Raw genomic sequence first — 115,343 nt, 5'->3', positions numbered from 1 at the left:
AGACCACTGGACCGCACACGCTCGTCAGCGCCAGCTCACCACCGGCGGCGCCCAGCACCATCTCGATGTCCGGCATCGCACCCGGCGGCCGCTCCTCCCTCACCCGCAGGGAGATCGGCACATCCGCCAGGCGCCCGCCGAGCACGCTCGACGTACCGAGCGGGTCCGCCAGGGTGTCGAAATCCCATGGCCGCAAGGTGCCGAGCACGTCGCCGAGCACCCGCACCAGCGCGGGCAGCGAGTCGCGGGCGCACGACGCCGCCACGTAGGCGATCGGCGCCCGCGCCCGCAACGCCCGCGCGGCACCGGCGAACCGCAGGACCGTGGGAAGCCGGGACAGCGGATCCGCGAGCCGGAACACCACCCCCGAGCGGTGTGCCTGCCGCACGCATCCGGCCAGCTCCTCCTGCCCCATCGGCTGCTCGGCCAGCACCGCGATCCCGCGCCGCAGCAGCTCGGCGGCGACTCGGGACCCGGCCACCCAGCAGGCGCCGCCGTCCGAGGGTTCCTCGGCGCGGTCGAGCCCCGCCCTCCCGAGCGCGCGGCGGTGAACGGAGCCGAAACCGTCGCCGTGCAACGCGATCCGCAGGGTGTCCGTCACAGCACGCCCTCCTCGACGGCGCCCAGTTCCTCGATCGCGGCGTCCAGCACCGACAGCTCGGTCACCGCACCGCCCGCACGCAGCCGGTCCATGGCGGACACCGGGTCAAGTGCCCCGGCCGCGAAGTGCCGCCCTGCCGGCACCTCGCCCCGGTCCACAGCAAGCGTGGCGGTCGCGGTGACGGCACCGGTCAGCTCGCAGTTGCGCCGACCGCGCAGGACCGCTGTCGCGGTGACCTGCCTGCCCTGCGACAGCCCGTCAAGCTGCGCCAGCAGCACCACATAGGGCTCGCGTCCTGCCAGGTCCAGCAGGCTGCCGCGGCGCAGTGCCGCCACCGCGTCCCGCCGGTCCAGGGCGCGCACCCGGTCGAACGCGGCGCGTACGTGCTCGCCCGCCACCACCGTGTACCAGTCCCCTCGGGTGATTCCGAGCGCCCGGGCCAGCCGCTCGCCCTCGGTGGGCAGTTGGGGCAGCAGCGTCGCCGCGCCGGGATAGCACGGCACCCGGTCTTCGGTGCGTCGGCGCAGCGCGCCCGGCCTTCGCCGGCCGTCGCGCCAGGCGGCCAGGGGCTCGCTCACCCCGTCGGCGGCGCCCTGGAGGTAGTCGTCCGCGGCCACCTCGGTGAAGTGGTCCAGCAGTCCGAAGTAGCAGGTCATGCCGTGCACCTCGGCGAAGCCCCGGGCGGCGGCCCAGCGCGGCAGGAGCCCGGTGAGCCCTGGGCTCAGCCCGGCCGACAGCACCGCCGCCCGCTCGGACCAGGCGTCCGGGTCGAGCGCGGCGAACAGCGCGTCGTCGCCGGCCGCGTCCACGTAGTGGGCCCCGGCCCGCAGCGCCGCACGTGCCGCGCGATCGGCGACGGCGTGGGACGGGCCGGCGCAGTTGACCAGGATCCGGCAGCCGTCGGCGAACCGCTGGAGTGACGCCTCGTCGGTGAAGTCGACGGCCTGGGCCACGGCCTCTGGCGTACCGAGCCCGGCGACGAACCGGCGTCCCGCCGCGAGGTCGCGCCCGCCGACGCGCAGCGGACCCAGCCCGAGCCGGACCAGCTCGCGCGAGGCGCAGGCTCCCACATCGCCGTAGCCGCCGAGGACACCGATCACGACTCACCCCGCAGCGGCCCGGCCAGGTGCTCGGCCACCACCTGGACGTGTGGCGGCTCGATGACGCTGAAGTGGTTGCCCGGCACGTCCACGACGGTGAATTCGCCGAGGCAGGTGTCCGCCCAGAACGGGGCGGCCAGGTGCCCCACCCCGGCGGTGATCCCGAACGACTGCTGCTCGGTGCAGCGCAGGAAGGTCATGTCGCCGACGTACGGCTCGGGGTCGAACCGCGCGGCGCGCATGCTGTGGCGGCAGACCCGGAACAGAGCCGGTACCAGCTCCGGTCCCACCGGCACCCCGGCCTGGTTCGCCGCGGCCCGCGCGTAGGCCGCGAGCCGCTCGTCCTGGCTGATCCGCGACCGCTCGCGCACTGCGGCGGCCACGGCCTCCAGGCCCAGATCCCCGGTCAGCCTGGCCATCGCACCCGCCGGCACCTTGCGGTCGTAGTCCGTCATCAGCTTCTCGATCGCCCGGTACACGTCGGCGTGCTCGACGCCCGCGCCGAAGACCGTGGTCACCGGGTCGAGGTTCAGGTTCGGCACGAAGATCGACTCGAAGGCCAGCTCCTCGTCGGTCTCCACGAACATCGGGATGCTGTCGACCAGCGCCAGGTCCACGACGTCCATGCCGCGCTCCTGCAGCCGCCGTGCCACCTCGGTGGCAAGCAGCCCACCGAGGCAGTAGCCGACCAGCTGGAACCGGGTGTACCCCTCGTCGACGAGCCGCTGGGTGTAGTCGTCGGCGACCCGGTGCACCAGGTCCTTGGGCTCGATCGCCAGGTACTCCTCGGTGTCCGCGACGGCGAACCCGACGACCGGGCCGAGGTCCTGCGCGGCCATCGCGCGGCCCAGGTGCTGGAAGTAGTCCAGGGTGCCAAGGGCCGCGTGGAACATCACCCGTACCGGTCCGTCGCCGCTGCCGCCGAACGGGATCAGCAGCGAGTTGCCGCGCTCACCGCGCCACGAGGACGGCTCTGCGGCCGAGGCCGCTGGTCCCGTCGTCCCGGGCACATCCTGCGCGGCGGTGCCGGAGCGCAGCGAGCGGGCGAGCGCGGCGACCGTCGGCTCGTTGAGCATCTGGCGCAGCAGGGTGTCGTAGGCGACCGGCTCCGCCTCAGGTATCTCCTCGCGCAGTCGGCCGGCCACTCGGGCGAGGATCAGCGAGTCGGCCCCGCGGTCGTAGAAGTTCTCGTCCCGGCCGATCCTGGCGATGCCGAGCGCGTTCGCCCACAGCGCGCACAGCCGGCTCTCCAGCTCGTCGGCCGAACCGCCCTGGTCCTGGTCGGCCGCCGAGGTGATCGCCGGCCGCCAGCCGGACAGCGTCCGCCGGTCGATCTTCCCGTTGCCGGTGAGCGGAAGCTCGTCGACCACCTGCATGTGCGCCGGGACCATGTGCGACGGCAGCCGCTGCGCCAGAAAGGCGGTCAGCTCCTCGGCGGTCACCGGCCGTCGGTCGGTCTTGAAGCGCGCGGCGAACGCGTGGATGCCCTGCGCCGCCATCGGGTGGTCGTCATCGGGCAGGCTCAGCACCAGCTCGCCGCCCGCGGCTTCGATCACCTCGCGCCACCGCCGGCGCGAAAGGAACTTGGTGCCACCGTGCGCGCGGTCACCGCCCGCCGGATCCATCATGAAACCCTGGGTGAGCAGCACGTGCGGGTGATCCTCGGTCGGTTCCGTGAACACCAGCCATCCGCCGGGCGCCAGCAGGTCCACGGCGGCCGCCACCGCCGCCTCGACGTCCTGCGTGCTGCTGAGCATGCCGGCGCACAGCACCACGTCGGCAGAGTTCGGTGCGAGGCCCTGGGCCCGGTGGTCGGCGTCCAGGTCGAACAGGGCGAACCGCAGCCACGGCCGGTCGCCGAAGCGTTCGCGCGCCTCGGCCAGGAAGAAGGCGGTCAGGTCGGTGAACAGGTAGTCCACCTGATGGCCGTCGAGCACCGGGAGGACCGCGGCGGTGGTGGCCCCGGTGCCCGCGCCGATCTCCAGCACCTGCAGCGTTGCGTCGTGCGCGGCGGCGATCCGGTTCAGCAGCGCGGCGACGGCCTGGTTGTTGTGCCGGGCGATCGAGTCGTCGCGGTAGACCGCGTGCGCGACCTCCTGGCGGCCCTCGGGGAACAGCAGCTCGAACGGGTTCTGCTCGTCGGCGAGCAGCGCCGCAAGCCGGTCGACGTGCTCACGGTGGTAGCGCACGAACTCCGGCGTGCACAGCCCCTCGGCGGCGCGCTGCTCGACCCGCTGCCACGCCTCGCCGACCGTCCGGTCGTCCACGTCCCGCACCCGCCGGTACCGCCGGGTGTCCGCCTCGGGCTCCAGCCATCCGGCGTCGGCGAGCAGTTCGAGCCAGCGGCGCACCAGCCAGTGGTGACGCTCGCTCACCTTCGCCGCGGCCAGCACCTCCTCGGCGGTGTGCGCCCGCCCTTCGGCGAACAGGCCGGCGGAGACAAGTACGTTGAGCATGGACGCGAGCGCGGCCCGGTGCAGGTCGCGCACATGCCCGGCGACGTGGTCGGTGTCGAGATCGCGTACCTGCTCGGAGGCGAACCGGCGCACGATCGCACCCAGCCGCGCCGTGTCCACCTCGTCGGTACGGGAACCGCGGGCGGCTTCGACGAATCCGAGCAGTGCCCGGTCGGAATGCCCGGTCCCGGACACCACCGCGGCGGCCGCGCCCACCGCCGGGTGGGCCAGCAGCGCCGCCTCGACCTCGCCGAGCTCGATGCGGTGTCCGCGGATCTTCACCTGCCCGTCCTCGCGGCCGAGGAACTCGATCTCTCCGCCCGGCAGGTAGCGCCCCAGGTCGCCGGTGCGGTACATCCGCTGCCCGTCGACGGGGTGGTCGAAGAACCGCGCCGCGGTCAGCTCGGGGTCACCCAGGTAACCGGCGGCCAGGCCGGCGCCGGTGATGTACAGCTCGCCGACCGTCCAGACGGGGGCGTCCCGCAGTGCCTCGTCGAGTACCCGGAAGCCCTGGTTCACCAGAGGGGTGCCGTAGGGGATGCTGGTCCATGCCGGGTCGACGTCGGTGATCGGGTGGTGGATCGACCAGATCGACGCTTCGGTCGCGCCGCCGAGAGAGACCAGCGTCAGGTCGGGTTCGAACCGGCCGATCTGGGCGGGAAGGGTCACCGGGATCCAGTCGCCGGACAGCATCGCCAGTTGCAGCGAGCCGACCGCCACGGGTTCGGTCTCAAGGTAGTTGGCGAGCATCTGCAGTTGGGCGGGCACCGAGTTCCACACCGTGACGCCGTACTCGGCGACCAGGCCGGCCCAGTGCGACGGGTCGGCGCCCCGGGCCGGATCAGTCAGTACCAGCGTCGCACCGACCGCGAGCGGGCCGAAGATGTCGTACACCGACAGATCGAAGCCGAGCTGGGCCAGACCGAGCACCCGGTCGTCGGCGGCGATTCCGAAGCGGGCGTTGATGTCCACGATGGTGTTCAGCGCCGCCCCGTGGGTGATCACCACACCCTTCGGGTCGCCGGTGGAGCCGGATGTATAGATCACGTACGCCGGAGCGTCCGGATCGCCCGCTTCGACGGCCGGCGGCTCCGTGGCCGGCGCCAGGGTGTCCACCTCGGACGCCCGCAGGTCGGCGGGGAGCGCTGTGCGGGCCAGGACCCACGACTGGGTGAGCACCTGCCGGACCCCGGCGTCGGCGAGCACCTTGTCCCGGCGCAGCTGCGGCTGAGTGGTGTCCAGTGGCAGGTACACGCCACCGGCGAGCAGCACGCCGAGCACCGCGACGACCTGCTCGATGTCCTTGTCCATGACGATCGCGACCCGCTCACCCGGCGCGCAGCCCCCGGCGCGCAGGACTTCGGCAACCGAGGCGGCGCGCAGCACCAGCTCGTGGTAGCTCAGCGAGCCGGTCGCGCCGACCACGGCCGTCGCGTCCGGCGTGTGCGCCGCCTCTCGCAGAATCCCGTGGTGCAGCAGGGAGTCCGGCAGCGGGGCGGCGGTGTCGTTGACCCGGGTCCGCTCGCTCGTCTGCCACTGCGGCAGCGCGACCGGCTCGGTCTCGTCCCACGCCTCGTCACCGTCGGCCAGCCGGCCGAGCAGGGTCCGTAGCGCGGCGAACATGTCCTCGACGAGCCCGTCCGGGAAGACCCCCTGTCGCACGTCCCAGTTGACCGTCAGGCCGTCGGCGTCGTCGGTCACCTGGCAGTCCAGGACCACCTGCGGCGTCTGCGTGATCCCGATGCCGATCGTGCCGCTGCCGGGGCCGGCGCCGAGACCGATCGCGCTGGTGAACACCACCGGCATGAGCGCCGCCTCGCGCCCGCGCCGCCGCGCGATCTCGCGCACCACCTCGACCCCGGAGAACAGCCGGTGGTCCAGGTCGGAGAACAGCTGGTCGGCGATCGACGCCGCGTGCGCGGCGAAGGTGCGCCCGTCCGGCGCCGCGAGGTCGAGCAGGCTCACCGAGGTGAAGTCGCCGACCAGTGCGGGCACTTGGGGGTGCAGGGCCAGCCGGTTGAGCAGCGTGAGGTTCAGGCAGAAGCGGTCACGCCGGCTCCAGCGCCGCAGTACGGCCGAGTACGCCGCGAGCACGGCGACCGAGGGGGTCAGACCTCGCTCACCGGCCCGCCGCCGCAGCGCCGCCCAGGCGTCCGAGGACACCCGGGTGTGGTGCCGGGCGAACCGCACCGGACCGCCGGTCTCCGCCTGCACCGAGGGAAGTTCGGGGGCGGGCGGCAGGCCGTCGGCCCTGGCGAGCCAGTAGTCGCGGTCGCGCCGGTAGCGGCCGGTCTCCCGCAGCCGCCGCTCGGCGATCAGGTAGTCCCGGAACGAGATGTCCAGTGCGGGCAGTTGGTCCGCGTGCCCGGCGAGGACCGTGTCCAGTTCCCGGAACAGCACGCCGGCGCTGGCCCAGTCGGCGATCAGCGCGTCGAGCGAGAAGTGCACGATGTCGCCGCCGTCGGTGCGGGTCAGCCGCAGCTCGAACAGCGGCCAGGTGTCGGTCTGGTAGATCCGGTGGCCCAACTCGGCCCGCACCGCCTTGAGTTCGGCCTCGACCTCGTGCTGCGGCGCGTCCCGCAGGTCGGCGGCCCGGACGACGCATCGGGGCACCTCGGGCAGCACCCGCTGGTAGCCGTCGCGTTCGACCACCGCGCGCAGCATGTCGTGCCGCTCGATCAGCAGGTTCCACGCGTCCTCCAGCGCCCCCTGGGTCAGCGACGGGTACGTCACCTCCAGGTAGCCGTGGCAGGCGACGCCGCCGTAGCCGAAGGAGTCCTGGCGCCCCAGCAGGTACGCCGTCTGCACGTCGGTGAGTGGGAACGGCTCGTGGCGGGCGGCCGGGTCCGCCGTCACGGTCACCGTGTCCGCGTCGGCGGCCAGCAGCTGGACGATCTGCGCCTTGTGCGCGCGCAGCGTCGCCCGCCGCTCGTCGGTGAGCAGGCCCTTGGGGGCGCGGAACTTCAGCTGTCCCGCCTCCTCCCAGAGCTCGACGCCGAGCGCCCTCAGGTCGGCGATGATCTCGGCGGCGGTTGTGGTGGTGGTCATCTCGGTGCGGCTCCCCCGTCAGGTCCTGGTATGTCGGTCATGGGATCAGGCGATGTCGGGCACGGTCCGAACGGGCTCCAGCACGGCGCCGTGCCGCAGTGCCGGATCCAGCTCGCCGCGCAGCCCGGCGAGTTCGATGCCCAACACCCTGGTGGTGTGGGCGGGTTCGACGAGGAACGTGGGGTCGTCGCCGACGATCAGACGGAACGTTTCGGCGTCCTCGGCGCGCACACCCATGCGCACGCGGTGCAGTTCGGTTGCGCCGTTGGCGTGCTCGGCATGCGCGGGGTGCTGCGGCGGGTCGTACGGCGTGACAATGAAGGGCAGCCGGTCATTGCGCGGGTAGGCCAGCCGGAACGTGGTCTGCTGCCCGTCGGGCTTGGTCCGCCGCCACCGCACCGCCCGCCCGGTGGGAACGCCGGCCGCGCGCAGCGCCGCGAGTTCGCCGATCAGGTCCTGCGCCTCGGTGACGACGGCTACGTCGCAGAACCCCTCGCCGCCCTGCGGCCAGCGGACCATGCGCGCGCCCGAGCCGCGACCGGCGATCAGGTCGATCGGCCACTTGAAGTACTTGGCCGTGCTCGGCGTGGTCAGCAGCTCGATCACCGGCCCGTTCGTGAACCAGATGTGCGCATGCCGCGCCTTGTCCTTGGCGGTCGCGTAATCCACCGTGAAGCCGAGCCTGCGGTAGTCCCGCACGGCCTGGTGGAGATCGCTCACCCACAGCAGGACGTGGCTGCACGTCGTTTTCATATTCCGTCTCCCGTTGCCGAACTCACGCTGATAGCTTGGGTTTTGACATGTTCTGCACCGATTGGCCTGTTATGGGCCCAGGAGGGTCGCTCGGCGACTCGAAGAAGGGGGATCCGTGACACACGCTCCACTGCGCGTGGTCGTGGCCGGCACCGCGTTCGGCCGCATCTACCTCGACGCGGTCAGGTCCGCGCCGCAGGAGTTCACCCTCGCGGGGGTGCTCGCACGCGGCGGTGACTACTCCGTGAAGCTCGCCGCACGCCACGGCGTGCCGCTGTTCACCTCCGCCGAGGCCGTGCCCGACGACATCGACATCGCCTGCGTCGTCGTCCGTTCGGGCGCCACCGGCGGACCGGGCTCGGAGCTGGCCCAGGCGATGCTGCGGCGCGGGATCCACGTGCTGCAGGAACATCCGGTGCACTCCACGGAGGTCGCCGCCTGCCTGCGCGCGGCGAAGCAGGGCGGCGCGGCCTACGCGGTGAACACGCTCTATCCGAACCTGCGCCCGATCCGGCAGTTCCTGGCAGCGGCAGAGTTCCTCCGCGCGCGTCAGCCGATCCGGTTCCTGGACGCGGCGTGCAACAGCCAGGTCGCCTATCCGCTGCTGGACGTGCTCGGCCGGGCGGCGGGCGGCCTGCGCCCGTGGTCGTTCGGCGAACCCGCCGACGCTCCCGAGAACACCTCGACGCCGCAGCCCTTCCTGAACCTCAACGCGGTGATCGGCGGGGTGCCGGTCACCGTGCGGGTGCAGAACCAGGTCCACCCCGGCGACCCGGACAACCACTCCCTGCTGATGCACCGGATCTCGCTCGGCTGCGACGCGGGGGTGCTGACGCTCGCCGACACCCACGGGCCGGTCCTGTGGAACCCGCGGATGCACTCCCCGCGCGACGAGACCGGACGCCTGGTGATGAGCGGACCGGGCACCGAGCGACTTGCCGTCCCCAGCACGTCCGTCCTCGGGGAGGCGACCACTCGCAGCTACCACGAGGTCTTCGCCCGCACCTGGCCCGACGCGGTCCTCGTCGCCCTGCGCGGCCTGGTGCGCGATATCGCCGAGCCGGGCCGCCGAGCGCGCAGCGGCCAGTGGGCGCTCGCGGTCACCCGCGCGTGGAGCGACCTGACCGCGCGGATCGGCATGCCCGAGCTGGTCCGGCCGGACGAGCCGGAACCGATCGCGTTCGACGAGCTGGCCGCCGCGGCCGAGGTGGACTGACAGGGTCACGAAGGCACCGCCGAGGGCTCCTCGGCGGTGCCGGGCTCCCCGGCCTGCGCCGGGACGTGGTTGTCCTTGGCACGGATGAGGACCAGGCTCGCCAGCCCGGACAGCACGCCGGCTATCCCGCCGACCAGGAAGATCGTCGACAGTGCCCCGGTGTACCCGGCGCGCGCCAGCTCCAGTACCGGTTCCGCCACGGACTTCGGCACAAGACGGCCGGCCGCGTCGAACTGACCGGTGTTCACCAGAGCACGCAGTGGCCCCGCCGAACCGGCCGGCACACCGGCCGCGTTCAGTGCGTCGTCCGACATCGTCGAGTCCACCCGGGCCGCGAGAACGGCGCCGAACGCCGCGACGCTGACCGAAGTGCCGAGCGGGAAGAAGCTGTTCACCGCACCGGACGCGGTGCCGGCTCGGGACGCGGGCACCACGGCGACCGCGACACCGAGCAGTTGCGGCATGGCGAGACCGCCGCCGACACCGATCAGGATCAGCATCGGCACGATCGCGGTCCAGCCGTCGTGCGGACCGATCCCCACCGCGGTGAACATCCCGACACCGCACAGGCCCATGCCGATCGCCATCACGGCCGACAACGGCATGACCTTCGCCAGCACCCCGCTCATCGGCGCGCCGACCATCAACGCGGCCGACTGCACGAACAGCACCAGGCCGACCTTCAGCGGCGAGAAGCCCAGGATGCCGCCCAGCCAGAGGATGACGAACGGGAACATGCCGAAACTGACGATGCGCGCGGCGAAGCTGAGCAGCATCGCGCCGGAGAACGACGGGATGGCGAACAGCCGCAGGTCCAGCATCGCCCGTTCGCCCAGCCGCCACTGGACGACCACGAACACCACCGCGAGCACCGCTCCGGCGACCAGCGCGACCAGTACGTCCGGCCTGGACCAGCCCTTGTCCGCGCCGGTCACCAGGCCGTAGTTCAGCGAGAACAGCGCCAGCACGGCGAGCACCGGGCCGACCAGATCAAGGCGGGCGTCACGCACGCCGGCGCTCTCCGGCACGCGGCGGACCGTCCCGTAGATGATCAGCAGGCCCAGCGGCACGTTGACTGCGAACAGCAACCGCCAGTTGAGCGAGTCGACGACGACACCGCCGATCACCGGCCCCATCGCCGCCGCGGCGGCGCCGCCGGCGGTGAACAGCGCGACCGCCCGTTCCCGCTGCCCGGCCGGAGCACCCTCGAAGGCGCCGGCGATCAGCGCGAGGGAGGTGCCCATCACCATCGCACCGCCGATGCCCTGCACCGCCCTGGCCGCGATCAGGAGCTCGACGTTCGGCGCCAGCGCGCAGGTCGCGGACGCCAGGGTGAACACGATCACGCCGATCAGGAAGATCTGGCGGCGGCCGAGCCGATCCGACAGGGCACCCGCGGTGAGCAGGAGCGCCGCGAACACCAGCGTGTAGGCGTTGACCACCCACTGCAGGCCGTCCAGCGTCGCGTGCAGATCCGTGCCGATCTGCGGCAACGCGACGTTGAGCATCGTGATGTCCAAGGTCATCAGCATCGCCGCGAGGGCGGTCACCAGAGTGGTCCACCGCCTGTTCAACCGCGCATCAACCATTCGGACCGTCATCTCCTTGGTCGTTCGAGCCAACTCGTTGAACCAGGTCCGGCGTCTCGCCTCGGCGGGACTCGCCGGTCTCCCGGGTGGGACTTGCGGCCGCCGCGGGGACCACGAACGGCGCGACGCTGCTCAACTTCTCGCAGGTCTCCTCGTGTTCGCGCACCGGAGTGGACGCGGCGACCACGCCCGCACCGGCCCGGAGCCAGGCGCGGCCGGTGCGCTGGTACACCGCGCGCAGCACCAGGGCGGCGTCCAGTTCGCCGCCGCTGCCCGCCATGAGTACGGCGCCGGCGTACAGCCCGCGTGGCCCCGACTCCAGATGGGTGATCAGTTCGTACGCGGGGCTCTTGGGGATGCCGGACGCGGTGATCGCCGGGAACACCGCGGCCAGTGCGTCCCACGCCGTGTACGGCTCGGCAAGCGTCGTGTCCACCCGCGACCCGAGATGCTGGACACTGCCGCGTTCCTTGACGGCCAGGAACTCGCTCACCCGCGTGGAACCCTGGCGCCCCACGGTCTCCAGCTCGTCGAACGCGAGCTTCACCGAGGTGGCGTGTTCGAAGACCTCCTTGGGATCGGTCTGCAACTCGGCCCGTAGAGCCAGGTCGGCGACCGGGTCACCGGTGCGCGCCCGGGTGCCGGCCAGCGGCTGGGTGGACACGGCGCCGGAGGCAGCCACCTCGACCACGGTCTCCGGGCTGAACCCGGTGACCTGCCAGCCGCCGAGGTCGAGCAGGAACGACCGGGCCGGGGTGTTCGCCTTGCGCCCCGCCACGTAGGTCGCGCGCATGTCCACGTCGAAGGGCACGTCAACGCAGCGCGACAGCACCACCTTCTGCAGCCGGCCGCTGCGGATCTGCTCCACCGCGTGCGCCACGCCGGCGAGGTAGCGCCCGTCGAGCGTTCGCACGTCCACCGACTTCGGCTCGCCATCGAACGCCGGGGTCCCGGTGCCCACCGCGGATCGGATGGGGTCCACGGCCGCATCGTCGAGCGACCGGATCAGCAGCCGCTCCTCGCTGATCTCCAGCTCGACACCCGGGATCATCAGGTGCGCCAGGACATCCGGTGACGCCTCGGCGTCGGGACCCGCGAGCTCGAAGGACGCCCAGCCATAGGCGCGCCACTCCTTGAGCGGGGCCCGGTACAGCGCCTCGCGCACCGCCCGCCACGGCGAGCCCGACCAGGGTTCGGCGAACTCGCCCCCGAGGGTCGACCGCACCTGCCGCGCGTCCACGATCACCTCACCGACCGGGTCGCCGGCGACGAACCACCGGCGATCGCGCTCGTAGACCACGTAGTCGGCGAGTGCTCCGGAACCCACCACCGCCGACACCACGGCCAGCGGGTCGAAGGGGCCCCCGACGGCGGTCTCCCGGTAGTGGACGTGCTCTCTTGTCCCTGACATCACAGCGGCTCCCCCGGTCATCGTGAACACTTCTCGTGTAGTCGTCTCGACGGCAGCTGGTCACAGCTCGCCCTCCTCCAGGTCGGCCGCGGCAGCCTGTTCCTCGGCCAGCAGGGCGGCGACCGCACGCAATGTCGGCCCCGCGAACAGCCGCTTCAGCGGCAGCGCGACCCCGAACCGTGCCCGGGCCGCCTCGACGAACCGGACGGCAAGCAGGCTGTCTCCGCCCAGTTCGACGAAGCTCTGCTCACGGCCGACGCCTGGCACTTCCAGCATGTCGGCCCACATCGCGGCAACCGCCTCCTCCAGTTCCCCGAGCGGAGCCTGGGGCAGGTCGGTGGTGTCGATCGTCGCGAGCAGGTCGGCGACCGCCTTGCGGTCGACCTTTCCGTTGGCGCTCAACGGCAGGGCGTCCATGCCCTGGATCCGCTCGGGCACCATGTGCGCGGGCAGCCGGGCTGCCGCTTGCGTCCGCAACGCGCCGAGCTCCACAGCGGATCGACCGGATGCGACGACGGCGGCGGCCAGCCGCCGACCCGCTTTCCGGCCCACGACACACACCACCGCGTGCCCGACACCCGGACAGGAGGCCAGCGCCGCCTCGATCTCGCCGAGCTCGATCCGGTGGCCGCGGATCTTGACCTGGTGGTCGGACCGGCCGAGGAACTCCAGGGTGCCGTCCGGCCAGTACCGGCCGAGGTCACCGGTGCGGTACCAGCGCTCGCCGCCCTCGCCGGTGAACTGCCGGGCGGTGATCTCCGGCGCGCCCCGGTACCCACGGGCCACTCCGGCGCCGCCGATCCGCAGCTCGCCGGCGACCCAGTCCGGGCAGTCCCGCCCCAGCGGGTCCACCACCCGGAAACGCTGGTTGCGCAACGGGAATCCGTACGGCACCGACACCCAGCCCGGGTCCACCTCGGCGACATCGAAGGCATTGGACCAGATGGACGCCTCGGTGGCGCCGCCGAGCGCGACGAACCGGCACCCCGGCGCGACCGCGGCGAGCCGGCCGGGCAGGTCGAGCCCCACCCAGTCACCGGACACCAGCGCCACTCGCAGCGATTCCGGGTACTCACCAGCGCCCTCCGCCACGACCAGCAGCATCTCGAGGAGCGCGGGCACCGTGTTCCACACCGTGACCTCATGGGCCCGCACCAGGTCCAGCCAGACGCGCGGGTCGCGGCGGGCGTCCTCGTCGATGACGGCCACCGCGCCGCCCACCGAGAGCGGGCCGAAGATGTCGTACACCGACAGGTCGAAGTCCAGCGCGGACACCGCGAGCACGCGGTCCCGCTCGCCGAGCCCGTAGCGGGAGTTGACGTCCGCCACGGTGTTCAGCGCCGAGGCGTGGGTGATCTCCACTCCCTTCGGGTCGCCGGTCGAGCCGGAGGTGAAGATCACGTACGCGAGCTCGCCGGGGTCCGTGTCGAACGGACGGTCTGCGGGCTCGCCCAGGTCCGTCATCGGGACCTGGCGACAGCCTCGCCAGTCCCCCGGCGCGTCCGCCTCGGTGACCGCGAACCTCGCACCCGCCAGGGAGAGGATTCGGTCCCGGCGCGCCACGGGCTGGTCCACGCCGACCGGCAGGTAGGCCGCGCCGGCGGCCAGCACCCCCAGCACGGCGGCCAGTTGGTCCGGACCCTTCGGCAGGCTGACCGCCACCGGTTCACCGGGCGCCACCCCGTGCTTGGCCAGCAGCCCGGCCACCCGGAGCGCGCGGTCGGCCAGTTCGCCGTAGGTCAGTGTCCGGGTGTCGGCGATCACCGCGATCCGGTCCGGCCGCTCGCCCGCGAGGCGGAAGAACTCCGTGTGCAGCAGCCCGTCCGGCACCGGGCCGGCGGTCGCGTTGATCCTCTCGCGCACCTGCCGGGAAGCCTCGGGCAGCAGATCCGGCGTCGGGGCGGTCCAGTCGGCGCCGCCCACCCAGTCCAGCAACCAAAGGTAGGCGGCGAACATGTCGTCCACCATCCCGGGCGGGAACAGCTCCTCGACGACGTCCCAGTTCAGCGACACCCCGCCGTCGACCTCGACGACCTGGTGGTCCAGCCACACCTGCGGGGTCTGCGACACCCCCCACACCTGACGGCTGAACGGGCCGGACCGCGGCGCGGCCGTGCCGCCCGGCACCCCCAGCGCGCTGGTGAACACGACCGGCATCGACACCTCGGGATCGCCGGTGCGGCGGGCGAGTTCGCGCAGTACCCAGACAGTGGACACCTCGCGGTGGTCCAGCGAGCGCCACAGCTGCTCCTGCACCGCCCGCGCGCGGTCCAGCCAGCTCTGCCCCGCCTGCGGTTCGACGGACAGCGGCATCAACGAGGTGAAGTCGCCCATCACGCGGTGCACGTCGGGGTGCACGTCGGGGTGCACGTCCCGGCGGTCGAACAGGGTGAGGTTCAGGGTCAGGTCGGGGCGCGAGCTCCACCGGCCGAGTACCTCGGCGAACGCGGTCAGCAGCACCGCCGACGGCGTGATGCCGTGCTCGCGCGCACGGTCGGTGACCGCCCGCCAGCGCCGCTCATCCACCCGGCCCTCGTGCCGGACGAACCGCGGGCGGTCCACCTCGGACGGATCGACGGCGAGCGGCAGGCGCGGCGCGGACGGCAGGCTCGCCAGCCGCCCGGTCCAGTACTCCTGTGCCGCGGCCAGGGCGCCGGATTCGGGTGCCGCGCCGAGCACGTAGTCGCGGAAGGACAGCCCGACCGGCGGCAGTTCCGCGTCCGGGTTCTCGTAGAGCGTGCCCAGTTCGGCATAGAACGTCAGGATGCTCAGCGCGTCGAGAGCGATGTTGTCCACCCCGATGCCGAGCCGGGTGGTGCGACCGGAGCGCACCCCCTGGATGGCGAACAGCGGCCAGCTGCCGGGGTCGAACACCGCGTGCGACGCGGTGTCGCGCAGCAGCGCGAAGGCTCCGTCCTCGTCGTCACCCGCCTCGGTCACCGGGATCACGTACGGCGGCACCGACGGCAGGATCCGCTGGTCGCCGCGCTCGTCGAACACCGCGCGGAGCATCTCGTGCCGCGCCACCAGCGCGTTCACGGCCGACTGGAGCCGTGCCACATCCAGGTCGGGTACGTCGTACTCGCGGTAGAAGTGGCAGCCGATCCCGCCGAGGGTGAACTCCTTCGACCGGCCGAGCCAGTACGCGCGCTGCACGTCGGTCGGCGGGAACGGTTCATGCCGGTTCTCCTCGTCCGCCACCAGCACCGGCAGGGCCGGCTCGGCCGCTCCCAGGCGGAGGGTGGCGGCGAAGGCGGCCAGCACCGGACCGGCGAACAGGTGCGCCAGCGCCACCCCGGACAGCCCGGCCGCCCGCAGCCGCCCGACCAGCCTGGTGGCCAGCAGCGAATCGCCGCCGAGGGCGAAGAAGTCGTGCTCGCGGCCGACCTCCGGCACCCCGAGGATCTCCGACCAGGCCGCGGCGACGCGCCGCTCGACCTCGCCGCTGGGCGGGGTGACCTTGGCCGCCGCCCGGGTGTCGGCGGCGGAGAGCAGGCAGCGCAGGGCGGGCCGGTCGACCTTGCCGTTGGGTGTCAGCGGCACCGCGGGCAGCAGCGCGATCAGTTCGGGCACCATCGCCGACGGCAGACGCTCCGTCAGGAAGGAGCGTATTCGGGCGCTGTCGACCGGCTCCTGCGGCCGGATCGGCGTGATCGCGGCGGCGAGCCTGCCGTTCTCACCGACGACGGCGACGGCCTGGCCGACACCCGGGTGGGAGGTCAGCGCCGCCTCGATCTCACCGAGCTCGATCCGGTTGCCGCGCACCTTCACCTGGTGGTCGGCGCGGCCGAGGAACTCCAGTGTCCCGTCCGGCCAGTACCTCGCCCGGTCACCGGTCCGGTAGTAGCGCAGGCCGTTGACCCGCACGAACCGGTCCGCGGTGCGCGAGGGATCGCCGCGGTAGCCGAGAGCGACCCCGGCACCGCCGATCCACAGTTCGCCCGCCACCCAGTCCGGCGCGTCCCGCCCGAGCGGGTCGACCACCCGGCAGGTGACGTTGCGCAGCGGCGTTCCGTACGGCACGGAGTTCCAGTCCGCCCCGACCTCGGTGACCTCGCAGATCGTGGAGTGGATCGCGGTCTCGGTGGTGCCGCCGAGCGCGACGAACCGGCAGCGCGGCGCCACCTCGGCGAGCCGGCCCGGCAGGTCGAGGGTGACCCAGTCGCCGCCGAGCAGCACCACTCGCAGCGGCAGCTCACCGCCCTCCGCCGCGGTGAGCACCATGTCCAGCAGTGCGGGCACACAGTTGAGCACCGTGGCGCCGTGGGCGCGCAGCAGTTCCACCCATGCGGTGGCATCGCGGCGCTGTGGCTCCTCGACGCACACGATCGCACCGCCAGCCGACAGCGGGCCGAAGACGTCGTACACCGACAGGTCGAAGTCGAGCGCGGACACCGCGAGCGTGCGGTCGCGTGTGCCGATGCCGAACCGGTCGTTGAGGTCGTCGATGGTGTTCATCGCCGCGGCGTGGCTGAGCTCCACGCCCTTGGGTTCGCCGGTCGACCCGGAGGTGTAGATCACGTACGCCAGGCCGCCGTCGTCGCCGATCGCCGGGCCGTCCAGAGCGGCGGTGCCGGAGGCGACCGTCACGTCGTCGAGGACGTACCGCACCCCGGCTGCCGCATGGATCCGCTCGCGCCGGGTGTCCGGCTGGTCCACTCCCACCGGTACGTAGGCCGCGCCGGCGGCGAGCACCGCGAGCACGGCGAGCACCTGGTCCGGGCCCTTGGGCAGGGTCACCGCGACCAGGTCACCCTGCCGCACGCCCTCGGTGCGGAGCCGGCCCGCCAGGGCCAGCGCCCGCCGGGACAGCTCGCTGTAGGTGATCGAGCCCTCGGGGCCCCACAGCAGCGCCGGGATGTCGGGATCGGTCGCCGCGCGGGTGAAGAAGCCCTCGTGCAGGCGGCGGCCGCAGCGCTCGCCCGCGGTGTCGTTGGCCCGTGCCCGTACGGCGAGCTGACCGTCCGGCAGCATGGCGGGCAGCGGCGACGTCCAGGCGTCCGGATCGGAGACGAGGGCGTCGACAAGCGCGCTGTACGCGCCGAACATCGCGTCCAGCACACCGGCCGCGAACGCGTCCTCGCGCGCGTCCCAGTTCACCAGCAGTCCGCCGTCCAACTCGGTGACCTGGGCGTCCAGCCATACCTGCGGGCCCTGCGAGATGATCCAGGCGGGGTCGCCGAAGCACTCGCGCACCGCAGGCGGGAACAGTTCGCCGAGCCCGAGCGAGCTGGTGTAGACGACCGGTGCGAGGATCTGCTCGCCGTGCAGCCTGGACGCGTCGCGCAGCACCTCCACCCCGGAGCAGCCGGAGTGCTTGGCATCCTCGTGGAACCGGCTCTGCAACCGTGCGGCGCGCTCGGCGAACGTGCCGGGGGTGCCACCGTCCCAGGCCAGCAGGACCGACGACGTGAAGTCGCCGACCAGCGAGCCCACGTCCGGATGCGCGGGCTCGCGGTCGAACAGCGGGAGGTTGAGCAGAAAGCGCTGCTCGGAACTCCAGGCGGTCAGGGTCTCGGCGAACACGGCGGCGAGCGCCATCGCGGGGGTGAGCCCGTGCCGCCGGGACAGCTCGGTGAACGTCCGTACCGCCGCCGCGTCCAGCAGGCAGTGCCTGCGCACCACGGTGGTGGCGGCGACCTCCCGGTCGTGCCCGGCCACCGGCAGCTGCGGAGCCGCCGGCAGGTCGGCGAGCCGGCCCGCCCAGTGCTCGCGGTCCGCCCGCAGCGCCTCCGCCCTGGCCGGTGCGGTCCTGGCCGCCTCCCGGTCCCGCAGGTAGCGCGGGTAGCTGTACGTCAGGGGCGGCAGCGGGTTCGCGGGATCGCGGTAGTACGCGGCAAGGTCGGCGAGAAGCACGCGCAGGCTCAGCGCGTCCGCGGCGACCATGTCGAGGTTGACGTGCATCCGGGTGCCGCCGTCCCGGATTCCCTTCGGCAGGAGGGAGAGCTGAACGTCGAACATCTCCCCGGCGGTGATGTCCATGCTCCGGTGGGACAACTCGGCCCGAAGTTGCGCCAGTCGGGCCTCGGCGTCCACGGCGGACAGGGCCCGCAGGTCGTGCACCCGCAGACCCGGCCAGGGGCTCTGCGCAAGGATGCTCTGCCTGCCGTCGTCGTGCACCCGGGCGCGCAGCATCGCGTGCCGCGCGATCACCGCCCGCACCGCGGACTCCAGCCGCGCGGGATCGGCATCCGCGCCGTCGAACTCGTTGTAGAAGTGCGCGGCAACCCCGCCGAGGCGCTGCCCCTGCGCCCGGCCGACCCAGTAGGCGTGCTGCATCAGCGCCAGGTCGAACGGCTCGCTCTCGTCGAGGACTTCGGCCGCCTCGCCGGTGTCCGGCGCGGCGGCGAGCAGGCCGCCGCAGAGCCCGGCGATCAACGTCCGCCAGGCCGCGAGCGTCGGCTTCTCGGCGAGCTCGGCGAAACCGATGTCCAGACCGGACCTGCGGCATCGGCCGGCGAGCCGCATCATGGTCAGCGAGTCCAGCCCGAGCTGGATGAGGTTGTCCTGCTCGCCGATCTCGGCGGCGGGCACCTCCAACGCCTCCGCGACGGCCTGCATGAGCTCGGCCGTCATCTGCTCCTGTGGGATCACGGGTACCTTCCTGTGCCGTGTTGGTCTGATGCCCTTGCGCCGCAAGGGGCGTGCCGCGAGACGTGGCGGCCGGCCGAGGGCGGGTCAGTGGCGGGACGCGCCGACCGGTGAGCCGGAACCGGTGGTCAGACCGCGCTCGATCAGCCGGTGCACCGCCTCGGCCTGCTCGACCAGGTAGAAGTGCTCGCCGGGCAGTCCGTGCAGCGCGAACGCCGCACTGGTGTGCTCGCGCCACCGCCGCGCCTGTGCGGCGGTGACCTCCGGATCGCCGGTACCGATGACCGCCGTGATGGGGCAGTCCAGGACCGGGCCCGGCAGGTGACGGTAGGTCTCGGCGAGCGTGTAGTCGGCGCGGATGGCCGGCAGGAACACCGACCGGATCTCGGCATCGCGCAGCAGCTCGCCGTCGGTGGCGCCGAGCCGGACGAGCTCGCGCACCAGCGCCTCGTCGTCGAGCAGGTGCACAGCCTCGTCGACCACCTCGCCCGGCGCGTGCCGGCCGGAGGCGAACAGGTGGACCGGCGCTGTCGCCGGGTCCCGCTGGAGCAGCCTGGCCACCTCGTAGGCGACGGCTGCTCCCATGCTGTGGCCGAAGAGCGCCACCGGAATGCCGGCCAGGGCCGAGATCGCCGGGGCGATCGCCCTGGCGAGCGCCGCCATGTCCTCGATGCACGGCTCGTTGATCCGGTCCGCGCGCCCCGGGTACTGCACCACCCACACCTCGATGGTGTCGGGCAGCGCGCGGGTCCAGGAGGTGAAGAAGCTCGCCGCACCCCCGGCGTGCGGGAAGCACACCAGCCGGACCTCCGGGGCCACCCGGGGTAGTCGGCAGCGGAGCCAAGGAGTCGGCGTCATGTCGACACTCGACGGTCAGCAGGCAGGCAACATCGCGAACGGTCCATGTCTCTCTCCCCGTGAGAACCTTTGCACAACGTACAAGCGAGGCCTTCGGCCTTGGCGTGGAAGCCTCTTCATTCCTAGCATGTCTAACCAGAAGTCGGCCAGTAACTATTGACCAACCATCAACTGGTGTAGTTAGCCTAACCTTTGTTGACTCGGCCTCCTCGACGGAACAACACCTTATGCGATATGAAAGTCATTACCAATAACCTCGTCTGAACTTCTTCGGAGGCCCTCATGTCGCCAACCCGTCGTGACCTGTTGCGAGCGACCGGATGGGCGCTCGGACTCGCCGGCGCGGGAGCGCTGATCGGTGGATGCGGCGGCGGGGCCGCGGGCGGGGCCGTCGCGCAGACGACGTCCTCGACCCCGCGGCGCGGTGGAACCTTCCGGGTCGTGCTCACCGGCGGAGGCGCTGCCGAGTCTCTGGACCCGTTCGCCGGCGGCTCGCCGAGCGACTACGTGCGCAACGACGTGATCTACGAATCGCTGTTCACCCTCCACGACGGCAAGCCGGCACCGCTGCTCGCGCTCACCGCCCAGCCCGCACCTGACGGGAGGTCATTCGTGCTGCGGCTGCGCGATGGCGTGCTCTGGCACGACGGCTCTCCGTTCACCGCAGCCGACGTCGCATACAGCCTGCGCTACATGAGCGACCCCGCCAGGCCGTATCCGAGCGAGCTGTCGTCCTACCTGGACACCAGGGGCGTCACCACGACGGACGACCACACCCTGCGCGTACCGACCAGACAACCCGTCGGCGATCCCGCCGTGATGCTCGCCGCGTTCCCGGCCAAGATCATCAAGAACAACGCGGCGAACTTCGCGCCCACCACGGCGGTCGGCACCGGCCCCTACCGGGTCGAGGCCTTCGAGGCCGGGCGTGAAGCACGCCTGGTGCGCTTCGACCGCTACTGGGACGGCGCCCCCCTCGCCGACGCCATCGTCCTGTCGAGCCTCGCCGACCCGCAGGCCAAGGTGAACGCGGTCCTCACCGGGCAGGCCGACTTCGCCGCCGACATCCCGTTCACTGCCGCCCGCACCGGAACCAACAGCTCCGCACTGGAGATCCGCCGGACCGACGCACGCCACCGGACCGGCTTCGGCTTCGTACTCAACGCCACCCGCCCGCCCTTCAACGACCCGCGGGCACGCAGGGCGATCCGGCTGGGCATCGACCGGAAGGCCCTGGTCGACACGGTCCTGCTCGGCAACGGGAGCCCTGGCAACGACCTGTTCGGCGCCGGCAGCGAGTACTTCGCACAGCGCGAGCCCGTCGCCAGGAACCTCGACGAGGCAAGAAGGCTCGTCAAGGAGTCCGGCGCCGACGGCGCGGAGATCAGGATCCGGTCGGCGGAATGGGAGATCGGCTACAACTCCTCCACCCAGCTCTTCGCCGAGCAGATGCGGGAGATCGGACTGAACGTCAAGCCGGACATCGTCTCCGTCCCGACCTTCTTCGACGTCAAGGCGCTGGCGCAGGCGCACGGCATCGTGTTCTCCATGGGCGCGCTGCCCCTGCCGGTGATCTACGGACGAATATCGGCGTACCCGTCCCTGGCCATGCCGGACGCCGCGATCACCAAGGCGGTGTCGACCGCGATCGGCGACACCGACGAGGCGCGGCGCCGGAGTTCCTGGAACGAGGTACAGGACGCCATGTTCGATCGCGGTAACACCGTGGTCTGGGGTCTGGCCGACACCTTGTCGGTGGCACGGAAGAACGTCGCCGGAATCGGGACCAGGGTCGACGCCAAGTACCCGTACCTCGGCAAGGCGGGGCTGGCGTGACGGCATCCGCCGTTCCCCTGCTGCGCTACCTCAGCGGCAGGCTCGCCACCAGCGTGCTGGTGCTCGTGCTGCTCTCGCTCGTGGTGTTCGTCGGAGTGGACCTGCTGCCCGGTGATCCGGTCGCCGCCCGCCTCGGTACCACCGCGACACCCGAGCGGATCGCCGAGGTCCGCGCACACCTCGGGCTGGACCGCCCGGTGCTGCAACGCTATGCCGACTGGGGCACCGCGCTGCTGCGCGGCGACCTCGGAACGTCCGCCTCGGGCCGACCGGTGGGGGCGATGCTCGGCGACCGGGTGGGCAACTCGGCGCTGCTGGCGGGGCTCGCGATGACCCTGCTCGTTCCGGTCTCGCTCGGGCTCGGCCTGCTCGCGGCAGCGCGCCACGGGCGCGCGACCGACCGCGTGATCACCACGGCGTCACTGCTGCTGGTGTCGGTGCCCGAGTTCGTCGTCGCCGGTGTCCTCGTGGTGCTGTTCGCGGTCGGCTGGCGCCTGCTGCCCGCGGTGTCTCTCATACCGGCGGGCGCCGGCCCGCTCGACTACCCAAGGACGCTGGTGCTGCCGGTGTTCAGTCTGTTCCTGGTCGGCTTCGCCTACTCGCTGCGGGTGATCAGGGCAGCAGCGGCGGCGGCCTGGCGTGCCCCGCACGTGGAATTCCTGCGGCTGTCCGGGATTCCGAGCCCGACGGCACTGCGGGTGGCAGTGCTGCCCGCGGTGGTGCCGGTCGCCGTGCAGGCGTGGCTGGTCACCGGCGTCGGACTGATCGGCGGCGCGGTTCTGGTGGAGAGGGTGTACGGATACCCCGGCATCGGAGAACTCCTGGTGACGTCCGTTCAGACCGGGGACCTCCCCGTGGTGCAGGCGCTGGCGCTGATCCTCGGCGCCGCGATGCTGGTCGCGCTGACGCTGGCCGACCTCGCGGTGCGCCTGGCCACCCCACGGCTGCGTACGGCGGGTGCGTCGTGACCGCCCGCGCACTCGTGATCGCCCGCAGCGGCGCCGGTGTCATCGTCCGCAGCGGCGCCGCCCGCCTCTGCGCGGTCGTGCTCGCGTTGTTCCTCTGCGCCGTCCTGTTCGGCCCGGAGCTGGCACCGCACCGGGCGACGGAGACGGTCGGCGTGCCGTACGCGCTGCCCGGCGAGGTCGGCCTGCTCGGCACCGACCACCTGGGGCGCGACGTGCTGTCGCGGCTGCTGCACGGCGGCCGCCCCCTGGTGCTGACCAGCTTCGCGGCGGCGGCCGCCGGATCGGCGGTGGGTGTGCTCGCCGGGCTGTCCGCCGCGCTCGCCGCCACCGGAAGACGGTGGCTCGCACCGGTGATCATGCGCCCGCTGGACGCGGTCGCCGCGGTTCCATCGATCCTGGTGGTGCTGCTGATCCTCACGGTGCTGCCGAATCGCGCCGGTCTGATCCTCTCCATCGCGGTGACCAGCGTGCCGCTGTCGGCCCGGGTGGTGGCCGCCGCGGCGGCCCAGGTCGCCGGGCGCGCGCACCTGGAGGCCGCGGTGGCACGCGGCGAGCGATGGCCGTGGATCCTCGGCCGCGAGGTGCTGCCGCTGATCGCCGGGCCGGTGATCGCCGACTTCGGCATGCGCTTCGTCTCCGCGGTCTACCTGGTCGCCGCCGCCGGATTCCTCGGACTTTCCACCTCGGATTCGGATTGGGGTCTGCTGGTCGTGGAAGCACTTCCGGGCGCGGAGTTGCAGCCGTGGGCGCTCGTCGCGCCGATGGCATGCGTGGCGGTGATCGCGGTCGGCGCCAACCTGGGTTCCGATGCGGTGGCTCGCCGGTTCAGAGGGGTACTCTCGTGAGCGAATCGCCCAACACCTCAGCACTGCTGGTGGAGTTGAAGGATCTGCGACTGCACGCGGGGAGCGTTCCGGTGCTCGACGGGGTCGACCTCACCGTGGCCGAGGGCGAGACGGTCGGCATCGTCGGCCCGTCCGGCTCCGGCAAGACCACCATGGGGCTGGCGGTCCTCGGGCACCTGCGCGAAGGCATCCGGCACGCGGGCGGCCAGGCCCGGGTCGACGGAGTGCCGGTACTTCCCGTGCCGCCGAAGGGACTTCGCGGCGGGACCGTCGGCTACGTGGGCCAGGACCCCGGTCTCGCGCTGAACCCGTACGCCCGCGTGTCGTCGATCCTGCTCACCGCCGCCGGCAGGCGCGGCCTGCCACGCGCGGAGCGGGCCGACCTGGTCGCCGCCCTGCTCGACCGGGTCGGCCTGCCGGGAGAACTCGCCGGACGTTACCCGCACCAGCTCTCCGGCGGCCAGCAGCAGCGCGTGGTGCTGGCCGCCGCCCTCGCCCGCGAGCCACGGCTCCTGGTGCTGGACGAACCGACCACCGCGCTGGATCTCCTGGCCAGGGCAGAGGTGCTGACCGAGCTTCGGCGGCTCAAGGAGCGCGGCGTCGCGCTGCTGTGGATCAGCCACGACCTCGATGCCGTGGCCACGCTCGCCGATCGGATCGTCGCCGTCGAAGCCGGCCGGATCACCACGCCGCGGGCGCCGGGCCGAACGCTGGTCGCCGCACCGTCCGTCGGCTCCACCGACCGGGAGCGAAGCGAGCCGGTGTTCAGCGCGACCGGGTTGGTCGCCGGCTACGGAGCGAACCGGGTGCTGCACGGCATCGACGTGACGGTGGCAGCCGGCGAGTGCCTTGCCATGCTCGGCGTCTCGGGAGTCGGCAAGAGCACGCTCGCACGGTGTCTCGCCGGGCTTCATCGGCCGTCGTCCGGCACGCTGGCGCTGTTCGGGGCCGAGCTGCCGACGGACGTCCGCAAGCGGAGCATTCCGCAGCGCGCGGCGGTGCAGTTGGTGGCGCAGAACCCGGCCGAGTCGCTTCACCCGCGCCACGACATCCGGACCACGCTGTCCCGCCCGTTGCTTCGGCTGCGCGGCATGCGGGACCGGGCCGAGCGGAACGCGGAGATCGACAGGCTGCTCGACGCGGTCGCCCTGCCCGCCGATGTGGCCGACCGCGTGCCGGGCGAGCTGTCCGGTGGGCAGCGCCAGCGGGTCGCCTTGGCACGGGCGCTCGCCGCCCAGCCCGCGGTACTGATCTGCGACGAGGTGACCGCCTCGCTCGACTCCGACACCGAGGCCGGGATCGTAGAGCAACTGGGCAAGCTGCGGGCCGAGTTCGCAGTGGCGATCGTGCTGATCACGCACGACGCCGACGTGGCCGCGGCCGCGTCCGACAGGCTCGTGGTCCTGTCGGGAGGCCGCATCACCCGCACGGGTGCGACCCACGAGCTGCTGCCACTCGGCGAGGCCCCCGACCGCCTGGCCGCCGCCCTTCTCGGGTACGCCTCGCAGCCCGCCTGACGGCACCGGCCGGACGCCGCGTCGGTCGGGACGGGCGCGGCGGGCGGCTCTCTCGGCTCGGGTTCGTCACCGACGCCGTCGTCACCGCGGCAGGAGCCTGACACTCCATCACCCGGCTGCCGATCGGCGGTGCCACGGACGCTCCCCCGGTGGCACCGCCACGTTCCGGCGGCCGGAGCCACCGGGCCGTCGTGCCGTTCATCTCCCCGTCCTGTCCATGCTCGGCCCGGCAGGGCAGGACATGGGCAGCTCCGCGATGGGGCGTGTGAGACGGCCCGTACCCGCGTTACCTCCTGCCGTGGACGAGGTAGCCCTGGGGGACGCCGGGGGTGCCCCGGGGAGCATCCGGGAACGGCCAGCGGCCCAGGGCATGGCCGGCTTCGCCGATCCGGGTCACCTCGGGCCGCCAGTGGCGCTCGGTGAGCAGAGTCTCGGGTTCCTCGATGCCGTAGCGCCAGGCCGCACCCCAGTCGGCGAGCAAGGCCAGCATCGGGCGCACGGAGGGGTTGTCGAGAAGGGACCGGCCGACGAAGTCGGCCAGCAGGTGGCTTCCCGGTGCGGAGAGCTCGGTGATCCGGTCGAGCAGTCGGTGCACATCGGCTGCCTCCAGGTACGGCGTGAGGCCTTCGGCCAGCCAGCAGGTGGGCTGATTCGCTCGGAAGCCGGCGGTCCGGAGCGCGCTCGTCCAGTCGGCGGCGAGGTCGACGCCGACCGGCCTGCGGGAGCAGCGGGGCGGCGCCGCTTCGGCGAGCAACGTGCCCTTGAGCCGCAGCAGTTCCGGCCGGTCCAGCTCGAACAGCGTGCTGTCGGCCGGGAGGTGGAGCCGGTGGGCGCGGGTGTCCATGCCGGCGGCGACCAGCACGATCTGCCGGATCCCGTCGTCGGCGGTGAGGCGGGTGATGGCATCGTCGTAGAACCGGGTGCGCACCGGGATCGTGGGAACCTCGCCTATCCGGTCGAGCAGAGCGCGCCCGGGATCACCCGCCAGCCTTGCGGCGAGCGGGTCGTCGAAGAGCCGGTCGGGGCGCGCCGACTCCCGAGCGCGCAGGGCGGCGGTCAGGCGTGCGGTCGCGGCCACCGGGTCGAGCCCGGCAGTGGTGGGCGTGTTTGTGGGCGAGGTCATGGCCGCTCCGGTCCGGTCGGTCATCGAAGGAATCCGTCCTCTTGTCATGCGCGTACTCATCGCTGCGGGCCGAGGTCTGTGTTCCCAGGCTTCCTCGCCCAATGCCCGCCAGGCGTCCAATCCGGCTCTCTTCGACGTTTTCCGACGTCGGGATAGCCTGGACTGGTGGATTCGGACACTCTCGACGCTCTCGACCGGCAGCTGGTACATGCCCTGCAGATCGACGGCCGCGCGCCGTTCAGCCGCATCGCCACGGCTCTGGGCGCGTCCGACCGGACAGTCGCGCGTCGCTACCACCGTCTGCGTTCGGCGGGCGCGCTGCGCGTCGTCGGCCTGCCCAACGCCCGCAGGCTCGGGATGGTCGACTGGTTCGTGCGCATCCAATGCACCCCCGACGCGGCCTTGGCAGTGGCAGCGACGTTGTCGGGACGTGAGGACACCTCGTGGGTCGGACTGGCCTCCGGCGGTACCGAGATCACCTGCATCACGCGGGCCCCTGGCGGCTCCCACCACGACAGCCTGCTGCTGCCGAAGTTGCCACGGACCTCACGGATCACCGCTGTCACCGCGCAGTGCCTGCTGCGCGCAGTCGCCGGGACGGCGGGCTGGCACGGACGCACCGCCGCATTGAGCGCCCAGCAGGCCGAGGACCTGCGCCGCCCCGAGCAACCTTCAGGGGACTCCTCGGCCGCACCGGCGTCACGGGACGAAACCCGGCCGGTCGAGCTCAGTGAGGCCGATCGTCGACTACTGCCCGTGCTGGCCAAGGACGGCCGTGCGGATGTCCCGAGCCTGGCCACCGCGACCGGGTGGTCCGAATCCACCGTCCGGCGCCGGATGGAGGAGTTGCGGCACGATGGTGTGCTGTATTTCGACGTCGAGATCGACCCTGTGCTGTTCGGTTTCAGCTGCGAAGCCGTGCTGTGGCTGACCGTCGCATCCGCCGAGCTGTCCAGGGTGGCCGGAATGCTGTCCGGCCACTCCGAGATCGCCTTCGCCGCGGCCACCACAGGCCCCAGCAACATGGTGGCGTTCGTTGTGTGCCGCGATGCCGACGCGCTGTACGACTACCTCGCCACCCGCATCGGTGCGTTGAGCGGCGTACTGCGGGTCGAGACCACCTTGGTCACCCGCCACGTCAAGCGAGCCGGCACCCTCCTCCCACCACTGGCCCGCTGACGGGTCGTCACGCCCGGTGCCCTGATCAGCAGATGCTGACGCCCCGTGGTCTCCGGAACATGGACCGTCTCGTTCCATCCAGGCTCGGCCACCGGCTCCAGAGCGATCGAGGCTGCGCCCACGTGGCCGGCGAAGTGCTCCATGACGACTGCGGTAACCGCGAACTCCATCGGCTTTCTCCGCCCTGGCCAGCCCGAAGCTGAACGTCGACTTCACCCAGCTCCGCGAACAGGAGCCGACCGCCTCCGGCTTCGGCACAGCTGCCTCACTCGGCAGAACCGGCCTTGGGGGCCAGTGGAGCAGCCGATAGCGGCTGCTCCACTGGCCCCCAAGGCCGGGGCCGGAGTAGGGACGCGGAGGGCCCCGCACGGAACCGGGAGGCCGGGGGCTCACGTGCGGGGCCGCGCTCACGGGGTGGGGGCCGTCAGACTCCGGTCAGGGTGTACGTACCCGTACCGTCCTGCCTGCCGCTGGAGTACTGGCGGATCAACTCCCCGTCCGCGTACCGGTCGTGGCCCATCATGGAGCCGGTGTACTTGTTCTGCACACCGATCTTCGAGCTGCCGGGTACGTCGCGGTAGATGTAGAACCGCTGGAGGTCGTCCTCCCCGCAGGTGGCCGTCGTCAGGTAGGCCTGCTCCTGGTTGGCGATGTCCGCCGGGATGGTCGCGCATCCGCCGTTGCCCCAGTTCCACAGGGACGCCTCGAGGACTCCGTTGTTCTCCGTCACGTTGCACAGGCGCCAGTTGTCCAGGTGGGCGCTGAAGAAATTAGATTCGCGCAGCCGGATGCCGTCATTGGCCAGGAGCGGTGCGCTCCAGTTCAGGGGCTTGCCGGGGACGTCGATCTTGTAGGCGCCGGGCTCGCAGTTGAGCGCGGCCTGCGCGCTTCGCCCGGTGGCCTTGGGCTGCCCGGCGGACGTGCCGCTGGTGGGAGCCGGGCGCTGCACGAGGCGGTCCTGCGTCTGCTTCGCTGTCGGGGCCACCGCACCCGCCGGGTGCTCGGCCCGCGCGGCGGGCGAGCCGCAGTCGAGGAGGCCCTTTGCCTTGGCCATGATGCTGTTGGCCGGCACCGTGTCCTCGCAGCGCACCGCGCCTTCCTCAAGGGTGGTGTAGGTGGTGAAGCTGCCGCTGCCGGGCCCCTCGATCCACTTCAATGCCCAACCACCGTCGCCCTGTTGGATGCGGTTGCAGTTGAGGCTTCCGTACGTGCCGGTGACCTTCTTCGTGCCCTTGTAGACGCCGTAGTAGCCGGGCCGGGAGAAATTCCACGTGACCGTGTTCGACTCGCTGCTGGTGGAGGAGTAGTTGACCTGAACGTTCAGGCCCAGGCTCGCGCCGACGGTGCCGAGGGTCTCGACGGCGAAGCTGCCCTGGACGTTGCCGTTGAGGCCGACGGAGACCGAGATGGTGGTCTGGGTGCTGGTGGTGACGCTCTGGTAGCCGGTGGTGCCCTGGGTGACGTACCAGCCCTTGAAGTGGGTGATCTCCGGAGTGACTTCGGTCGTCTTGATGTACGGGTGGCGTGTGCCGAGGTCGGCCGCCGTGCAGACGTCGCCGGGTTTGACCTGCGTGGCGGCGGCGGACTTCGCGGGTGCGGCCGAGGCCGGTGAGACGGCGAGGCCCACGGTGGCTACAGCGGCCGAGGCAGCACAGGCCATGAGCGCTCTGCCTATGCGGCTGACGGGTCTTGTGGGGCGCATCGTTGCCCTTTCCCCCTGGTCGTGTGTGTCTTGTCAAGGGGTGAACGTAGCGGCCACGGGGGTGGTGATGTGAGCCCGCAACGGGCCAAAATGATCACGGAGGGGCTTATTCCGCCCCTGGCGCGCACGGGCGCCGGACCGGTTCCATCCCTAACGGACCCGTACGCCACCGAACAGGGGGACCACCCTTTGAAACACGTCATACGGCTGCTCGCGGCGATAGCCTCGCTCGCCCTGACCGCAGTTCTCCTCGCCCTGGGCGTCTCACCGGCCGCCGCCGCACCGCTATCGGCGGCTCCCGAGGGCCACGGCACCTGCACGGCCACCACCCCCGGCTCCAAGCTCGCACGCCAGGGCGCGGCATGGACCTGCATCAAGGAGCGGCCCGTCACCGCCGGGGATCTCGCCCGTATCCGCGCCCGCACCGCCGCTGTCCCCGGGGTCGCCGCTGCCCCCCGGGACGGCGTCGACCCCGGGGACGACCCGGATGCCAGCCCGGAGGCGCTGTGCACCTCCAACAAACGCCAGGATGTCGTCTCCAACCGCCACGCCTACTGCATGCGGCACGGCATCGTGTACGCGCTTGAGAACCGCGCGGGTGACACGATCGGCACCGCCGAACTCCTGGTCACGGCCCGGTCCGCGCTGGACCCCAACAGCGTGAAGTGGCAGGAGAACATCGCCGTCTACTCTGGCAAGTACGACGGTGTTTCCGCTGTGAGACTCGCTCTGTCGTCGTCGTGCACCGCGTGCATACCGGGGCCGCCCGCCTGGGGCGGCGGGGCCATCGAGCTGCGCGCGGGCGAGGAGGACCAGACCGGACACCTCTCCTACGAGACCACTACCCGGGGCGGCGGCGAGCGCTCGCGCAGCATGATCGCTTACCAGAGCCAGACGGAGAGCCCTGACGCCGAGTACCCCATCCTCAGCTATGGGCAGTGGGCGGGCCCCTCGGTGGCCTGTGACGGTCTGGTCGGCAATACCCCCGGCTGCATCGCCACCGATAACCTGGCCAGGGTGGTCCTCAGCAAGTCCCAGTACGGGGCCGCCGCAGTGGCCTACGAATGGGCGCAGAACAACCTGAGCGACAACAACGCTATGGGCACCGCAAAAAGGCCGCTCACGCGTGACAGCGACAAGAGTCGGGCGGCCAGCAGGAGTTACTACACTTGCAAGGCTCCCCCGAAGCCCTTCGCAGCCGACCCCACCGTCGTGAACGATGAATGTGACGAGTTCCCCTTCGCCAGGACCAAACAGGGCGGCACGCTCGGCTCCCTGTGCGCGGAGATCATCCCCCGCTACCTGGGCGGCGGAGCATGGCGGGTAGATGTCGTACGTGACCAACCGGTCGCGCCCTGCATCAGGGCCCATGTCCCCTCAGACCAGAACCAGAACGCGGGGCGGTCCGTAGGCCGTCAGGTTCAGTCCGAGCGCATCCTCGAAGGCGAGGCGTACCAAGTGGCCATCACCCCCTAGGCGCCGCGCTTCCCTCCCCGGGCACCCGGGGAGGGAAGCCCCTGCTCGGTGAGCGATGTCGCCGAAGCCGTCGGCATGGAAGCCTCCGCCTGCTCCCGCCAGCTGCGCCTGCTGCGCAACCTCGGACTGGTCACCGGCGAACGCCACGGCCGGTCGATCGTCTACGCGCTCTACGACGACCACGCCGCCGAACTCCTCGACCAGGCCCTCTACCACGTAGAGCACCTGCGGCTCGGCGTGCGTGACGTCCCCGCCGCCGAAGCGACCCCGACCGCGGCCCGACGGTAGTTTCCCGTACCTCAACTACGCATGTCCGTCTGCCATCTGCGGCGGTGCTTGCGGGGGTTGTCGCCCGGTCAGCGAATGCAGGGCAGCGCCTTGTCCGGGTGTGCCGTGTGTACGTACTTCACAGCGATCTTGGGGTGGATGCCGAAGAGCCGGGCGAAATGGACGGGGTCGGCGCTTTCCTGGGCTTCGTAGAGGATCCGGTCGGCCCATACCTGGCGGGGCAGCAGGCCTATTTGGTCGAAGGCGGCCCGCAGAGCGCAGTAGCTGATCTGCACCGATGCCGGGTGCCGGTAGGTCTGTGCGGTGATGAGCAGGTGGGGGTTGGTGGCATGGGGCCACCGGCGGCGGCGCTCGCGTAGCCAGTCGGCCACGAGGCGGGTGCTCAAATCGTCGAGGTAGGCGGTATGGATGTGCTCGCCTCGGTGCACTGCCAGGGTTCGGCGGGCGAGATCGGCGTGGGCCAGGCCGAGACGGGCGACCTCGACCGCGCGCACGGCGTGGATGGCGACCAAGCCGACGATGAGCCGGGCGGCGGGCCCGTTGAGACGGTCCAAGGCTCCGGCCAAGCGGTCGCTGGACAGGGGCAGAGGCAGGTGGGTCCCCGCCGCGGCCTGTATGCCGGCGGTGGGGTTGCGGAAGATCAGCCGTTCCTGCTTGAGGGCGCGAAAGACGCTGCGCAGCACGCTGAGCAGTCCGCGGGCCACGTTGCCCTGGCGCTTGTCGAGTTCGGCCTGGATGTCGTCACTGGTGATCTGCCGCAGATCCATTCCGGCGGCGGACCAGGAGGTCAGAGTGGGCCAGGCGATGCGTAGGTAGCGGCGGATGAGCCGGAGGCCAGCTGGGGGGTGCGCGTAGCGGCCCCGGCCGCGCATGACTCGTACCCAGGCCCGCAGCTGGTCGGCCATCTCCTCGGGCAGCTGCGCGATCCGCTCGTCCAGGGCGCGTTCGTCATGGCGGTCGCGTCGCTCCGCGCCCAGATCCACGGCGGGGAAGTGGGCCGGGCGCTGGACATCGGTGAGCAACTGGGCGGGCGTCTCGCGACTTCGTCCGCCTCCAGCAGGGCGTGCTCGTCGAGAAGGGAGATCACTCTGCGGGTCGCGGCGGTTCCGGCCGTCACCGTGCCGGCCAGGGAGCGCACGTCCCGCTCGGGGATCGGTGTACGCGACCCCAGCCTGTCGAGCAGCGTGTGCAGGACCTGGGCCGCTCCTGCTGAGGTACTGCGCTTGTCGGCGGGGCAGGATCGCGGGTAGCGGGCAGTGAAGGCGTCCAGCAGCTCTTGCGCCGACGCCGGAAGTGGAGCCGTGACGGTGGCGACGAGCTGTTCGCGTTTCCACGTGCGGGCCATCGTGAACAGCGCCAACTGCCCCGCGACGACTGCCGGAATCTCCACCTGCTCCATCGGGGCGGGCGTCGTCAGGGGCCGTGAGCGAGCGCGCGAGAGTGGTCCCGACCGGTTGTGTACGACGAAGCCCAGCTCGCCGGCCCGCCGCTTGAGCTGATGCGCGAGCGCCCCGGCGAAGGCGAGCTGGGTGAAGGACGTCTCGGCTCTTCCGGCGCCGCACTCCCGCACGAAGGCAAGGCAGCCGCGACAGAGCCCCTCTTGACGTAGCGGCAGACCCTCTCTGTGGCAGCGAGGACAGTAGCCCATCGAGTAGCGACTGGTGTTGTGCCGCCATTCGCTACACCCGCGGCACCATGCTGTGGTGATACCCCAGCACCCGCAGTCCGCGCAGGCTCGGACCGGCCACAGCGTCGGCGGCGGAGCTGTACATGCGCGCAGCATCTCGGCCTGGGCAAGGAGTTCGGTCGCGGCTGCCTTCAACGGCAGCCGCACCTGGTCGAGCATCTCCGGCGCGACCAGATGCTCGCCCTCGGCATCCCGGATCGCCAGCGCGCACCGGATCAGCTGCATCACCATCTGCGGCCACGCCGCCGACAGCCCCGCACCTTCCGCCCGCTGCTCAGCCAGTGCGCGCAGGACCGCTTCCTCGGGCCAGGTCCGGGCACTGATCCGCCGGGCGTGGGCACGCTCAATACGCCGCCGGACGGCGAACAGGACCTGCTGGCCGGGCATCGCCGCCGGACAGATGCGCGGGTCGTCCACCAGGCGCCTCGCCTCGCGCGGCCCCAGGTACGGGAGGTCCGCACCACGCGGGCGAGGGAGATTTCGCGCTCCTTGCTGTCCGAGGCCGAGCACGTAGACGTGCAGCTGAACCGGGCCCGGGAAGACGGCGTCGATCCCCGCCCTGATCTCCTCGCGTACCGCGATCACACACGGACGGCACAAGCCGTCTCCGTCAATACGTTCGACCCGGTGGCACCGGACGCACCTTGCCTGGGCAGGCCGTTGCTCAAGCCAGCCGGCACAGCTCCAGCACACGCCCCCACGCAACCGGGGAACGCCCCAGTCCAGACACAGTGCACACTGGCGTACGACCGACACGATCTCCGCCCTCAGTTCGGCGGCCGCAGCCGGCGCGGGCCTTCCCGCCGGGGCACCGGGCGCACCGGTCCCGCCTCGCCACCGCCCGCACGCTCCTGCTCCTGCTCGTGCTCCTGCTCCTGCTCCTGCTCCTGCTCCTGCTCCTGCTCCTGCTCCTGCACGTTCTCAGCCGCTGCGACCGGCTCGGCTTCCAGCAGGTCGGCCACTGTGCAGTCCAGCGCCGCGCAGATCTTGTCCAAGTCGTCCAGCCGCACCGTGACCGGGGTGCCGCCCCACAGGGCGGCGACCTTGCTCAGTGACGGCGTGAACCCCACGGTCGCGAAAGCGGCCTGAAGATCCACCGGCCGCCAGATGTCTTGCTTGGCGGCCGCCCAGCACAGATTCCACTTCACCGTAGACTCCCCCTATCCGCGACTAGCCGCTGCCCGGCCCGCGCCGCCGACTCTCGCCAGAGCTCCGCGTGTTCCGGGTCGGCCTGAGCCGTCGCGAGGTAATTGACTGTCGTAGTCGTCCAGGTATGTCCGAGTAGGCGCTGTACCTCCTACAACGTCATCCCGCGTTCATAGTTGTGGGTGGCACACGCGTGCCGGAGCAGATGCGGAAACAGTTCCTCCACCGGCCCCGGCAGATAGGCCCGCGACGCCGCCTTCAGCGCGCGGCGGAACGTCGCCGGCACGATCGCCGGAGCGATCGGCATGTTCAGTGCCGCCACCGGCTTCGGCAGCCGCTCGGAAGGAAATAGCGGCGCCCCAGGGTGTTCGGGATCGTCCCGGAACAGGCCACGGACCTCCTCCACGAACCACCACAACAGCTCGCGGCCCTCCTCGAAGGGGAACGCTTCCCGCGGGCGGGGCCCCGCCCCCGGGCCCCCTTGCCCCGCACGACGAACCGGCCCCAGCGGCCTGACTCCCAGTGCACGTCCCCCAGCGCCACACCGCACAACTCCGCGGCCCGCACTCCGGACAGATACGCGATTTTCGCCATCACGTAGTCCCTGCACGCCACCGCCTCCTTGCGGGCCTGGGGCAGCGCCTCCCGCCACGCGGCGAAGAACTCCCGCATAGCCCGCTGCGACGGCGGCACCCGAAGCCCGAAGTCACCCCGGTGGCGCGGCCGGTTGAACGCATCGACCGGCGACTCCACGACCGTGCCGAATAACCGGTGGATCTCCCCGGCGTACCGCTGCTCCAGGAACGCAAAGTACGCGTCGATCTTGTTGATCTCGCGCGCACCGTGGTCCGGGCCCGCTTGCCCGGGCCCGCGAAGTAGCGGTCCAACGCCGTCGGCGTTAGCTGCCACGGCACGAGGTCGTAGTGCTCGCACACCTCGATCACCGGCTTGACCAGCTGGTCGATCGACGCCGGCATCAGCCCGGCCGCATCCCGCGCCCACTGATACCCCGCCAACGTGTCGAAGAAGTACGAGCGCTCGTCCCGCTGGTCCGACCGGCCCGATCGGTAAGTGTGAAGAGAGAACACCTCCGCCAAACCAGCGGGCTGACGTCCAGAAGTCAGGGAACGAGTTTCGGATTCCCCCATGAGCCCACAGATTACGAGTGTCAGTCACAGATTCTGCGAGTGCTTGCCGGAATCTCACACCGTCGTAGGACGCCTCGAACGTGGGTTGCCCGCCTGCTGACCTGCCTCGATCACACCCTCAACGACGGGTCCGGAACCCGTGCGCACTCCAGTTATGAATACCGCCGAGAGGTCGTGCGCGCGGCGCCAGGCCGCCGTACGGGCCGTGCGGCGAACTCCATCCGGCCGCCTGGGTGCGCGGCGCAGATCCCGCCGTCCAGCACCACCCGACCGGGAGGGCGAGCAGAGGCGCGGCGAGTTCGGGGAACTCATCCCCGAACATCCGGCACGGCCGGCGTTGTCAGTGGTCTCTGCGAGGCTTGAGCCGTGATCAGCCGCCCGGTGCGGGCGACGATGCAGGAGGCCTGGTGGAGAACAACAATGTGGTACCAAGAACGAAGGTGCGGGTGTCCGCCGTGTCATGCGACGCTGCGAGCACGGAGAGCCGACCTCTCGGATCCCTCCTGGGGTGAACTCCCCGATTCACATGGTCGGTCGAACTCAGCATCGGCTCCCAGGACCCCATGGAGTCGATCACGCTCCACATCCGCGGGACCGGCGACGACGTACTGGTCTGCGTCCTCCGCCTCGCAGACACTCTCGGCTGCACGGCACTGGACTGCTCCGCAGGAAGCTAGACACCGTCCCGCGCATCGCGTAATTGAGGCTGCCCGCCAGGGAGTTGCCCGCGCACAGCTCCCCCGGCACTGCCTCCGGGGGGATACGCCGCCGCCGGAGCCATCACGCGACGCGTCCCGGCGCCGCCACACCGCCCAACGGTTTGAACATGTTCAACCCGGGTGAGAGCATGCACCGTTCAGCAACATCAACAGTGCAAACAGCAAGGGGGATTCGGCGTGAGACGTCGATGGGTGAAGATTCTGGCGATCACGGTGGCGGTGCTTGCCGTGCTGTTCACGGCCGCCGACCGGATAGCCGTGCACTACGCGGACAACGAAGCCGCCCAGCTCGCCAAGAGCAAGTACGACTTCACCAACGCCACCATGGACGTGTCGATCGAAGGCTTCCCGTTCCTGACCCAGGCAGCCAACGGCACCTTCGACCATGTCTCCCTGACGGCCAGACAGTTCTACCTCTCCACCACGGGCAACCGGCAGGGCGGCTGGCTCGACATCAACCGCCTGCACCTGGACCTGCAGGACGTGACCGTGACATCGCTGACCGCGCGCAGCGCCCAGGCGAACCTCGCCACCGGCACGATGACCCTGACCTACAAGGACCTTTCCGACCTGGTGACCCGGCTGGCCGGCCGCGGCGGCAAACTCCAGGCCTCCCCCGCTGAAGGACCGGACGGCCAGGCAGCGCAGTTCAAGGTCACCGGCACGGCAGAGGGGGCCACGCTGAACAGCACCGCCACCCTGCTGGCACAGGGCAACGAGCTCTCCCTGACCGTTCCCGGTGCCGAACGGGCCACCGCCGCCTGGAAGATCAGCCTTCCCGAGAACATCGGCTTCACCGCGGCGCGCGCCACCCCGGACGGCGTCGAGATCAGCCTCACCGGCCACCAAGTCACCCTCGGCGCCTCACGCTTCAGCAGGTGAACCGCCCACGGACCGGCACTGCCTTCGGCGCCGCCGATGACGTACCGATGCGGCTGCCTGCCCGTGAACGTCTCCACCCACAACGACTCGGCCCTCAACACCCCACGCATCCACGGTAAATCCCCTGATCGCGGCCTTCCGCACCACACTTGAGAACGAGGAGGCCGTCGAGCAGCTGGACGAGGAACGCTTCGCGGCGGAGGAGGCGGCCAGGGTGGCGCAGGCGCAGGGGGCGATCTGGCCCCCGCGCACCGGTTCGGCCTGCCGTCGCGCCGTCGCCGCCGTGAAGTAGCGTCAGAGGCATGAACATGCCGCCTCCGTCGCCGCAGCCGGGTCCTTACGCTCCGCAGCCCCCGGGCCCGTACGGCACCCCGCCGTCCGGGCCGCCGGCGCCCGGCCCCTACGGCGCGCAGCAGCCCTGGCCGCAGCAGCCGTACCCCCAACAGGGATTCCCCCAGCAGCCGTTCGGGCAGCAGCAGGGCTGGGGAATGCCCCCGGTGGGGCCGCCTGCGCCGCGCAAGAACCGGGCCGGTCTGGTGATCGGCATCATCGCCGTCGCGCTGGTGGTACTCGGCGGTCTGGGATTCGCCGTGAGCAGGCTTGCCGGGGTGGCCGGGGGCTTCCCCGAGGCGAAGTACCGGCTCACCGTGCCGCAGACGCTCCTGAACGGGCAGTACACACTGGCACAGGACCTCTCGGACCAGGGCAGGGAGGGCCTCAAGAACGCCTCTCAGGCGGACGTCCGCGATCCGCAGCCGGCTATGGGCCAGTACTCGGGGGCCAAAGGCGACGGCACGTCGATGATCCTGTCCGGCATCTACGGCAGAGTGAAGACACCCGAGAGGCAGCGCGACAGCATGCTCCGGGGCGCCAGGGAAGCCGACGGCGCCACCACCGTGACGCCTCCCAAGGACGCCACCCCCGCCGGCTCGGACGTCAAGATCTTCTGCCAGGTCCTGACCAAGTCGCAGGGCGCCCTCAGCGTCACCTTCCCGATGTGCGCCTGGGGCGACAGCAACACCGTGGGAAGCGTGGGAGTCGTCAGCCCCGCATCAGCCGCGCAGCAACCCGCCGACGTCGATGTCGCCGGGGCGGCCGAGCTGGCCGTCAAGGTACGCGACGATATACGCAAACCGATCGGCTGAGGACCCAGGACACCTTCTCAACTTGGCGTTTGACTCGCTTTGTTCGAGGTGGGGATGGGGATGGGGCAGGTCGTGGTGGAGTCCATCAAGTACTTGGCCTTGACCTGGCCGGTGCCAGGACTGCGCTGAGCCACGTGCTGGCCGGTGAAATCTCGGGAACCCGCCCCGAGATGGAGCTCCTCGCCCGCAAACCCCCGGCAACACCGCCACCGGTGTCGCCGTCGAAGGGCGCGAAGACGGGGGCGAAGGGGGCCGAGGCGTTCAGGGCGCAGCCTGGCCACGTTCACGCAGTACGCCCAGCTGGATGCGGCCGGGTCGGCTCCCGCACGGTGGGTCGAGCGTCGGTGATCACCCTGACCCAGCTCATCCGGCCCCCAAGTTCCTCGTCCTCATTGGTCGAGTAGGATCCGCCAGCGGGAATCGGCCACCGCCCAGTGGTCACTGACGCCGACGGGCGACGGGCGATCGGGAGGGGCGGTTCCCAGCATTCGCGGAAGTTCAACCTCGGCCCATTACGCATGGAAAAATGGAGGCATTTGTGTCCCTGATCAGCAAGCAGAACATGGGCGAATCCGACAGTGATTGGTTCTACTGTCTGAAGCACCGGAGCGCGGAGCAAGGATGCAGCGAGTCGCACACGGATCGCCTCGGCCCCTTCCCGTCGCAGGAAGAAGCAGCGCACGCCCTGCAGTTGGTCCGCCGGCGCAACAACGAGTGGGTCGAGTCCGCTGAGGATCGCGCTCGCCACAAGGAAGATGCCGCACGGGGCTGAGCTTCGCTTGTGTCCCTGCACCGTGGTCGCTCACGGTTGGTTGGGAGATGTGCGGGACATGGAACGGCCATCGCGGGACTCTCCAGGTGGGTGAAGACCAGGGGAGGGCGCGATGGCCGTCGCTGTCAGTGTGCTCGGGCGGCGTGAGCCCACCAGAGGCATTCCAACCCGTCACGTTTCCAAAGGAGTTGGTGCGGCTTTCCGGTCCGACGAGCGGATGCTCTGTTTGAGCTGACCGACGGCCTGCTGCGCAGGGCCCGGTCATACGGTGTTCGCGGTGGATGTGGATGTGAGTGTGTGGGCCCCGCAGCGATGCCGAGTTCTCAGCGGGCCGTGGCTTCGCCCGTCAAATCCGCGGCCTGCCGCGACGGAGCAATTGTCAGTACTTGTGGATGCGCCTTGCCGACGTAGCGTCAGCGAACCGGAACGCTCGGCCTGCGGGCAAGGATCTGAATCCCCCGCCGATTCATGCCCATTCATGGCGGTAACTGCGATTCGGCGGACGTCAGCGATCTCGAAGTCTGCGAGCAGGGAGGGGAACCAGTCGCTTGGGTGGTGTCGGCAGACCGGCGCCCTGGAAATGACGATCACGCTGCCATGGCCTCGGGACGTTCGACGAGTTGGCCACGTTCGAAGCGGGCCCCGGCGCGGACGAACGGGACCACATGGGCGCCGGTGACGACCCGTCGGCCGGCTTGGGCGGACTCGCCCAGCTGAAGACCATCGCGAATCCGGCGGCGCGGTAGCTGACCCGCATCGCCGTCCTGATTTCCGCCGAGTGGCCAGGGGCTGTGCGCCAACCACTTGTCGCTTCCTCGACTCCGTGCAGCGTTCGGCCTCGGCTCACTGAACCAGGTGTCGCTCCAACGCAGCGAGGAATGCGTCCGGGTTCTCAAGGTGGCAGGCGTGATCGCCGGGCAGTTCGAGAACCCGGGTATCGGGCAGCCGTTCATCGAGGACGGCGACGACCCGCTTGAGCCAGTCGGTGGTCGCGGAGCCGTGGACCAGGAGTACAGGGCACCGGATGTCGGCGAGTTCGGCGACATCGCGGTCGGGCCGGTCGGCCTGCTCCGAGCTCCAGGACAGGGCCATCCGGTGCGGGACCCAGCGCGGCCAGGCGGGGTGGGCCCGGGCCTGGACCTTCGACGGCGCGAGTCCGGCGAGTTCGAGGAACTCAGCCAGGTCGTCCTCGCTCACGTCCTGCCCGGCCAGCGCATGCAGGAACTGGTTCAATCGGGCGACCTCCGGGTCGGACTCGCCGAGGCCGTCGAGGATCCAGTACGCCGCGGGCTCCACGAGCGTCAGCGTCCTCACCCGCTCCGGATGGGCCATGGCGAACTCGATGAGGGCTCGCCCGCCACCGGACCACCCCGTGAAGTCGGCCGTCTCGACCCCGAGGGCGTCCACGGTCATGAGCAGCGATTCACGCTCGATCGCCGCGGTGTACCCGGCGTCCCCGCGCTCGCCGGCCGAGCCGAGCTCGTTGTGGATCGGCTGCACCCTGACGGTCCTCCGTCCCGCCGACAGGACGTCCGCGAGCGGCGTCCACGACACCCATCCGGTCAGCCCGCCAGGCACCAGGACGAGCGGCGGTCCCTCGCCCTTCACCTCGTTGACCAGGACCCTCGGTTTCATCGTCCACCTCTGACGGGTTGACAGCAGATCCCATCAACGTAACCGCGATCCCGGCGTCGCGCAGAGGATGTCGGCCGGCTGGGTCGCACACCTCCGTACTGGTCAGCCCGCTTCAGGTCTGCAGAGCTTGTTCCGATGGGAGTCGTTCAGGGCAGAGGCGCGGTGGGTTCGTCGACGGGGTGGGCGGGGCCGTCGACCTCGACGTATGCCTCCCCTCGTGCCATGCGGCTCGGTGTACGCGATGAGGAGAGGGGGCAGCTCGTCGGTTTCCGGGGCGAGTTCGACCCGGTGGTCGCTGCCCCGGAAGTGGCAGCGGTGGACTCGGGTGCGTACGTTGCCCGGACCGGGCGTCACGGTGAGCCGCAGCCGGCGTGGTCTCAGGAGTACGGGTCCGCGGCGCGCCGCACCAGCGAGCGGGGCAGGCCGAAGCCGATGGCCGACCGTCAGGTGCGGGAAGAGGGCGCCGTCCTGCGGGACGTAGCCGATAGGGCGGCGCTCGGCACCCACCCGCGTCATGAGCCCACTCGCTCCTCCGCCAGCTGCTCCTCGATCAGATCCGCAGCCCGGCGGGTGCCGCCCTCGGCGCGCACCTCGGCCCACATCCATGCCGAGCCCGCGGCGACCCGTGGATCGCCGATGAGCTCCATCAGAGCCGTACGCAGCGCCGCCGCCGTGACGTTTGCGGTGTCGATCCGGCGGGCAACGCCCAGTTCGACCAGCCGGTCGGCGTAGAGGCATTGCTCGGCGCCGTGCGGTACCGCGATCACCGGCACACCCGCGTACAGGCACTCACTGCTGCTGCCAATGCCGGTGTGCGTCACACAGGCGTCCGCCTGCTCAAGGATCGTCAACGGCGCTGCCCACGGCCGCACTTCGAAGTTGGGAGGAATCCGTTCCCCCAGCTCGGCCGGATCGCTGCCACTGCCGATCTGGAGCACCACATGCCAGTCCGGAAGATCCGCGAAGGCAGCGACACACTGCTGGTAGATCTCCTGCGGCCCGGGGTGCACCGAGCCGGACAGCGACACCAGCAGCACCTTCTCCGCACCGGCCGGCCGCATCCAGCCGGCCTGCTCCTCGCCGGCGCCGAAGCACGGTCCGACGAACGTCACCGCATCGGCGTCGACCCGGTCCGCATGTGGCTGCATGGCTCGCGGGATCATGGCGAGCGCCCGCCGCGGCCGACCTGTGAACTCTTCCACGTTCGTGGTCACCGCACCGCATCGGGCCAGCCAAGCGGCGAACCGCGCTCGGTAGGCGGGACCTCCGGGCAGCCCGGCAAGTGCCGCACAGACCTCCTCCTGGGCGCCCTCCCAGGCCACGTGCGTCGGTGACAGCTGGACGATGCCGCGGCCCTGCGCCTCAGCCAGCGCGCGGGCCGCGTATGCGCCGGTGTCATAGAGGTAGAGGTCGGCGGGGGCGTCGTCGTACGCGGCGTGCAGCTGTGGCAGTACGGCCATCGCCTCGTCGAGGAAGAGGGAGGCGGCCGCGATGGGGTCCTGCGGCCAGTCGCTGTCGGCGACCGGCAGCGTGGAGGCCAAGCGGACCAGCTCGACGCCGGTGTGGGTGATCAGCTCGGCAACGTGGTCGGCGTTGGCGTACGTCACGCGATGGCCGCGGGCCACCAGCTCACGGATGATCTCCAGGCTGGGCAGCACATGGCCGACCACAGGCGTGCCGATCATGGCGATATGGGCAGGACGGGGCATATCGGGACTTCCTTGAATAGAGGTCTACGGAAGGGAAACGCTGAGGGGCGCAATGGGGCAACGCGGCAGTGCGCAACAGAACAACGAAGCACGCAGAGCCTGGGGCACTCCTGTGCGGACGCGCCTTGCTGTGGTGGACCGGATGTCGGTCGGCGATCACGTGGACCTTCCGTCCGGCCTGCCGGCCGAGCGGGTCGAGGAAGACGGTGAACACCTTCGCGGTGGACTTCCCCGTGAACGCGGTGAACCACAACGCGCCGCGGGAGGCGACCGCCGACATGATGTCCACGCGGAACCGTCGTCCGTCGACCTGCACGGTCGGGGTCTGTCCGGCCGGGGCCCACGAGCAGCCCGGCGGGGCGGTGTCCGAGCGCATCCCGCACTGGTCCGCCCAGGCCACGACGGCGCGTTCCGCCTTCGCGCGCTCGGCGATGGCGGGGTACTCCTCTTCGAGCCAGGCCGTGACCCTGTCGGGCTGCCGGCGGTAGGAGCGGCGGGCCGGGCGCTGCGGGGAAAAGCCGTACCGGCGCAGCCGCTTGCCCACACCCTGCTCGGTCATGGTGACACCGATGACCATCCGGATCAGCTCAGCGACCAGCGACCGGGTCCACATCGCGCCGCCGATCAGCAGCTGCTCGGGCGTGCAGTCGGCCATCGCCCGGAACAGCGCCGCACGGTCCTCGGCACCGATCAACTCACCGGGTCCAGAGCGGGACTTGACCGGCGCTCCGAGGGACTCTGCGCCTGCGGCCTTGAGCGTGCGCCACCAGGTGCCCACGGACCTCTCCGACACCCCGAACACCTCAGTCGCCTGCCGGTACGTTCGCACCTGCCCCGACTCCAGTGCGGCCACCACCCACAGCCGCACCACCTCCTGCCCGGCAGGCCCCGGGCGCCGCGCACCCCCAAGCTCGATCACACACCCTCAACGAGCAAGGCAACCAGGCAGTTTCGGTGCAATACGTTCCCGCACGTCGCTCATGGGAAGAGCCATAGTCTGATTGCGGCGGCGGTGACGGTGCCGTGGAAGACGTAGGCCCCCCTTGTCGTACCTCGTGGCCACGCCCGAACTCGAATGCGCCCGCAGGTCAGTCTTCGGGAGCGGGCCGTTCTTCGGCCAGAAGAAGCCTGTTGCCCCCGCGGCAGCGACAAGCCGGTGCCCCCCTCGTTGACCACGTCGCTCCCAGTGTCCGGTTCGCCGCCCGCCGGTTCGCGATCCACGCCGACAATCGCGGTCGCACCTGCACGGCACGCGGCCCGGCTGGAGCCGTCCGTCAACCCCGGTTCATCACGTTGCACACCTTGCACGATGTCATCGATCGGCACCGTGGGGTTCAGGCGCACTCGGGACACCCACCCCGACATCGCCACGGCGAACCACCACCGACAGAACACCGCAGGCCATCTGCTGAATCCACCCGGCTTGGAGATGTTGATCAAAAGGCGCTACGCTGGTTTTAGTTGCCTTTGGCAACCATACATCAAGGCTGCATCGCTGGAGCGCGTGACCAACACGCGGCCCTCAGGAGGAATCCGACATGTCATCAGACACCCAGGCTTTCCGCACGTACGTGGTGGAAAACCTCGACGCACTGGAGGGTGACCCAGGGCGCGAAGTCCTTGTACACCAGGAACGGCGGGTCACCGCAGGTGAGTTCCGTGATCTCGTCCATAGGATGGCGCGGGCGCTGCGCGCCCAGGGCATCGACCGCGGGCAGACCGTCACCCTGCTGTGCGGCAACCTGCCCGAGACCATCGCCGCGCGCTATGCGGCCAATCTGATCGGCTGCCGGGTCAACCACCTCTACAACAAGCTTGCGGCCGAGTCCCAGGCCGCCATCGTCCGCGATGTCGAGACCCGCGCCCTGATCGTCGATCCCCGTTACGTGGAACGGGCGATCGAGATCACCGAGTCGGCCCCGGTGCCGGCCGTCCTCGTGCTCGGTCCGGCGAAGGTGGGCACGGACCTGCTGGACCTGGCGGCCGGGCAGTCGGCCGAGCCTCTGCCCAGCCCGGCGCAGCCGGGGGACGTGTGCACCATCCGTCACACGGGAGGCACCACCGGCCATCCCAAGGGCATCTGCACCACCCACGAGCAGGTGCAGGCGTTCCGCGGAGCGACGGCGGACCCCGACGAGCAGGCGCCCCGGCTGCTGGTGTGCACCACCCTCGCGCACGCCGCAGGAATGATCGCCGACTCCGTCCTCCGCGGTGGCGGCTGCGTCGTCCTGCTGGAGGAGTTCGACCCCGCCGCCGTTCTCGACGCCGTCGAGCGCGAGCGCATCAGTCACCTCTTCCTGCTGCCGCCGCTGCTGTACCAGCTGATGGACCACCCGGACTCGTCCGTGCGCGACACCTCCACGCTGCGCAGCATCTCGTATGGGGGCTGCCAGTCCTCGCCCGCCCGCATAGCCGATGCCATACGGCGCTTCGGCCCCGTACTGGTCCAGTTCTACGGCCAGAACGAGGCCGGCGGCATCAGCCTGCTCACCCCCGAGGATCACGACCCGCAGCGCCCGGACCGGCTGCGCTCCGCGGGAAAGGTGCTGCCCCAGGTGGAGGTGGTGATCCGCAACGAGACTGGCCGCGACCTGCAGGCGGGTGAACACGGCGAGATCTGCGTACGCTCCGCCATGCTCATGAAGGAATACTGGAAGCAGCCCGAGCTGACCGCCGAGGTGCTGCGGGACGGCTGGCTGCACACCGGGGACATCGGATTCCTCGACGACGATGGCTACTTGACCGTCGTCGACCGGCTCAAGGACATGATCGTCGTGGTCGGCGGCCATGTGTACACCACCGAGCTGGAGGACCTGCTCAACTCCCATCCGCAGGTCCTGCAGAGCGCCGTCTTCGGGATCCGTGACGCCGACAACATGGAGCGGGTGCACGCCGCCGTGGTCCCCCTGCCCGGCAGCGGAATCGACGGGCAGCAGCTGCGCGACCTGGTGCGCGAGGAGCGCGGTGCGATGTACGAGCCGGCCGACATCACGTTCGTCGACGCGCTGCCGCTGACCGACGTCGGCAAGCCGGACAAGAAGCAGCTGCGGCAGCGGGCCGAGCGGGAATTCCGCGCAGCCTGACACCGCGAGGCGGCGGTTCGCGGAGGCCGGTGCGGTCGCGCCGCACCGGCCCTCATCCCTGCGGGGCCGCCGTCAGTCGAGCGCGGCCAACTGTCCGGGTCGGCCGGCGTAGCGACTGCGACTCGTCGTGCCCACCACTGCCCCGCCCCCTATGAGAGCAGCCTCAATTCAGCGAGCGCACATGGGTGTCCATGCGATCGGCGGCGGGCGGTGTCGACGCTGCGGCGTCGATCAGTTGGTGACCACAGCTGCCGAGCGCACCGCCCGCGTCGCCGGTGACACCGCGAGGCGCACCACGCTGCCTGGCACAACGTCCGGTACGCCGGGCGGCAGCGCCCAGGCGATGGTGCGGTCCCCTTCACCCGTGTCCAGCGCGAGGAAGCGTGGCGCCGTCCCGCGCCTGCGCGGTTCCATGCGGAGCACCTCACCGGTGACCGTGTGCGGAGCGCGCCGCGCCAGGACGGCGAGGGTCAGGTAGTACACGGTCAGCGCGCCGAAGCCGACGATCACGGCCGTCTCGCCCAGCAGTGGCCCGTCCATGGCGTGGTCGAGCCAGTCGTGGGAACCGGCGAAGTTGCCGGGCATCATCGCGAGGAATGCCACGAACAGGGTCCAGCGGCTGAAGCGCCCGGCCACAGCCAGGCCGAGCAGGGCGGTGCCCACCCAGCCGGCGCTGAGCAACAGCCCCGGGCGGCGCAGCGAATGTGCCGCATCGGGGCCGCTGATGACGGCCCACTCCGGCTGGCGCAGCACCGCGAAGAGCCACAGGCCCACCGTCACCACGCCTGCGGCGCAGGCCAGTTGAAACAGCCGGGACGTAGTGGCTCCGAAGCCCGGGCGCAGCCGCGGATAGCGGATCTTCACCGGCCGCCAGGTGCCGCCGTAGGACGACCAGACCTGGCGCTTGTCACCCGCGTCGAAGCCGAGCAGGCGCCCGGCACGGCTGGTGACGCCGAGGGCGCTGCCGTAACCGAGATAGCGGTCCCACACGGTGACGGCCGCCGGTGGCAGCTGCGCGAACTCCTCGTGGGCGTGCAGCCAGGCCTGGACTCCGGCCCAGTGCCCGGCGCGTTCGAGCCCGCGCGGGGTCGCCCGCTCACCCAGCACCCTTGCCAGCAGCCACATCAGCGCGATCGCCGGGAGGGCCCCGACCACCAGGGCGCCGCGGATGCCGTGTCCGCCGGAGACGGCGGCCACCGTGAACAGCGCGCCGGGGCCGAAGAGGGTCACGAACAGCGCGCCGACGAGCAGCGGTGCGAACCGTGCGCGGGACAGCCCGCGCAGCCGTGCCTCAGCGACAATCTCCTGGCGCAGTGCGCTGTTCCAGGATTTCGCGCGCTCTTCAGCACGGAAGGCGATGGCCCCGATCGGGGCACCCGTCTCACCGGCCCGTTCGACGACACGGGCGAGAACGCGCCGCTCGTACGGAGTGAGGTCTTCCGCGTCCTTTCCGGTGACGTGCACCGTGCTGCGTGCCGGGTCGGCGTCGGGCTGGCGCACTTCGATGAGACCGCGGGCTGCTAGGTCCAAGAGGGTGGCCGCGGCGGCACGGTCGACGGACCGCCATCGGTTGGCCAGCAACGCGACGACGGCGGGGGATTCCGGCTCCGGCCCGAACTCCTGCGTGGCGGGACCGGCTTCCACGGTGCCGTTGCGCGTGGCCGCCAGAGCCAGCCCGAATGCCGCGAGCCACAGACCGATCAGCCCGGCGCCGCCCCAGTACAGCTCTGCTTGGAACGTCACGCGAATCTCACCTGCACCGCGTCCTGAGGAGCAGCCCCGGCCTCGAAGTACTCCCTACGCGCGTGAGCGACGCCCAGATTGGCCACCACATTGCCCGGAAAGCTCTCCAGAGCACTGTGGTAGCTCTGTACGGCGCTGTTGTAGAACTGCCGCGCGTAAGCGATCTTGTCTTCCGCGGCGGTCAGCTCGTCCTGAAGTGTGGCGAAATGCCGGTCCGCCTTCAGCTGCGGATAGCTCTCGCCCAGCGCGATCAGCTTGCCCAGGGACGCGGTCAGCGCATCCTCCGCGGCGGCCTTGTCCATGACCCCGAGGTCGCCGCCGGCGGCAGCGCTCCGTGCGGCGACGACGGCTTCGAGCGTGGACCGCTCATGCACGGCATACCCACGCGCACCCTCGACGAGGTTCGGTATCAACTCATGCCGCCGCTTCAACTGGACGTCGATCTGCGCCCAGGACGCCTGCGTCTGGTTCCGCAGCCGGACCAGCCGGTTGTACGTACTGATCAGCCACCACGCCAGTACGGCGAGCAGCACGGCAATGATTCCACCCACGATGACACCCACGGTGTCGCCCCCCAAGAAAAGAACTCATGACTCGACCCCCCGGCCGAACCTGGAGATCTTAAGCCCCCATCGGACAGGCCGTCGCCAGAAATAAGGCGAGGTCACATCGAGGAGCTCATTAGGCAGCAGCGGGAAAGCGGGCTGGTCCCGCTCGGCCGAGTCAACTGACGTCGACGCGGCCCTGGAGCGCTTCGACGGGATCGATGTACTGGTCAACAACGTCGGGCGGTGTGATCCCTTCACTTCTCCCGCGGGGGCATCAGGGTGGCAAGCAGTTCCTGCACGAGTTCCACGATGAGGTGGGGCCGACCGGCGAACGGGGAGTGGCCCGTCTGCCACTCATGCACGTAGGTGCGGTGCGCGGCGGACGTCCGCTGCACGTCCGGGTCGATCGCCCGGTCCTGAACGCAAACAACATAGGTGGAGGGAGTGTGCCGGCTTGCCGTCTGCTGTTCGCCTTCGCCCGGCCGCTACGCCGGGATGCGCGCGGTGCCGCTCGCCACGTGCACACCGTGGGCTGGACCTGCGTGAGGCGCCGACCGAGTACGACCTCGATGCCCAGGCCAGGCCATCCCCCGGCGCCCCAGCAGGTGTGTCACCGCCCCGTCGTCCAGTCATTCGACACATGTTGCTGGTGGAGACCCTGGCGGCCCATGGTCCTCAGATCTCCAACCGCACGTCCGGACCGGCCTGTTGACACAGCCGGAGCCCGTCCCCACCGACCGAGGAACGCATACCGTGACCACCCCGCCCCCACAGGGATTCCCGTCCCACCCTGTCCCCCACCAGATGGCGCCGCAGCCCGGCTCCTTCGGACCGCCCGTACCCGGGGCCGCTCCGCTGATGCCTGCCTTGGTGGCACCGCCTCTCACCTGCCGACTCTGCGGTGCGCTTCCGGCCGCCTTCGCGACGTTCCGAGGACATCAGGGCGTGCTGATGTGGATGCGGTTCTCGCGCGTGGACGGGCCGTTCTGCCGGCCATGCGGCCTCGCGATCTACCGCTAGATGACCAGCAGGACGGTGTGGCAGGGCTGGTGGTCGCCCCTGTCACTGGTCCTGTTCACCCCGGGCACCCTCGTCATCAACCGCATCACACTCGCCCACATCAACAAACTGCCCGCGCCCATCCCCGGACAGCCCGGCCAGCAACTCGTCCCCGGAACACCCGTACTGCGGCGCGTCAGTTCCCTGGCCGCCGCGCTCCCTCTGCTGTGGGCGATGTGGATCGTCGCCACATCATCAACGACGTGACGTCCTGAACCCCCGCTGTCCACCGCCAACTCCCCTTCTGCTGAGGTACGTACGTCATGAGCTAACCACCGCAGTGCTCCGCAGGGGTTCGGGCCGTCTCCTGGGGCATTCGGTCCGGCCATTCCGCCGATGCCCACCACGCCGCCGGTGAACCATGTCCACGTACAAGGTGTCCTCGGCGCTGAGGGACGTCCACGTACTGTCCACCAAGCCCCTGGTCGGCGGCGGCCATCCCGGCGAGGGCTCCGGCGTCAAGATCTCCGACATCTACTCGGTCGACGACACGACCGGCAAGGAACTCGCCCACATCACCATCCCCGACGAATACGCCATCGAGTGCCACAGCAATCAGGTCGGGACCCGCCGCCACCTTGAAGCAGACCGTGCTCATGGAGAACCCGAACGACGACACCCGGATCCGCCGCCACCGCGCTGCGGGAGCGGTCGAAGCTGGTCATAGACGTCCACCGACGACAAGGGGCGTTTATCCTCGGGGAGTTGGACGCGGCAGGCGGTCAGCGACACGACGCTGCTCGAATTCCTGTTGCTGCAGCGGCACTTCATCGCGGGGCTGACGCCGGGTCGAGCAAGGGGTAGGCCAAGTGGGGACCGGAAGACACTGAGGGAGCGACTGGGGAAATCGCCCGCGCCGTCGGGGCCTGGGCGGCCGGGTCCGTGTCCGGCTGCCCGATCAGTCGCCGACCTCTGCCCTCCGGTACCTGGCCGCGCGGGTGAGGCGTCGCGTATTCAGGAAGGGTTGTCCCCGCCAGCCCTGAAAGGCCCCGATGCGCCCCCGCGAATCAACCCCTGCCCACAACGGAACCGGCTCCACCCGGACCCCGGAACGCGCGCCCGCGCAGACCCCGGCCCGGGATGGCGGTGGCGTGTCCCCGCAGCGGGTCCTCGCCCTCCAGAGCAGCGCGGGCAATGCCGCCGTCGTCCAGATGCTCCGTCAGGCGGGACATTCCCCGGCCCAGGAGCGGCACCAGCACGGGGCCGGGTGCGGCCACCGGAGCACCGAGCAGCCCGCGGTGCAGCGCTCCGCCGTCCACGATGTCCTGCGCAGCGGTGGCCGCCCTCTGGACGCCGGTACCCGCACCGACATGGAGAGCCGCCTGGGCGCCGACTTCTCCGACGTCCGCATCCACAACGACAGCGCCGCCAAAGCCTCCGCCGCCGAAGTCGGCGCCCGCGCCTATACCTCCGGCAACCACGTCGTCATCGGCGACGGCGGCAACGACAAACACACTCTCGCCCACGAACTCACCCACGTGATTCAGCAGCGGCAGGGGCCCGTCTCGGGAGCGGACAACGGATCGGGTCTGAAGATCTCTGATCCGTCGGATCGCTATGAGCGGGAGGCGGAGGCCAACGCGACCCGGGTCATGAGCGGGTCAGTAGACGTTCAACGTGCCGAAGCCTGGGCCACACCGGACAGGACAGCAACGCAGGACGGTGTGGCGGTGCAGCGTGCGCTGTCGCCGAACAACCAGCCTGGGATCGGCTTCCACTCGGTGCAGGGACCTAACGGTCGGGTGGAGGCGGCGATGATGCGAACCGACGGTTCCCTTAGGGGAACTCTGCCTCTGGCCGATCCGCCCGGATACGACTACATCCGCGCTCTCGGCCTGACGAACTGGTGGATCCGCTTCCATCTCGTGAACGAGGAAGCCGGCGGAAGGGGGGATGCCAATAACCTGGTCCCGGCATCCAAGCGGGACAACTCCAACTATCACCAGCAGGTCGAAGTACTGCTCAAGCAACACGTCGATGACGCACGTATCGCCCAAGCAGGCCACCAGGTCTTCTTCGGCGTCGAGCTGGAGTACAACACCCCCGCCCCCGCCACCGTCTCAATGCGCCAGCGGCTAGCAGCTCCGAATTTCCCAACCCGCCTGGCCGTCTACCATTTCACGTACGACGCGACCACCGGCACGTGGAACACCCACCACAACGGCACCATCTTCGGCCTCCAGGACCCGCAGCCAACCGACACGGGTGTCGCCGTTGCAGCCACCGCTCTCACGCCGCAAGACCTGCAGGACCGTGCTCCCGGGTATCGATGGACCGCCGACGACCTGGCATTCGTCCAGTCACTGGGCGGTGCTAACAAGCAGGAATTTGAACGGCTCAACGACAAATTCGGGGGCTATGGCGCGGTGGAGTCCGTTTACCAGGTATTCCAGGAGATGTCGTTCATCATCCCACGCCCCAGCGCCCGCCTCCCCCGGGCCGCTCAGAGCAGCGGCAGCGTCAAGGTGGCGGAACGCCTCCCCAACACGGCTGTGTTGGCGCTCAGCAATGCCCTCGCCACCGGCATGATCACCATCTGACGCCGCACGGAACGACGGAAGGAGCAAGGCATGTCCACGTTGTGGCGTGTTCGGATCACCGGGCTGTCACAGCAGCCTCCCACCCTCAGCCTCCAGCTGCGCGCCATTCACCCGGACGCGGGCGCCCTCCCCACATCCCTGTCTTTCGCCTACCGGCTCCTCACCGAGGCCACCAGCAGCACGACCGTGACTCGGGGCCAGATCGCACATCCCACCGATGGCCAGGCCGAGGCGCCCATCGACTCCGTGACCGTCAGTGATGAGCGCAACTTCCCCTATGACGACGACGCCGCCAAGCAGTACATCGAGGACGAACTGCGAGGCAGTGGGCTCACCCCTGACAACACCCCAGAGGCGTGGCAGGCCGGCTTCATCGAAAGCTGGCAGGAACTCTGGCGCGGAAAGGGACCCATCACTGAAGCCCTCGCCCCCACAGCAACCCTGACACTGCGCCTCAAAGACACATCCGCGCTCTCCGAGCTCACCCAGGGAGCCGAGTGGGATACCGCCGCATACGGCTGATTCAACTGTGACCGCGACGAGCTCGTAGAAAAGGCGGGGCTGGGGTCTCACACGCGGACTGCGGAGTGTCTGCGAGCAGCCTCCGGCGGCGCGCCAACGCCCCTCAGCTGCGACACACTCGGCCTGCTGCCGGCCGTGCTCGTCACCGCCCCCCCATGTCTCCGACACCCACAGCCGGCGTGACCCCCTCCAGGGCCGCGCGTCCCAGACAAGAGCCGCCGGGCAGGTCCTAGTTGTCGCGCGGGCGCTCCCCTGCGTTCCTTCTGCGCAGGGTCGCGCGGAGTGGGGTGGCGGGCTGCAGGAGCAGGGCGGCGCGTGGTGCCACCTCGGTGCCGGGCAGGTCGAGGCGGAAGCGCTGGGCGAGGGTGGCGAGTACCAGGGCGGCTTCGACCTGGGCGAACCGGGCACCGAGGCAGGTGCGCTGGCCGCCACCGAAGGGGTACCAGGCGTGGTCGGGCACCACGTCCGGAGCGTCGGCCGCCCAGCGTTCTGGGCGGAATTGATCGGGGTGAGGAAACCAGCGGGGATCTCGGTGGGTGGTCCACTGGCTGCACCAGACGATGGTTCCGGCCGGGATGCGGAACCCGCCCAGCGTGGCGCCTTCGCGGGCGACCGCGGGGATGAGCCACACGGGCGGGTAGAGGCGCATCGCCTCTTTGACAATCTGCTGGGTCCAGGTGAGGCGCTCGTAGTCGTCGATGGCGGGCGGGCGGCCGGCCAGCACCTCCTCCAGCTCGGCTTCGAGCCGCGCGCGAGCCTGCGGTGCGCGGGAAAGCAGGTACACGGCCCAGGTCAGAGCCGTGGAGGTGGTTTCGTGGCCGGCGGCCCAGAGGGTTACTGCTTCATCGCGCACCTCCTTGGACGAGAGCGGACGGCCCTCTTCGTCGCGGGCTGCGAGGAGCCTGCTGAGCAAGTCGTCGCGCTCTTCGGTGGCGTGGGTCGGGCCTCGTCGCTCACCGATGAGCCGGTGCACTTCGGTGTCGATGGTGGCTACGGCCGCGAGCAGCTGCCGCCGGGCCGGCGTCCGTACCCAGTCGGGCAGGAAGAGGCCAATGCCGCGAAGCTCCGCCCCCACCGCGTGCTCCGCCACCTCCATCGCATCACCCAGTGCCGTGGTCTGCTCCCCGAGGTCGCTGCCGAACAGGGTGCGCAGGACGATCCGCTGGGTGATGAGCGCCATCTCCTCGCGGACGTCGATCCGTGCGCCGTCGCGCCATCCGTCGGCCGCCGCTCCGGCGGAGTCGACCATGACCTCGGCGTACGAGCGGACCTGGCGCGGCCGGACGGTGGGCTGGACCAGAGAGCGTTTGCGCCGCCAGTCACCGCCCTTGCTGCGAATGACGCTCTGCCCCGCGATCTGTTTGAACGCCCACCCGATTTCGAGGATCTCGTACGTGTCCTCCCGCGCCGCCAGCAGCTCCATGATGTGCCGGGGGTGGGAGATGAACAGGCTGCGTCGAGGGCCCAGGGACCAGGTCACGGCGTCGCCGAAGTCATCGCGCAAACGCGTCAGGAAACCCAGGGGATCCCTCCCGAAGGCGGGGAGGTTGCCCAGCGGCGGCAAGCCGCGCGGGCCATGGACGGGGTTGAGCGGCAGCGTGGATACGGGCAACGGAACTCCCCGGGTATGCCTGTTGAGGCCCAACATAAGGGCTGTCTACCCGCTGCTCCGGCGCGACAGGCATTGCCTCGTACGGGATGGACAGCGGGGCGCTTCTGCCGTGGTGGGAGCAGAGGAACGCCCCCGGCATACGAACGGCGAGGCGCGGTGGGACGCCGAGCTCCTCCTCAACCGGGCCGGCCGGCGGATGCCCGCCCAGCTCTCGGGGGTGAACGAGGAAAGCCTGGTGCGGTGTTGTCGGCAGGGGGAACGGGATTCGCGGCGGCAAGGGGAACGAGAGCCGCCGATTCGGCGACGAATCCGTGAAGGCCGGCTACCTGTTCGCCGGTCAGGCGCCGGAAGCCGAGGGAGGCGCCGCGGCAGCGCGTGCTCCCCCAGGAGCAGCTGGGCACGGCGATGCTCTCCCACGCGGTGGAGGAGTAGTCGCAGCGGATTTCGGTGCCGGGCGCAATGCCGCAGAGGGCGATGAAGGGTTGCTGGTACATGGAGACTTCCCTTCGCCGAGGTCGAAGCACAGGGTCACGCGATGCCCATCCCGTCGTCAGCCAGATCGGGAATCGGGCTTCCCATCTGAAGACAGCTCAACACCGACCTGTCCGGAGTGAGCGCCCTCCTTCCCGGCGGATTCACCCTCGTCCACGGCACCCAGCGCACCGAGTTCACCGACCTGGACGCCCCGTGACGTCACCGCCCCGCCAGGTCAGCGCCCGGGTAATCGTCATCGGCAGCGTGACCTGGGAAGCTACCGCCGCGTAATCGAGACTCTTCAGCGAGGCAGGCGCATGCGCGGGCGGTGTGGCGGGGAGGACTTCGGGATGTACCGCAAAGTCCTTGTCCGTTCAGCCCGGCACGCTATCGGCATCTTGAAGGGCTCGACAGCCGGCCTGTCACCTCCGCAGCCTCGGCTACCGATCTTGTCGAGCTGCTCGGGAGTGCCGTGCCGGAGCAGAGGTGCGCTCCCGAGGAGACGAGTGAGCTCCTGGCCCGGGCCGCGGCGACAGGGTCAGCGTCACCGAGCTCCTCGCCATGACCGACGAAGCCCATGCAGTGAACGCCCACCCGCTCCAGCAGTACGTCTTTCACGGCTGTAGCAGGGGGTGCGAACGATGGCGTCGGCTCCCCGGTACGCGCGGTCGGCGAGCACGAGGATCTGCCGGGACAAGCATGCCTGCACCACCCCATGTGCGCGGGCCGCGGTGAGGTCGTGGGCGTCCGGGCAGGGCCCGTGAGTACCAGATCGGGGTGCCGTCCGGCCGGGCCAGGACCTGCACATTCATGCCGTGATGCCGGTGTTTCATCGAGTAGTGGGGCTCGTCTGATCCCCTATTGATCGGAATCTCTTGGTTTGCCCGGGCTGTTGCAGCGTCGCTGCAGGTCACGGCCTCGCGAACAGGAAGCCCAAGCGTTTCGGTTCACTACACACGTCGTGGGACACGACCGAACTCTCCGGGCCAGAAACCCTTCCTCATGCCCCATGCCAGACGTACACGGCTGCTGGCCCGAATGGGTGCAATGTGCGACGTTTTCTGAATGGTTCTCGTTCTAGGAACAGCAAGTCATAGGGGCGGCAGGTTTCCCGCAGGGCGGGCCTGTCACCCTCGCTGATACACCGATTGGGAGCACAACCGTGATCAAGCAGGTTCTCGCCGGGGCGGCCTTCGCCACCGCCGCAACGATGGCCGTCGCCGCGCCCGCCTCGGCACAAACCACCGGCACCCAGGCCCAGAACACCCCCACCAACACGCTCCAGAGCGTCCTCACCGCCCCTCTCGCGCAGGGCCCGACCGCGATCGGTAACGGTGCCACGGACTTCGTGACCCGCAACGGCGACACCGCCATCACGGGCAACTCGGGCGGCCTTATCAACAGCTACGGTGCCCCGCTCGCCCACGTCGACGGACGCTGCGCGGCCCCGATGCCCGAGGGCGAGGGCATCGGCGGACACGCGCTCGGCACTCTCAAGGCCGAGTGCGGCGTCGTGCCCGTCGACCAGTACCAGGCCCCGCAGAAGCTGCTCTGACCCCCTTCGACCGCTGACCCTGCCCCACAGCCCCCTGCCGCGCAGGCTGCCCGCACGCCCGGGGGCTGTGGGGCAGCAACATGGGGTCCCGGACTCTGTAGGCATCTGAGCGGATAGTGCGCCGTTTACAGGATGGTGGTGCCGTACAGGGCACGGCGGTCGCTGGACAGGGCGTAGCAGCGGGCCGCAAGACCGCGTTCGAGGGGTTCGCCGCCTGCTTGCAGAGCAGAGCGAGGCGGTCGGCCGCCTGATCGTCACCCATGCAGGCGGGGGCGACTTCGAGCATCAGCTCACCGATGGCGTGCCACGGGTGCCGGGCGGCGACGAAGACGGTCGGTATCTGACCGGCCGAAGCGGGAGCCGTCGACCCCGGCAATGGCACCCGCCCACCTACTCCGAGGGCGGCGTCCAGGCCGCGACCAGGTCGAGGAGGCCGGGGAAGCGCGCGTTGAGGTCGTCGACCCGCACGTGGCTGCGGCGTTCAAGACCGTATTGGCGCTGCCTGGTGATTCCCGCCTCGCGCAGGGCCTTGAAGTGGTGGGTGAGCGAGGACTTGGGCCGGTCGAGGCCGAACCAGCCGCAGGAGTGGTCGAAGTCCTGTGACTCGATGAGGAGTTTGCGCACGATCCCCAGGCGCAGCGGGTCGCTGAGCGCTCCGAGCACCGTCTCCAACCGCAGCTCCTCGACCGGCGGTTCCGCGAGGGGCTGTGGAAGCCCGGCGGGCTCCGGCAGCACCTTGATGGCGGTCACTGATCGCGTCGTCGCCGACACAGGCAACTCCTCACGACTCGAATCCTATGTACGAGTTTTATCGTACAGCATGCTAGGTTCGACTTATCTCGTACTGACCACGACGGAGGGAAACGGTCATGCCGGAAAGTCGAACGGTGCCCGCACACGCGGCGAATGGAGCACGGCGCCCGCAGGCGGCACAGGGCTCGGGTCCGGTGGCCGCCGCAGCCACCCCCCTGGCGCCCACCTGGTGGGTCTGGCTGGCAGCCTGGCCGGTCACCGCGGTGTTCATCCTGTCCAACGCGGCGACCCCGCTGTATGTGCTGTGGCAGCGGGACATCGGCTTCTCCAAGGGCACCCTGACGGTGATCTTCGCGTTCTACATCGTCGGCCTGCTCGGATCCCTGCTCGTCTCGGGCGTGGTCTCCGACCGGCTCGGCCGCAAGCCCGTGCTCCTGCCGGCGCTCGGCCTCGCCGTCGCCGCCTGCGTGATCTTCGCGACCGCGTCGTCGGTGGCCGCGCTCATCGTGGCCCGCCTGTTCACCGGCATCGCCGTGGGCGCCGTCGTCTCGGCCGGCATGGCCGCCGTGACCGACGTGGCCGGGCAGGCCCGCAAGCGCCTCGCCGCACTGCTGGCCTCATGCGCGATGGTGTTCGGCGCGGGCCTGGGCCCGCTCCTCGCGGGAGTCCTGTCCGAAACCGTCCCGGGCCCCACCGTCACCGTCTTCGTCGTGGAGATCGTGTTGCTCGCGACCGCGGTCCTCGCCGTGCTGCGCATGCCGGTACGGCGGCCGGTCGCTCCCCCGAAGGGCGCCTGGGTGCGCGTTCCCGGTGTGCCGCAGGGCAACGGCATTCAACTCGCCCTGGGAATCGCGGTGTTCGCCCCCGGCATCACCGCCACGTCATTCGTCCTCTCGCTGGGCCCCTCCCTCCTGTCCGGACTGCTCGGCACCACCAGCCGGGTGGTGGCGGGAGTCATGGCCTTCGCCATGTTCATCGCGGCCACCGGCGTGCAGTTCGCCGTCCAGAAGCTGCGTCGGCGCACCATCCTGCTCACCGGAGCAGTCAGCACCACCCTCAGCATGGCCACCCTCGTCGTTGCCGTGCACACCTCGTCGGTGCCCGTGCTCATCGCCTCCGCGCTGCTGGCCGGGGCCGGGCAGGGCATGGGGCAGCTGGGCGGCCTCTCGCTGCTCAACTCCATCGTCCCGCCCGAGCGGTTGGCCGAAGCGAACGCGGCACTTAACGTGGGCGGCTACGTACCCGCCGGTGTGCTTCCGGTGTCCGCGGGCTACCTCAGCGACGCGGTGGGGCTGACGAACGGGGCGACGGTCTTCGCCACCGTGCTGATGGCTCTGGCGGTCATCGGCGGACTCGTGGTCGTCAGCACCCCCCGACGGGCCCCCGAACCCACCTGAGCAACCTGGCGCTTCACCACTGTGCCGAAGACTGCCGTACCAGTGCACCGCAGCCCTGATCGTGGGCGGTTCGCTTCGGTGCGTCCGGCCGATACGTGAGGTGACCCCGGAGTGTGGACACAGGGGTTCATGCCGGGAGTTGGAGTTTGGCTTTCCTGTGGTGCTGCTGTTCGAAGTCCATCGGGGAGAGGTAGATGCGCGCCCGGTCTGGGCACGCCCACGAAACCACGAGGACGGTGACGGGATGTACGGGATGTATTGGAAGGAATGAAACCGCTAGTCCGCCATGCATCCACACGGCACACGGCCGGCCAGGAAGCCGGCCGGGTGGTGGCTGCGAATTCGTGGAAGTCGCGGTGCGGGTGGGACTGGTCGTCGTAGCCGTGCTCGGCAGCCAACCGGTCCCACCGCACCGGGTGGCCACCCTCCAGGCAGTGCAGTATCGCCCGGAAGCGGATCAACCGCGCCAGCGCCTTGGGAGGACGGCCTGTCGGCTGCCGGAACCTGCGCGCCAGATGCTGCTGGCTCAGCCGACCTCGGTCGCGAGAGCGGCGATCGCGATACGCCCACCGGTATCGACCAACCCTGCCAGGCCTGAGCAACCTCGGGCGAGCGCTCCGAGCGCTCCGAGCCCTGCGCGGCCCGGGCCGTGACGTAGTCCCGTACGAGCCTGAATCGGTCGTGTCTCGGCGGCGCCTCCCGAAGAGCCTCCAGCGGATGGTCGCCGGCGCGCCCGTGGATGTCGCTCAGATCCGCATCCTGGCCGGCGAGCTCGTCCAGCGGCACACCCAGCACTCGGTAAGCACTCAGGGGCGACAGCAGCACAAGGATCCAGGGGGTTTTCTGCGCGAGCTCCGGCGTCCAAAACGTCCGGCCCGTACCCGACACCCGCCCTCCGAACCAGGCAGATCCTCCGCGAGACCCAGCCGCCAGGTCACCCCCGAGACCGCCGGCATGAACCACGGCCGGGCCGTCATCACCTTCTCAGCACAGTCCCCGACAACCCCACCAGCCAACGCCGGACGAGCAACCGCCCCCGCGTGTAACTCGCCTCCCGGCTCGACTCCGTCCCCACGAAACTGAACCCTCACAACAACTCCCCGCTCCCTGAACCGCGTTGGCCTCTGCCCGGCAAAGCCCGCCATGGTCACCCAAGGTGGTTCCCTCCCCCAGGACCTACCGCCCGTCGATAGGTCAGTTCCCGCTGGAGATCGCGCTGGAGTTCACCGGTGGCGACGAGGGTCTGCACCATGAACTTCACGGTGGACAGCAGCTCTCCGGTGCGCGGGTGGCACGCGGTGAGGCCCATCGCGGAGAACGCGCCTTCATGGATGCGCAGGGCGAGCCGGTCGCGGTGCAGGACGTCGAGCACATCGAGGATGTGCCCGGTGCCGCGTACGAGACGGAACATCTCGGAGATGTGCACGGTGTCGCCCAGCCGCGCGTACGCCGGCAGTTCGCCGAACTTCGGGCGTTGGAGCGGGTGGACGCGGCTGGAGGTGCCGGACTTCCTCCTCGAACGGGATGGGGTCCTCGATCCCAGCCTCGGCCAGGACGAGGTTCTGCCGGGCAGTTGACTGCTGGTCGGTCGAGACCCGCTTGTAGACCAGGTTCGCCATCCGGGGCCCCTTTCCGTACGGAGGATCGGACCCCATCTGTCACCAAACCCTGTCATCAGTCACCAACGGATCTGATGGGATCCGCGCCGCCAACGGGCCCCGAAAAGTCCGAGTTCATTGGACGCCCGCGACGCCTGTCACCATTCGACCGTTTGCCGACAGGTGCGAGCCGGCCGGCAAGCCACCTGGGGAGGTCGAGGATCGGGGCGTTGCGGTGATGACGTACGAGCACTCGCCGACTACGGAGCCGGGCCGATGAGGTAGCCGCCGCTGCGGAGCCTGGGTCCTCGCAGGTCGGTCCCGGGTCCGCGCCCACCGGAGACGCTGACATCCTCCACTACTCGGTGATACCGTATAGTGGTACTCGGTGCTACACAGTACCGCTAGGGCTGAGGAGGACCCTGATGGACGACCTGACGGAGATGCTGAAGGGCACGCTCGAAGGGTGCGTGCTCGAAATCATCGGCAGCGAGGAAACCTACGGGTACGCCATCACTCGTCAGCTGAACGAGCTCGGCTTCGCCGACGTCATCGAGGGGACCGTGTACACCATCTTGCTGCGACTGGAGAGGAACAAACTCGTCCAGGTGACGAAACGACCATCCGGGGTCGGTCCGCCGCGCAAGTTCTACGCGCTCAACAACGCCGGACGCGAGGAACTCGCGAAGTTCTGGGCGAAATGGCAGTACGTCTCATCACGCATCGACAGGCTCAAGGAGGGTGGGAGATGAACTTCTGGGAGACCATCACAGGCAGCGATCTCACCAGGGAATGGAAGGCGTTCGAAGCCCGGGCCGAGGCCCTGCCGGACGACTACCGGGCGGCGTGGGAACAGATCAAGGGCCACCTCTTTCCCCATGGGGGCTTCACCGGCCGCAACCTGCTGCCGATCCTCGACGCCGCCCTGGGGCTGCTCGAAGAAACAGCGGCGGACGGGCAGAGCGTCCACGAGGTGCTCGGCGACGACATCCGAGGCTTTTGCACGGCGCTGGCCGGTGGAGAAGGGGCTCGAACCTATCGCGACCGGTGGCGTGAGCAGTTGAACAGGAACGTCGCAAGGAAATTGAGCCAGCTGGGAGGCTGACGTGGGGATCCAGGACATCATCGAGGGCAAGAAGCAGTGGCGGGCACACATGGCTCGGGTCAAGGCACTCCCGCCGGACTACCAGATCGTCTACAAGGAGATGCAGAGGTACCTGTTCAAGGTCGGACCCATCGACCTGCCTGACGGGCCCCTGCTCCCCGGGATCGTCGACTTCTTCGAGGAGGGCGTCGCCGCGGGCAAGGGGGTCTTGGAACTCATCGGCAACGACGTCGCCGCGTTCTGCGACGACCTGGTCAAGGACTCACGCACCTATGCGGACGTCTACCAGGAGTCCATCAGCAGGGACCTCGGTACGGCCGAGAAGTGACACCCGTCGCCTCATGCCAGTGGGCCCAGTAGCCCGCACGCGCGGTTCGTTCGCCTCGGCGCAGCGCGAACAGGCGCCGGCCGACCGGCCACCGGAAGCCGCCGCAGATCCTGCCCACCGAGGTGGTCGAGCAGCCGGCGAGACCTGGCTCAGCCAGGCCAACGCCGACAACGGCCCCCGAGGCAGCAGTCCAGGCGGAGGGGGCCCAGGCCCTCGCCGCCCAGCTGCGAGCCGAGATCGAGGGCATCGCGTAGCCGTCGAGCAGCACCCTCGTGCTCACTCCTCGCCCTCATAGTCCTCGTCCAGCTCGGGCGCGTCCGGGTCGCAGCACCACCGCGTTGAGGACCAGGCCGAGGGCGGCGAGCTGGTCCTCCTGGCCCTCGCGGTACGCCTGGCGGGTCTGGCCCCGACCGCTGCGGCAGATCGCGCGGGCCAGGCGGTGGGACTCCTGCATGGTGAGCTGCCGGTTCATCAGGCGGCGATAGGTGTCCTCCATCGGTCGACCAAGGCGAGCAGGTGCATGGTCTTGTCGATGCGCCCGTACTCTGCGAACGCGGCGCCCAGCGGGGTGGGGTGGCCTTCGCGGCCGAACCTCCGCAGCAGGTCGTAGGCCCGGACCTGGTTGGTGATGAGCGATCCGGCGACCCGGAGCATGTCCGGCCAGTGCGTTGGTGATCCGCTTGAGGTTGGCCCTGTTGCAAGCCACGGCTTCCAGCGGCCCGTACCTGGTGGCCGGGGCCTCACCGTCGGGCAGGTCGGCCCGCCAGAATCGCTGGTCGGCCAGGTCGCGCAAGCGCGGGGCGAAGCGGAAGCCGAGCGCGGCCAGCGCCGCCGCGAGCGCGGGATCGGCCCGGCACGCGGCACGGGCCACCGCCTCGCACAGACACCGCCGCGGGGGCACCCTGCGCGATCTCGTCGCTGTGATGGTCGTCGTCGCGGGCCGGATCGTCCCCGAAGGTCAGATCGTCCCCCGAAGTCGCTGCGTTTCACCTCCAGCAACTGGTCATTGCCGGATCCGACCAGGGCACGCGTAGCAGCAACATCGAGCAGGTAGACACTCAGAGAAGAACTCATTGGACGCACCTACGGGAAGCCACTGACACCGCTGCCGGCCGCTTTTCAGGCAGCCGAACCGTCGCAGATGGGTCACCTTCACCGGGCACTTCAGCGGGCGGGTCTGTTCCCCGCCGGCGACGCGTCGTGCAGCTGGTCTCCGGGGTTGGGGAACATCGGTACAGCCATTAACGCTAAGCAGTTGATCTTGTCTGGGGGGCCGGTCAGGACGGGTCGAGCTCAAGGTCGGGATTGTCGATCCGCTGGGCGATGATGCGTTCGCGCAGGTCGGTTTCTTCCACGGTGGAGGGCTGGCTGGGGCGCCGGATGCGGGTACACGCGGGTGCCGCAGGCAGGTCTTCGGCGTCGGGGGCGTCGCGCTGTTCGGCTTCGGCGAGGGCTCGGTACACCGAGGCGACCGAGGGGTGTTGGTCCTTGTTCTTGCCGGTCTTGATGGTGAGCTTCTTGGCGATCTCGGGGACGGGGACGCCCTTGTCCTTGAGGGCCTGGGCGAAGGCGAGCATGTCGTCGTCGATGACCTTGGGCCGTCCGCCGTGGTTGCCCTTGGATGCCGCGGACACCTGGCCCTCGAGGGTCTTCTCCCGGATGTAGTTGCGCTCGATCTGTGCGGCGGCCGCGAGGACGGCGAAGAACATGGCGCCCATGCCGTTGGGGTCGTGGATGCCGGTGAGCGGGCCGGTGAGGAGTTCGAGCTGGACGCCGGCCGCCTGGAGCTGGCCGGAGAGCGTCATCAGCTCGGCCGCGTTCCGCGCCAGGCGCTTGAGTTCGTGGACGGTGAGGATGACCTTCTTGGTCGGGAGCGGCCTCCTTGATGTCGTACGCGAGCTTGAGGGCCTTCTCCAGCTCCGGCCGGGTCTTGATCCTCGTGCTGATCTTTTCGGAGTAGACGCTCTTGCAGTCGGCGCGGGCGAGTGCGTCGAGCTGGCTCTGCAGTTCCTGCGTTGCGGTCGAGCAGCGGGCGTACCCGATCCGGATGGGCCTGGCCGACGGAGCGAAGGACATCTCCTCGACCGGCGGGCCCGGCTTCCAGGTTCGTCCCGGGCCGCGGTCGTCGGGCACCAGGACTTCGAGCTCTTCGCGGAGCGCGGGCACGAGGATGAAGCGGGCGGTGTGGTACTTGGTGGCGGTCTTGCCGCCGCGGGTGCGGCATGGACTCCCGCCGGGGACCTCGCACTTGGGGCAGTCGTGGCGTTCTACCGCATTTGCGGCTTGATCGGGTGTCAGCTGCATGAGATCAAGCTCTCAGAAGTGCTTCGCAGAACACCTTTGTTTTGACAGGGGTTTTGCGAATGGCGACCTGCGGAAATGTGGCCGCTCGGAGGCTGTTCTCAGAACTCTCGCATCTGGTCATTTGTGAGAGTCACTCGCCGCGCCCGGTCGCGCGGCACACCGCAGTCAGGTCTCCTGGAGGAGGCTCGCCAGGAGCCGACCGAAGTTGCGGCAGTCGCCGCCGTCGCAGAACCGGATGTCGGGCTCGCTCTCGCACATCCAGCACGACAGACACAGGCCGCTTCGCTGAACCTGGAGGGTGGTCCAGAAGCCTAGCTCGGCACCCGACTGGTACGATCGGAGGTCGTCCCAGGGCAGAGTCCGCCATCGGGGCGTGACCAGGACCGTGGTCCAGGCGGGCGCATCCCCACCAAGCTCCGCACCGACCCCGCCCGCGCCACCAGCCTCCTACGAGCCCTGCTCGTCCTGACCGACCTCGAAGTCAACCGCTGACAGACGATCAAGACCCGAGGCAGCCGCCCACCACCAGCACGAGAACCCACGAGCCCTGCCACACCAGCACCGTTGATCAGAGGTTTTCAAGATGGTGGATCTTCGCTCTGGCCGCCTGCCTGCCCGGCGGTGTGGTGCTTCTTCTCCGTCGCGGTGCCTGCCGGAGCTGGACGCCGGGCGGGTCGCCGACTGTCAGTCGATGCCTTCGACGATGCGGAAGTCGCGCTCGACGCCGTCGGAGAGGACGGCCAGCGCCTCCTGGTAGGCCTCGCTCTCGCGTGTCGCGAGGGCCTGTTCAAAGCTGTCGAACTCGATCAGGATGGTGCGCTCGGCGATTCCGGCGTCGTGTGCGACGCTCCGGCCGCCTCGGATGAGGAGCCGCCCGCCCCCGGCCCGGACGGCCGGGCCGGCCAGCTTGTCGTAGGCAGCCAGCTTCTCAGGGTCTGAAATGGTGCGGTAGACGCTGACCCAGTAGCCCTTGGGCATGGAACCTCCAGTGTTCGAAGTGCACATCTGACGTCGTATTAGCAATTCAGTTCGATCGTATCCGGCGGCGGGTCGCCGGGATGATCCGGAGCGCGAGCTGGTCGGCTCCGACCCTGCGGTCGACCGTCGCAGGTTCCTCCCGAATGTCGGATCGTGCAGTCGCGTCGCAATTGCGACGCTGGGAGTCTGCGATTCGACCGAGGCTGCCGACTCGGCCTCTCAAGATGGGGAGATGCTCAGAAGCATGCTCAGATCCATGGCCGGCGCGCTGTGGGTCAGCGCGCCGACGGAGACGGCGTCGACACCGGTTTCCGCGACGGCGCGCAAGTCGTCCAAGGTGATCGTGCCCGAGGCCTCCAGCTTGATGCCGGAGGCGGGGGCCAGTTCGCGTCGAAGGCGGACTGCTTCGGCCAGCTGCGGCACGGCCATGTTGTCGAGCATGATCCATGACGGCTCGGCCTTCAGCGCTTCACGGGCTTGGGCGAGCGTGGCCACCTCCACCTCGATGGCCATGGTCTTGCCCTCCGACGCCATGTTCTTGCGGACGCTGTCGATGGCGGCGGTGACGCCGCCGGCGGCCGCGATGTGGTTCTCCTTGAGGAGCACCATGGCACCGAGGTCCAGCCGATGATTGTGCCCTCCGCCCGCGGCGACCGCGTACTTGTCCAGCAACCGAAGTCCAGGGGCGGTCTTGCGGGTATCCAGGACGCGGACAGGCAGATCGCGCACGGCGGCCACATACCGATCGGTGAGTGTGGCGATGCCGCAAAGCCGCTGGAGGAGGTTCAGCACCGTCCGTTCGCCGGTGATGATCTGGTGTGCCGGGCCGGATATCCTCGCCAGGACATCGTCGGCCTCAAGTCGAGTGCCGTCGGGCACCGATTCGTCGATCCGTGTTTCGCCGCCGATACGGGCGTAAACCTCGGCAGCCAGGGGCATCCCGGCAGCCAGGCCCGGTTGGCGGGTGATGATGACTGCCGTCGCCCATTGTCGCGGCGCGACGCTCCATCGAGTGGTGACGTCATCAGCGGCCGCATCTTCGGATAGCGCGAGTGTCACGACGTTGCGGGCTGCCATGTGAGGGAACTGCATGCGGGGTCCTTAGCTTCCGGTTCGATCGGATGGGGCGTGCCGGGGATCGCGGATCAGGCGGTTGTCGGTGCCGAAGGCGCACAGGCGTCCTCGGCACCGACAGCGCCGGTTCCGGCGGCATCTGTGGCAAGGGCTCGGCGTTGACGGCCGATCACGGCGTAGTGGTACGACTGGTACCTCCTGCCGGCTCCTCGATCGGGTCGGTCTCGGGCGAGCGGCCGGCGAGGGCGAGGCTGGCCATCGTCGTGATCGCCATCGTGGCGATGCCGACCAGCGCTGCCGTGGTGTAGGCGCCATCGCTCGGGAAGAGGTGGTCGGTGTCGGTGCCTGCGGCCAGCACCAGGCCGCCGATGGCGCTGCCCAGGGAGTACCCGACGCTTCGGACGACATAGTTGAAGCTCATGGCGCTCGACGTCTCGCTCTTGGGCGTGACGGCCAGGATGACGCCGGGCATGGCGGCCGAGAAGCTGCCGACGCCGAAGCCCAGCACGCCCATGGCTGCGAGCAGTTCGGCCAGGTTGGACCGGGCGGTGGCGAACAGGACGAACCCGCCGCCGACGATGGCGGCGCTGCCGGCCAGGAGCAGGGGGCCGTCGATCCGCATCCGAACCCGCGGCGTGAGCTTGCCGGCGACGAACCCCAGCACGGAGAACGGAACGAGGACCAGCCCCGCCACGAAGGTGGTCAGTCCGAAGCCGTAGCCGGCGCTGTGCGGTGTCTGCGCGTAGCGGGTGATCAGCGTGAGCAGGAGGTACATGCCGATCCCGCCGACGAACATGGCGATGTTCGCTCCGGCGACCGCCGGGTGCCGCACCGCCCGGACATCGACCAAGGGTGTCTTACTGCGCAGCTCGGAGGCGGTCCAGACGCAGAGCAGGAGCACGGCGACGATGGCGAGACTCGCCGCCGCGGCGAGGTGATGGCTCCAGAGACTCGTCTCGCTTGCGAGGAACAGGACGAGGAACAGTCCACCCGCCAGGACGAGCGCGCTCGCAACGCCCACGTGAGCTGAGCGGCCTTCGGGAGCCGCGGGTATTGAGCGCCACGCGGCCAGGAAAGCGGCAGCGGTGACGAACAGACCTAGGCCGTAGGCGGCCCGCACCCCGCCGAGCTCGGCGAGCAGCCCGGCGAGCGGGTACCCGACGCCGGCCCCGATGATCGAGACCACCGAGATCAGGGCGATCGTGGCCGCACTGCGCCTCTCGGGAAGATGGTCACGGGCCACGCCCATCATCAGCGCCGTCAGACCGAGCCCGACGCCCTGGGCCGCCCTGCCGACGAGCAGCCACGCGAACGGCAGCGGCAGCACGGTGAGCGCACCGCCGGCGACGACGACCGCCAGCGTGGCGAGAATCGTGGCTCGTCGGTGTGGGCCGGCTCCGAGCCGGCCGAGGACGGGCGTAGCGACGGCGCCGCTCAGCAGCGCGATGGTCAGCGTCCACTGCGCGCTGTCGAGTGAGACGTGGAACGTGGTCGCCACGCTGGTGATGAGCGGTGCCCCGAGGCTGGCGACTGCCGCCACGACCAAGGCGATGAACATCAAGGAGGGGACAAGGAGCCGCGCCTCGGAGTGCTCCCGGACAGGGCTCACCGGTTGGTTCCGGTCGTGCTGGGGAGGAAGTCGGCGAAGCGAGGCGCGCCGGGCTCGTGCGGCACACGCGCGGCGCGCGCGGCGAAGCTGACGGCGTGGTACCACCCGCACAGCAGAAGCAGATCGAGCAGCTGGAGCTCGTCGAAGACCGACACGAGCCGTGTCCACAGCGCGTCATCAATGTCGGAACGCTCGTGCAGTGCGTCGACGGCGAGGATGAGCAGCTGTTCCCGCTCGGACGTCCAGCACTCGTCAGCGGGGCCGCCGTGCACCAGGGATGCCGCCTGCTCGCGGGTGAGCCCGACCCGTTCGGCGAACGTCATCATGTGCACGCCCCACTCGTACTCGCAGCCGCACAGCGCGCACGTCCGGTCGATGGCGATCTCGCGCTCCCGCATGGTCAGGGTCAGCTGTCGGCCCAGCTCATAGCGCCCCCATCCGTGCATGGCGCCGGCCATCGGGAGGTTTCTGGCGAACATCCGGAACAGCCCGATCGGTGGCACGTCCCCGGGCATCATGCGCGCGAGCAGCGCGCCGGCCTGGTCGGTGTACGGCGGTTCCAGCAGGGCTATTCGCGGCATCGGCGCTCCCGTTGAGGTTGTTTCGAAATTCGAAACACGCACGGATGCTAGTGTTTCGAATAACGAAACACAAGGAGGGCCATGCCGACACCGCGCCCAGGAACACCGGTTCGTGGATCGACGACCGGCCGTCCGATCATGGCCGCGATGGACCTCTTCGGTCGTCGGTGGGCGCTGCGCATTCTCTGGGAGCTGCGTGCGGGTCCGCTCGGCGCCCGCGCGCTGCTGGCACATTGCGAAGGAATGTCATCCAGCGTCCTCTACCAGCGGCTTCGCGAACTCACGGCAAGCGGGATCATCGCCCCCTCAGCCGACGGCTACGAGCTCACTCGCCTGGGGGCAGCACTCAGTCACGCCCTCCGACCGCTCGACGAATGGGCGATCACCTGGGCGCAGGCGCAAGAACAGAACGATCAGAATCCTGCGGAGGCATGAAGGTGGAGCCGGCGGTGGGCGGGAGAAGCGGACGCCGGTCCGGCACAAGGATCACGGCACTGCGATGAGTAGGCACGGTCTGCCCGTCACGATCGTCCGCGCGTGTCTGCGCGACGGCCAGGGCGGTAGTCCCACCGCGGTGCTGGACGAGGCGCCGTTGAGCGACGATGAACGCCGTCGTGTGCCGGCTGCGATGGGAACGTCGCACGCGGTCTTCGTGTCGGTGCACGACAGCCGACGGGGCGGCCCGGTCGTTTCCCTCCGCTTCTTCACCGCCGAGGGAGAACTGCCTGGGTGCGGTCATGGGACGGTTGCCGCTCTGGCCTTCCTGGCCGAGCGCGCAGGGGGCCGGGAGTATCGAGCCACCATCCATGCGGCAGGGCGTGTCTTCACTGGTTGGTCCGTACGGGAGAACACTCATGTCAATGCCGCCTTCGACCCCGGTCCCGTAGGCCTCCGCAGGCCCACAGCGATCGAGTGCGACCTTGTCCTGCCCGCACTCGGTGTCACCCCGGGCACACTCGCTCCCGGCACCCGCGTCGCCTCAGTGGGGCGGTCGCGGTTGCTGGTTCCCCTTGCTACGCGGTCCGCTCTCACCACCCTCAGCCCGGACTTCGAACGGCTCCGTGCCGCCTGCGACCGTCTCGGTTTCCTGGGCTGCTACGCCTACTCGGTGCCGACGCCCACTGGCCGCGCCGCGGCCCGCATGTTCGCCCCGTCGATCGGCGTCGCGGAAGACATCGCCAACGCCAACAGCACCGCCTGCCTCGCTGCGCACCTGGCCGACCAGGGCATCAGCGACATCACCGTCGACATGGGTGACTCCCTCGGCAGTCCCTCCACGATCACCGCCACCGCACAGCACGACGCGTCGGGGCTGCTGGTCCTCTTGGGCGGCGCCGCGGACGTCACACGCAGCATCCGCATCCCTTAGCCGGCCCGTAGCAGCTCACCTGCACGGGCTGGTCGGCGCCCGAAGCCCGCTGACCAGCCCCGTCCTGGAGCGTTCACTCGTCACTGCCGTCGTCATCCTCATCGAGGCCGACCGCGTCCGGGTCCCGCAGCGGCCGCAGCCCGCCCTTGGGGGTGGAGGCGGTGAAGCTGTAGCGCCCCAGCACGTTGAGGTTCTTGTGCACGAGCGGGGAGAGCCGGGCGACGTCCTCGTCGAGGATCTCGTGTCCCTCGGCCCTGAGCTGAGCCACCGCGGCGTCGATGTAGCGCGTCGTCCACAGCACCACCGCGTTCAAGACGAGACCCAGCGAGCCCAACTGATCTTCCATCCCGTCCCGGTACGCCTGGTGGATGGTGCCCTTCTTGCCATGGCAGATGTCGCGGGCGAGGTTGTGGCGGGACTCCTGGACGGACAGCTGCTTGCCCATCTGCCGACGATACGTGTCGTCGACCGGATCGACGACCTGCAGCAGGTGCAGGGTCTTGGCGATCCGCCCGTACTCGGCGAACGCCTGCCCCAGCGGGGTGGGGTGACCCTCGCGGCCGAACATCCGCAGCAGGTCATACGCCCGTACCTGGTTGGTGGTCAGCGATCCCGCGACGCGGAGCATGTCCTCCCAGTTCGTGATCACCTTCTTCAGGTTCACCTTGTTGCGGGCCAGGACATCGAGCAGTCCGTACTCGCCAGCCTCGACCCCGGGCATCTCCGCGCGCCAGAACCGCTGGTCGGCAAGGTCCTTGAAACGCGGGGAGAAGTTATAGCCCAGGATCCTGAACAGCCCGAACACCATGTCGGAGTACGAGGCGTTATCGGTGGCGACCATCTCCGGCTTCACCCCGCCGTCCAGGTTCAACAGAGCGTCCAGGATGTGCAGCGAGTCGCGTGGGGTGCCCGGCACTACCATCTGTCCGATGCCCGCGACCTGGTCATTTACTGCGTTGAGCCAGGTGATGCCGCGCTTGTAGCCGAAGTACCTTCGGGTTCGGGGCATGCGGGTCTTGCCGTCGCCCAGGTGCACGAAGGCGTCCAGAAACCCGGTCCAGGAGTGCACCTCGAACAACAGGTCCGGCAGGTCGATCTTCGGGAGCATCTTCTCCACCCGGCGGCGCAGCCAGCGCAGGGACTTGGGCACCCCGAGTGCGCCGAGCGCGTCCACGTTGAGCTTGGCCCGGCCGTTGGGCTGGACCTCGATGCTGATCTTCGCCTCGTCGCCGGCCTCTTCGAGGCGCTCGGCCATCTGCTTCCACGCCGCGTCCAGGACCCGCACCAGCTCGGCCAGGTGCTGCTCGACGGGCATGTCCAGGCTCAGGCCGTGCAGGACGTCCTCGCGCACCGCCTCCCACGGCTTGCCCTCCAGCAGGCGGGCCCGCGGGTCAGCGAAGCAGTGCGAGGGCCTGGCGAAGATGTCGCGCCGCATCAGCGCCCGGTACAGCTGCTCGAGCACGCACACCACGTACGCGTTGCGGTCCACCGCGCCCTGGGGCAGGTCCTTGTTCGCGTACACCGCCTTGCGCCAAGCCGCCGGCACCACCTTGTCGTCGATCTCCCGCTTGAGCAGCGGCTTCTCGTCGACCCGGCGCCGGTTCAGGGCGGGCAGACGCCGCACAGCGGCCAGGATCCGCTTCCCCTCCGGGGCCGCGTTGAGCGTCTTCCTGTCGCCGAGCAGGGACAGGAACGGGCGCACGGTGTTGTAGCGGTTGGCGAGGGCCTCGCGCATCGCACTCTCTGCCGACCCGTCGTCCTCCGGAACCAGCGTCACGACCATGGCGGCCGCGCTGGACAGTGCGGCCCGCGGCGCGACCTCCTCCAAAGCCGCCCACAGCGCGGACACATCCACATCCGCGCCGGTCTCCTCGATGAGCTCCAGCTCCTCGATGAACACCTTCGACGCCTTCGCCAGCGCGCGGGCGGCCTTCTCCAGCTGCGGCAGGGTGGAGAGCCGTTCCTTCTCCGTCTTCCGCCGCGCCGTGCTGATCAGCCGGGTCGCCATCAGCACCGTGAACAGCTCCGGCGCGTCGTCGATCGCCTTGGCCTCCAGGTGGCGCATCACCGCAGTCAGCATCGCGGTGCGCTTCGCCTCCGGGGCCCGCTCCAGACTCGTCGCCTTGCTGCCCAGGCCGTAACGGGCCAGCGCGGCCAGCCGGTTCGGCGGCAGCTTGTCCAGCTTCACCCGCCCCAGCCGGTACACGGCGATCTCGTCCACCCGCTCCAGGGCCCGCTTCATCGCGGTGCCCGATGTCTTCGTCGGCGGCCGGCGGAAGTTCTCCAGGTATGAATACCGCCTGCCCTCGGGCGTTTCCAGCAGCGCCACCAGATCAGCAGGCAAGGCGGGATCCACCCGCCAGGCCGCCCGGGAAACCGTGGTGTGCAGCCACTTGTCCGCGATCTTGCGGACCTCGGACACCTCCCGCGCCAGCACCGTGACCCCGGGCAGCAACACCCGATTACGCCGCAGCCAGCCGACCGCATGGTCGAACAAAGCCTTCGGGCCCTCCGCGTACGCCGTCCAGGCCCGGCCGTGCAGGAACGTACGGAACAGCCGCGACCACTTCGGGTCCTCGTACTCGTGGTACTCGTAGGCGTCGCGGATCTCCCACGCGTGCTCGTACGCCGTCGGCTTGCGCTCGGTGTACTGCTTGACGGCGGAGACGTCCTCGATGCCGAGCTGCTCGGCGATGTGCTCGATCACCGGCCACGGCACATCGAGCGGATCGGCCGGCAGGAACCGGCCGATGAAGCGCACGGTGCACATCTGCAGGGCGAAGCTTATCTTCAGTCGCAGAGCCGAACATGGCTCTGACCTGCGCCGTTGCGTGATGACCGGTGTCGGCGACGGGCCGGGTCAGCAGGGACCGACGGTCGTCGCTGACCGCTGGCGTGGGCTCCTGGCTTCACCCGAAGAGGTGACCGCAGCGGCCCTCTGCTGCCCAAGCGTGCGGGCGAGCTGGTCCCTGAGTTCACGCACCTCCGCCTCCAGCTGGCGGTTGCGGGCCGTCGCGGCCTCCAGCCGACGCAGCAGGGAGGCGTCCGACGCGCGCTGCCGTTCGGGGACTTGGGGCGCCGAGGGCGCCGGTCCGTGACGCTCGCGCAGGCGGTCGATCTCGGTCCGCAGGTCGGACTGGGTGTAGAGCCAGGACCGCGAGACTCCGGCCTCGCGGGCGACGGCGTCGAAGGAGACGGGCTGTCCGGAAGCGTCCATGCGCCGGAGGGCGGCGACCGCCCGGTCTCTGGTCGCCGCCGCCCGGCAGCGGGCGGCGGCGATGATGTGCTGGGAGTTGTCAGCCCGCATCGGCAGCCTCCGGACCGTCGGCTTCGAGTTCGTTGATCATCCGGTTGAGGTTGGTCACGACCTGCTCGTTCATCTCGGCCACCCGCTGATGGCCGCAGCCTCTGGCGTTGTCGATGAGCGTCAGCGTCCGCTTGTGCTGGGCCTTGAGCTCGGGCAGGAACTCCGGGCCGGTGAGGAAGACCGGGCAGGTCAGGCAGGCGTTGGCATGCGGACAACTCCTCTGAACGGGGAGCCCGCAGTAGCCGTTGGACAGGGTCTGGGTGGCGAGGCCGTAGCGGGTCTTGGCCCACTCGGCCTGGGCTAGCGGCCCGTCGGGGTCGAGGGTGACGCGCTCGCCCTGGATGTTGACCTTGGTGGCGTCCTCCCAGCGGCGCCGGACAGTCTGGTCGGTGATCCGCGCGTAGTGGGCCGTCATCTCGTGGGAGTCGTGGTCGAGAAGAACGCGGACCACCTCCTGCGGGACGTCGCGGTTGATCAGCCGGGTGGCGAAGGTGTGCCGCCACTGATGCGGGGTCAGGTGGACGGGCAATCCGTTCTCGTCACGGACATCGCACTCGGCGAGCCAGCGCTTGAGCATCTGCCGGTAGGTGTCCGGAGAGAAGTGCCGGGTCCCGTCGGCGTTGCCCTTCAGTCGCGGGAAGAGGTGCGGGTTGCCGTCCGGCCAGCGCTGAAGGACGCGCTGCTGCTGGGTCCGGATCTCGGCCTCGGTCTCCTCATCGATGGGGACGGCGGCCTCCCGGCTCATCTTGTTGTTGAAGTAGCGCAGGTAGGGGGCGCCTTGGCCGTCGTGGAGCAGGCAGTCGAACCGGATGGTGCAGGCGTCGGAGACCCGCAGGCCGCAGCGGATCAGGACGAGGGTGATCAGCCGCGCGGAGGGATCGGTCCACCGGTCGAGGTTCGTCGGCTGCTCGACCTGGGTCATGATGTGTTCGGCCAGGTGGCGGGCCAGCCGCGTGCGGCGTCGCGGGCAGTCGCCGGTGAAGAACGCGGCGCCGGTCGGCAGGGAGTCGTCCCAGCCGTGCTGGCGGATGGCCTGGAAGAACAAGTGCAGGCCGTTGACACGGCTCTCGTTCGAGCTGAGCCCGCCGGGCAGATCGGTCAGCCAGGCCAGATAGCGCTCCAGCACAGCCCGGTCGACGTCGCCCAGGCCGCGGACGACCATGGGGCCGATGGCGGTGAGGAACTCGCTGAACCGGGTCAGGGCCTGCATGTCGCTGACAACGGTGCTGACGTTCAGGCCGGACGACAACCGCAGCCGGATCCACCGCTTCGCGAGAACCCGGAGCCAGGGCTGGGCAATGCGGTCGAACCGCAGCTCGCTGCGCGGGCGGGGCCGGCTGACGCTTCGGTTCAGCCCGGTCAGCTTGCCCAGCCGCCAGATGTCGCGGGCGTACTCGACCTCCCAGCCGGCGCCGTCGCGGAGGGTCTCGACCGCGTCTCGCGCGTAGAGGAGGAACACCGCGACGCGCTTGCCGTAGCCGCCGGACCCGCCCCGGTGCCGGTAAGGGTCGGCGATCCGCTGCCATCGCTCGACCGAGTAGTCCAGCAGCGAGGCGACGTTCTCCTCCTGGGCCCGGCGGATGGCGGCCGCGATCATGCGTGCCGGAGCGGTGACGGTCTGCTCGTCGCGGCGGGCCTGGACGGCGTACTGGAACTCCAGTCGCAGCTGCGGCGCAAGGCCACGGAAGTCCACGCGCGGCAGACCGAAGGACTGGCACTCGACGATGAAGTCGTCGACGGGCGGCCGGCCGTCCTGGCACCACCTGACGTGATGGCTCTTGCAGAACACATGCGATGCGTTTTCCACCCACAAAGTGCAGGTGGGCAGGGCGCACTCGGTGCGGCTGGTGCCCGGCAACGGCGGCGCGGAGGCCGCCCAGGCGGCGGGATCGGAGCTGCCGGAGCGGGACCACTTGTCGCGATGCCGCGAGCACAGTCCCTTGCCGGAGGCGCCGAAACGACAGCCGGGGACGGTGCAGTGCGTGAGCTCGCCCAGGCCCCGGAGCGGAGGACCGGGGTCGGCGAGGAACACCGCGAGGTCAGGTCGCCCGACCCGGCGCCAGCGCTGGGCATGTCCGGTGCACATACTCTGTTCGTGCGCGGCGCGGTTGCAGCCCGGGACCGGACAGCGCTTCCAGCCCAGCACCGGGTCGTCGGCGTCGGGGACCAGGACGTCGACGCGGAACTCCGGGCGGACTGCGGCCAGCAGTTTCTCCAGCAGCCCGGACCGGCCGAGCGGGCCCGTGGCCAGGGGCGAGATGGTCACAGTCGCACCTCCCGGCCGGTGAACCAACCCGCGGCCTCCAGCGTCCGACGGGCGTCCTCAACGGTCAGGTGCCCATACGTGTCGATCGTGGTGGTGATCGAGGCGTGCCCGAGGAGTTCCTTCACGCTCTCCATGCCGGCGCCCTTGCGCAGCAGCCACGTGGCGTAGGTGTGCCGGCACTGGTGCGGCTCGAAGTCGATACCGGTGCGGCGGCGCAGCCGTTCCACCAGGTCGTAGACGGCGGAGTAGGTGAGCGGGCGGCCGTGCGGGCGGCCCCAGAGATTGACAAACACGTAGTCCGAATCGAGGGCTCCGTACTCGCGGTTGAGGTAGTCGGCATAGAGCCGCATCAGCTCCGCGCTGGCCGGGACGCTCCGCGAGCGGCCCGCCTTCGCCCTCACCCGGTTCGCGTTCGAGCGCGGGATGACGCTCACCTGCCGCTCGGCCAGCGCGATGTCCTCGTGTCGCAGCCCGAGGGCCTCGCCGATCCGCAGTCCGGTGTCCAGCAGCAACGCGAACAGCAGCCGGTCCCGCAGATGCTCGCACCCGTCCAGCACTGCCTGGGCGTCGGCGGCGGACAGCACGGTCGGCCGCCGACGCGGCTGCCGCAGCCGGATCGTGCGCGCCTTCTGCGGACAGCTCTTGGCGATGTGCTCCAGGAACGGCTTGTAGGAACTGCTGCGGCCACGGCGGCCGGCGGGCCGCATCGTCACCATCAGCCCGCCGAGCGGCACCCCGTGGCGGGCATGGAACTCGCAGAACGACGACAGCGCGGCGAGCTTGCGGTTCACGCTGGACTCCGCGCAGTGGTGGTCCGCCGTGGGCAGCACCGCGACCTTCCCGTCCCGGGCCTGCGGCGGCAGCCGCAGCCAGCCCACGAACCCGGCGACGGCCTCCAGCGTCACCGACCGCCAGTCCAGCCCCCGGCCGGCAAGGTAGACGAACCAGTCCTTCAGATCGTGGGCGTACGCCTTGACCGTATTCGGTGACTTCTCGCCCCAGGCCAGGAAGGCCAGGTAGCGCTCGATCGGCCCGATCGGCACGTGGTCATCCCCGAGCACAGTCCACGACTCAGCTTCCGAGTCCGGCATCAGCACGCGCTGTACCCGCATGGAACCTCCCGTTCATCGGTGGTGGATGACGGAAGGTAATCCCATCCAGGACGAGGCGAAGGGGTCTTCACCCGTACGTGCTCGACGTGATGGACACGACCTCAACGACTCCAGATAACGAAGCCGAGCCGGTTGTGATCCCCACGGCGCTTCGCGATCAGCTTGCGGTCCTCGTCGTCGAGGAAGAAGAACCGCTCCAGCTCAGGCCGGGTCGGCTCCGCATTGAACTTCCCGTACGACGCGGCTTGCTCGTCGGTTAAGAACTCCACTGGCATGGCGCGTGACCGTACGCGGACAACCGCCCTGTGGAGAGCAACTTCACCGAACCGGAATCAAAGCCTCAGACCAAGACCAACTGCTTAGCGTTAATGGCTGTACCGATGTTCCCCAACCCCGGACTCGACCCGCTTACTCACTGTGAGGCGACCGCTCCGGCCACAGGGCCGCGCCAAGTGCCGTGGGAAAATCCGAGCGCGACCCGTCAGCGACACCCGCGGGCGTTGAGCCGGGCGGCCTGGCGCGTCAGGTGGTCGCGCTCGGCGAGGTTGGGTGCCTTTTGGGCCGCCTCGGCGTACAGCCGTGCCGCCGTCGCCAGGTCGCCGTCGCGCTCGTGGAGGTACGCCGCCACCGCGGCGTGGCGGGGGATGGGGTATCCCCTGCTCGAGCGAAGCCGAGAGCCTGGGGAAGAGTCATCCAGCGCCGCGAGCGCCGCCAGGCCGGCGCGCGGTCCGTCGGCCTCCCCGACGGCGACCGCGCGGTTGAGCCGGACGATGGGGCTGTCGGTCAGGCGCGTGAGCTCGTCGTACCACTCGACGATCTGCACCCAGTCGGTCTCCTCGGTGGTGGGCGCGTCAGCGTGGAGTGCCGCGATGGCGGCCTGGGCCTGGAACTCACCCAGCCGGTCGCGGGCGAGGGCCGCCTGGAGGATCCCGACGCCCTCGGCGATCAACGCGGTGTCCCACCGGCCGCGGTCCTGCTCGGCGAGCGGCACCAGGCTGCCGTCGGACGCGGTCCGGGCGGCACGCCGGGCGTGGTGGAGCAGCATGAGGGCGAGCAGCCCCGCCACCTCGGGGTGGTCGACGGCGGCCGCGAGCTGCCGGGTGAGCCGGATGGCCTCGGCGGCGAGGTCGACGTCGCCCGAGTAGCCCTCGTTGAAAACCAGGTAGAGGACGCGCAGCACGGTGGCGACGTCGCCGGGCTGGTCGAACCTTCCCCGAGCTCTCGACTTCGCTGGAGCAGGGGAGACTCCAATGCCGGAGACGGTGCGCTTGGCCCGGCTGATGCGCTGCGCCATGGTCGCCTCGGGCACCAGGTAGGCCTGGGCGATCTGACGGGTGGTCAGCCCGCCGACGGCGCGCAGCGTGAGCGCGACCGCGGACGACGGTGTCAGCGACGGGTGGGCGCACAGGAAGTAGAGCTGGAGCGTGTCGTCCACCGCGGGCGCGGGCCCGGGCGGCGGCTCCTCGTCGACGAGGTCCTCGCGACGGCGACGGGCCGTGTCCGCGCGGGTCGCGTCGAGGAACTTGCGCCAGGCCACGGTGACCAGCCAGCCCTTCGGATCCCGAATTGGGGTCTCCCCCGCTCGAGCGAAGTCGAGAGCTTGGGGAAGGATCGGCCGACCAGACGCGGACCGCCTCGACCAGCGCGTCCTGCACGGCGTCCTCGGCCGCCGCGAAGTCGGCTCCGCGGCGGACGAGGATGGCGAGCACGCTCGGCGTGAGGCTCCGGAGCAGGATCTCGTTCACCTGATGGGTCACTCCGTGATGGTGGGCGACGCGCCCAGGAACGGACGCAGCTCGAGCCACTCGTGGATCGGCTTCCCGCCCGCCCCGGGGGCCGCCGACAGCTCCCCGGCCAGCTCGACGGCGCGCTCGTAGCTGTCGACGTCGATCACCATCCAGCCGGCGATGAGGTCCTTGGTCTCGGCGAACGGGCCGTCCGTGACCGGCGGGCGCCCCTCCCCGTCGTACCGGACGAACGTCCCCTCGGGGGCGAGCGCCTGGCTGTCGACGAACTCGCCGGTCCCCTCCAGCCGGGCCGCGAAGTCGTTCATGTACTGCACGTGAGCCGAGATCTCCTCCGGCGTCCACTGAGCCATGGGCACGTCGTTGACCGAAGCCGGAGCACCGCGGTAGTGCTTGAGCAGCAAGTACTTGGCCATCGTGTTCTCCTCGGTAATGGTGCGGCCCATTCTGGCCGCGTTCACTACGGGGACGGAGCCCGCCACGGGTTCTCGACATCGCCGCCCGAACTTTTTTGGCTCTCGTGGATGAGCCCGGGTGAGCCGCCTCGTGAGGTTGATCCCTGGGAGTGGACACCGGGTTTCATGCGACGGGCGATAGCGTACGTGATGCGATCAGTTGCTGTTCGAACTCGGCTCGTGTGAGGTAGCCGCGTGCGGAGTAGCGTCGGCGCCGGTTGCAGGAGGCCAGCCATCGGAACAGCTCAAGGCGGTTCTGGGCCTTGGAGATCCGGCGCCCTACGCGGAGCAACTCACGCTTGAGGCCCTGGAAGAACGACTCGGCGAGGGCATCGTCGTAGCTCGAGCCGACGCGTGCCGCGGCCGCGAGATACAGCCAGGTAGAGCCGACGGCGATGTAAGCAATGGCGCCGCACCACTTGGCGTCCAGCACGTCCGCCGTGAAGTCGCGCATCACCAGGTCGGGGGCGGGCGGGGCTGTCTTGGCCCGAACCGTCGTGCGCCTCTTGCGCCGCAGATGCTGCCCGACGATGTGGTTGATCCCCATCAGCCGGGTACGCGCTTGCGGTTGGTCTTCTGCCCCCGGGCCCTGAGCTCGGCCTGGACCGGCGGGGCACCATTAGGCGCCCCGGTGGTCTGCATGGATCGCGCGGATCTCGGACACGCCCGCTCTTCCTGGGCGGCCCGCGCGGCGCGGGCCTCGGCAGTGGCCTGGTGCCGGTAGTAGCCGGAGCGGGAGACGCCCAGGCCTTGCACATCCGCTTCACGCCGAAGCCGACGCGGTTGGACGATGTGACGCCAAGGTCTGTTCCACCTGGAGCGCTCGGTCGGCACCGCCGGTTGAGCCGCAGACGGGTGCCGCTTGCCGGGATCGTCGGGTGACCGCCCCTCAAGCGTGGCGTCCCGGCGCCTTCCCCGGCACAGGCCTGGCCGGAAAGCGCCGTCGGCCTTGAAGTCGGGCCCAGAGTCGCTCGGCGACGGCCGGAAAGTCGCGTCCGCAGTGCGCCGCGAAGTGAAGGCTGCTGGAGCGTTCCCCGTACGGGTGGGGAACGCTCCAGCAGTTGTCGCGACCGGGAACAGGTGCCCCACTTCGCCCGGTCGGCGCCGCACCGCGTGACAGCTGCCTCACCGGAACGAGCCCGATCGGAGACTCCATACTGTGACCACACTGATTCCCGCACCGCGCACCGCCGAACGTCTCGTCGCGGACCTGTTCGCCATCATCGATGAGCGCAGGTGGGACGATCTGCCCAACGTCTTCGCCCTCGACTGCGTCTACGAACGCCCTGGCTACGACCCGCTCGCCGGCCTTGCCGATGTCGACCTCTTCTACCGGCACACCCGGATCATCTCCACCGGCCGGCATCAGGTCGACCGGGTGGTCTCCGATCTCGGGTCGGCCGCCTGCTGGGGCCGGTTCACCGGCCGGGACCGATTGGGCCGTCCGCTGGAGGAGGGCTTCGCGGACACGTATCTGGTGCGGGACGGAAAGATCGTCCACCGTACGACCTACTTTTTCCGAGCCGCGATCTGACTGCTCCTCACCCCTCCCCCGTGGTTCGCGACGCACGTCGCCTGCCGCACATGGATCGGCCCCGCACCGTCCGGGTGCGGGGCCGATCCATGTTCGTCCGAGGTCTCCTGTCTGGTGTTCGTCACAAATAGTGGGTCGCGGCGCCGTCGCCGATCTCCACGAGCAGCAGGCTCCACGCGGCGGCCGGGCTCGCGCTGAGCAGCACCGCGCGCTGTCCGTCGCCGAGGCCGCCGCGTTCGAGCTCCGTGTGGAGGTTCAGCAGGACGTCGTTCGGGCCGAGGTGCCCGTACTGCCGGAGGTTGTCGAAGCAGCTCGTACTGATCTTGATGTCGAGCGCCTCCTCGGTGAACCGGAAGGCACCGGCGGACAGGTTGTGGCTGAGGTAACAGGAAATGTCCTGCTGTTCCAGGCCGTTGCGTTCGAGGAGGCGCCGGTGCAGCGCGCGCAGGCGGTTGCGGGTTTCCACGGCGAGGCGGAAGGAGTAGTCGGGGATGGAGCGGCACTCCTCCCGCCACTGGTCGGTCGGCCGGTCCCTGAAGTCGACGTGGAAGAGGTCCCAGTAGTCGCCGTTGGTCTCCTGGAGTATGTCGAGGATCCGGACCGGTCCACTGCGGGAGATCACCGCAGCCGCACCGCCGTCGCCACTGACCGTCACCGGGTGCCGGTAGCGCAGCGGCGTGGGCGGCTTGCTGCCGTGTACGACCAGGACGTTGTCCAGGTCCCCGTCGGCGGCGAGCAGTCCGCGGGCCGCGAGCAGTGCCGGGGTGAGGGAAACGCAGCCGAGGCCGCCCACCGAGAACGTCACCGCTCCCTCCGCCCCCAGCAGGGCCTGGAGCCGGGTGGCCGAGGAGCTCATCAGCGTCTCCGGTGCCCGGGCGTCGACCAGGATCAGCGCGCCGAGCTCGGCCGCGGAGAGTCCGGCTTCCGCCAGGGCCCGCCGGGCGGCAGCGGCCGCGAGGTCGAACGCGGACAGCGAGTCGTCCGCGCGGACCTCGTCGATGCCCAGCTGGGCGCAGCTCGCCCGCTCGCCCTCGCCGAGTCGGTCGAGGCCCGGCAGCTCCGCGACGGGCAGCACGCCCTCCGGCTGGTGGAAGGCCATGGCCCTCAGGGCCGTCGTCGGCGCCATTCAGCGCACCCCGTCCGCGTTCTGTGCGGCGGCGAGCTCGGAGAACGCCTCGACCAGGTGGTCGGCGAAGGCCTCCATGTCGGCGTCGGCCACCGAGCCGCGGGAGACCACACCGAGTTCGAGCACCCCGTCGATGACGTGGCTCTCGACCACGATCGGCACCTGGGCGAGCAGCGAGTCCGGCAGGACCGACAGGGCCATCGACCGCATCCGGACCGAATCGCCGCTCAGCTTGGCGAGCCCGTTGTTGGCGTTGGCCAGGTGTTCCACGATCACCGGCGGCTCCGGCAGCGTGCGCAGCCGCTCCACCTCGGGGGTCTGCGGGCTGAGGTGGCGCAGGACCCCGTACCCGATGCCGTCGTTGGGAACGGAGAGCGCCGCACCGGCGGCCGGCAGGATCTCGGCGACTTCGGCCCCGGCCGCGACCTTGAGGAAGGTCGGGAACAGGTGGGTGAACCAGCCGAAGGACGCGCTCCGGTCACCGTGCCACAGCGCGTTCGGCGCGGCCCCCATGCCCAGGGTGCTCAGGTAGGCGTCGGGGGTGCCGCGCCACCGGGACCAGGCCACGGCCACCGCGGCCATCGCGGCCTGCTGTCCGGAGGGGCCGCTGTCGGACAACTGGGGCGCGGGGCGGCCGGCCACGGTACGGCGTACGAGGCTCGGCGGCGCGCCGGCCGTGCCGTTCTCGGGCACCGGCTCCATCCCGGCCCCCGCGCTCAGGATCCCCTTCCAGTAAGGGAGTTCACCGGCCACCTCGTCGGACGCGGACATCGCGCGCAGCTGCTGCGTCCACTCCCGCCAGGCGGCCCGGCGCGTGACGGCCGGGGCGTGGCCCCCGAACCCGGCGTTCAAGTCCTCGATCAGCGGGACGAACGACAGGGCGTCGTAGACGAAGTGGTGGATCACGAAGAGGATCACGCCGGGCAGGTCGCCGCCGCGGTCGTAGAACCTGGCCCGCAGCACCGGGCCCCGGCCGAGGTCGATGTCCTCCAGGAGTTCGTCCAGGTCGGCCGCCAGATGGGCCTGGAGCTGCTCCTCGTCGAGCGGCGGCAGCACCCTGGTGTCCACGAACGGGGCGTTCTCGCGCTCGGCGCACTCGATGCGCCAGCCGAGGCTGTTGTGGCGGAACCGGTAGCGCAGCGGCTCCTGGATCTCGACCAGACGCTCGAACGCCGCGCGCACCACGTCGGCCCGGATGCCCTGGGCCGTCTCCAGGATCATGGGCCGGATGAAGTCCCGTGCGGCGTTGCCGGACTTGGCGAGCATGGCCTGCACCAGCGGGCTCGGCGGTACCGGCTCCAGCAGGGGTGCCGGGACGGCGGCCGCGAGGGGTTCCGGCGCTGCGACGGGGGCCTTGGCCGCGACGGCGGCGAGCCCGCGCAGGGTCGGGTGGCTCAGCACGTCGTGCGGGGTGATGCGCAGCCCGGCCCGTTCGGCGCGCGAGGCGATGCCCACGCTCAGCAGCGAGTCGCCGCCGATCTGGAAGAAGTTGTCGCCCGGCGCCACCTTCGCGACGCCGAGCAGATCGGCCCAGATCTCGCCGAGGACGCGTTCGGCGTCCCGCCCGGCTTCGTCGACAACAGCGCCTGACGTCACGGCCGTCGTCACCGCCGTCAACTCGCTCATGGTGTCGCGCTCGGACATCTCGGTCTCCTTCATCCTGTTGCGGTCGAGCTTTCCGTTGCTCGTCTTGGGCAGATCGTCATGGCGCAGCACACGGCCGGGGACCATGTAGGCGGGGAGTTCACGGGCCACCCACGCGGTCAACTCGGCCTCGTCCGGGAGCTGTTCGCCGGAGACGTGGGCCACCAAGAGCGGGGCGCCGGAGGGCTGCTGCTCGGCGAGAACGAGCGCCTCCCGTACCTGTGGATGCCGCATGAGGGTCTGCTCGATCTCGGCGGGCTCCACCCGGTGGCCGCGCAGTTCGAGCTGGTCGTCGGCGCGCCCCTGGAATTCGAGGGTGCCGTCGCGGCGGACCAGGGCCAGGTCGCCGGTGCGGTACATGCGGGCACCGGGCTCGTCCGAGAACGGGTCGGCGACGAACCGGGTCGCGGTCAGGCCCGGCCTGCCGTGGTAGCCGCGGCCGACGTTGACCCCTCCGAGGTAGACCTCGCCCCGCTCGCCGCGCGCCACCGGCCGGCCCTGCCGGTCCAGCAGGTACACCTGCGCGTTCGGGAGCGGTCGCCCGATGTCGGGGAGCAGGTCGGAGCCCGACTCGGCCTCGGACACCCGGCCCGCGGTGGCGCAGACCACGCACTCCGTCGGTCCGTAGACGTTGATCAGCGCGAACGGCGCCTCCCTGGGCGGCCGCACCCGGAGCAGATCGCCGCCCGTGAGCAGCGACCTCAGGACGAGGCCGGGCACGTCGGGGAAGTCGGAGAGCACCAGCTCGGCGAGTGGCGTCGGCATGCCCGCCACGGTGATCCGGTGCGCGGCCAGCTCTGAGAGGAGCTTCTCCGGAGTCTGCAGGGTGTCCTGTACGAAGCACAGAGTCGCGCCGTAGTAGAGGGCCGACATGACTTCGAGCACGGCCAGGTCGAAACCGGGGGCGGCCAGCTGCGCGATGCGGTCCTCGGCGCCGAGCCCCGTCTCCTCGCCCCACCAGTGCAGCAGGTTGATCAGGCTGCGGTGCTCGATCTCGCAGCCGAGCGGGTGCCCGGTCGAGCCCGACGTGTGCGAGACGTACGCCATGTTGGCCGCGCCGGCCCGCTGCGGCAGCGCGGCGTCGGCGCCCCTGCCCTGGCCGGCGTCGCCATCGGCGTCCGCGTCGGCGATGCGCACGACCGGGCCCGCGCCGCCGTCGGCCACCGCGCCCGCGCCCGCCCCGATGAGCGTCACGGGGACGGTGAGCCCGGCGAGGATGCTCCGGACCCGCTGCTCCGGCACCGCCGGGTCGATCGTCGCGAAGGCGCCGCCCGCCTTCTGGACGCCCAGCCAGCCGACCACCAGGTCGGCGCCGCGCCCTGCGAGCACCGGGACGACGCTGTCCGGTCCGACACCGTGCTCGACGAGCCTTCGCGCCACCCGGCTCGACCTCCGGTCGATCTCCCGGTACGTGTGCTCGCCCGCGCCGTCGACGACGGCGATCGCGTCCGGGCGCTGCGCGGCGTGCTCCTGGAAGACCTCGCTCACCAGACGGTCTTCGGGCCAGTCCCGCCGCGGGCCGGCCAGCACCGCCGGCTCGCGGTCGACGACGACCGGCTCACCGCGGCCCTGGACGAGTTCCTCAAGGGGCCGGTCGGGTTCGCTCATCGCGGCGGCGGCGACGGTCTGGAAGAGATCGACCAAGTGGCGTGCGGTGGCGGGCTCGAACAGGTCGACCGCGTACTCCAGGTAGCCGTCCATCGGGCCGCCGTCCTGGTCGTACAGGCCGAAGGTGAGGTCGAACTTGGAGGTGCCCGGGGCGACGCCGGAGATCCCGGAGAGCTCTTCACCGACGCTCTCGGTCGTCAGGCCCGCCAGGTCGAGAGAGGCGGTGGCGGTGTTCTGGTGGGTGTAGCAGACCGTGAACACCGGGTGCCGCGAGGGGTCGCGGTGGTCCGTGTCGGCGACGATCTTCGCGAACGGGATCTCCTCGTGGTCGAGCACCCCGGTGGCGGTGGTCGCGCACCGGGCCACCAGCTCGCGGAAGCTGAGCCCCGGGTCGACCTTCGTACGGAACGGCAGCAGGTTGTTGAAGTAGCCGATCAGGTCGTGTGTGGAGGGGTTGAACCGGCCCGTGGTCGCGGCACCCACCACGACGTCCTGGTGGCCCGCCCACAGGTGCAGGACCGCGTCGATCACAGCGAGCATGGTGACGAAGCTCGTGGTGCTCTCGCGCACGCTGAAGGCGCGCAGCTGCCGGGCGAGTTCCGGGTCGAGCCCGAATTTCACGGAGTCGCCCCGGAAGGACTGCGCGGCCGGGCGCGGGTGGTCGATCGGCATCTCGGGGATGTCCAGGTCGCGCAGCTGCTCGCGCCAGAACTCCAGGCCGCGCTCCGTGCGCTCGGCGTCCAGCCACTGGCGCTGCCAGGCCGCGAAGTCCGCGTACTGGATGGGCAGTTCGGGCAGATCGGCGGTGCCTCCGGTGCGGCGGGCCGTGTAGCAGGCGGAGAGCTCGCGGAAGAAGACGGCGGGTGTCCAGCCGTCGAAGGCGATGTGGTGCCAGGTGTGCAGGACCACGTGGTCCCGATCGCCGATCTTGACCACCACGGTGCGGAACAGCGGGCCCCGCCCGAGGTCGAAGGGGGCCGTCGCCTCCGCGGTCATCACCCGCGACAGCTCCGCGAAGCGCTCCGTGTCCGGCAGCGCCGCGAGGTCGCGGAAGGCCAGCTGCGGCTCGGGCAGGTCGGCGAGCGCGTAGGGCCTGCCGTCCTCGTCCAGGATGCGGGTGCGCAGGACCTCGTGCCGGCCCAGCACGTCACGCAGCGCGCCCCGGTACGCGTCGAGGTCGAAGTCGCCGACGTAGCGCAGGTTGACGGGGATGTTGTAGAGGGGGGTTCCCGGTTTCAGCCGGTCCAGGTACCACAGCTGTTCCTGGTTGAACGAGAGCGGCAGCCGGCCCGGGCGCGGTATCGGGGTGATCGTCCAGTCGTCCCGGTCGGTACCGGCCGCGCGCAGGACGTCGACCCGCGTGGCCAGTGCGCGCAGTGTGGGGTGCTGGTGCAGGTCGGAGAAGGTGAGGTGGACGCCGAAGTCCTCCTGGGCCCGCCGCAGCACCGTGATGCCCGCGATGGACGTGCCGCCGAGATCGAAGTAGTTGGAGTCCGGTCCGACCTCCTGGGCCTTGAGGACGCTCGTCCAGATTTCGGCCAACTTCCCTTCCGTGTCGCCCTGTTCGGCTCGGTGCGATGCCGTGGACTGATGGGCCGCCGCACCGGAGGGCCGCGTCGCCGGAAGCGGGGCGCCCGGTGGCCGGCACCAGCAGGACACCTCGTCGGCGTCGAACGGGTAGGTCGGCAGCTCGATGCGGCGCACTTCGGCTCCGGCGTAGTACTGGCTCCAGTCGAGGTCCGCGCCGAGCGAGTAGAGCGTGGCGAGCGCGCCGAGCACACCTTCCTGTGAGGGCTCCGCGAAGAGACGTACGACCGGGAGCTCCGGGGCGATCCTGGAGATCTCCCTCGACAGCGTGCCGTCCGCGGCCAGCTCGACCAGGACGGCGCCCTCTTCGGCGAGGCTGCGCACCGCGCGGCGCAGCCCGGCCTCGTCGACCTGGCTGGTGATCGGGGCGTCCACCGCCTTCTGCCGGGACTGCGCGGCCGTCGCCGGGTCCTGGACGGTCCGCACCACGAGGTTGCCGATGCCGGAGCCGACCAGGCGGGACTCGCTCAGGCCGAACGAGCGCGCCAGCCGGTAGGCCGCGTGCTGCCGGGCGAGCTGGCGGGCGCCGGGGGAGCTGTCGCTCGTGCCGTCGGCGTCGGACAGCTCGGGGAAGGCCGCGCACAGGCCGGCCCAGGTCTCCTCGCCCAGCTCGCCGTCGCCGGAGAAGAGCAGCACCACGGGCGCCGCCGCCGACGGCTCCCGCTCGCCCATGCGGGCCGCGCGCAGCAGGTCGGCCAGCTCCTGGTTGTCGCGCGCGGTGCCCGCCCAGCGGTACGGGTGGTCGTCGCGCCCGCGGTTCAACGCATGGGCCAGGGCGGGCAGTTGGTGATCGGTCCGGTCGAGGAAGTCGGCGACGCGCTGCGCGTACGCTTCGAGCGCCCGGGGCGACTTCGCGGAGAGGGTGACCAGCTCGGCCGCCGGTTCGTCCGCAGCCGGGGCCGGGGCCACGACGGGCGGCTCCTCCACGACGGCGTGCACGTTGGTTCCGGTCAGGCCGAAGGAGCTCAGGCCCGCCCGGCGCGTGCCGCCCTCCGTCTGCTCCCAGGCCGTGGCCTGCGCGTCGACCTGGACCGGGCCGGTGAAGTCGATCAGCGGGTTGGGTGTCACGAAGTTGGGGTTCGGGTACCTGGTGCCGTGCCGCAGCCCGGCGAGGACCTTGAGGAGGCCCGCGACTCCGGCGGCATGGTTGAGGTGCCCGATGTTGCCCTTGATTCCGCTGATCCCGCACGGCTCGATCCGGCCCGCCTCGGCGAAGGCCTGCCGCAGCCCCTCGGCCTCGATGACGTCGCCGAGCCGGGTGCCCGAACCATGGGCCTCGATGTAGTCGAGCGGTCCCGGGCCGGCCTGCCGCCAGGCCTCGACGATCACCTCGGCCTGTCCGCGGGCGCTCGGCGCGCTCATGCTCGTGGCACGGAATCCGTTGTGGTTGACGGCTATTCCACGCAGTACGCCGTGAATGTGGTCTCCGTCGGCGAGCGCGTCGGACAGCCGCTTGAGGAGGACGAGCCCGCCGCCCTCACCGCCGGTGGAGCCGTCCGCTCCCGCGTCGAAGGGGCGGCACACCCCCTCGGGCGACTCCAGGCCCGGCACGGGCGTGCGGTCGCGTTCGGGCACCATGACCGGGTAGAGGCTGAGCCCGCCCGCGAGTGCCAGGTCCGCCCGGCCGCTGCGCAGGTTTTCCACCGCGACCGCGATCGCGGTGAGGCTGCTGCTGCACGCGGTGTCCAGGACGAGTGTGGGACCGGTCAGGTCGAAGAGGTAGGCGACGCGCGCGGCCACCGCGGAGGGGTGCGAGCCGAGGATCTGCTGCGGGTCCTCGTCGGTGTACAGGCTCGCGTAGTGGGGTTCGGGCGCGCTGAGGAAGACCGCGGTGTTGGACCCCTTCAGGTCCCGGGGTGCGTAGCAGGCGTTCTCGATCGCCTGGTGGGCGAGCTGGGCGGCCATGCGCTGGTGCGGGTCCATCAACTCTGCCTCGTGCAGGGAGAGTCCGAAGAACCGGTGGTCGAACAGGTCGATCCGCTTGAGGTAGCCCATGTGCAGGTAGTCGACGTCCGTGGGCGCCCCGGCGTAGTGCACCCGCTCCTTGCCGGGCGCCCGTACGCTGGTCCGCCCGTCGAGCAGGCTCTGGTGCAGGGCATCGAGGTCGTCGGCGTCGGGCAGGGCCACGGCCACCCCGATGATCGCCACGGCCTCCCGGTCGGACTGGCTCGGATGCGTCATAGTTCAAACCCCATTTCGTCAGTGGTTTCACGGGCGGGTCGGTCGTCGAGGAGGCGGGCCATCGCCTCGACCGTGGTGTGCTCGAAGAGCGCGCTCAACGGCACCTCGTTCAGATCCAGTTCGGCTAGTCGGTTGCCCAGCGCGAGGAGCGAGAGAGAGGTCCCTCCGATGTCGAAGAACTTCTCGTGCACGCCGATCTCGTCCCGGTCGAGGAGCTCCGACCAGATCGCGGCGACCGCGCGTTCGGTGGCCGTGCGCGGCCGGATCACGGCGGCCGCGGGCCGGGTCTCGGGAGTGCGGGGATTCGGCAGGGAGCGGCGGTCCACCTTGCCGTGCCGGGTGAGCGGCAGGGCATCGAGCGGCACGAAGAGGGACGGCACCATGTACTGCGGCAGGCTGCGCTCCAGGTGCCCGCGCAGTTCCTCGGCCCCGGAGGCCGCCGAGCCGTCGAGGCCGTCGGCCGGGACCACGTATGCCACCAGTTGCTGCCCTCCGGCGCCGCCCGGACTCTCTCGGGCGATCACCGCCGCCCGGGCCACCCCCGGGTGCGTCATCAGGGCCGCCTCCACCTCGCCGGGCTCGACCCGGAACCCCCGGATCTTGACCTGGTCGTCGGCGCGCGACTTGAACACCAGCTCACCCTCCTTCGTCCACGCCACCACGTCCCCGGTCCGGTACATGCGTTCACCGGCACCGCCGAAGGGGCAGGCCACGAACCGCTGCGCGGTCAGCCCCGGCCGGTGCGCATAGCCCCTCGCCAGCCCCGGGCCGGCGAGGTACAACTCGCCCTCCACCCCGGGCGGAACGGGCCGAAGCCGGTCGTCCAGGACGTAGACGCGTGTGTTGTCCAGCGGCCGCCCCACCGGGACCGCGGCGCCGACCCGGTCGGCGGCCGTGATCCGGTGACAGGTGGCGAACACTGTTGCCTCCGTCGGCCCGTACGCGTTGACCACCGTGATGCCCGGGCAGGCCCGAAGGACCCGGGCCACCGCCTCCGGGGGCACCGGTTCGCCGCCGGTCAGCACCTCTCGCACGCCGGCGAAGCTCTCCGGGCGCTCGTCGGCGATCACGGCAAACAGCCCTGCGGACATGCACAGCGCGGTCACCTGCTGCTCTGCCATGACCGTGGCGAGCGCGTCGACATCCAGCCTTCCCGGCGGCGCCACCACGACCCGGCCGCCGTTCAGGAGCGGCACCCACATCTCGTAGCCCGAGATGTCGAACGTCGGCGCCGAGTGCATCAGGACCCGCTCCTGGGCGCCACCGGCCCAGCCGCGGTCCGCGGCGAGGTCCACCACGGCGCGGTGACTCACCCCGGCGCCCTTGGGTGTCCCTGTCGAACCCGAGGTGTAGATGACGTACGCCAACCGGTCCGGCCTCCCGGCATCGGGCAGGTTCTCGCCCGACCCGGCGGATATGGCGGCGGCTGTGCCCGGGTCGTCGACGAGCATCCGGGGGCAGGCGCCTTCGGGCACGTCTGCGGCGACCGCCGTGGTGGTCACGAGCAGCGCCGGGCGCGCGTCGCGGAGCATGAACTCCAGGCGCTCCGCCGGGTGGTCGTGGGCCAGCGGGACGTATGCGCCGCCGGCCTTCAGGACGGCGAGGACCGCGACCACGTACGCCGACGACCGGGGCACGGCCACGGCCACGGCCGATTCCGGGCCGACCCCGCGCCGGAGCAGTTCGCGGGCGAGCCGGTTGGCGCGCGTGTTCAGTTCCCGGTAGGTCAGCGACTCCTCGCCGCTCACTACCGCGATGGCGTCCGGCAGGACCGCCGCCCGCTGCTCGAAGAGTGCGGCGACCGTCACCTCGGGCGTGGGCACTGCCGTGTCGTTGACCTCATGGAGCAGCAGGTCCCGCTCGGCGTGTGTCAGGGCGCCGATGGTGTCGAGCCGTGCGTGCGGATCGGCCGTCAATTCCCTTACGAGGCCGACGAATCGGTCCGCGATGGCCTCTGCCGTGCTCCGGTCGAACAGGTCGGTGGCGTACTCGACGAGTCCCGAGAGACCCGGCTGCGAGGTGTCCTCGACCTGGACGAGCAGGTCGAACTTCGCGGTCCCGGTCACGATCGGCTCGGGGGTGGCCGTCAGGCCCGGCAGTTCGAGGCCGCCCGTGCCCTGCTGCCAGGAGAACGCCACCTGGAACAGCGGGTGGTAGGCGGTGGAGCGTTCGGGGTTGAGCGACTCGACGAGCCGCTCGAAGGGCACGTCCTGATGGTCGTACGCGTTCACGGCCTTGTCCCGCACCTGCCGCACGAGCGACTCGAACGACGGGTTCCCCGACACATTCGCCCGCAGCACCCACGTATTGACGAAGAACCCCACCAGGTCCCCCAGGGCTTCATCCGTGCGCCCGGCGATGGACGACCCCATGGTCACGTCGTCACCGCCGCCCATGAGGTGCAGCAGCACCGCCAGCGCCGACTGCAGCACCATCGGCACGGTGGCGCCGTGCGCTCTCGCCAACTCCTCGACCGCTTCGCGGACGTCCTGGTCCACGGTGAAGTCGACCGTGTCGCCGCGATGGCTCGGCACCGGCGGCCGCGGCCGGTCCACCGGAAGACTCAACGGCTGCGGGACATCCGCCAACTCCTCATGCCAGTACGCCAGTTGTGCCGCCAGCAGGCTTTCGGGGTCTCCTTCGTCTCCCAGCAGCCTCCGCTGCCACAGCGCATAGTCCGCGTACTGCACCGGAAGTTCGGTCTCCCACTGCGGTGCATCGCCCCTCCGGCGTGCCGCGTACGCCGTGCCCAGGTCCCGGACCAGCGGAGCCATCGACTCACCGTCCGCCGCGATGTGATGCATCAGCAGCACCAGTACGTGCTCGTCGATCCCGCATCGGAACACACATGCCCGCACCGGTATCTCCGCCGACAGGTCGAACCGGCGGGCCACCTCTTGGGAGACCGCGGCGGTCACCGCATCCGGTGCCACCTCCCGCACCGGCACCTCCAGCACGACGTCACCGTCCGCCACCACCACCTGCGCGCCAACACCCCGGCCGTCCGCCACGAACAACGTCCGTAGACTCTCGTGCCGCACCACCACATCCCGCACGGCCGACGCCAACGCCCCCATATCCAGCTCACCGTTCAGACGCACCACGAACGGAAGGTGATACGTCGCCAGCGGCTCCATCTCGTCGAGGAACTTCAGCCTGCTCTGCGCGTACGACAGCGGCACCCGCTCCGGGCGCACCTCCGCCCGCCGCAGCGCCGGACGCGACGACCGCACCTCCATCGGCAAGGACTCCGCGAGCCGTGCCACCGTCGGCGAGTCGAACACCACCCGGACCGGAACCTCCACCCCCAGCACCGCACGCACCCGGTTCACCAACCGCGTGACCAGCAGCGAATGCCCGCCCAGATCGAAGAAATCGTCGTCGATGCCGACCTTCTCCACTCCCAGGACCTCCCCGAACAGCTCGCACAGGACCTGCTCCCGCCCCGCCCGCGGGGCCCGGTAGGGGATGCTGCTGGTCAGCTCGGGGGCCGGTAGGGCCTCGCGGTCGAGCTTGCCGTTGGGGGCGAGCGGGAGGCGGTCGAGGGCGACGAATGCGGTGGGAACCATGTACTCCGGCAGCCGCTCGGCGAGGAAGGCACGCAGCTCTGCCGGGGCCGGGTCGGTGCCGGTCTCGACGGGCACCACGTAGGCGGCCAACCTGCGTGAGCCGTGGGCGTCATGGGCCAGTACCACGGCCTTGGCGACACCCGGGTGGGCCGTCAGGGCCGCCTCGATCTCGCCGGGCTCGATACGGAAGCCGCGGTTCTTCAGCTGGGAGTCGCCGCGGCCGACGTACTCCAGCTGCCCCTGGTCATTCCAGCGCGCCAGGTCGCCGGTGCGGTACATGCGCGCGCCCCGCTGGTGAGCGAACGGGTCGGCCACGAACCGCTCGGCCGTCAGCCCCGGACGCCCGTGGTATCCGCGGCTGACATTGCCCGCGACGTACAGCTCGCCGACGACGCCGACCGGAACCGGCTGGAGGCCCGAGCCGAGGACGTAGGCGCGCATGTTGCCGAGTGGCGAGCCGATCGGCGCACTGCCCGCGGGCTCGTCACCGGGTTCGAGGGTGTGGGCGGTGGCGTAGAACGACTCCGTCTGGCCGTATGCGTTGACGACGCGGATGCCGGGGATGCTGTCGCGCACCCGCCGCACCAGGGACGTGGGCAGCGCCTCACCGGCGAACACGACCGTGTCCGCGGCGAGACGGCCGCCGGCCTGGTCGAGCACCTCGGCGAAGACCGAGGGCACGGTGGATACGACGCCGCCGCTCCAGCCGCCGCGCTCGCCGATGGCGAGCACGTCGCGGGCGACCTCCACGGTGCCGCCGTGGGCGAGGGTGGTGACCGTCTCGAACACGGAGACGTCGAAGTTGATCGACGTGCCCGCCAGCGTGCGGGTGCCCTCCGTGATGCCGGTGCGCTCGGCGAGCCGGAGCACGCCGTTGACGACGTTGGCGTGGGTGACCGCGACGCCCTTGGGGACGCCGGCCGAGCCGGAGGTGTACATCACGTACGCCGCGTTGTCGCACCGCAGAGCGACCTCGGGCCGCCGGTCGTCGCCGTCCGTCCACCTCAGCTCGTCGAGCAGAAGGTGCGCAACACCCGACCTCGGCAGCCTGTCGACGGTCTCGGCTTCGGTGAGCAGAAGCACCGGGCGGGCATCGGCCAGGATGTGCGCCAGGCGCGCGCTCGGGTAGCGCGGGTCGATCGGCAGGTAGGCGCCGCCCGCCTTGAGGACGGCGAGCAGTGCGACCACCAGGTCCGCCGATCGCGGCAGCGACAGACCCACGACGGTCTCCGGGCCGACTCCTCGGGCGATCAGTTCGCGGGCGAGCCGGTTGCTGCGCGCGTCCAGCTCCCGATAGGTCAAGGTGACATCGCCGTGCTCGACGGCGACCGCCTGCGGGGTGCGCTCCACCTGCTGCTCGATGAGGCAGGGGATCGTCACATCGGGGGTGTGAGCCGCGGTGTCGTTGAAGCCGTGCAGCACCAACTCCCGCTCGTCCGCCTCCAGGACGGCCACCTGCCCCGCCAACTGGTGGGGATTCGCGGCGAGTTGTGCGAGCACTCGCTGGAGCCGGTCCGCGATCCGCTGGACCCTCGCACGGTCGAGTACGTTCGGCTGGTGCTGCAGCGTCAGTCGTAGGTGAGGGTCCACTGCGGCGTTCACGGTCAGCGCGTAGTGCGTGGTGGACAGCGGGCGCAGACCGGTGACGGTGATGCCCGCGGCGTCGTGTGCCTCGCTGAGGCCGAGCCGGTCCACGGGGTAGGAGTCGAACGCCACAAGGGTGTCGAACAGGACGCTCGTCCCGGTGGTCCGGTGCATGCCGGTCAGGCCGTAGTGGTGGTGGTCGAGGAGCACGGCCTGGCGGTGCTGCAGTTCGGTGAGGAGCCGGGCGAAGGGGGCGTCGGGGGCGCATCGCACCCGTACCGGAAGGGTGTTGGCGAAGAGACCGACCATCGTGTCCACGTCGGGCAGCGCGGCCGGGCGACCGGACACCGTGGCTCCGAACACCACGTCCTGCCTTCCGGTGAGGCCGGCGAGCAGCACCGCCCAGGCACCCTGCACCAAGGTGTTGAGGGTGACGCCGAGCTCAGCGGCCCGCCGGGACAGCTCCCGGGCCGTGTCCGCGGGCAGCGGCACCTCGACCTGGCCGTAACGGGCGTCCTCCGCATCGGGCTGCTCGGGTGCGGCACTGCCGGGGGCCACCAGCAGGGTCGGCCCGTCCACGCCGTCGAGTTCCTCGGCCCAGGCGCGAGCGGTCGCTTCCTGGTCCTGCTGGGTCAGCCAGCGCAGGAAGTCCCGGTATTCGGGGGCCCGCGGCAGCGCGGATGCGTCCCCGGCGGAGCCGTAGAGCCGCAGCAGGTCCTGGATGATCAGCGGGAACGACCAGCCGTCGAACAGGAGGTGATGCGCCGTGAGGACGAGTTCGCAGCGGTCCGCGTCCAGGCTCACCAGGCCCATCCGCAGTAGCGGCGGCACGGCCGGGTCGAAGCGGTTCTTCAAGTCCTCCGCCAGGTACCGCTCGACGGCCGCACCGCGCCCGGCCTCGTCCAGATCTCGTGCGTCGATGTGCCGCCACGGCAGCTCCACGTCCTGGGCCACCAGCTGCACCGGATCCCCGGTCGCGCCGGGCACGAAGGCCGCCCGCAAGTTGGCGTACCGGTCGAGGAGGGCCTGTCCGGCCGTGCGCATCCGCCGCGGGTCCACCCGCCCGCGCAGATGGAACACCAACTGCATGTGGTAGGCGTCGAACGACGCGTCGGCGAGCAGTGCGTGGAACACCAGGCCGGACTGGAGGGGCGTCAGCGGCCACACCTCGGCGAGGCCCCGGTGGCCGCGTTCCCACTGCTCGATCTCGCCCTGTGCCACGGACACCAGCGGCACGTCCGACGGTGTGAGCCCGCCCGCGCCGGGCGCGGCGGCGTGCCGGGCCAGACCTTCCAGGGCCGCGCGCCACTGCTCCGCCAGTTCCTGCGCCTCCTCGCGCGCCAGCGCACCGGTGGGGAAGGAGAACGCCGCCTCCAGGACCGGCCCCTGCGCGGTGTCGGTGGCCTGCGCTTCGATGTGCAGCGCGGCCGGTGCGGGCAGGTCGGCGTCGGGTACGGCGCTTTCGACGGTGTCGGTGGCCTGGTGGAAGCCGAGACCGCGCAGGTCCTGCGGCATGTCGGCCGCGGAGAAGCGGCCGAGGTAGTTGAGTTCGACCTGCGGTGCGGGGTACTGGCGCAGCTCGGCTGCGGCCCGCGGGTTCAGGTGGCGCAGCAGTCCGAAGCCGATGCCGTGGTCCGGGACCGCCAGGAGCTGCTCCTTGACGGACTTGACCAGCCGTCCGGCGGCCGGTCCGCCGGACAGCACCTCGTCGAGGTCGCACCCGGCGGTGTCGAGGCGCACCGGGAACAGGCTGGTGAACCAGCCGACCGTACGCGACAGGTCCGCCCCGGGCACCACGTTCTCCTCGCGGCCGTGCCCCTCCACGCCGATCAGTACGGACGGCGCGTCGGTTCCGCGGACCGCGCGGCGGCGGGCGACGGCCACCACGAGGGCCGCGAGCAGGCCGTCCTGGACGCCGCAGCGGAACGCCGCGGGCAGCGTGGTGAGCAGGGCTTCGGTGACCGGTGCCGTGAGTCGCACCCGTACGGTGTCCACGGTGGGCATGCGGTCCACCGCGGGGTCGAGCCGCCGGGAGCCGATGACCGGGTCCGGTCCGTCGAGGATCGACTTCCACAGCGGCAGCTCGGCGGCCCTGTTCTCGGCGGCCGCCTCCGTTTCGAGCGCGTGCATCCAGCGCCGCATCGAGGTCGCCACCTGCGGCAGGGCCGGGGGCCGGCCCGCGCGGACCCGAGCCCAGGCGGCGGCGAGGTCCGGCAGCAGGATGCGCCAGGACACCCCGTCCACCACCAGGTGGTGCAGGACCAGCAGGAGGCGGCCGGTGCCGCCGCCCGCCGCCGGGTCGAACCACACGGCCTGGACCATCACCCCGGCGTCCGGGTCCAACCGCCCGGTCGCGGCGTCCAGTTCGGCCGCCGCGGCCTGCCGCCACCGGGCGTCCCAGCGGCCGTCGCACGTGACGCGGTGGATCAGCGCCGCCGTGTCCACCGAGCCCGGCGGGCCGACCAGCAGGCCCCCGTCGTCGGTGTGCACCAGCCGTGACCGCAGTACGTCGTGATGGTCGAGGACCGCGCTCAAGGTGGCGGTCAGCCCTGCCGCGTCGATGCCGTCCGGCAGTTCCACCAGGGCCGACATGGCGAACCCGGCCCAACTGCCGCCGAGTTCGCGCAGCTGCCGGTCGATCGGCGGCAGCGGCATCCGGCCCACTCCGCCGCCGTCGAACTCTTCGAGCACCGCGCCCCCGGCGGGCTGCCGGCGGGCCGAGGCGAGCCGGGCGAGGGCAGCCACCGTGCGGGCCTCGAAGATCTGCCGCGGGCTGACCTCCACCCCGCGGGCCCGGGCCCGGGACACCACCTGGATCGAGCGGATGCTGTCCCCGCCCACGGTGAAGAAGTCGTCGTCGGCGCCGACGCGGTCCACGCCGAGCACTTCGGCGTACACCGCGGCCAGGATCTCTTCCGTCGGAGACTGCGGCGCCCGGTACCGGTCGGCGCCGAACTCGGGCTCGGGCAGGGCCGCCCGGTCCAGTTTCCCGTTGGGCGTCAGCGGCAGCCGGTCCAGGACCACGAACACGGCCGGGACCATGAACTCCGGCAGACGGTCCGCCGCGAACCGGCGCACCTCACCCACCGACACACCGGCGGCGAGGTCGATGTCGTCGGCGTCCACGCCGGCGTTCCGCACGGGAACCAGGTACCCGACAAGCTGCCGCCCGGCTCCCCTGCCCTCGCGGACGGCCACCGCGGCCTGTGCCACACCGGGGTGGGCGGTCAGCGCGGCCTCGACTTCGCCGGGTTCGATGCGGAGCCCGCGGATCTTCAGCTGTGCGTCGGCCCGGCCCGCGTACTCCAGCTGCCCCGCACCGGTCCAGCGGGCCAGATCGCCGGTGCGGTACATCCGCGCCCCGGCGGGCCCGAAGGGGTCCGCCACGAATCGTTCGGCGGTGAGCCCGGGCCGCCCGTGATAGCCCCGGCCCACCGCACCCGCGACATACAACTCACCGACCACGCCCGGCGGGACGGGGGCGAGGCCCGGCCCCAGCACATAGGTGCGCATGTTCCCCAAAGGCCTGCCGATCGGCGCGCTGCCCGTGTCACCGCACGCCTCCGGGAGCACGGCCGCGGTCGCGTAGAAGCTCTCGCTCTGCCCATAGGTGTTGACCACCCGCACGCCGGGCAGCGCCGCCCGCACCCGCGTCACGAGTGCGGCGGGCAGCGCCTCGCCCGCGAAGACCAGGGCGTCCACCGTGATGCGGTCGGCGATCGAGTCGAGGAGTTCCCCGAAGACGGACGGCACGGTGCTGATCACGGCACCGGTCCAGCTGTCCCGCTCGGCGAGCTCCAGGACGTCCCGGACCACCTCGACCGAGCCGCCGGCCGTCAGCGCGGTGACGATCTCGAACACCGAGACGTCGAAGGCGACCGACGTCCCGGCGAGGATCCGCGACCCGGCCGTGACACCGGTGGGATGCGCGAGGCGCAGTACCCCGTTCACGACGCCGTGATGGGTGATCGCGACACCCTTCGGGGTCCCGGTGGACCCGGAGGTGTACATCACGTAGGCGAGGTTCTGCGGCGACAGCGCAGCCGTCCGTTCGGCGTCCCGCAGGTCCGTGCCGTCGCCGCTCGCGAGGTCCAGCTCGTCCAGGAGCAGCCGGACTGCCCGGCCGTCGTCCTGCGGCAGGACGCCCTGTGTCGCGGAGTCGGTGAGGATGCATTGCGGGCGGGCGTCGGACAGGACGAAGCCGAGGCGGCGGCTGGGATAGCGCGGGTCGATGGGCAGATGGCCCGCGCCGGACTTCAGGATGCCGAGCAGCCCGACAACCAGGTCGGCCGAGCGCGGCAGTGCGAGCCCCACCAACTGCTCCGGTCCCGCGCCGTGTCGTACGAGTTCCCGGGCGAGCCGGTTCGCGCGGGCGTTCAACTCCGCGTACGTCCACGTCACTTCACCGCACACGACGGCGACCGCGTCCGGCGTGGCCCGTGCCTGTCGCTCGAAGAGCCCGGGAACCGTCAGATCCGGTGTGACCGCGACTGTGTCGTTGAGGTCGTACAGCAGCCGCTGCCGCTCCCCCGCTTCCAGCACCTCCAACGCTCCGACCCGCGTCCCGGGGTCGGCCGCCACCTGCCGCACCACCTGTACGAAGCGTGCCGCGAGGGCCTCCACCGTGCGCCGGTCGAACAGGTCGGTGGCGTACTCGACCTCGCCCGAGACGCCCCGTCCGGGTGCGTCGACCATGCTGAACAGCAGGTCGAACTTGGCGGTCTCGGTCGGGACGGGGACGAACCGGGCCTTGAGACCGGTCGGTTCAAGGCCCTCGTGGGCCATGTTCTGCCAGGCGAACATCACCTGGAACAGCGGGTGGTAGGCGGTGGAGCGTTCGGGGTTGAGCGACTCGACGAGCCGCTCGAAGGGCACGTCCTGATGGTCGTACGCGGTCACCGCCTTGTCCCGCACCTGCCGCACGAGCGACTCGAACGACGGGTTCCCCGACACGTTCGCCCGCAGCACCCACGTATTGACGAAGAACCCCACCAGATCGGCGAGCCCCTCGTCGGTCCGCCCCGCGATGGGCGCGCCCATCGTCACGTCGTCACCGCCGCCCATGAGGTGCAGCAGCACCGCCAGCGCCGACTGCAGCACCATCGGCACCGTGGCCCCCTGCGCCCGTGCCACGTCCTCGACCGCGGCGAGGAGTTCGGGCTCGATGACGAAGTCGACCGTGTCGCCCCGGTGGCTCGGCACCGGCGGCCGCGGCCGGTCCACCGGAAGGCTCAACGGCTGCGGAACGTCCGCCAACTCCTCGCGCCAATAGGCCAGTTGCTCTGCCAGCACACTGCCGGCATCCGTCTCGTCCCCCAGCAACTCCCGCTGCCACAACGTGTAGTCCGCGTACTGCACCGGCAGGTCGGCCCACTCGGGTGCTTCCCCGCACAGGCGGGCCGCGTAGGCCGCGCCCAGGTCGCGCGCCAGCGGGGCCATCGACTCGCCGTCCGCCGCGATGTGATGCATCAAGAGCACCAGTACGTGCTCGTCCGCCGCGCACCGAAGCACACACGCCCGCACCGGTATCTCCGTCGAGAGATCGAACCGGTACCCGACTTCCTCCGCCACTGCGGCGGCCACCGCGTCCGGTGCCACCTCCCGCACCGGCACCTCCAGCACGACGTCACCGCCCGCCACCACCACCTGCGCGCCAACACCCCGGCCGTCCGCCACGAACAACGTCCGCAGACTCTCGTGCCGCACCACCACATCCCGCACGGCCGACGCCAACGCCCCCGTATCCAGCTCACCGCGAAGGGGCAGCACGTACGACAGGTTGTAGGTGGCCGAAGGGCCCTCGTACCGGTGCAGGAACCACAGGCGGCTCTGCGCGTACGACAGCGGGACCCGCTCCGGACGCACTTCGGCGCGCCGCAGCACCGGACGCGACGACCGTGCTTGTGTCGGCAAGGACTCCGCGAGGCGCGCCACCGTCGACGAGTCGAACACCATCCGGGCGGGAACCTCCACCCCCAGCACCGCACGCATCCGGTTCGTCAAGCGGGTGACCAGCAGCGAGTGCCCGCCCAGATCGAAGAAGTCGTCGTCGATGCCGACCTTCTCCACGCCGAGCACCTCCGCGAACAGCTCGCACAGGGTCTGCTCCCGCCCGGTCCGCGGGGCCCGCCCGTCGGCGCCGCCCGCGTAGTCGGGAGCGGGCAGCGCGCGCCGGTCCAGCTTCCCGTTCGGGTTCAGCGGCACCTCGGCCAGGGGCACCACCGCCGACGGCACCATGTACTCCGGCAGCCGCTCGGCCACGAAGGCGCGCAGCTCGGCGGAGGTCGGCCCGGTGCGGTCCTCGGCGGGCACCACGTATCCCACCAGACGCCGGTCGCCGTCGTGCTCGGCGCAGACGACGACCGCCTGCGCCACTGCGGGGTGCGAGCGCAACACGGCCTGGACTTCGCCGAGTTCGATGCGGAATCCGCGGATCTTGACCTGGTTGTCCGCGCGCCCGTGGAAGACCAGCTGGCCGTCGGGCGTCCAGGTGACCACGTCGCCGGTGCGGTACATCCGGCGGCCGGGTTCACCGAAGGGGCAGGCGACGAAACGTCCGGCGGTCAGGCCCGGCCGGCCGAGGTAGCCGCGCGCGAGCGACGCGCCCGCCACGTACATCTCGCCGGGCACCCCGGCCGGCACCGGCCGCAGCGCGTCATCCAGCACGTACATCTGGGTGTTGGCGATCGGGCGGCCGATGGGCGGGGTGCGGCCGTCGGCGATCAGCGGATCGCTGAACGTCACGATCGCCGTGGTCTCGGTCGGTCCGTAGGCGTTGACCATGTCCCGGCCTTCGGACCACCCGGTCACGAGTTCCGGTGTGGCCGCGTCGCCGCCCACCGCCAGGGAGGTCACGCCCGGCAGCGAGCCGGGCGGCAGCGCCCCGAGGACCGCGGGCGGCAGGAAGACATGGGTCACCCGCCGGGCCGCGATCGTGTCGATGAGCGGTCGGCCGGGGGCCAGCCGGTCCTGGGGGGCGAGGATCAGTGTGGCGTCCGTGAACAGCGCCATGCACACCTCGTACACCGAGACGTCGAAGCTCGGCGAGGCGAACTGCAGCACGCGGCTCGTGGCGGTCAGGCCGAGCCGCGCCCGCTGGGTTTCCACCAGGTCGGCCAGTCCGAAGTGGGTGACGGCCACCCCCTTCGGCCGCCCGGTCGAACCCGAGGTGTAGATCACGTACGCCGCGTTCGCGACGGACAGGGGGCCCGCCCGGTCGGCGTCGACCAGCGGCGCGGCGTCGAGCAGCGACACCGCGGCACAGACCTCAGGATCGTCCAACTGCACGACAGTGGTGGCGAGTTGGGGCAACTGACGGGCGGTCGTGGTGTCCGCCAGGATCATCAGGGCGGCGGAGTCCTCCAGCATGTAGCCGATCCGGTCGGCGGGATACGCCGAGTCCACCGGCAGATAGGTGCCCCCGGCCTTCATCACGGCGAGCAGCGCCACCACGAGGTCGGGCGAGCGCGGCAGCGACACCGCCACCACCGTCTCCGTGCCCACCCCGCGACGGATCAGCTCGCGCGCCAGCCGGTTCGCCCGCGCGTCCAGCTCGCGGTACGTCAGCGACTCGTCGCCGCACACGAGCGTCACCTCGTCCGGGGTCGCGGCGGCCCGCCGCTCGAAGAGCGCGGGGACGGTGCCCGCTTCGACTGGTACGGCGGTGTCGTTGTGCCCGTTCAGCAGCTCGTCCCGCTCGACGGGCCCGAGCAGATCGATGCGGGCGAGCGGCAGGTCCGGATCGGCGGCCATCTGCTGAAGGACGCGCGCGAACCGTTCGGCGAGCGCCTCGGCGCCTTCGCGGTCGAGGAGCGGACGCTGGTACTGCAGAGCCACCCGCAGCCGCGGTTCGGCGGTGACGGTCACCGTCAGCGGATAGTGGGTGCCGGCGAACGGGCGGACACCGGTGACCTCGATGCCCGCGCCGTCGTCGGCCGGGTGATCCACCGTGTACGTCTCGGATGTCACCAGGGTGTCGAACAGGAGGTTCGTGCCGGTGGCCCGGTGGATGTCGACGAGGCCGCAGTAGTGGCCGGTGAGCGCCTCCTGCCGCTGCTGCATCCCGCGCAGCAGGTCCGCCACGGTGTCCGTGGGTGCGAGCCGCGCCCGTACCGGAAGCGTGTTGACGAAGAGCCCCGCCATCGCGTCCGCGCCCGGCACCGCATCCGGACGCCCGGGTACGGTCGCGCCGAACACCACGTCCTTCTGACCGGTCAGCCCGCCCAGCAGCAGCGCCCAGGCGCCCTGCACCAGGGTGTCCACGGTGACGCCCAACTCAGCTGCCCGCTTGGGGAGTTCACCTGCCGATTCCCCGGTCAGGGCCACCTCGGCCTCGGCGACCTCTCCGGCCTCCGGCTCCGCTCCGTCGGAACCGGACCGGAAGACTGGAGCCAGCAGGGTCGGCTCGTCCACTCCCGCCAATTCCTCGGCCCACACCTGGGCCGCGGCGTCCCGGTCCTGCCCGGACAGCCACAGCAGGAAGTCCCGGTACTCGGGGACCCGCGGCAGCGCGGAGGCGTCCCCGTGGGCCTCGTACAGCCGCAGCAGGTCCCGCGTCAGCAGCGGCAGCGACCAGCCGTCGAACAATAGATGATGGGCCGTCAGGACCAGTTCGAAGCGCTCGGACCCGGTCCTCAGCAGAGCCATCCGGAGCAGCGGCGGCGTTGCCACGTCGAAGCGGTTCCTCAAGTCCTCGGCCAGGAAGGCCTCCACCGCCGCTCCGGCCTCAGCCTCTCCCACCAGATCCACCTCGCGCCACGGGAGCTCCACACCGCCCACCACCACCTGCACCGGCTGCCCGTGGGCGTCCGCCACAAAAGCCGTGCGCGTATTCGCGTGCCGGTCCAGCAGTGCCTGGCCCGCCGCCCTCATCCGCGTACCGTCGACCGGTCCACGCAGGTGGAAGACGAACTGCATCTGATAGGCGTCCCGCGAGGAGTGGTCCAACAGCGCGTGGAACGTCAGCCCCTCCTGGAGCGCCGTCAGCGGCCACACCTCCACGAGCCCCGGATACCGCCGCTCCCACACCTCCAGCTCGCGCCGTCCCACCGGTACCAACGACACCGCCACCGCACCGACCCGCAGACCGGGCTCGGCCACCACCTGTCGTACGACCCGCACGAACTGGTCGGCGACCGACTCCGCCGCCTCCTGGTCGAACCGGCCGCCGGCGTACTGGAGCGTGCCGACGATGCCCTGTCCGGAGCGTTCGGCGAGGGGGCGGGACAGACCGGAGGTCGGGCTCTGTGAGCCGTCGTCCATGCTCGCTGCCTGATCCCGGATCCGGCGAACCAGCACGGTGAATGACGGATCTCCATTGAGCAGATCCATCGGTAGTGCCGAGGCATCGGTAAGGAGGGACGGCGTCCCCGCCGCGCCCTCGTCAGGAAGCCCTGGCCACCCCGCGACCGGCAGTCCCATTGCCAGGCCGTCGGCCCCGCCGAGCCGCTGCAGCAGCACCGCGAACGCCGCCCGCACAACCATGGGCGCCGTCGCCCCGAGCCGGCCGGCCAACTCCTCGACCGAGCTCAGGAGTTCGTCGTCAAGGCGGAATGCCACCGCTCCGTCGGCACTCGGGGAGATTCCCGGCTCGCCCGAACCGGTGTACAGAAAGGTGGCCATGGAAAACCGCACTCCCATCGGATTGGGGGTAGAACGCGATACACCCCTGCACGGCGAGAACTGCCGGGACAGGGACGTGAACCCCCACCACCATGACGGATACCCCGGCCAACAGCCCATTTCCTCCAACTGCCCTACAGTGCCTCTCAAGCAGATATCCGGTTCAGGCAATTGCCGCGCAGGGAAACTCTCCACGGCCCGCACGGCCGGTCGGCCGACTTCCGCGAGAAGGCGCCATAGATTTTCAGCCACGAGTCCCGGGTCGAATTGACTGAAAGGCGCGGACGAATCCACGTTCTCCATCAGCGGACTTCTATGACGCCATCTCTTGAGGAGTCCTCAAGGCCTTCTATATCAACCCCAAGTCGGCCTGACTTACGCTACCTATTGATCGGCGAATTCTTCTTGCCCGGAGACCGTGGGCTCTGTGGAAGGTGCGGTCAACAGCTGCGTGAAAAAGCAGTTTGATTTCGTTCCTTGCCCGGCGGCCGCCTGGAGTCCGCTCCGCGTGGAGACCGGGACGGCGAAGACCGCACGCAATACCTGTAGATCCGAGGAGAGATCACCCCATGACGACAGCACCCGTGACGACAACGGTCGAGGACGTCCTGGCCTTTCTGGCCGCCGCACTCGGCACCGAAGTCGGCCCCGACGACGACTACTTCGCCGCTGGACTCGCCGACTCCCTCTTCGCTCTGGAACTGGTCACGTTCGTGGAGCAGCGCTTCCGGCTGACGGTGGAGGTCGAGGACCTCGCCATCGACAACTTCCGGACGGCCGCGCGCATCATCGCCTTCGCCCAGGCCCGGGGCGCCCGCACCGACGCGGCGGCATGATGACGTACGCCGTCGAACCAGCAGGCCCGCCGGACGCGGCGAAGTTCGCCGCCACCGTCCGGGGCGAGGCCGGCGACTGGGACCGCGCGGGCACGCTGCCCGAGGCGGTGCGCGAGGCCGTCGCGCGGGCGGGGCTCTTCGGGGTGGGACTGCCGGAGCGCTATGGCGGATCGGGCGGCGGCCCGGCCGACCTTGGCGACGTCTGTGCCGAGATCGGCGGGGTGTGCAGCGCGTTGCGTGGCCTGCTCACCGTGCAGGAGATGGTGGCCGCCGCGCTGTTGCGCTGGGGCACGGCGGCCCAGCGCGAGGAGTGGCTGCCGCAGCTGGCCCGCGGGCACCGGTTCGCCGCCTTCGCCGCGACCGAGGCGGGGGCGGGCACGGATCTGGCCGGTGTGGAAACCCGCATCGACGAGGATGGTGACCATCTGGTCGTCACCGGGCGCAAGCTGTGGATCACCTTCGGCAGGACCGCCGATGTCTTCCTGGTACTGGGCCGGGCCGCCGGGGGCCCGGCGGCGGTGCTGGTCGAAGGAGACCGGACGGGCGTGCGCCGGGAGCCCGTCGACGGCCAACTGGGCATGCGGGCGGCCGAGATCGCCCATGTCGGCTTCGACGGGGTGCGGGTGCCGCGCGACCACTTGGTCGGCCCGCCGGGCACCGGCCTCACCCATGTCGTGGGCACCGCGCTGGACCACGGGCGGTACACGGTGGCATGGGGTTGCGTCGGGATGGCCGAAGCCGGCCTGGATGCCGCGGCCGACCATGCGGTGAACCGTCTTCAGCAGGGTGTCCCACTGGCCGAGCACCAGCTCGTACGGGCCCAGCTCGCCCGCGCCGCCGTTCAGACCAGGGCCGCACGCGAACTGTGCGCCCGCGCGGGCCGACTGCGCCAGGAGGGCGATCCGTCGGCCGTGGCGGAGACCGTCGTCGCCAAGTACGCGGCGGCCGGTGCCGCCACCACCGTCGGCTCGACGGCGGTGCAGACACTTGGCGCCGCCGGCATCGCGCCGGACAGCCTGGCCGGGCGGTTCTTCCGGGACGCCAAGGTCATGGAGCTCATCGAGGGCTCCCCATTCGTGTCGGAACTCCACATCGCGGACCGGCTGTTGCGCCGGTACGGGTTCCGTCCCTCATCCGGCGAGCGAGCTCGCACAGTGATCCAGGAAGGACCGCAATGACGACCGAGGCAGCGGCCACCCACACCGCAGGAGCCGTCCCCGCACCGACCGTGAAGTGCCTGGTGTGGGACCTTGACGACACCGTGTGGAACGGCACGGTTCTGGAGGGCGACGCTCCACAGCCCTTCCCCGAGGTCCTCGCCACGCTGCGCGCCCTCGACGAGCGCGGCATCCTGCACGCCGTCGCCAGCCGCGGCGACCACGCCACCGCCACCGCGCATTTGCAAGCACTCGGCATCGAGGAGCTGTTCACGGTCCTGGAGATCGGCTGGGGCGCCAAGTCCGATGCGGTACGCCACGTCGCCGAGGCCATCAACATCGGGATCGACACGGTGGCGTTCATCGACAACGACGCGGTGGAACGCGCGGAGGTCGCGGCGGCCCACCCCGCCGTGCGCGTCTACGCGGCCGAGCAGGCGGCCGGGCTTCCCGACCTGACCGCTTTCCAGCCCCCGTTCGTCACCGATGAGAGCCGCGGCCGCCGTCACCTCTACCGCGGTGAACTGAGCCGCAAGCGCGCCCAGGAGACCTACACCGGCCTGGCGAAGGACTTCCTGGCCACCCTCGGCCTGGTCCTCACCGTCCGACGGGCCACCGAGACGGACCTCGAACGCGCCCATGAACTCACCGTCCGCACCCACCAGCTCAACACCACGGGCCGCACGTACGACATGTCCCAGCTGCGGGAGCTGCTCGCCTCACCGGCGCACCAGGTCCTGGTGGCGAGCCTTGAGGACCGCTTCGGCTCGTACGGCACCATCGGCCTGGCGCTCACCGAACTCACCGGCACCGACAGCGTGTTGAAGCTGCTGCTGCTGTCCTGCCGGGTGATGTCCCGCGGCGTCGGTCCGGCCCTGATCGGCCATCTCGTGCGCGACGCGCTGGCGGACGGCCGCCGCCCGGTGGCGGAGTTCGTACCCACCGAGGTGAACCGGGTGATGCTGGTCAACCTGCGCTTCAGCGGCTTCGACGTGATCGAGCGCACCGGCGACCGGGTCCTGCTCGGTTTCGACCCCGCGGCGGCACCACCCGCCCAGGACGGCGCGGTCCGCGTCGTCGCCGCCGCCTGACCCCTCTGCCGATCCAGGAGAGCCCGTGACTCACAGCATCACGCACCCCGCGCCCCGCCGTACGGTCGGCGTCGTCGGCGCGGGCACGATGGGCGTCGGTGTCGCCCACTGCCTGGCGGCCGCGGGCCATGACGTCACCGTCGTGGATCCCCTGCCGCGGTCCCTGGCCACCGCCCCCGACCGGCTGCGCGCCGGACTCCGCATGGCCGCCCTGCTGCGCCGGGCACCGGCCGACGGGGTCGAGCCCACGGTGCGGCGGGTGCGCTTCGGCGCGGACGTCGAGGAACTGCGTACCGCGTCCTTCGTCGTCGAATGCGCCCGCGAGAGCATCCCCGTCAAACGGGAAGTCTTCCGCTCCCTCGATGCCGTGCTCTCCCCGACCGCGGTGATCGCCACCTGTACCTCCGCCATCCCGGTCGGCCTGCTCGCCGAGCACGTCGAAGCCCCCGAGCGCGTACTCGGCATGCACTTCATGAACCCGGCCTACGCCAAGGATTCCGTCGAGGTCGTCCGAGGTGAACACACCAGTGAGCAGACCCTGGACCACGCCCATGACCTGCTGAAGACCATGGGCAAGCAGGGCATCGTCGTAGGCGACGCACCCGGTTTCGTGTCCAACCGGCTGTCGCACGCCACGTACAACGACGCGGCCGCCGTGGTGCAGGCGGGCACCGCGGACGCGGCCACCGTCGACCGGCTCTTCCAGGAGTGCTTCGGGCACACCATGGGGCCGCTGCGCACCGCCGACCTGATCGGCCTGGACACCGTCGTGGACACGCTGCACGTCCTGCACGAGCTCACGAGCGACTCCCGCTTCACTCCCTGCACACTGCTCACCGACCTGGTGGCAGCGGGCAGGCTGGGGCGCAAGAGCGGGCAGGGCTTCCACACGTATGCGACCGGGAAGTCCTGACGGAGGTCTCCGCCGACAGTCCGGCGGGCTGTCGACTCAGCACCTCGCGTTCACGGGCGGCCGGCCTGCCAGCCGTGGTCCGGCCGGAGTCGCGATGGTGGAAACCGGTGGCCTCCACCCCGCGGCCCGTCTTCGTGACCGCGGGGTGGGGCAGGGGAGCCGGCGGCCGGGTGGTCCGCGACGGCGCTGCAGACATCGGCACGTGGCTTGAGCGCGCATGCGCCGACGACACGCTGGTGACCCGCATCGGACCCGTGCACGCCGACCACGCCGAACCGGGCCAGGTCGCCACGTCGGGCAGGCCGATGTCGTCAACCCGGTTCGACTGAACACGCCCACCGACCGGTACGCGGAAGCCTTCTCAGCTTCGCGAGTCCCGCTCGGCTGCCTCGGCGATGCGCTTGATGTTCGCCAGTCGCCGGTCCCAGTCGGCGGCGAGCGAGGCCATCCACTGCGCCGTCGCATCGAGCGCCGCGGACCGCACCGTATAGCGCACCTCGCGCCCGACCCTGCCGCCGGACACCAGCCCGGCGGCGTCCAGGACGGCGAGGTGTTTGACCACGGCCTGACGCGAGACGGGAAGGTGTTCGGCGAGCGTCGTCGCGGTGGCCTCGCCCTGCGCGGCGAGCAGTTCGAGCAGCCGGCGTCGCGTCGGGTCGGCCAGCGCGGCGAGGACGTTGTCGACCGCCTCGACGCTGCCACGGGGTTCGTCGGTCACACGGAGGGCTGTTCGGCGCGCGTCTTGAGTACGTCGAGTTCCTGGGGCCAGCCGCCGGTGTTGTCCTTGACCGCCTTGCTGCGCAGCTCCTCGGACCCGGCCAGCGCCGCGAACCCGCTCTCGACGACGCGCAGCCGCGTCTTGCCGCCTTCCGGTGTCAGCGTGAACTCCACGAGGGTGCTGTTGTCCTCGCGCAGTTCTTCTCCGGGGAACGCACTGGCCCAGCGGTACGCCAGGTAGGTCGGCGGTTCGACCTTCTCCACGCGCACCGGGAAGTTGCCGTGCTCGGGGTGCTTCGCCACCATCTCCTCGCCTTCCCTGGCCACCGTGCCGGGCAGGCTCGCCTTGTCGGCCACCCAGAAACCGGGCTCGGCCACCAGCGACCAGACCCGCTCCAGGGATGCCTCGATCAGGGTTTCGCGTTCGATCCGGTCCTCGCTCATGAGGGGACTCCTTCATCGCCACCATTGGATGCAACTCCAGAGTTGCAGATTGAGCTCCCGGATGCAACCCGAGGGTTGCACCCCGATCGGGTCCGGTTGCCTCGCCGGGCGGGGTGATGGCAGGGAATCCCGTGCTGAGGGGCCAGAGCGCGTCCGATGGGTCACACCAGCGCTCCGTCGACCCCCGCCTCACGGGTGCAGGCTTCGGCGATCGCAAGGCTGTCCTCGTACATGTGAAAGCCGGTGATCACACCGTTCTCCACGACGAAGGGAACGGAGAAGGGCGAGCTGTCCAGCTTGCCCGTGGCGCGAACCCTGCCGGCCAGGAGACCGGCGATGACACCATGGACGCCGTCCACGATGAGGTGCCCGCCTGTACCCCGGCAGCATCGCCACCGCCTACGCCGCAGACCTTCGACGTCCCGCCGCCACGGGCTCCCGGCGACCCGCCGCACGGCGTTCCGGTGATCCGCGCGGAGCCGCGCAGGCTCATAGCCTGGCCCTATGCCGCTCTCACCCCGCGTCCCCGACCTGACCGCCCTCGACCTGCTGCTCAGCGTCATCGAGCTGGGCAGCCTCGGCCGGGCCGCCGAGGCGCACGGGATCAGCCAGCCCTCGGCGAGCTCCCGCATCCGCTACCTGGAGAAGCTGGTCGGCGTGTCCGTCCTCGAACGCACCACGCTGGGCTCCCGGCCCACCGCGGCGGGCACGCTGATCGCCGAGTGGGCGCGTACGGTCGTCGACGCGGCGCACCAACTCGACGTCGGGACCGGGGCGTTGCGGGAGCGGCGCGACTCGCAGCTGCATGTCGCGGCGAGCCAGACCGTCGCCGAGTACCTGTTCCCGCAGTGGTTGGTGGCACTGCGCACCAGCACGCCCGCGGCGGCCGTCGCCCTGGAGTCGGGCAACTCGGCGGAGGTCGCCAGTGCCGTGCTCGACGGCCGGGCCGAGATCGGCTTCATCGAGAGCCCGCGCGCGCCGAAGGGCCTGCAGAGTCATGCCGTTGCGAGGGACCGCCTGGTCGTGGTGGTGGCCCCGGCTCACCCGTGGGCGCGGCGCCCGGGCATCCCGGTCGAGGAGCTCGCCGCGACGCCGCTGGTGCAGCGCGAGCCGGGGTCGGGTACCCGTACGACCTTCGAGCGGGCCGTGGCCGCCCGCGTCCCCGGCTGGCAGCCGAACGCCCTCCTGGAGTTGTCCTCCACCACGGCGATCAAGAACGCGGTGGCCGGCGGCGTCGGCCCGGCGGTGCTGAGCTCGCTGGCGGTGGCGGCCGAACTCGCCGCGGGCGCCCTCACATCGCCCCCGGTGACCGGCGCGGACCTCTCCCGCACCCTGCGCGCCGTATGGCCCACGGGACAGCGCCCGACCGGCCCGGCGAGGGAGCTGTACGCCATCGCGAGGCGGCGGCTCACGTCATAGAACGGGTCTATGGACCCATAGAAGGGTGACCGCTACCGCGGCAGAACCCCCGGCGGGAGGCTGAAGCCGACAAAGGAAACCGAAGCCTCCTCCGAAACCAGGAACCATGTACACCCTCCTCTTCCTCCTGATCGCCCTGTGCGTGTTCGCGGTGCTCCGCGACTGGTCGCGCCGCGCGCGGCTGCTCCTGTGGTCGGGAACCCTCGCCCTCACAGTCCTCGCGTTCCTCCCCCACCTCGACCGCGCCTTCAACCTGAGCTTCTGAGGAGGAGCCCGCGATGACCACCACCCTGACCCCCGCCCCCGCCCGTCTCGGCAACAAGCTGGGCCTGCTCTTCGCCAACCTGTACGTCCTCGGCATGTGCGCCACCATCGGCGGGGCGTACGTCTTCCAGTTCGGGCTGTGGGAATACCCCTGCCCCATGTGTCTGCTCCAGCGGATGTTCATGCTGCTCAGCGCGCTCGGTCCGGCCTACATCGTCCACCGCTCGCGCCAAGGCGCCGTCACCACACGGGACTTCGCGTCCGGCTGGGGCTGGGCCATCGTGGCCGCCCTGCTCGGAAGCACCGTGTCGGGCGCCCAGGTCCTGATGCACATCGTGCCCCCGGACCCCGGCTACGCGGGCGCCCTGTTCGGCCTGCACCTGTACACCTGGGCCGCCATCACCTTCTTCCTGGCCGCCCTCGCCGCGGGCGTCAACCTGGTCCTGGCCCACGAGGCCCAGCCCCTGGACACCGCCACCACCTCGCGAGCCCTGCGCACCACGGGCTCGTTCAGCCTGTACGTCCTGGCCTTCTTCGCCGTGACCAACCTTCTGGCCTGCTTCTTCCTCCAGGGCCTGCACTGGCAGATGCCGGGTGACCCCACCGGGTACGCCCTGTTCAGCGATCTCTTCTGATCTGCTCCCCGACCACGGGGACCGCACGGCGGTCTCCGTGGCCGTCGGCCCTCCGGGCGGTGCCGCCGTCTGGAAGATCGCGATGCTGGTGCACTCCACCTCCGCCTCCGTCGCCGTCGCCCGGATCGTCCGCCTGGCGATCTCCACGTTCGCCGGGATCACCTTCGCGCTGCTGGCCGGGCACCGGGCGGCGAGAACGATGCCCGCCGCCACCCCGGAGGCACGGCTGCGGGGCCGGGGGGGGGCGATGGAGTCGGCTCAGGAAGTCGTCGCGGGAACGAGGTGGTCGAGTCCCTGCGCACTGCCCGTCGCGGCTTCGATCGAGCGCGGCAGCATGAGGTTCTCGTAGGCGCGAACGGCGTCGTCGATGCTGGATTCGGTGACGAGGGCGTGGGCGAGGTCGGCGCCGTCGAGCATGGCGAGATTGGCGCCGAGCCCAACCGGGGGCATCAGGTGCGCGGCATCGCCGAGCAGCGTGACGCCGGGGACGTGCTCCCAGGTGTGCTGGGCGGGCAGGACGAACAGGGGCCGGTTGATGAACCCGCTGTCGCTGTTCCGCAGGATGGAGCGCAGGCTCTCGTCCCAGCCGTCGAAGATCCTCAACAGGTGCGTCCGCACGGCCCGCTGGTCGCCGAAGTCGATACCGGCAGCCACGTGCCAGTCCTCTGGCTCGCGGAGCGCGATGTAGGCGCGGATGTGGCCGTTGCTGTTGCGCTGGGCGACCAGGGACCTGCCGGCGCCCTTCGCCAGCATCGATCCGTTGCCGACCAGCCGCGCGAGGTCGGGATGGCGGGTGTCGCAGTGGTCGAATCCGGTCTCGACGAAGGTGACGCCGGTGTAGCCGGGTGTGGCGTGCGACAGGGCCGGGCGGACGCGCGACCAGGCGCCGTCGGCGCCGACCACCAGGTCGAAGTCCTCTGCCGTGCCGTCACCGAAGAGCAGTCGGCAGGTGCCGTCCGTCAGCGGGGTGACCCCGCTGACGGCCCGGCCCCACCGCACCGTGCCCTCGGTGAGCGAGTCCAGGAACAGACCGCGCAGTTGACCTCGATCGATCTCCGGCCGGCCACCGGCGACGGAAGGCCCCTGATGCGCCAGGAGAGCGCCGTCGGCGAAGTCGAGCACGCGCCACTCCTCTCCTTCGGGACGGGCGAGGGCGTGGAATCGGTCGAGGAGCCCCGCGGCACGCAGGGCGGCCTGACCGGTGTCGGCATGCAGGTCGAGGGTGCCGCCCTGCGGGCGGGCATCGGCGGAGGCCTCGCGTTCGAAAACGGTGACCGAGCAGCCGTGTTGCTGCAGGACTCGGGCGCAGGTGAGGCCACCGAGGCCGGCGCCGACAATCGCGATGCGGGGATCACGAGCAGAGTTCATGGGAGTGTCCCTCGGGAAGTGGATGAGCCGCCGGGAGGCCCGGCATCACCAAGAAAGCACACTCATAAAATAAGTGCAACGACTAAACTTTAACATCCACTGCACTCTGGGGTATGGTGGGCGAGTGACCGAACCGACCGGGCGCCGCGAGCGCAAGAAGGCCCAGACCCGCCAGTCCCTGGCCGACGCCGCACTCGAGCTCTTCCTCGACCGCGGCTACGACCAGGTCGGCGTCAAGGACGTCGCCGACGCCGCCGACGTCTCGGTGACCACCCTGTTCAAGCACTTCTCCGGCAAGGAAGCCCTCGTCTTCGACCAGGACGACGACCTGGAAGCAGCACTCGTCGCCGCCGTGCGCGACCGCACCCCCGGCCAGTCGATCCCGCAGGCACTGCGCGAGCACATCCTGTTGGCACAGACACAGTTCGCCGTCCATGCCACGGACCCGCGGTTCGCCGATTTCACGCGCATGGTGCACGAGACCCCGGTGCTGCGCGACTACGCCCACCGCATGTGGACGCGCCACGAAGCGGCCCTGGCACGGGCCATCGCCGAGGCCGCCGGCGCCCCCGAGGAAGACGTCAGCTGCGCCGCCCTGGCACGTTTCGCCCTTGAGGCCCGCGGCCTCATCCTCCGGCACGCCGAGCCGCGCCGCGCCGCCGACGAGGCCTTCGCGTTGCTCGAACACGGCTGGGTGGCCTCCCACCCGGGCAACTGACCCAGTACGCGCGGAGCCCACGCGCGGTCCTGCCGGGCAGTCAACTTGCCTAAATTTCCCGGCACTTGACTCCAGGGGGGCGGGCACGTCGTCCGTCAGAACGAGCCTCGTCCCCGCGGGCAAGCCCGACTGGTCTTCCCCGCCCGTCAGGGCTGGATGTTCTCCAGGCTCTCCAGAAGGCTGGGGCGCTTCGGCTCCCAGCCGAGCGCCTGCCGGGTGTGGGTGCTGGACGAGGGCTGGTCGGTCGCGAAGATCGGGCCGAGGGGGCCGTAGGTCTCCGCCGGCACCGACTCGACCGGCAGGCCCAGCCGTCGGCCGATGACCGCCGCGATGTCAGCCACCTCGTCCCCCTCGTCGGCCACGGCGTGCCAGGAGGTACCGGCTTCCGCCCGCTCCAAGGCGAGCCGGAAAAGGACTGCCGCGTCGAGCGCGTGCACGGCCGGCCAGCGCTGTGCACCGTCGCCCGGGTAGCCGGACACTCCGGTCCGGCGTGCGATGTCGGTCAACAGACCGGCGAACCCGCCCGCGCCCTGGTTGTGCACCGTGCGCGGCATGCGTACGGCTATGCTCCGGACCCCGCGCGAGGCCAGGCCCAGGACCGCCGTAACCGCGCGACCGCGACCACCGACCGGCCCATCGGTCGGCAGCGGGTCGGCCTCGGTGGAGACGCGGCCCGGCGCACGGGGCGTACCCGAGACGGTGACGAAGGGGCGGTCGCTGCCGACGAGTTCCTCGCCGAGCGCCGCGAGGGCTGCACCTTCCTCGGCGACCGCCTTTGCGAGCGCGTCCGGGCTGCTGAAGTCGTTGCCGAACGCCAGGTGCATCACCCCGTCGGCCTGAGCGACGCCGGCGCGAAGGACATCCAGATCGGCGAGACCTCCCCGGAGCGGCTCGGCACCGGCAGCCTCGGCGACCAGCGCGGACGCGTCGGAGCGGGCGAGCGCGAGGACGGTGTGGCCGTTGCCGAGAAGCTCGGCGACGACGGCGGACCTGTTCACCGAGCAGGGGTACGACGCCACGACGGTCGCGCAGATCGCCGAGCGCGCCGGAGTCACCAAAAGCACCTTCTTCCAGCACTTCCCCGACAAGCGCGAGCTGCTGGTGGCCGGACAGGAGACGCTCAGCCGGCTGCTGACCGAGGGGATCGCCGAGGCGTCCGGCAACGCCAGCCCGCTGGAGGCGGTCGCTGCCGGTCTCGAGCGCGCCTCGACCGCGATGGGCCCCATGAGCCGCGAGCTCGCCCCTCGACTGAAGGCGGCCGTCGCCGCCAGCACCGAACTCCAGGAGCGTGACGCCCTCAAGAGCGTCAGCCTCGCGGCCGCGATGACAACCGCCCTGGTCGCCCGCGGCGTGCCCGACCCGACCGCGGCTCTCGCGAGTGAGCTGGGCGTCCTCGCCTTCAAACGGGGATTCGCCGAATGGTCCGAGGGCGACCGTGACGCCAAGAACGAGCTCGCCTGCTACGTCCTGGCGGCCCTGGACGAGCTGCGTGCGGCGAGCGCATCGCTGGGCTGACCGGACAACCTCCCCCGCTCATCGGCTGCTTGCTCATCGACCCATCGCTCGTCACCGCGGCCGAAACTACAGAAAGCGACTTGACGACACCTGCTGGCTCGACTCTGTCGGGGATCTTGGCCGCTGCAGCGTCAGCTGACGGCTCGCCGGGAACGGAGGCGCTGGATGCCTTGCTGGTTGAAGCGGGGCTCAGCGGGCCGTTGCGGCGTTGCTCGGCGCGGGATCGTGGGGCTCGGCGCGATCGCGTTCGCGGCGGGGGTGATGCCGGCGTCGGCACCGACCGCGACGCGGCAGAGCGGTGGGATCGGGATCGCGTCGCCCGCGCTCCAAGACGGGGAGATCGTGGAGTTCTGGAACCTCAACAGCCAGCACTGCATGTCGGTCGGGGGCGGAAGCACGGCCGACGGGGCCGGGATCATCCAGTGGTCCTGTTACGGCGGCGCCGAGCAGTACTGGGGTCTCTACCCCATCGCGAACACCGGCGGCGGCTACCAGACCAGGAACAAGAGCAGCGGCAAGTGCCTGGCCGATCCGGCGAGTTCACACAACGCCGGCGTCCAGCTGATCCAGTACGGCTGCGACAACGGGCCGGAGCAGACCTGGTACTTCGACACGAACCCGGACACGGGCTTCACGCAGATCAGCAACCGGGTGGGCGGCATGTGCGCCGCAGTCGGTGCTTCGAGTACGACGGGGGCGCCCCCATTCGTCCACATACAACGCCCGTGCCTCCCCACCCAGATACGGCCGCGCCAGCCAGGTCTGCACCGGCTGCCTGTTCAGCTCATGTGCCAGTCCTGCGAAGCCGAGTCACCGGGGTTCCACATCTGGACCGCGGCGCCGTTGCCCGAGTTCGAGTGGGAGATGTCGAGGACGTTGCCGTTCGCGTTCTGGAGCTTGGGACCGGACCAGTTCCAGGTCTGGGCGTCCCCGCCGACGCAGTTCCAGAGTTGTACCGCTGCGCCGATGTCATGGTTGTTCCAGGCGACGTCGAGGCAGTAGTTGGGGCTGACATCGGAGTGCAGCTGATTACCGATGAAGTACCAGCGCTGGCTCGGCGAACCGGCGCAGTCCGCCATGTAGAGGGCCGCGCCCGGGAGGTTGTTGGCGCCGGCCACGGTCAGGCACCGGTTGTTCATGTTGGAAGCCAGCATGAAACCGGCGAGTGGTTTGGCCGCCACCGCGGGAGCGGCGTCCGCCGGGGTGTATGCCGAGGCGGTGAAGCTGATCAGTGATCCGGTCAGCGCGAGCCCGAAGAGTGCGATTGCCGAGCGCTTCGTTGTCGACCTCATGGTTGTCTCCTGATACCTACAGTGATCGGCGATGTGCCTCATCGAGGTTCGCAAGGTCAGGAGTCACGGAGAACCCCCGGGATTCCGGGGGTTGCCGACGGGGCGGAATGTACGTAATAAAGCGCTTGAACGCCCTGTGGCTGCGGACCCACACTGCGGGTGTGGTGAACGATCGGTTGTTGGGGGAACTGCGCGGGGCGCTGGTACCGGGCGCGGGGATCGAGGAGTCGGGGGCGGCGCTGTCCCGGGTGATCGCGCCCATCGTGGCGCACGACGGATTGCGGTGCGGGGTCATGAACCCGTCGCTGGGGGTGGGCATCAGCGCGCTGGGGTTCTGGCACGGGTACGGGCCCGATCTCGGCCGCGAGCTGATGAGCGTCGGCAGCTTTGCCGCCGGACTGCCCGAACTGGGCCGGCTGGCGCGGCAGACCGTGCCGGTGGGCGTCGTGGATCTCAGCGTTCCGCTGGGCGCGTTCGGCGTCGGCGAGGAGCTGTGCCTGGTGCTGCGGGACACCCGCGGTGTGTGGGGACTGGTCAGCCTGACCCGGGCGGCGGGCGGTCGGCCGTTCGACGCTGACGACACGCACGCGATCGCCGCGGTCGGACGGCCGCTCATCGCCGCGCTGCGCGGCTGCGTGACAGCACGGCCCGTCGCGCCCACGGCGGACGGGTTGCCGCCGGGCATGCTCGTGGTCGGTGCGGACGGCAAGGTCCGGGCGATGACGCCCGTAGCCCGGCAGTGGCTCGCCGCGGAGGCGCCGCAGGACGCGGTCCCGGACTGGCTCCTCGAATCCTTCCTCGCTGCCCTGTCCTTCGAGGCACACGCGCACGCCCGCGACCCGCGGCGCCGATACCCACGGACCTGTTTCAGGTCCGCAGGGTCCGGCTGGACCGGGATCGAGGCACAGCCACTCGGCGACAACGGGGACGTCGCGATCACGGTCCAGCGCGCGACCGGCACGCTGCTGCTCCCCACGTTCTGCGACTGGTACCAGATCACCACCCGCGAACGGCAGGTCATGCGCTACCTGCACAACGGCACCGCCCCCAGACGGATCGCCCGGCTGCTCGACCTGTCCGTCCACACGGTGGACGACTACCTCAAAGCACTCTTCCGCAAGACCGGTACCTGCGGGCGGGACGAACTGATCGCAGCCATCAACGCCTGATGACCTGGTGTGCGGGGCGGGGAGCGCACAGTGGTATCGGCAGCGGGCAGATCGCCGGAGCGGTGCAGGACGTCCGCGGCGTCGCGCGGAGGCGGTGCCAGTGGGGCGCAGCTGACCGGCTTCGAGGAGCCCCGGCGGAGGTGGCGGAGGTGAAGGCCGGGCCGCTGGAGCCGGCCGGACAGGTCGTCGACCTCATGACAGCCCTCAGTGCCTCAGTCGAAGCCGCCAAAGCCGGTCCGCCGCATGAACCTTGTCCCGCAGCACCCGCACCGCTCTGGTCGAAGGCCGGCGCTGCACATTGCCCCCCATTGCACGGTGCGTCACACTTCAGTTGTCAGCCCACTGCCCATCGGGCTTGGAACAGTTCATCGTCAATTCATCAGCTCGGGCGCGAAGTAGTCGCGCAGTCGGGCGATCTTCCCGTCGCGGGTGCGGAAGATCTGTACCAGCGAGACAGTCACGTCGCTTTCGTCTCCGTCGCCCTCCCCGTCGAAGACGGCGTCGATCTCGGCGATGAACACGTCGGGGTCGGTGGTGGTGTGCAGTACGTAGCCGGACTTCTCGAGGTTCGGCGAGCGGTCGTCCCTCACCTGTTGCTCGTAGTACGCCGACATGGCGCTACGGATCTGCTCGCGACCCACCAACCGCCTGGGGAAGACGGCGCCCGCGGGCATGAGCGGCGCCTCGAAGACAGCGTCCGTCGTGAAGTTCTCGGCAAGGGCATCGGCATCCCTGGTCATAGTAGGACTCCGTTAGGTCTGTCTCGATCTTGGGGTCCTGCTGGGCAGGGGTTGTTGGCAGGTGGTGCAGATGCCGGTCCAGCACCTCAGGGTG

Annotated in this window: 77 protein-coding genes and 12 pseudogenes (1 of these 89 running past the window's edge); 38 read left to right on the top strand and 51 right to left on the bottom strand. The window is 70.6% G+C overall.

Features of this window, described 5'->3' with window-relative positions:
• The 4 genes in view from ACIBK6_RS33780 to ACIBK6_RS33765 are tightly spaced (at most 45 nt apart) and all read right to left on the bottom strand, a layout consistent with a single transcriptional unit that may run on beyond the window.
• Positions 1-601: the 5' end (the start) of a bifunctional Gfo/Idh/MocA family oxidoreductase/class I SAM-dependent methyltransferase gene (locus ACIBK6_RS33780; RefSeq protein WP_399055819.1), read on the bottom strand. 1,397 nt of this gene lie to the left of the window's left edge; the window shows 601 of its 1,998 coding nt (coding positions 1-601); it begins with the start codon at positions 599-601; the stop codon falls past the left edge of the window.
• On the bottom strand, positions 598-1,701 hold the full coding sequence (locus ACIBK6_RS33775; protein WP_399055817.1) for a saccharopine dehydrogenase NADP-binding domain-containing protein: 1,104 nt from the start codon (positions 1,699-1,701) through the stop codon (positions 598-600). The genes ACIBK6_RS33780 and ACIBK6_RS33775 overlap by 4 nt, the downstream gene beginning before the upstream one ends.
• Positions 1,698-7,205, bottom strand: coding sequence for an amino acid adenylation domain-containing protein (locus tag ACIBK6_RS33770; RefSeq protein ID WP_399055815.1), 5,508 nt, complete (start codon positions 7,203-7,205; stop codon positions 1,698-1,700). The genes ACIBK6_RS33775 and ACIBK6_RS33770 overlap by 4 nt, the downstream gene beginning before the upstream one ends.
• A 45-nt stretch (positions 7,206-7,250) precedes the next feature.
• Positions 7,251-7,958, bottom strand: a complete 708-nt coding sequence (locus tag ACIBK6_RS33765; RefSeq protein ID WP_399055813.1) for a VOC family protein — start codon at positions 7,956-7,958, stop codon at positions 7,251-7,253.
• Positions 7,959-8,073: 115 nt separating this feature from the next.
• On the opposite strand from ACIBK6_RS33765, the gene ACIBK6_RS33760 reads away from it, so the two are divergent.
• Positions 8,074-9,174 (top strand): Gfo/Idh/MocA family oxidoreductase, encoded by a 1,101-nt coding sequence (locus ACIBK6_RS33760; protein WP_399055811.1) that lies wholly within the window; start codon positions 8,074-8,076, stop codon positions 9,172-9,174.
• 5 nt (positions 9,175-9,179) lie between these two features.
• On the opposite strand, the gene ACIBK6_RS33755 is transcribed toward ACIBK6_RS33760, so the two are convergent.
• The 4 genes from ACIBK6_RS33755 to ACIBK6_RS33740 form a co-directional block, all read right to left on the bottom strand.
• The gene (locus tag ACIBK6_RS33755) at positions 9,180-10,724 is read right to left on the bottom strand and encodes an MFS transporter (protein WP_399055809.1); all 1,545 of its coding nucleotides are present in this window, start codon (positions 10,722-10,724) and stop codon (positions 9,180-9,182) included.
• Between the two features lie 31 nt (positions 10,725-10,755).
• Positions 10,756-12,174: a salicylate synthase gene (locus ACIBK6_RS33750; protein WP_399055807.1), complete on the bottom strand. Its 1,419-nt coding sequence runs from the start codon at positions 12,172-12,174 to the stop codon at positions 10,756-10,758.
• A 60-nt stretch (positions 12,175-12,234) separates the two neighbouring features.
• Positions 12,235-18,768, bottom strand: a complete 6,534-nt coding sequence (locus tag ACIBK6_RS33745) for an amino acid adenylation domain-containing protein (RefSeq protein WP_399055805.1) — start codon at positions 18,766-18,768, stop codon at positions 12,235-12,237.
• A gap of 84 nt (positions 18,769-18,852) precedes the next feature.
• The gene (locus ACIBK6_RS33740; RefSeq protein WP_399055803.1) at positions 18,853-19,623 is read right to left on the bottom strand and encodes a thioesterase II family protein; all 771 of its coding nucleotides are present in this window, start codon (positions 19,621-19,623) and stop codon (positions 18,853-18,855) included.
• Positions 19,624-19,905: 282 nt separating this feature from the next.
• Between ACIBK6_RS33740 and ACIBK6_RS33735 the strand changes: the two genes are divergently transcribed.
• From ACIBK6_RS33735 to ACIBK6_RS33720, 4 genes are read left to right on the top strand one after another with little or no spacing between them, the layout of a single operon-like run.
• Complete coding sequence (locus ACIBK6_RS33735; RefSeq protein ID WP_399055801.1) at positions 19,906-21,459, top strand: ABC transporter substrate-binding protein; 1,554 nt, start codon at positions 19,906-19,908, stop codon at positions 21,457-21,459.
• A complete protein-coding gene (locus ACIBK6_RS33730) occupies positions 21,456-22,427 on the top strand; it encodes an ABC transporter permease (RefSeq protein ID WP_399055799.1) in 972 nt (323 codons plus the stop codon). Before ACIBK6_RS33735 ends, ACIBK6_RS33730 begins: the two co-directional genes overlap by 4 nt.
• Positions 22,424-23,272 (top strand): ABC transporter permease, encoded by an 849-nt coding sequence (locus tag ACIBK6_RS33725; protein WP_399055797.1) that lies wholly within the window; start codon positions 22,424-22,426, stop codon positions 23,270-23,272. Before ACIBK6_RS33730 ends, ACIBK6_RS33725 begins: the two co-directional genes overlap by 4 nt.
• Positions 23,269-24,789 (top strand): ABC transporter ATP-binding protein, encoded by a 1,521-nt coding sequence (locus tag ACIBK6_RS33720; protein ID WP_399055795.1) that lies wholly within the window; start codon positions 23,269-23,271, stop codon positions 24,787-24,789. The genes ACIBK6_RS33725 and ACIBK6_RS33720 overlap by 4 nt, the downstream gene beginning before the upstream one ends.
• 286 nt (positions 24,790-25,075) lie before the next feature.
• Here the strand turns inward: ACIBK6_RS33720 and ACIBK6_RS33715 are convergent, their stop codons facing one another.
• Positions 25,076-25,912 (bottom strand): class I SAM-dependent methyltransferase, encoded by an 837-nt coding sequence (locus ACIBK6_RS33715; protein ID WP_399055793.1) that lies wholly within the window; start codon positions 25,910-25,912, stop codon positions 25,076-25,078.
• Positions 25,913-26,077: 165 nt separating this feature from the next.
• On the opposite strand from ACIBK6_RS33715, the gene ACIBK6_RS33710 reads away from it, so the two are divergent.
• Positions 26,078-27,091 carry an Lrp/AsnC family transcriptional regulator gene (locus tag ACIBK6_RS33710; RefSeq protein ID WP_399055791.1) on the top strand — a complete coding sequence of 338 codons (1,014 nt, stop codon included), beginning with the start codon at positions 26,078-26,080 and terminating at the stop codon, positions 27,089-27,091.
• Positions 27,092-27,515: 424 nt separating this feature from the next.
• Here the strand turns inward: ACIBK6_RS33710 and ACIBK6_RS33705 are convergent, their stop codons facing one another.
• The gene (locus tag ACIBK6_RS33705) at positions 27,516-28,751 is read right to left on the bottom strand and encodes a hypothetical protein (RefSeq protein ID WP_399055788.1); all 1,236 of its coding nucleotides are present in this window, start codon (positions 28,749-28,751) and stop codon (positions 27,516-27,518) included.
• Positions 28,752-28,982: 231 nt separating this feature from the next.
• Here ACIBK6_RS33705 and ACIBK6_RS33700 point away from each other — a divergent pair, with 231 nt between their 5' ends.
• Positions 28,983-30,269 (top strand): hypothetical protein, encoded by a 1,287-nt coding sequence (locus ACIBK6_RS33700; protein WP_399055786.1) that lies wholly within the window; start codon positions 28,983-28,985, stop codon positions 30,267-30,269.
• Positions 30,270-30,308: 39 nt separating this feature from the next.
• Positions 30,309-30,557, top strand: a pseudogene (locus ACIBK6_RS33695) (ArsR/SmtB family transcription factor); the annotation flags it as partial.
• A 68-nt stretch (positions 30,558-30,625) separates the two neighbouring features.
• Here the strand turns inward: ACIBK6_RS33695 and ACIBK6_RS33690 are convergent.
• From ACIBK6_RS33690 to ACIBK6_RS33675, 4 genes and pseudogenes are all read right to left on the bottom strand, one after another.
• Positions 30,626-31,324, bottom strand: a complete 699-nt coding sequence (locus tag ACIBK6_RS33690) for a hypothetical protein (RefSeq protein WP_399055784.1) — start codon at positions 31,322-31,324, stop codon at positions 30,626-30,628.
• Positions 31,325-31,344: 20 nt separating this feature from the next.
• Positions 31,345-32,829, bottom strand: a complete 1,485-nt coding sequence (locus ACIBK6_RS33685; protein WP_399055782.1) for a hypothetical protein — start codon at positions 32,827-32,829, stop codon at positions 31,345-31,347.
• Between the two features lie 182 nt (positions 32,830-33,011).
• Positions 33,012-33,392, bottom strand: coding sequence for a helix-turn-helix domain-containing protein (locus ACIBK6_RS33680; RefSeq protein ID WP_399055780.1), 381 nt, complete (start codon positions 33,390-33,392; stop codon positions 33,012-33,014).
• Positions 33,389-34,538: pseudogene (locus tag ACIBK6_RS33675) on the bottom strand (site-specific integrase). Before ACIBK6_RS33675 ends, ACIBK6_RS33680 begins: the two are co-directional and overlap by 4 nt.
• Before the next feature lie 896 nt (positions 34,539-35,434).
• Here ACIBK6_RS33675 and ACIBK6_RS33670 point away from each other — a divergent pair.
• From ACIBK6_RS33670 to ACIBK6_RS33655, 4 genes are all read left to right on the top strand, one after another.
• Positions 35,435-36,139 carry a DUF2993 domain-containing protein gene (locus ACIBK6_RS33670; RefSeq protein WP_399055778.1) on the top strand — a complete coding sequence of 235 codons (705 nt, stop codon included), beginning with the start codon at positions 35,435-35,437 and terminating at the stop codon, positions 36,137-36,139.
• 302 nt (positions 36,140-36,441) lie between these two features.
• Positions 36,442-37,284: a hypothetical protein gene (locus ACIBK6_RS33665; protein WP_399055776.1), complete on the top strand. Its 843-nt coding sequence runs from the start codon at positions 36,442-36,444 to the stop codon at positions 37,282-37,284.
• A gap of 538 nt (positions 37,285-37,822) precedes the next feature.
• Positions 37,823-38,056, top strand: a complete 234-nt coding sequence (locus ACIBK6_RS33660) for a hypothetical protein (RefSeq protein ID WP_399055774.1) — start codon at positions 37,823-37,825, stop codon at positions 38,054-38,056.
• A gap of 620 nt (positions 38,057-38,676) precedes the next feature.
• Entirely contained in the window at positions 38,677-38,802 is a 126-nt protein-coding gene (locus ACIBK6_RS33655; protein ID WP_399055772.1) for a hypothetical protein, read from the top strand.
• A 97-nt stretch (positions 38,803-38,899) separates the two neighbouring features.
• On the opposite strand, the gene ACIBK6_RS33650 is transcribed toward ACIBK6_RS33655, so the two are convergent.
• From ACIBK6_RS33650 to ACIBK6_RS33640, 3 genes are all read right to left on the bottom strand, one after another.
• Entirely contained in the window at positions 38,900-39,691 is a 792-nt protein-coding gene (locus ACIBK6_RS33650) for an alpha/beta fold hydrolase (RefSeq protein ID WP_399055770.1), read from the bottom strand.
• Between the two features lie 512 nt (positions 39,692-40,203).
• Positions 40,204-41,400: a macrolide family glycosyltransferase gene (locus ACIBK6_RS33645; RefSeq protein WP_399055768.1), complete on the bottom strand. Its 1,197-nt coding sequence runs from the start codon at positions 41,398-41,400 to the stop codon at positions 40,204-40,206.
• Positions 41,321-42,319, bottom strand: coding sequence for an IS630 family transposase (locus ACIBK6_RS33640; RefSeq protein WP_399055766.1), 999 nt, complete (start codon positions 42,317-42,319; stop codon positions 41,321-41,323). The genes ACIBK6_RS33645 and ACIBK6_RS33640 overlap by 80 nt, the downstream gene beginning before the upstream one ends.
• 619 nt (positions 42,320-42,938) lie before the next feature.
• Here ACIBK6_RS33640 and ACIBK6_RS33635 point away from each other — a divergent pair.
• Positions 42,939-44,483, top strand: a complete 1,545-nt coding sequence (locus ACIBK6_RS33635; protein ID WP_399055764.1) for an AMP-binding protein — start codon at positions 42,939-42,941, stop codon at positions 44,481-44,483.
• Between the two features lie 231 nt (positions 44,484-44,714).
• On the opposite strand, the gene ACIBK6_RS33630 is transcribed toward ACIBK6_RS33635, so the two are convergent.
• The 3 genes and pseudogenes from ACIBK6_RS33630 to ACIBK6_RS33620 all read right to left on the bottom strand — a co-directional run.
• Complete coding sequence (locus ACIBK6_RS33630; RefSeq protein ID WP_399055762.1) at positions 44,715-46,226, bottom strand: DUF2207 family protein; 1,512 nt, start codon at positions 46,224-46,226, stop codon at positions 44,715-44,717.
• Positions 46,223-46,777 carry a LemA family protein gene (locus tag ACIBK6_RS33625; protein ID WP_399055760.1) on the bottom strand — a complete coding sequence of 185 codons (555 nt, stop codon included), beginning with the start codon at positions 46,775-46,777 and terminating at the stop codon, positions 46,223-46,225. The genes ACIBK6_RS33630 and ACIBK6_RS33625 overlap by 4 nt, the downstream gene beginning before the upstream one ends.
• Before the next feature lie 251 nt (positions 46,778-47,028).
• Positions 47,029-47,226, bottom strand: a pseudogene (locus ACIBK6_RS33620) (alpha/beta hydrolase); the annotation flags it as partial.
• 568 nt (positions 47,227-47,794) lie between these two features.
• Here ACIBK6_RS33620 and ACIBK6_RS33615 point away from each other — a divergent pair.
• The 4 genes and pseudogenes from ACIBK6_RS33615 to ACIBK6_RS33600 all read left to right on the top strand — a co-directional run bounded on the left by ACIBK6_RS33615 (position 47,795) and on the right by ACIBK6_RS33600 (position 50,895).
• Positions 47,795-48,040 (top strand): hypothetical protein, encoded by a 246-nt coding sequence (locus ACIBK6_RS33615; RefSeq protein ID WP_399055758.1) that lies wholly within the window; start codon positions 47,795-47,797, stop codon positions 48,038-48,040.
• A gap of 154 nt (positions 48,041-48,194) precedes the next feature.
• Positions 48,195-48,500, top strand: coding sequence for a hypothetical protein (locus tag ACIBK6_RS33610; protein WP_399055756.1), 306 nt, complete (start codon positions 48,195-48,197; stop codon positions 48,498-48,500).
• A gap of 325 nt (positions 48,501-48,825) precedes the next feature.
• Positions 48,826-49,485 (top strand): annotated as a pseudogene (locus ACIBK6_RS33605) (DUF4157 domain-containing protein); the annotation flags it as partial.
• Between the two features lie 918 nt (positions 49,486-50,403).
• Entirely contained in the window at positions 50,404-50,895 is a 492-nt protein-coding gene (locus ACIBK6_RS33600; protein WP_399055754.1) for a hypothetical protein, read from the top strand.
• 229 nt (positions 50,896-51,124) lie between these two features.
• On the opposite strand, the gene ACIBK6_RS33595 is transcribed toward ACIBK6_RS33600, so the two are convergent.
• Together ACIBK6_RS33595 and ACIBK6_RS33590 are read right to left on the bottom strand one after the other, a co-directional pair.
• Positions 51,125-52,543: a cytochrome P450 gene (locus tag ACIBK6_RS33595; RefSeq protein WP_399055752.1), complete on the bottom strand. Its 1,419-nt coding sequence runs from the start codon at positions 52,541-52,543 to the stop codon at positions 51,125-51,127.
• Between the two features lie 1,060 nt (positions 52,544-53,603).
• A pseudogene (locus ACIBK6_RS33590) lies at positions 53,604-53,838 on the bottom strand (transposase family protein); the annotation flags it as partial.
• A gap of 305 nt (positions 53,839-54,143) precedes the next feature.
• On the opposite strand from ACIBK6_RS33590, the gene ACIBK6_RS33585 reads away from it, so the two are divergent.
• On the top strand, positions 54,144-54,536 hold the full coding sequence (locus tag ACIBK6_RS33585) for a hypothetical protein (protein ID WP_399055750.1): 393 nt from the start codon (positions 54,144-54,146) through the stop codon (positions 54,534-54,536).
• 390 nt (positions 54,537-54,926) lie between these two features.
• Here ACIBK6_RS33585 and ACIBK6_RS33580 read toward each other — a convergent pair whose 3' ends face one another.
• A complete protein-coding gene (locus ACIBK6_RS33580; protein WP_399055748.1) occupies positions 54,927-55,307 on the bottom strand; it encodes an ArsR/SmtB family transcription factor in 381 nt (126 codons plus the stop codon).
• 98 nt (positions 55,308-55,405) lie between these two features.
• On the opposite strand from ACIBK6_RS33580, the gene ACIBK6_RS33575 reads away from it, so the two are divergent.
• Positions 55,406-56,686 (top strand): MFS transporter, encoded by a 1,281-nt coding sequence (locus tag ACIBK6_RS33575; RefSeq protein WP_399055746.1) that lies wholly within the window; start codon positions 55,406-55,408, stop codon positions 56,684-56,686.
• Between the two features lie 341 nt (positions 56,687-57,027).
• On the opposite strand, the pseudogene ACIBK6_RS33570 reads toward ACIBK6_RS33575, so the two are convergent.
• Both ACIBK6_RS33570 and ACIBK6_RS33565 read right to left on the bottom strand, forming a co-directional pair.
• Positions 57,028-57,288 (bottom strand): annotated as a pseudogene (locus ACIBK6_RS33570) (helix-turn-helix domain-containing protein); the annotation flags it as partial.
• Positions 57,289-57,833: 545 nt separating this feature from the next.
• Entirely contained in the window at positions 57,834-58,142 is a 309-nt protein-coding gene (locus tag ACIBK6_RS33565) for a hypothetical protein (RefSeq protein WP_399055842.1), read from the bottom strand.
• Between ACIBK6_RS33565 and ACIBK6_RS33560 the strand changes: the two genes are divergently transcribed.
• The 4 genes from ACIBK6_RS33560 (at position 58,114) to ACIBK6_RS33545 (ending at position 59,717) form a co-directional block, all read left to right on the top strand.
• Entirely contained in the window at positions 58,114-58,263 is a 150-nt protein-coding gene (locus ACIBK6_RS33560; protein WP_399055846.1) for a hypothetical protein, read from the top strand. The genes ACIBK6_RS33565 and ACIBK6_RS33560 overlap by 29 nt on opposite strands.
• A gap of 446 nt (positions 58,264-58,709) precedes the next feature.
• Complete coding sequence (locus ACIBK6_RS33555) at positions 58,710-59,036, top strand: PadR family transcriptional regulator (protein WP_399055744.1); 327 nt, start codon at positions 58,710-58,712, stop codon at positions 59,034-59,036.
• Positions 59,033-59,389, top strand: a complete 357-nt coding sequence (locus tag ACIBK6_RS33550) for a DUF1048 domain-containing protein (protein WP_399055742.1) — start codon at positions 59,033-59,035, stop codon at positions 59,387-59,389. The genes ACIBK6_RS33555 and ACIBK6_RS33550 overlap by 4 nt, the downstream gene beginning before the upstream one ends.
• Before the next feature lies 1 nt (position 59,390).
• Positions 59,391-59,717, top strand: coding sequence for a DUF1048 domain-containing protein (locus tag ACIBK6_RS33545; protein ID WP_399055739.1), 327 nt, complete (start codon positions 59,391-59,393; stop codon positions 59,715-59,717).
• Positions 59,718-60,042: 325 nt separating this feature from the next.
• Here ACIBK6_RS33545 and ACIBK6_RS33540 read toward each other — a convergent pair.
• From ACIBK6_RS33540 to ACIBK6_RS33510, 7 genes and pseudogenes are all read right to left on the bottom strand, one after another.
• Positions 60,043-60,594 (bottom strand): annotated as a pseudogene (locus tag ACIBK6_RS33540) (Tn3 family transposase); the annotation flags it as partial.
• 400 nt (positions 60,595-60,994) lie between these two features.
• The gene (locus ACIBK6_RS33535) at positions 60,995-61,522 is read right to left on the bottom strand and encodes a recombinase family protein (protein ID WP_399055738.1); all 528 of its coding nucleotides are present in this window, start codon (positions 61,520-61,522) and stop codon (positions 60,995-60,997) included.
• A 148-nt stretch (positions 61,523-61,670) separates the two neighbouring features.
• Positions 61,671-61,793, bottom strand: a pseudogene (locus ACIBK6_RS33530) (hypothetical protein); the annotation flags it as partial.
• A 912-nt stretch (positions 61,794-62,705) separates the two neighbouring features.
• On the bottom strand, positions 62,706-62,999 hold the full coding sequence (locus ACIBK6_RS33525; RefSeq protein WP_399055736.1) for a DUF1330 domain-containing protein: 294 nt from the start codon (positions 62,997-62,999) through the stop codon (positions 62,706-62,708).
• A 219-nt stretch (positions 63,000-63,218) separates the two neighbouring features.
• The gene (gene nadC, locus ACIBK6_RS33520; protein ID WP_399055734.1) at positions 63,219-64,076 is read right to left on the bottom strand and encodes a carboxylating nicotinate-nucleotide diphosphorylase; all 858 of its coding nucleotides are present in this window, start codon (positions 64,074-64,076) and stop codon (positions 63,219-63,221) included.
• 166 nt (positions 64,077-64,242) lie between these two features.
• Complete coding sequence (locus tag ACIBK6_RS33515) at positions 64,243-65,631, bottom strand: MFS transporter (RefSeq protein ID WP_399055839.1); 1,389 nt, start codon at positions 65,629-65,631, stop codon at positions 64,243-64,245.
• Between the two features lie 47 nt (positions 65,632-65,678).
• Positions 65,679-66,263 carry a carboxymuconolactone decarboxylase family protein gene (locus ACIBK6_RS33510; protein WP_399055732.1) on the bottom strand — a complete coding sequence of 195 codons (585 nt, stop codon included), beginning with the start codon at positions 66,261-66,263 and terminating at the stop codon, positions 65,679-65,681.
• 138 nt (positions 66,264-66,401) lie between these two features.
• Between ACIBK6_RS33510 and ACIBK6_RS33505 the strand changes: the two genes are divergently transcribed.
• Both ACIBK6_RS33505 and ACIBK6_RS33500 read left to right on the top strand, forming a co-directional pair.
• The gene (locus tag ACIBK6_RS33505; protein WP_399055837.1) at positions 66,402-66,698 is read left to right on the top strand and encodes a winged helix-turn-helix transcriptional regulator; all 297 of its coding nucleotides are present in this window, start codon (positions 66,402-66,404) and stop codon (positions 66,696-66,698) included.
• A gap of 64 nt (positions 66,699-66,762) precedes the next feature.
• Positions 66,763-67,632 carry a PhzF family phenazine biosynthesis protein gene (locus ACIBK6_RS33500; RefSeq protein ID WP_399055730.1) on the top strand — a complete coding sequence of 290 codons (870 nt, stop codon included), beginning with the start codon at positions 66,763-66,765 and terminating at the stop codon, positions 67,630-67,632.
• A gap of 73 nt (positions 67,633-67,705) precedes the next feature.
• Here ACIBK6_RS33500 and ACIBK6_RS33495 read toward each other — a convergent pair.
• The 8 genes and pseudogenes from ACIBK6_RS33495 to ACIBK6_RS33460 form a co-directional block, all read right to left on the bottom strand.
• Positions 67,706-70,423, bottom strand: a pseudogene (locus tag ACIBK6_RS33495) (Tn3 family transposase); the annotation flags it as partial.
• A 69-nt stretch (positions 70,424-70,492) separates the two neighbouring features.
• Positions 70,493-70,939: a DUF6262 family protein gene (locus ACIBK6_RS33490; protein ID WP_399055728.1), complete on the bottom strand. Its 447-nt coding sequence runs from the start codon at positions 70,937-70,939 to the stop codon at positions 70,493-70,495.
• The gene (locus ACIBK6_RS33485) at positions 70,929-73,205 is read right to left on the bottom strand and encodes a tyrosine-type recombinase/integrase (protein ID WP_399055726.1); all 2,277 of its coding nucleotides are present in this window, start codon (positions 73,203-73,205) and stop codon (positions 70,929-70,931) included. The genes ACIBK6_RS33490 and ACIBK6_RS33485 overlap by 11 nt, the downstream gene beginning before the upstream one ends.
• Positions 73,202-74,248, bottom strand: coding sequence for a tyrosine-type recombinase/integrase (locus tag ACIBK6_RS33480; RefSeq protein ID WP_399055724.1), 1,047 nt, complete (start codon positions 74,246-74,248; stop codon positions 73,202-73,204). Before ACIBK6_RS33480 ends, ACIBK6_RS33485 begins: the two co-directional genes overlap by 4 nt.
• A gap of 182 nt (positions 74,249-74,430) precedes the next feature.
• Positions 74,431-74,592: pseudogene (locus ACIBK6_RS33475) on the bottom strand (DUF4158 domain-containing protein); the annotation flags it as partial.
• A 206-nt stretch (positions 74,593-74,798) separates the two neighbouring features.
• A pseudogene (locus ACIBK6_RS33470) lies at positions 74,799-76,062 on the bottom strand (RNA polymerase sigma factor).
• An 8-nt stretch (positions 76,063-76,070) separates the two neighbouring features.
• Positions 76,071-76,478 carry a YciI family protein gene (locus ACIBK6_RS33465; RefSeq protein ID WP_399055721.1) on the bottom strand — a complete coding sequence of 136 codons (408 nt, stop codon included), beginning with the start codon at positions 76,476-76,478 and terminating at the stop codon, positions 76,071-76,073.
• Between the two features lie 163 nt (positions 76,479-76,641).
• Positions 76,642-77,064 (bottom strand): hypothetical protein, encoded by a 423-nt coding sequence (locus tag ACIBK6_RS33460; RefSeq protein WP_399055719.1) that lies wholly within the window; start codon positions 77,062-77,064, stop codon positions 76,642-76,644.
• Positions 77,065-77,676: 612 nt separating this feature from the next.
• On the opposite strand from ACIBK6_RS33460, the gene ACIBK6_RS33455 reads away from it, so the two are divergent.
• Positions 77,677-78,051 carry a nuclear transport factor 2 family protein gene (locus ACIBK6_RS33455; protein WP_399055717.1) on the top strand — a complete coding sequence of 125 codons (375 nt, stop codon included), beginning with the start codon at positions 77,677-77,679 and terminating at the stop codon, positions 78,049-78,051.
• A 121-nt stretch (positions 78,052-78,172) separates the two neighbouring features.
• Here the strand turns inward: ACIBK6_RS33455 and ACIBK6_RS33450 are convergent, their stop codons facing one another.
• Genes ACIBK6_RS33450 through ACIBK6_RS33440 form a run of 3 tightly spaced genes read right to left on the bottom strand, consistent with a single transcriptional unit; the run spans position 78,173 to position 100,971 of the window.
• Complete coding sequence (locus ACIBK6_RS33450; RefSeq protein WP_399055715.1) at positions 78,173-79,177, bottom strand: 3-oxoacyl-[acyl-carrier-protein] synthase III C-terminal domain-containing protein; 1,005 nt, start codon at positions 79,175-79,177, stop codon at positions 78,173-78,175.
• Positions 79,178-86,197 carry an amino acid adenylation domain-containing protein gene (locus tag ACIBK6_RS33445; protein WP_399055713.1) on the bottom strand — a complete coding sequence of 2,340 codons (7,020 nt, stop codon included), beginning with the start codon at positions 86,195-86,197 and terminating at the stop codon, positions 79,178-79,180.
• Positions 86,194-100,971 carry an amino acid adenylation domain-containing protein gene (locus ACIBK6_RS33440; RefSeq protein ID WP_399055711.1) on the bottom strand — a complete coding sequence of 4,926 codons (14,778 nt, stop codon included), beginning with the start codon at positions 100,969-100,971 and terminating at the stop codon, positions 86,194-86,196. The genes ACIBK6_RS33445 and ACIBK6_RS33440 overlap by 4 nt, the downstream gene beginning before the upstream one ends.
• A gap of 569 nt (positions 100,972-101,540) precedes the next feature.
• Here ACIBK6_RS33440 and ACIBK6_RS33435 point away from each other — a divergent pair.
• The 5 genes from ACIBK6_RS33435 (at position 101,541) to ACIBK6_RS33415 (ending at position 105,297) form a co-directional block, all read left to right on the top strand.
• Positions 101,541-101,807, top strand: coding sequence for an acyl carrier protein (locus ACIBK6_RS33435; protein WP_399055709.1), 267 nt, complete (start codon positions 101,541-101,543; stop codon positions 101,805-101,807).
• The gene (locus tag ACIBK6_RS33430; RefSeq protein WP_399055707.1) at positions 101,804-102,985 is read left to right on the top strand and encodes an acyl-CoA dehydrogenase family protein; all 1,182 of its coding nucleotides are present in this window, start codon (positions 101,804-101,806) and stop codon (positions 102,983-102,985) included. The genes ACIBK6_RS33435 and ACIBK6_RS33430 overlap by 4 nt, the downstream gene beginning before the upstream one ends.
• On the top strand, positions 102,982-104,055 hold the full coding sequence (locus tag ACIBK6_RS33425) for an HAD-IIIC family phosphatase (protein WP_399055706.1): 1,074 nt from the start codon (positions 102,982-102,984) through the stop codon (positions 104,053-104,055). Before ACIBK6_RS33430 ends, ACIBK6_RS33425 begins: the two co-directional genes overlap by 4 nt.
• A gap of 25 nt (positions 104,056-104,080) precedes the next feature.
• On the top strand, positions 104,081-104,968 hold the full coding sequence (locus ACIBK6_RS33420; protein WP_399055704.1) for a 3-hydroxyacyl-CoA dehydrogenase family protein: 888 nt from the start codon (positions 104,081-104,083) through the stop codon (positions 104,966-104,968).
• A gap of 107 nt (positions 104,969-105,075) precedes the next feature.
• A complete protein-coding gene (locus ACIBK6_RS33415) occupies positions 105,076-105,297 on the top strand; it encodes a hypothetical protein (RefSeq protein WP_399055702.1) in 222 nt (73 codons plus the stop codon).
• Positions 105,298-105,329: 32 nt separating this feature from the next.
• Here the strand turns inward: ACIBK6_RS33415 and ACIBK6_RS33410 are convergent, their stop codons facing one another.
• The 3 genes from ACIBK6_RS33410 to ACIBK6_RS33400 all read right to left on the bottom strand — a co-directional run bounded on the left by ACIBK6_RS33410 (position 105,330) and on the right by ACIBK6_RS33400 (position 106,488).
• A complete protein-coding gene (locus tag ACIBK6_RS33410) occupies positions 105,330-105,686 on the bottom strand; it encodes an ArsR/SmtB family transcription factor (RefSeq protein ID WP_399055700.1) in 357 nt (118 codons plus the stop codon).
• Complete coding sequence (locus ACIBK6_RS33405) at positions 105,683-106,129, bottom strand: SRPBCC domain-containing protein (protein WP_399055697.1); 447 nt, start codon at positions 106,127-106,129, stop codon at positions 105,683-105,685. The genes ACIBK6_RS33410 and ACIBK6_RS33405 overlap by 4 nt, the downstream gene beginning before the upstream one ends.
• 161 nt (positions 106,130-106,290) lie before the next feature.
• A complete protein-coding gene (locus tag ACIBK6_RS33400) occupies positions 106,291-106,488 on the bottom strand; it encodes a hypothetical protein (protein WP_399055695.1) in 198 nt (65 codons plus the stop codon).
• Positions 106,489-106,633: 145 nt separating this feature from the next.
• Between ACIBK6_RS33400 and ACIBK6_RS33395 the strand changes: the two genes are divergently transcribed.
• The 3 genes from ACIBK6_RS33395 (at position 106,634) to ACIBK6_RS33385 (ending at position 108,447) form a co-directional block, all read left to right on the top strand.
• Positions 106,634-107,548 (top strand): LysR family transcriptional regulator, encoded by a 915-nt coding sequence (locus ACIBK6_RS33395; protein ID WP_399055692.1) that lies wholly within the window; start codon positions 106,634-106,636, stop codon positions 107,546-107,548.
• 106 nt (positions 107,549-107,654) lie between these two features.
• Entirely contained in the window at positions 107,655-107,813 is a 159-nt protein-coding gene (locus tag ACIBK6_RS33390; protein ID WP_399055690.1) for a hypothetical protein, read from the top strand.
• 13 nt (positions 107,814-107,826) lie between these two features.
• Positions 107,827-108,447, top strand: a complete 621-nt coding sequence (locus tag ACIBK6_RS33385) for a disulfide bond formation protein B (RefSeq protein ID WP_399055688.1) — start codon at positions 107,827-107,829, stop codon at positions 108,445-108,447.
• Between the two features lie 258 nt (positions 108,448-108,705).
• Here the strand turns inward: ACIBK6_RS33385 and ACIBK6_RS33380 are convergent, their stop codons facing one another.
• Positions 108,706-109,815, bottom strand: coding sequence for an FAD-dependent oxidoreductase (locus tag ACIBK6_RS33380; protein WP_399055686.1), 1,110 nt, complete (start codon positions 109,813-109,815; stop codon positions 108,706-108,708).
• Between the two features lie 124 nt (positions 109,816-109,939).
• On the opposite strand from ACIBK6_RS33380, the gene ACIBK6_RS33375 reads away from it, so the two are divergent.
• Complete coding sequence (locus tag ACIBK6_RS33375; RefSeq protein WP_399055684.1) at positions 109,940-110,533, top strand: TetR/AcrR family transcriptional regulator; 594 nt, start codon at positions 109,940-109,942, stop codon at positions 110,531-110,533.
• Between the two features lie 146 nt (positions 110,534-110,679).
• Here the strand turns inward: ACIBK6_RS33375 and ACIBK6_RS33370 are convergent, their stop codons facing one another.
• Positions 110,680-111,531: an NAD-dependent epimerase/dehydratase family protein gene (locus ACIBK6_RS33370; RefSeq protein ID WP_399055682.1), complete on the bottom strand. Its 852-nt coding sequence runs from the start codon at positions 111,529-111,531 to the stop codon at positions 110,680-110,682.
• Here ACIBK6_RS33370 and ACIBK6_RS33365 point away from each other — a divergent pair.
• On the top strand, positions 111,494-112,048 hold the full coding sequence (locus tag ACIBK6_RS33365) for a TetR/AcrR family transcriptional regulator (RefSeq protein ID WP_399055680.1): 555 nt from the start codon (positions 111,494-111,496) through the stop codon (positions 112,046-112,048). The two genes, ACIBK6_RS33370 and ACIBK6_RS33365, sit on opposite strands and share 38 nt — an antisense overlap.
• Positions 112,049-112,179: 131 nt before the next feature.
• Here the strand turns inward: ACIBK6_RS33365 and ACIBK6_RS33360 are convergent, their stop codons facing one another.
• Positions 112,180-112,467 (bottom strand): hypothetical protein, encoded by a 288-nt coding sequence (locus tag ACIBK6_RS33360; RefSeq protein WP_399055844.1) that lies wholly within the window; start codon positions 112,465-112,467, stop codon positions 112,180-112,182.
• On the opposite strand from ACIBK6_RS33360, the pseudogene ACIBK6_RS33355 reads away from it, so the two are divergent.
• Positions 112,424-112,696 (top strand): annotated as a pseudogene (locus ACIBK6_RS33355) (RICIN domain-containing protein); the annotation flags it as partial. The gene ACIBK6_RS33360 and the pseudogene ACIBK6_RS33355 sit on opposite strands and share 44 nt — an antisense overlap.
• Before the next feature lie 131 nt (positions 112,697-112,827).
• Here ACIBK6_RS33355 and ACIBK6_RS33350 read toward each other — a convergent pair.
• The gene (locus ACIBK6_RS33350) at positions 112,828-113,340 is read right to left on the bottom strand and encodes an RICIN domain-containing protein (protein WP_399055678.1); all 513 of its coding nucleotides are present in this window, start codon (positions 113,338-113,340) and stop codon (positions 112,828-112,830) included.
• A gap of 161 nt (positions 113,341-113,501) precedes the next feature.
• On the opposite strand from ACIBK6_RS33350, the gene ACIBK6_RS33345 reads away from it, so the two are divergent.
• Positions 113,502-114,509, top strand: coding sequence for a helix-turn-helix transcriptional regulator (locus tag ACIBK6_RS33345; RefSeq protein ID WP_399055676.1), 1,008 nt, complete (start codon positions 113,502-113,504; stop codon positions 114,507-114,509).
• Positions 114,510-114,880: 371 nt separating this feature from the next.
• Here ACIBK6_RS33345 and ACIBK6_RS33340 read toward each other — a convergent pair whose 3' ends face one another.
• Positions 114,881-115,249: a nuclear transport factor 2 family protein gene (locus tag ACIBK6_RS33340; RefSeq protein ID WP_399055674.1), complete on the bottom strand. Its 369-nt coding sequence runs from the start codon at positions 115,247-115,249 to the stop codon at positions 114,881-114,883.
• Positions 115,250-115,343 lie beyond the last annotated feature (94 nt).

The sequence above is a fragment of the Streptomyces sp. NPDC050485 genome, from assembly GCF_044458185.1.
Lineage (GTDB): Bacteria > Actinomycetota > Actinomycetes > Streptomycetales > Streptomycetaceae > Streptomyces.
Note: the sequence above shows the minus strand (reverse complement) of the source record. Positions and strands in the feature narration are given on the sequence as shown.

Excerpts from the sequence above, each read along its gene's own strand:
- ACIBK6_RS33765 (WP_399055813.1), bottom strand. The coding sequence starts at position 7,958 with ATGAAAACGACGTGCAGCCACGTCCTGCTGTGGGTGAGCGATCTCCAC.
- ACIBK6_RS33600 (WP_399055754.1), top strand. The coding sequence starts at position 50,404 with ATGTCCACGTTGTGGCGTGTTCGGATCACCGGGCTGTCACAGCAGCCT.
- ACIBK6_RS33750 (WP_399055807.1), bottom strand. The coding sequence starts at position 12,174 with ATGTCAGGGACAAGAGAGCACGTCCACTACCGGGAGACCGCCGTCGGG.
- ACIBK6_RS33445 (WP_399055713.1), bottom strand. The coding sequence starts at position 86,197 with ATGACGCATCCGAGCCAGTCCGACCGGGAGGCCGTGGCGATCATCGGG.
- ACIBK6_RS33615 (WP_399055758.1), top strand. The coding sequence starts at position 47,795 with ATGACCAGCAGGACGGTGTGGCAGGGCTGGTGGTCGCCCCTGTCACTG.
- ACIBK6_RS33340 (WP_399055674.1), bottom strand. The coding sequence starts at position 115,249 with ATGACCAGGGATGCCGATGCCCTTGCCGAGAACTTCACGACGGACGCT.
- ACIBK6_RS33535 (WP_399055738.1), bottom strand. The coding sequence starts at position 61,522 with ATGACGCTCTCCGGCCAGCTCCAGGCGGCCGGCGTCCAGCTCGAACTC.
- ACIBK6_RS33550 (WP_399055742.1), top strand. The coding sequence starts at position 59,033 with ATGAACTTCTGGGAGACCATCACAGGCAGCGATCTCACCAGGGAATGG.
- ACIBK6_RS33735 (WP_399055801.1), top strand. The coding sequence starts at position 19,906 with ATGTCGCCAACCCGTCGTGACCTGTTGCGAGCGACCGGATGGGCGCTC.
- ACIBK6_RS33405 (WP_399055697.1), bottom strand. The coding sequence starts at position 106,129 with ATGAGCGAGGACCGGATCGAACGCGAAACCCTGATCGAGGCATCCCTG.
- ACIBK6_RS33425 (WP_399055706.1), top strand. The coding sequence starts at position 102,982 with ATGACGACCGAGGCAGCGGCCACCCACACCGCAGGAGCCGTCCCCGCA.
- ACIBK6_RS33435 (WP_399055709.1), top strand. The coding sequence starts at position 101,541 with ATGACGACAGCACCCGTGACGACAACGGTCGAGGACGTCCTGGCCTTT.
- ACIBK6_RS33645 (WP_399055768.1), bottom strand. The coding sequence starts at position 41,400 with ATGCCCCGTCCTGCCCATATCGCCATGATCGGCACGCCTGTGGTCGGC.
- ACIBK6_RS33690 (WP_399055784.1), bottom strand. The coding sequence starts at position 31,324 with ATGGATCTGCGGCAGATCACCAGTGACGACATCCAGGCCGAACTCGAC.
- ACIBK6_RS33460 (WP_399055719.1), bottom strand. The coding sequence starts at position 77,064 with ATGGGGATCAACCACATCGTCGGGCAGCATCTGCGGCGCAAGAGGCGC.
- ACIBK6_RS33490 (WP_399055728.1), bottom strand. The coding sequence starts at position 70,939 with ATGCGGGCTGACAACTCCCAGCACATCATCGCCGCCGCCCGCTGCCGG.
- ACIBK6_RS33440 (WP_399055711.1), bottom strand. The coding sequence starts at position 100,971 with ATGGCCACCTTTCTGTACACCGGTTCGGGCGAGCCGGGAATCTCCCCG.
- ACIBK6_RS33665 (WP_399055776.1), top strand. The coding sequence starts at position 36,442 with ATGAACATGCCGCCTCCGTCGCCGCAGCCGGGTCCTTACGCTCCGCAG.
- ACIBK6_RS33555 (WP_399055744.1), top strand. The coding sequence starts at position 58,710 with ATGGACGACCTGACGGAGATGCTGAAGGGCACGCTCGAAGGGTGCGTG.
- ACIBK6_RS33430 (WP_399055707.1), top strand. The coding sequence starts at position 101,804 with ATGATGACGTACGCCGTCGAACCAGCAGGCCCGCCGGACGCGGCGAAG.
- ACIBK6_RS33515 (WP_399055839.1), bottom strand. The coding sequence starts at position 65,631 with ATGTTCATCGCCTTGGTCGTGGCGGCAGTCGCCAGCCTCGGGGCACCG.
- ACIBK6_RS33740 (WP_399055803.1), bottom strand. The coding sequence starts at position 19,623 with ATGACGCCGACTCCTTGGCTCCGCTGCCGACTACCCCGGGTGGCCCCG.
- ACIBK6_RS33505 (WP_399055837.1), top strand. The coding sequence starts at position 66,402 with ATGGCCGCGATGGACCTCTTCGGTCGTCGGTGGGCGCTGCGCATTCTC.
- ACIBK6_RS33715 (WP_399055793.1), bottom strand. The coding sequence starts at position 25,912 with ATGACCTCGCCCACAAACACGCCCACCACTGCCGGGCTCGACCCGGTG.
- ACIBK6_RS33575 (WP_399055746.1), top strand. The coding sequence starts at position 55,406 with ATGCCGGAAAGTCGAACGGTGCCCGCACACGCGGCGAATGGAGCACGG.
- ACIBK6_RS33500 (WP_399055730.1), top strand. The coding sequence starts at position 66,763 with ATGAGTAGGCACGGTCTGCCCGTCACGATCGTCCGCGCGTGTCTGCGC.
- ACIBK6_RS33705 (WP_399055788.1), bottom strand. The coding sequence starts at position 28,751 with ATGGCCTGTGCTGCCTCGGCCGCTGTAGCCACCGTGGGCCTCGCCGTC.
- ACIBK6_RS33385 (WP_399055688.1), top strand. The coding sequence starts at position 107,827 with ATGACCACCACCCTGACCCCCGCCCCCGCCCGTCTCGGCAACAAGCTG.
- ACIBK6_RS33510 (WP_399055732.1), bottom strand. The coding sequence starts at position 66,263 with ATGCCGCGAATAGCCCTGCTGGAACCGCCGTACACCGACCAGGCCGGC.
- nadC (WP_399055734.1), bottom strand. The coding sequence starts at position 64,076 with ATGGCAGCCCGCAACGTCGTGACACTCGCGCTATCCGAAGATGCGGCC.
- ACIBK6_RS33380 (WP_399055686.1), bottom strand. The coding sequence starts at position 109,815 with ATGAACTCTGCTCGTGATCCCCGCATCGCGATTGTCGGCGCCGGCCTC.
- ACIBK6_RS33465 (WP_399055721.1), bottom strand. The coding sequence starts at position 76,478 with ATGGCCAAGTACTTGCTGCTCAAGCACTACCGCGGTGCTCCGGCTTCG.
- ACIBK6_RS33360 (WP_399055844.1), bottom strand. The coding sequence starts at position 112,467 with ATGATCCCGGCCCCGTCGGCCGTGCTTCCGCCCCCGACCGACATGCAG.
- ACIBK6_RS33395 (WP_399055692.1), top strand. The coding sequence starts at position 106,634 with ATGCCGCTCTCACCCCGCGTCCCCGACCTGACCGCCCTCGACCTGCTG.
- ACIBK6_RS33650 (WP_399055770.1), bottom strand. The coding sequence starts at position 39,691 with ATGAAACCGAGGGTCCTGGTCAACGAGGTGAAGGGCGAGGGACCGCCG.
- ACIBK6_RS33350 (WP_399055678.1), bottom strand. The coding sequence starts at position 113,340 with ATGAGGTCGACAACGAAGCGCTCGGCAATCGCACTCTTCGGGCTCGCG.
- ACIBK6_RS33525 (WP_399055736.1), bottom strand. The coding sequence starts at position 62,999 with ATGCCCAAGGGCTACTGGGTCAGCGTCTACCGCACCATTTCAGACCCT.
- ACIBK6_RS33595 (WP_399055752.1), bottom strand. The coding sequence starts at position 52,543 with ATGTTGGGCCTCAACAGGCATACCCGGGGAGTTCCGTTGCCCGTATCC.
- ACIBK6_RS33635 (WP_399055764.1), top strand. The coding sequence starts at position 42,939 with ATGTCATCAGACACCCAGGCTTTCCGCACGTACGTGGTGGAAAACCTC.
- ACIBK6_RS33450 (WP_399055715.1), bottom strand. The coding sequence starts at position 79,177 with ATGGCGCCGACGACGGCCCTGAGGGCCATGGCCTTCCACCAGCCGGAG.
- ACIBK6_RS33610 (WP_399055756.1), top strand. The coding sequence starts at position 48,195 with ATGTCCACGTACAAGGTGTCCTCGGCGCTGAGGGACGTCCACGTACTG.
- ACIBK6_RS33390 (WP_399055690.1), top strand. The coding sequence starts at position 107,655 with ATGTACACCCTCCTCTTCCTCCTGATCGCCCTGTGCGTGTTCGCGGTG.
- ACIBK6_RS33770 (WP_399055815.1), bottom strand. The coding sequence starts at position 7,205 with ATGACCACCACCACAACCGCCGCCGAGATCATCGCCGACCTGAGGGCG.